The sequence below is a fragment of the Acinetobacter sp. HA genome (assembly GCF_000264725.1).
In the GTDB taxonomy this organism is placed as follows: Bacteria; Pseudomonadota; Gammaproteobacteria; order Pseudomonadales; family Moraxellaceae; genus Acinetobacter; species Acinetobacter schindleri.
The window spans coordinates 57,672-139,875 of the sequence record NZ_AJXD01000095.1 but is presented as its reverse complement, the minus strand read 5'-3'; the positions used below and the strand labels follow the sequence as shown (position 1 = coordinate 139,875).

77 protein-coding genes, 2 tRNA genes and 3 pseudogenes (1 of these 82 running past the window's edge) are annotated in these 82,204 nt (G+C 42.9%); 34 read left to right on the top strand and 48 right to left on the bottom strand.

The window, feature by feature from the left end; genetic code table 11:
- Positions 1-148: 148 nt before the first annotated feature.
- The 3 genes from guaA to HADU_RS12920 form a co-directional block, all read right to left on the bottom strand.
- Complete coding sequence (gene guaA / locus HADU_RS12930; protein WP_004895334.1) at positions 149-1,717, bottom strand: glutamine-hydrolyzing GMP synthase; 1,569 nt, start codon at positions 1,715-1,717, stop codon at positions 149-151.
- Positions 1,718-1,915: 198 nt separating this feature from the next.
- Complete coding sequence (locus tag HADU_RS12925; protein ID WP_004895336.1) at positions 1,916-2,281, bottom strand: NirD/YgiW/YdeI family stress tolerance protein; 366 nt, start codon at positions 2,279-2,281, stop codon at positions 1,916-1,918.
- Between the two features lie 151 nt (positions 2,282-2,432).
- Positions 2,433-2,852 carry a DoxX family protein gene (locus tag HADU_RS12920; protein ID WP_004814196.1) on the bottom strand — a complete coding sequence of 140 codons (420 nt, stop codon included), beginning with the start codon at positions 2,850-2,852 and terminating at the stop codon, positions 2,433-2,435.
- Positions 2,853-3,042: 190 nt separating this feature from the next.
- Between HADU_RS12920 and HADU_RS12915 the strand changes: the two genes are divergently transcribed.
- Positions 3,043-3,681, top strand: a complete 639-nt coding sequence (locus HADU_RS12915) for a DedA family protein (RefSeq protein ID WP_004814195.1) — start codon at positions 3,043-3,045, stop codon at positions 3,679-3,681.
- A gap of 16 nt (positions 3,682-3,697) precedes the next feature.
- Here HADU_RS12915 and HADU_RS12910 read toward each other — a convergent pair whose 3' ends face one another.
- From HADU_RS12910 to HADU_RS12890, 5 genes are all read right to left on the bottom strand, one after another.
- Positions 3,698-4,291: a LysE family translocator gene (locus HADU_RS12910; protein ID WP_008307073.1), complete on the bottom strand. Its 594-nt coding sequence runs from the start codon at positions 4,289-4,291 to the stop codon at positions 3,698-3,700.
- Between the two features lie 191 nt (positions 4,292-4,482).
- Positions 4,483-4,878 carry a hypothetical protein gene (locus HADU_RS12905; protein WP_004814192.1) on the bottom strand — a complete coding sequence of 132 codons (396 nt, stop codon included), beginning with the start codon at positions 4,876-4,878 and terminating at the stop codon, positions 4,483-4,485.
- A gap of 16 nt (positions 4,879-4,894) precedes the next feature.
- A complete protein-coding gene (locus HADU_RS12900; RefSeq protein WP_008307070.1) occupies positions 4,895-5,731 on the bottom strand; it encodes a ParA family protein in 837 nt (278 codons plus the stop codon).
- A 64-nt stretch (positions 5,732-5,795) separates the two neighbouring features.
- On the bottom strand, positions 5,796-6,188 hold the full coding sequence (locus tag HADU_RS12895; RefSeq protein ID WP_008307068.1) for a SirB2 family protein: 393 nt from the start codon (positions 6,186-6,188) through the stop codon (positions 5,796-5,798).
- A gap of 9 nt (positions 6,189-6,197) precedes the next feature.
- Complete coding sequence (locus HADU_RS12890; RefSeq protein WP_004814186.1) at positions 6,198-6,506, bottom strand: BolA family protein; 309 nt, start codon at positions 6,504-6,506, stop codon at positions 6,198-6,200.
- Between the two features lie 239 nt (positions 6,507-6,745).
- On the opposite strand from HADU_RS12890, the gene HADU_RS12885 reads away from it, so the two are divergent.
- From HADU_RS12885 to HADU_RS12830, 12 genes are all read left to right on the top strand, one after another.
- Positions 6,746-6,821: transfer RNA gene (locus tag HADU_RS12885), tRNA-Gly, on the top strand.
- A gap of 46 nt (positions 6,822-6,867) precedes the next feature.
- Positions 6,868-6,943: transfer RNA gene (locus HADU_RS12880), tRNA-Gly, on the top strand.
- Positions 6,944-7,459: 516 nt separating this feature from the next.
- On the top strand, positions 7,460-8,425 hold the full coding sequence (locus HADU_RS12875) for an alpha/beta hydrolase (RefSeq protein WP_008307066.1): 966 nt from the start codon (positions 7,460-7,462) through the stop codon (positions 8,423-8,425).
- Positions 8,426-8,794: 369 nt separating this feature from the next.
- Positions 8,795-10,306 carry an aldehyde dehydrogenase family protein gene (locus HADU_RS12870; RefSeq protein ID WP_004814181.1) on the top strand — a complete coding sequence of 504 codons (1,512 nt, stop codon included), beginning with the start codon at positions 8,795-8,797 and terminating at the stop codon, positions 10,304-10,306.
- Between the two features lie 356 nt (positions 10,307-10,662).
- A complete protein-coding gene (gene ribBA / locus HADU_RS12865; RefSeq protein ID WP_004895820.1) occupies positions 10,663-11,778 on the top strand; it encodes a bifunctional 3,4-dihydroxy-2-butanone-4-phosphate synthase/GTP cyclohydrolase II in 1,116 nt (371 codons plus the stop codon).
- Positions 11,779-11,797: 19 nt separating this feature from the next.
- Complete coding sequence (gene ribE / locus HADU_RS12860; protein ID WP_004814177.1) at positions 11,798-12,268, top strand: 6,7-dimethyl-8-ribityllumazine synthase; 471 nt, start codon at positions 11,798-11,800, stop codon at positions 12,266-12,268.
- Positions 12,269-12,272: 4 nt separating this feature from the next.
- The gene (gene nusB, locus HADU_RS12855) at positions 12,273-12,722 is read left to right on the top strand and encodes a transcription antitermination factor NusB (protein WP_004814175.1); all 450 of its coding nucleotides are present in this window, start codon (positions 12,273-12,275) and stop codon (positions 12,720-12,722) included.
- A 20-nt stretch (positions 12,723-12,742) separates the two neighbouring features.
- A complete protein-coding gene (thiL, locus tag HADU_RS12850) occupies positions 12,743-13,660 on the top strand; it encodes a thiamine-phosphate kinase (RefSeq protein WP_005220336.1) in 918 nt (305 codons plus the stop codon).
- Entirely contained in the window at positions 13,638-14,159 is a 522-nt protein-coding gene (locus HADU_RS12845) for a phosphatidylglycerophosphatase A (protein ID WP_005220337.1), read from the top strand. Before thiL ends, HADU_RS12845 begins: the two co-directional genes overlap by 23 nt.
- A 20-nt stretch (positions 14,160-14,179) precedes the next feature.
- Positions 14,180-15,544 carry a bifunctional UDP-N-acetylglucosamine diphosphorylase/glucosamine-1-phosphate N-acetyltransferase GlmU gene (gene glmU / locus HADU_RS12840; protein ID WP_005220339.1) on the top strand — a complete coding sequence of 455 codons (1,365 nt, stop codon included), beginning with the start codon at positions 14,180-14,182 and terminating at the stop codon, positions 15,542-15,544.
- 11 nt (positions 15,545-15,555) lie between these two features.
- On the top strand, positions 15,556-17,394 hold the full coding sequence (gene glmS, locus HADU_RS12835) for a glutamine--fructose-6-phosphate transaminase (isomerizing) (protein ID WP_008307060.1): 1,839 nt from the start codon (positions 15,556-15,558) through the stop codon (positions 17,392-17,394).
- Positions 17,395-17,452: 58 nt separating this feature from the next.
- Positions 17,453-18,826 carry a phosphomannomutase/phosphoglucomutase gene (locus HADU_RS12830; RefSeq protein ID WP_008307059.1) on the top strand — a complete coding sequence of 458 codons (1,374 nt, stop codon included), beginning with the start codon at positions 17,453-17,455 and terminating at the stop codon, positions 18,824-18,826.
- A gap of 64 nt (positions 18,827-18,890) precedes the next feature.
- Here the strand turns inward: HADU_RS12830 and galE are convergent, their stop codons facing one another.
- The 21 genes from galE to rfbB all read right to left on the bottom strand — a co-directional run bounded on the left by galE (position 18,891) and on the right by rfbB (position 40,428).
- Positions 18,891-19,910 carry a UDP-glucose 4-epimerase GalE gene (galE, locus tag HADU_RS12825; protein WP_008307058.1) on the bottom strand — a complete coding sequence of 340 codons (1,020 nt, stop codon included), beginning with the start codon at positions 19,908-19,910 and terminating at the stop codon, positions 18,891-18,893.
- Positions 19,903-21,576 (bottom strand): glucose-6-phosphate isomerase, encoded by a 1,674-nt coding sequence (pgi, locus tag HADU_RS12820; protein WP_008307057.1) that lies wholly within the window; start codon positions 21,574-21,576, stop codon positions 19,903-19,905. Before pgi ends, galE begins: the two co-directional genes overlap by 8 nt.
- Positions 21,576-22,832, bottom strand: coding sequence for a nucleotide sugar dehydrogenase (locus HADU_RS12815; RefSeq protein WP_008307056.1), 1,257 nt, complete (start codon positions 22,830-22,832; stop codon positions 21,576-21,578). The genes pgi and HADU_RS12815 overlap by 1 nt, the downstream gene beginning before the upstream one ends.
- A 30-nt stretch (positions 22,833-22,862) precedes the next feature.
- On the bottom strand, positions 22,863-23,738 hold the full coding sequence (gene galU / locus HADU_RS12810; RefSeq protein ID WP_005220361.1) for a UTP--glucose-1-phosphate uridylyltransferase GalU: 876 nt from the start codon (positions 23,736-23,738) through the stop codon (positions 22,863-22,865).
- Between the two features lie 13 nt (positions 23,739-23,751).
- Positions 23,752-25,626: a polysaccharide biosynthesis protein gene (locus HADU_RS12805; RefSeq protein WP_008307055.1), complete on the bottom strand. Its 1,875-nt coding sequence runs from the start codon at positions 25,624-25,626 to the stop codon at positions 23,752-23,754.
- A 42-nt stretch (positions 25,627-25,668) separates the two neighbouring features.
- Positions 25,669-26,199, bottom strand: coding sequence for an acetyltransferase (locus HADU_RS12800; RefSeq protein WP_005181251.1), 531 nt, complete (start codon positions 26,197-26,199; stop codon positions 25,669-25,671).
- Entirely contained in the window at positions 26,192-27,202 is a 1,011-nt protein-coding gene (locus HADU_RS12795) for an MraY family glycosyltransferase (RefSeq protein WP_034592983.1), read from the bottom strand. The genes HADU_RS12800 and HADU_RS12795 overlap by 8 nt, the downstream gene beginning before the upstream one ends.
- A gap of 14 nt (positions 27,203-27,216) precedes the next feature.
- Positions 27,217-28,158, bottom strand: coding sequence for an NAD-dependent epimerase/dehydratase family protein (locus HADU_RS12790; protein WP_008307047.1), 942 nt, complete (start codon positions 28,156-28,158; stop codon positions 27,217-27,219).
- Between the two features lie 4 nt (positions 28,159-28,162).
- Positions 28,163-29,302 carry a glycosyltransferase family 4 protein gene (locus tag HADU_RS12785; protein WP_008307046.1) on the bottom strand — a complete coding sequence of 380 codons (1,140 nt, stop codon included), beginning with the start codon at positions 29,300-29,302 and terminating at the stop codon, positions 28,163-28,165.
- A gap of 4 nt (positions 29,303-29,306) precedes the next feature.
- A complete protein-coding gene (locus HADU_RS12780) occupies positions 29,307-30,416 on the bottom strand; it encodes a hypothetical protein (protein WP_008307045.1) in 1,110 nt (369 codons plus the stop codon).
- Positions 30,406-31,479 carry a glycosyltransferase gene (locus HADU_RS12775; RefSeq protein ID WP_008307044.1) on the bottom strand — a complete coding sequence of 358 codons (1,074 nt, stop codon included), beginning with the start codon at positions 31,477-31,479 and terminating at the stop codon, positions 30,406-30,408. The genes HADU_RS12780 and HADU_RS12775 overlap by 11 nt, the downstream gene beginning before the upstream one ends.
- Before the next feature lie 36 nt (positions 31,480-31,515).
- Positions 31,516-32,604 carry a glycosyltransferase gene (locus HADU_RS12770; RefSeq protein ID WP_008307043.1) on the bottom strand — a complete coding sequence of 363 codons (1,089 nt, stop codon included), beginning with the start codon at positions 32,602-32,604 and terminating at the stop codon, positions 31,516-31,518.
- Between the two features lie 274 nt (positions 32,605-32,878).
- Complete coding sequence (locus tag HADU_RS16110) at positions 32,879-33,094, bottom strand: glycosyltransferase family 52 (protein WP_008307041.1); 216 nt, start codon at positions 33,092-33,094, stop codon at positions 32,879-32,881.
- A gap of 127 nt (positions 33,095-33,221) precedes the next feature.
- Positions 33,222-34,127, bottom strand: coding sequence for a glycosyltransferase (locus HADU_RS12760; protein WP_081399014.1), 906 nt, complete (start codon positions 34,125-34,127; stop codon positions 33,222-33,224).
- A 1-nt stretch (position 34,128) separates the two neighbouring features.
- Positions 34,129-35,385, bottom strand: a complete 1,257-nt coding sequence (locus HADU_RS12755; RefSeq protein WP_008307036.1) for an O-antigen translocase — start codon at positions 35,383-35,385, stop codon at positions 34,129-34,131.
- A gap of 5 nt (positions 35,386-35,390) precedes the next feature.
- A complete protein-coding gene (locus HADU_RS12750) occupies positions 35,391-36,506 on the bottom strand; it encodes a DegT/DnrJ/EryC1/StrS family aminotransferase (protein ID WP_008307034.1) in 1,116 nt (371 codons plus the stop codon).
- Positions 36,507-37,142, bottom strand: coding sequence for an HAD family hydrolase (locus HADU_RS12745; RefSeq protein ID WP_008307032.1), 636 nt, complete (start codon positions 37,140-37,142; stop codon positions 36,507-36,509).
- Positions 37,142-38,086: an ATP-grasp domain-containing protein gene (locus tag HADU_RS12740; RefSeq protein ID WP_008307030.1), complete on the bottom strand. Its 945-nt coding sequence runs from the start codon at positions 38,084-38,086 to the stop codon at positions 37,142-37,144. Before HADU_RS12740 ends, HADU_RS12745 begins: the two co-directional genes overlap by 1 nt.
- 4 nt (positions 38,087-38,090) lie before the next feature.
- The gene (locus tag HADU_RS12735; protein ID WP_008307028.1) at positions 38,091-38,489 is read right to left on the bottom strand and encodes a sugar 3,4-ketoisomerase; all 399 of its coding nucleotides are present in this window, start codon (positions 38,487-38,489) and stop codon (positions 38,091-38,093) included.
- Complete coding sequence (gene rfbA, locus HADU_RS12730) at positions 38,486-39,370, bottom strand: glucose-1-phosphate thymidylyltransferase RfbA (RefSeq protein WP_008307026.1); 885 nt, start codon at positions 39,368-39,370, stop codon at positions 38,486-38,488. Before rfbA ends, HADU_RS12735 begins: the two co-directional genes overlap by 4 nt.
- On the bottom strand, positions 39,370-40,428 hold the full coding sequence (rfbB, locus tag HADU_RS12725) for a dTDP-glucose 4,6-dehydratase (RefSeq protein ID WP_008307025.1): 1,059 nt from the start codon (positions 40,426-40,428) through the stop codon (positions 39,370-39,372). The genes rfbA and rfbB overlap by 1 nt, the downstream gene beginning before the upstream one ends.
- A gap of 356 nt (positions 40,429-40,784) precedes the next feature.
- Here rfbB and HADU_RS12720 point away from each other — a divergent pair, with 356 nt between their 5' ends.
- From HADU_RS12720 to ahr, 13 genes are all read left to right on the top strand, one after another.
- Positions 40,785-41,888: a polysaccharide biosynthesis/export family protein gene (locus HADU_RS12720; protein ID WP_004814139.1), complete on the top strand. Its 1,104-nt coding sequence runs from the start codon at positions 40,785-40,787 to the stop codon at positions 41,886-41,888.
- A complete protein-coding gene (locus tag HADU_RS12715) occupies positions 41,888-42,316 on the top strand; it encodes a low molecular weight protein-tyrosine-phosphatase (protein WP_004814137.1) in 429 nt (142 codons plus the stop codon). Before HADU_RS12720 ends, HADU_RS12715 begins: the two co-directional genes overlap by 1 nt.
- 17 nt (positions 42,317-42,333) lie before the next feature.
- Complete coding sequence (locus HADU_RS12710; protein WP_008307024.1) at positions 42,334-44,517, top strand: polysaccharide biosynthesis tyrosine autokinase; 2,184 nt, start codon at positions 42,334-42,336, stop codon at positions 44,515-44,517.
- A 146-nt stretch (positions 44,518-44,663) separates the two neighbouring features.
- Entirely contained in the window at positions 44,664-46,106 is a 1,443-nt protein-coding gene (locus HADU_RS12705; RefSeq protein ID WP_008307022.1) for a capsule assembly Wzi family protein, read from the top strand.
- Between the two features lie 228 nt (positions 46,107-46,334).
- Positions 46,335-47,039: an FKBP-type peptidyl-prolyl cis-trans isomerase gene (locus HADU_RS12700; protein ID WP_005220396.1), complete on the top strand. Its 705-nt coding sequence runs from the start codon at positions 46,335-46,337 to the stop codon at positions 47,037-47,039.
- A gap of 49 nt (positions 47,040-47,088) precedes the next feature.
- On the top strand, positions 47,089-47,778 hold the full coding sequence (locus HADU_RS12695) for an FKBP-type peptidyl-prolyl cis-trans isomerase (protein WP_008307019.1): 690 nt from the start codon (positions 47,089-47,091) through the stop codon (positions 47,776-47,778).
- A 116-nt stretch (positions 47,779-47,894) separates the two neighbouring features.
- The gene (locus HADU_RS12690; RefSeq protein WP_264653532.1) at positions 47,895-48,653 is read left to right on the top strand and encodes a dienelactone hydrolase family protein; all 759 of its coding nucleotides are present in this window, start codon (positions 47,895-47,897) and stop codon (positions 48,651-48,653) included.
- Positions 48,654-48,689: 36 nt separating this feature from the next.
- On the top strand, positions 48,690-49,094 hold the full coding sequence (locus HADU_RS12685; protein WP_264653531.1) for an HIT family protein: 405 nt from the start codon (positions 48,690-48,692) through the stop codon (positions 49,092-49,094).
- Between the two features lie 158 nt (positions 49,095-49,252).
- Positions 49,253-50,281, top strand: coding sequence for an A/G-specific adenine glycosylase (mutY, locus tag HADU_RS12680; RefSeq protein WP_008307012.1), 1,029 nt, complete (start codon positions 49,253-49,255; stop codon positions 50,279-50,281).
- Positions 50,282-50,390: 109 nt separating this feature from the next.
- Positions 50,391-50,894, top strand: a complete 504-nt coding sequence (locus HADU_RS12675) for a M23 family metallopeptidase (RefSeq protein WP_376746327.1) — start codon at positions 50,391-50,393, stop codon at positions 50,892-50,894.
- Between the two features lie 15 nt (positions 50,895-50,909).
- Positions 50,910-51,155 (top strand): hypothetical protein, encoded by a 246-nt coding sequence (locus HADU_RS12670; RefSeq protein ID WP_008307008.1) that lies wholly within the window; start codon positions 50,910-50,912, stop codon positions 51,153-51,155.
- Positions 51,156-51,171: 16 nt separating this feature from the next.
- Positions 51,172-51,747 carry a DNA-3-methyladenine glycosylase I gene (locus HADU_RS12665; protein ID WP_008307007.1) on the top strand — a complete coding sequence of 192 codons (576 nt, stop codon included), beginning with the start codon at positions 51,172-51,174 and terminating at the stop codon, positions 51,745-51,747.
- A gap of 11 nt (positions 51,748-51,758) precedes the next feature.
- Complete coding sequence (gene ahr, locus HADU_RS12660) at positions 51,759-52,781, top strand: NADPH-dependent aldehyde reductase Ahr (RefSeq protein WP_008307005.1); 1,023 nt, start codon at positions 51,759-51,761, stop codon at positions 52,779-52,781.
- Positions 52,782-52,896: 115 nt separating this feature from the next.
- Here the strand turns inward: ahr and tnpA are convergent, their stop codons facing one another.
- Positions 52,897-53,310, bottom strand: coding sequence for an IS200/IS605 family transposase (gene tnpA / locus HADU_RS12655; protein ID WP_004782114.1), 414 nt, complete (start codon positions 53,308-53,310; stop codon positions 52,897-52,899).
- A 20-nt stretch (positions 53,311-53,330) separates the two neighbouring features.
- Between tnpA and HADU_RS12650 the strand changes: the two genes are divergently transcribed.
- Positions 53,331-54,392, top strand: a complete 1,062-nt coding sequence (locus HADU_RS12650; RefSeq protein ID WP_034592995.1) for an RNA-guided endonuclease InsQ/TnpB family protein — start codon at positions 53,331-53,333, stop codon at positions 54,390-54,392.
- Positions 54,393-54,415: 23 nt separating this feature from the next.
- On the opposite strand, the gene HADU_RS12645 is transcribed toward HADU_RS12650, so the two are convergent.
- The 7 genes from HADU_RS12645 to HADU_RS12615 form a co-directional block, all read right to left on the bottom strand.
- Positions 54,416-55,060, bottom strand: a complete 645-nt coding sequence (locus HADU_RS12645; RefSeq protein ID WP_034592976.1) for a hypothetical protein — start codon at positions 55,058-55,060, stop codon at positions 54,416-54,418.
- Between the two features lie 62 nt (positions 55,061-55,122).
- A complete protein-coding gene (dapB, locus tag HADU_RS12640) occupies positions 55,123-55,944 on the bottom strand; it encodes a 4-hydroxy-tetrahydrodipicolinate reductase (RefSeq protein ID WP_008307000.1) in 822 nt (273 codons plus the stop codon).
- Positions 55,945-56,257: 313 nt separating this feature from the next.
- Positions 56,258-56,731: a Dps family protein gene (locus tag HADU_RS12635; RefSeq protein WP_004814100.1), complete on the bottom strand. Its 474-nt coding sequence runs from the start codon at positions 56,729-56,731 to the stop codon at positions 56,258-56,260.
- Between the two features lie 297 nt (positions 56,732-57,028).
- Positions 57,029-58,141 carry a molecular chaperone DnaJ gene (dnaJ, locus tag HADU_RS12630; RefSeq protein WP_004895889.1) on the bottom strand — a complete coding sequence of 371 codons (1,113 nt, stop codon included), beginning with the start codon at positions 58,139-58,141 and terminating at the stop codon, positions 57,029-57,031.
- Between the two features lie 105 nt (positions 58,142-58,246).
- Positions 58,247-58,624 carry a hypothetical protein gene (locus HADU_RS12625; RefSeq protein ID WP_004814094.1) on the bottom strand — a complete coding sequence of 126 codons (378 nt, stop codon included), beginning with the start codon at positions 58,622-58,624 and terminating at the stop codon, positions 58,247-58,249.
- Between the two features lie 132 nt (positions 58,625-58,756).
- Positions 58,757-61,894 (bottom strand): efflux RND transporter permease subunit, encoded by a 3,138-nt coding sequence (locus tag HADU_RS12620; protein ID WP_008306994.1) that lies wholly within the window; start codon positions 61,892-61,894, stop codon positions 58,757-58,759.
- A gap of 2 nt (positions 61,895-61,896) precedes the next feature.
- Positions 61,897-63,000, bottom strand: coding sequence for an efflux RND transporter periplasmic adaptor subunit (locus tag HADU_RS12615; RefSeq protein ID WP_008306992.1), 1,104 nt, complete (start codon positions 62,998-63,000; stop codon positions 61,897-61,899).
- A gap of 148 nt (positions 63,001-63,148) precedes the next feature.
- Between HADU_RS12615 and HADU_RS12610 the strand changes: the two genes are divergently transcribed.
- The 4 genes and pseudogenes from HADU_RS12610 to HADU_RS12595 all read left to right on the top strand — a co-directional run.
- Complete coding sequence (locus HADU_RS12610; RefSeq protein ID WP_034592993.1) at positions 63,149-63,769, top strand: TetR/AcrR family transcriptional regulator; 621 nt, start codon at positions 63,149-63,151, stop codon at positions 63,767-63,769.
- 145 nt (positions 63,770-63,914) lie between these two features.
- Positions 63,915-66,599 (top strand): phosphoenolpyruvate carboxylase, encoded by a 2,685-nt coding sequence (gene ppc, locus HADU_RS12605; RefSeq protein ID WP_008306988.1) that lies wholly within the window; start codon positions 63,915-63,917, stop codon positions 66,597-66,599.
- Positions 66,600-66,897: 298 nt separating this feature from the next.
- Positions 66,898-68,190, top strand: coding sequence for a solute carrier family 23 protein (locus tag HADU_RS12600; protein WP_008306987.1), 1,293 nt, complete (start codon positions 66,898-66,900; stop codon positions 68,188-68,190).
- 97 nt (positions 68,191-68,287) lie between these two features.
- Positions 68,288-68,644, top strand: a pseudogene (locus HADU_RS12595) (LysR family transcriptional regulator); the annotation flags it as partial.
- A gap of 151 nt (positions 68,645-68,795) precedes the next feature.
- Here the strand turns inward: HADU_RS12595 and HADU_RS12590 are convergent.
- Both HADU_RS12590 and HADU_RS12585 read right to left on the bottom strand, forming a co-directional pair.
- On the bottom strand, positions 68,796-69,950 hold the full coding sequence (locus tag HADU_RS12590) for an RNA-guided endonuclease InsQ/TnpB family protein (protein WP_008306985.1): 1,155 nt from the start codon (positions 69,948-69,950) through the stop codon (positions 68,796-68,798).
- Complete coding sequence (locus HADU_RS12585; protein WP_008306983.1) at positions 69,901-70,560, bottom strand: IS607 family transposase; 660 nt, start codon at positions 70,558-70,560, stop codon at positions 69,901-69,903. The genes HADU_RS12590 and HADU_RS12585 overlap by 50 nt, the downstream gene beginning before the upstream one ends.
- Before the next feature lie 33 nt (positions 70,561-70,593).
- Here HADU_RS12585 and HADU_RS12580 point away from each other — a divergent pair.
- Positions 70,594-71,160: pseudogene (locus HADU_RS12580) on the top strand (LysR substrate-binding domain-containing protein); the annotation flags it as partial.
- Here HADU_RS12580 and HADU_RS15440 read toward each other — a convergent pair.
- The 6 genes and pseudogenes from HADU_RS15440 to ilvD (HADU_RS12555) all read right to left on the bottom strand — a co-directional run.
- Positions 71,157-71,318 (bottom strand): annotated as a pseudogene (locus HADU_RS15440) (sulfite exporter TauE/SafE family protein); the annotation flags it as partial. The pseudogenes HADU_RS12580 and HADU_RS15440 overlap by 4 nt on opposite strands.
- A gap of 165 nt (positions 71,319-71,483) precedes the next feature.
- Entirely contained in the window at positions 71,484-71,771 is a 288-nt protein-coding gene (locus HADU_RS12575) for a chorismate mutase (RefSeq protein WP_004814081.1), read from the bottom strand.
- Entirely contained in the window at positions 71,752-73,074 is a 1,323-nt protein-coding gene (locus HADU_RS12570; protein WP_008306976.1) for a hypothetical protein, read from the bottom strand. The genes HADU_RS12575 and HADU_RS12570 overlap by 20 nt, the downstream gene beginning before the upstream one ends.
- A gap of 156 nt (positions 73,075-73,230) precedes the next feature.
- A complete protein-coding gene (ilvD, locus tag HADU_RS12565) occupies positions 73,231-74,916 on the bottom strand; it encodes a dihydroxy-acid dehydratase (protein ID WP_008306974.1) in 1,686 nt (561 codons plus the stop codon).
- A 490-nt stretch (positions 74,917-75,406) separates the two neighbouring features.
- Positions 75,407-75,610, bottom strand: a complete 204-nt coding sequence (locus HADU_RS12560) for a hypothetical protein (protein ID WP_004814075.1) — start codon at positions 75,608-75,610, stop codon at positions 75,407-75,409.
- Positions 75,611-75,808: 198 nt separating this feature from the next.
- On the bottom strand, positions 75,809-77,638 hold the full coding sequence (gene ilvD, locus HADU_RS12555; RefSeq protein ID WP_008306966.1) for a dihydroxy-acid dehydratase: 1,830 nt from the start codon (positions 77,636-77,638) through the stop codon (positions 75,809-75,811).
- Between the two features lie 403 nt (positions 77,639-78,041).
- On the opposite strand from ilvD (HADU_RS12555), the gene fmt reads away from it, so the two are divergent.
- Positions 78,042-79,004 carry a methionyl-tRNA formyltransferase gene (fmt, locus tag HADU_RS12550; RefSeq protein ID WP_008306965.1) on the top strand — a complete coding sequence of 321 codons (963 nt, stop codon included), beginning with the start codon at positions 78,042-78,044 and terminating at the stop codon, positions 79,002-79,004.
- Entirely contained in the window at positions 79,001-80,305 is a 1,305-nt protein-coding gene (gene rsmB, locus HADU_RS12545; protein ID WP_008306964.1) for a 16S rRNA (cytosine(967)-C(5))-methyltransferase RsmB, read from the top strand. The genes fmt and rsmB overlap by 4 nt, the downstream gene beginning before the upstream one ends.
- Positions 80,306-80,356: 51 nt before the next feature.
- On the opposite strand, the gene zupT is transcribed toward rsmB, so the two are convergent.
- The 3 genes from zupT to HADU_RS12535 all read right to left on the bottom strand — a co-directional run.
- Positions 80,357-81,172 (bottom strand): zinc transporter ZupT, encoded by an 816-nt coding sequence (gene zupT, locus HADU_RS12540; protein ID WP_008306963.1) that lies wholly within the window; start codon positions 81,170-81,172, stop codon positions 80,357-80,359.
- An 82-nt stretch (positions 81,173-81,254) separates the two neighbouring features.
- Positions 81,255-81,365, bottom strand: a complete 111-nt coding sequence (locus tag HADU_RS15435; protein ID WP_008306962.1) for a methionine/alanine import family NSS transporter small subunit — start codon at positions 81,363-81,365, stop codon at positions 81,255-81,257.
- A 10-nt stretch (positions 81,366-81,375) separates the two neighbouring features.
- Positions 81,376-82,204, bottom strand: partial view of a sodium-dependent transporter gene (locus HADU_RS12535; RefSeq protein ID WP_004814063.1) — the 3' portion only. 647 nt of this gene lie beyond the right edge of the window; 829 of the gene's 1,476 nt are visible here — the last part of the coding sequence; its start codon lies beyond the right edge, outside the window; it ends in the stop codon at positions 81,376-81,378.

Below are 82,204 nucleotides of genomic sequence, written 5' to 3'. Positions count from 1 at the left end.
AAAAAAGGACGCCTAGGCGTCCTTTTTTATTGGATATATCATTTTTCAGATACTGCCGCGCGTATCTTGCGCAAAGTTAAAAGCAGTGCTTTTAACCTTGCTCATGGCGTAATTTAGGCAAGAGGCTTCGCTTCTTGAAACCCCTAAATTACTCCCATTCAATCGTCGCAGGTGGTTTAGACGATACGTCATAAACCACACGAGAAACTTCAGCAATTTCATTCATGATACGAGTCGAGATTTTATCTACCAGCTCGTATGGAAGGTGAGCAAAACGAGCTGTCATGAAGTCAACAGTTTCAACTGCACGAAGTGCAATGACCCATGCATAACGACGACCATCACCTACAACACCAACAGATTTAACAGGTTGGAATACTGCGAATGCTTGCGCAGTTTTGTCATACCAACCGCTAGCACGAAGTTCTTGCATGAAAATGTCATCTGCTAAACGGAGAATGTCAGCATATTCTTTTTTCACTTCACCCAAAATACGAACACCTAGACCCGGACCCGGGAATGGGTGACGATAAAGCATTTCAAATGGAAGACCTAAAGTGGTACCCAATTTACGTACTTCATCTTTAAACAGGTCACGAATTGGTTCAACCAGTTCAAATGCTAGATCTTCTGGTAAACCACCCACGTTGTGGTGTGATTTAATCACATGTGCTTTGCCTTGTTTGCTTGCAGCAGATTCGATCACGTCAGGGTAAATCGTACCTTGAGCCAGGAAGTTTACACCATCAAGCTTACGTGCTTCTTCAGCAAATACTTCAATGAACTCACGGCCGATGATTTTACGTTTTTTCTCTGGATCAACTTCACCCGCAAGTGCAGTCAAGAAACGCTCTTCAGCATCAGCACGAATGACACGGATACCCATGTTTTTCGCAAACATGTCCATAACCTGGTCGCCTTCATTCAGACGAAGTAAACCATTGTCCACGAATACACATGTCAATTGATCGCCAATTGCACGGTGTAAAAGTGCCGCAACAACTGATGAATCTACACCGCCTGAAAGACCGAGCAGTACTTTTTGATCACCAATCTGTTCACGAAGCTGTTCAACACGAAGGTCGATAATGTTTTCAGAGTTCCACAGGCTACGGCAACCACAGATATTGTGAACGAAGTTAGACAGTAACTCTTTACCTTTGGCAGTATGAGTGACTTCCGGGTGGAACTGAATACCATAGAAACGGCGTTTTTCATCAGACACCATTGCGACCGGACAGCTTGGTGTGCTGGCAGTAATCTGGAAGCCTTCTGGAATTTGAGTCACTTTGTCACCGTGGCTCATCCAGACTTTTAATTTGTCTGCTGAATCTTCAAGATCGCCAATAAGACCATCACGGATTTGAATGTCTACTTCTGCATAGCCAAATTCATGTACTGTACCTGGCTCAACCTTACCGCCAAGTTGTGCAGACATGGTTTGCAGACCGTAGCAAATACCCAATACAGGAATGCCCAAGTTGAACACAACTTCTGGCGCACGCGGGCTGCCTTCTTCGTGAACGCTCTCAGGACCACCTGACAAGATGATACCGTTTGGATTAAATGCACGAATGTCTTCTTCAGACATGTCATAGGCAAACATTTCAGAATATACGCCAGACTCACGTACGCGACGTGCAATCAATTGGCTATATTGAGAACCGAAATCCAAAATCAGGATACGATCTTCAGTGATTTGAGTATTGGTAGTCATGACAAACAACTATAGAAAGGCAAACGAAAGATAAGCGCCGTATTCTATCATTTTTCGCTGCATTAAGCACACTGTTTCAAGGCGCTTGAAATATATACATATTTAGCACTGTATCTTGATCAGACTGAATTTTTTGTCAGATCTGCTTCAATCCTGGATTCCAGATTGAATGAGATTGAAGCAGAACTTTAAATGTGGTTATTTCACTTTTTCGATACTAATCACATCAATATCGGTAGGTTTCTGACGATGAGTATCTACCTCGCCAAGCACACGAACGTTATCGCCCGCTTTTAACTTCAACGGTTTCCACAGGTCATCATCAACATCAATAATAATCGTGCCACTACTGTCTCGAAGTTCAAAATCATCACTCTGCGGTGCAACTTGACGCACAATTTTACCTGTTAAGGTTACACCAGTTTCATCCGGCATTTTTTGTGCTTGAGCAATGCTGACTTTATTTTTTTGAGCTTCAGCAAGGAGGGCCTGATCTGACTTTGCCCATGCACCGCCACTAACAACGAGTCCCGTCATTAATACAGCTAAAATTTGCTTTTGCATTCAATATACTCCTTAAACAACAGGTCTAAATTCCTGATTCTATCTAAGCAGAGTGAATGCACTGAACGAAGCTTAATTCGGTAAAGCTAGTTTAATGTTATGTATCCACAAAAAAAGCGGTCTTAGACCGCTCGATTGGAGCGTTGCTTTGTTATTGGTGCTCAATCAGATGATCAAGACTGAAGCGACCTGCACCCTGTAATACCAATAGCAATAAGCCACCTGCCATCGCAAAGTTTTTCATAAAGTTCACTGCATCCTCAGGCGTACCATGAAATAAAAATGCAGTCACTAAGCTAAAGCCAGCCAAGAGTGCTGCCACTACACGGGTCTGCAAGCCAAATAAAATCGCTAAACCACCACCCAATTCCAGCAAAATCGTCACAGGTAATAATTCAGCAGGAACACCCATAGCTTGCATATAACCAACCGTTGCTTCATAACCAGCGATTTTGCCCCAACCTGCCACAATAAAAATATAAGCCATTAAGGCACGTGCAGACACGAATGTTACGGATTCAAGTACAGGATGAGCAACAAGATTGGCGATAATACGATTTGGATTCAACATGATAAAAACTCGAAAATGATTGCTAAAATATGAGCACATCTTATAAGTTTCATTTTTAATTATTAATAACCAAAATAAGATTCATCGTTTTATTTTTAGAATGATGAGGCTGGAAATAGACCACTTTTGATGCTGACTTTAAGCCTAATCACTGTTAGGATTTGGGCACACTTTTGCTTGTACTGGCGCCATGGAACTGCTTGATTTTATCCTACATGTAGATGACCATCTGCTTGAATTCATCACCAATTATGGGGTGTGGATTTATGCTATTCTTTTCCTGATTATCTTTGTAGAAACGGGACTGGTAGTCATGCCTTTCCTGCCGGGTGACAGCTTGCTGTTTGCTGCGGGGGCACTTGCAGCATCTACTGGGGCCATGGATCCGTGGGTACTGATTCCGCTCCTATTTGTGGCAGCAGTACTGGGCGATACGCTGAACTATCATATTGGCAAGTTCATTGGGCCGCGTGTGTTTGAAGTTGAATCGCGCTTTATCAATAAAAAACACCTACTAGCAACCCAGCAATTTTTTGCCAGACATGGTGGCAAGACGATTATCTTTGCCCGTTTCGTGCCTTTCGCCCGCACCTTTGCTCCTTTTGTGGCCGGTGCTGGCAGCATGAATTATAAATATTTCCTGAGCTATAACGTGATTGGTGGTTTTTTGTGGATCAGCTCTTTTGTGATTTTGGGTTATCTGTTTGGAAATATGCCAATCGTTAAAGATAACTTTACCTATCTGATCTTCGGCATCATTATTATTAGTGTATTGCCAGGCATCTTCGGTTTTGTTCAACAGAAGCTGAAAAAGAACAAAATGGCTTAAATCCTGATCGCTGAATTCAGTTAAACAAACTGATGATCAGCGGAATCAGGCAAAGCAGCAAAAACAGGACCGACCCTTTATACATGAGGTCGGTTTTTATTTTCTCCGACTCCCTTGCCAGAATTGCCTGACCGAACGCCATCCAGAAGACAAACACCGGTAATGTCACCAGACTAAATATCGCGAAGACCAGTACGAAATTAGTTGGATTTTCCCAGGTCGCCATGGGAAAAATACCGGAAGCAAACAAAGCCGCTTTAGGATTTTTTAAAGTCGCAGTAAACATCTGCCAAGGCCGGATCATCGGGTGCTTATGATTATGCTGCTCTAGCTGCCTGGCTTTAAACAGTCTGAAGGTCATCCAGCCTACAGTAATTGTGCTCAGTATATGCAGCATACTCTGGAAATTCGGCCAGATCGGGACAGCAAGATGTATCAGCAAAGCCCAGACATTAATGGCATAGAAGTAACCCAGCAGAATAGCAGGTATATATAAACTGGTTCTGGCCTGACCATGTTGATGTGCCGCACTGGCAACCAGTGCATTGCCTGGGCCCGGAATCATCAATACTGTAATTACAGCCAGAATAAATAGCCAGTTTTCGATCATACGCAAACTTACCGCAAAGAATGGCGCAACATTAACGAATCTGCTCAATATATAACAAGATGAAAATTCTTATAAATTTGTTCCGAGCAGTCATTCCAGCTAGTTTTATATGCATAATAACGCCCCTTTCCGGACTGCGATGCTAAAAAAATGCCGACCTCAGTCAGCATTTTTATTTTCTATCTTCATCATTATGTTTTTGGTACAGCCTGGCGAATGATCAGTGGGCAGCTCTTATAGCGTGCTGCCTGAACAATCGCTTCCTGCTCACCTAAAACACGTGCCAGTTCGGTCTTCTTGGTATTAGAAGACTGACCCATATTCACTGAAATGCTCGGCCCAATGCCCCAACCACTATGGCTACCCCAGCCACCACCTACACCGACGCCTACGCCAACACCCGTTCGTTTCGGCGCTTGTACACCATTGTCGATATACTGCTGAATACGGTTATATTCGCCTTGCAGCTGACCGCAGTCATAGGACTGGTATTGGGTTGGCGACACATAGGTCGGCTTGACGGTCGTAGCACAGGCACTTAACAAAGCCAGGCCCACGATGCCAAGACTGAATTTCATGAGTTTCATGCTGGAATCATCAATCTTATTTTTGCTCAATCTCATTGAACAACGATTGATAGGCCTGAGTCAATTTATGATCAGTAGCCAGATGAATTAAGGGCTGATTTTTCTGATGGGATTCTTTCATGATCACCGATGGCGGCAACATATTTTTCAATACCGGCAAGCCCTCATCTTTCAGCTGTTGCACCACCTCACGCGGCAGTTTGGCCTGAGCCTGAAACTGATTGACCACAATTCCTTCAATTTCCAGACGGTCATTATGGTCGTCCTGGGTTTCGATGACATTTTCAATCAGGGTATGCAGGGCACGTTTGGAAAATACATCACAGTCAAAGGGAATCAGTACCCGATCTGCCGCAATTAAAGCTGATAAGGTAAAGAAATTAAAAGCCGGCGGCGTATCAATAAACACCCGCTCATACTGACCCGTTAACTGTTGTAAGGCATCACGTAGTTTATAGATCTTATGTTTGGATTCCAGTGCATGTCCCAGTGTGCCGAGACTTGGGCTGGCTGGAATCACATCCAGATGTTTAAACGGTGACTGGTGCACATAGCTTTCCAGGCCTTTAGTGCGGGTTTTTAGAATTGAGCCGATGGCATTGCCAATCAGACCCTTGTTCTGCTGGCTGCCCAGCACTTCATCAAAATAGTTTTCAATATTGGGTTCTAATGCAGGCTTGTCTCCTGAATAGGTCGCATCATCACCAAGCAGATACTGGCTGGAATTGGCCTGTGGATCGAGGTCAATGAGTAAGGTTTTGTGCCCCTGATGTGCACTGATTGCTGCCAGATTCACTGCAATACTCGACTTCCCCACGCCACCTTTTTGGTTAAACACCACACGTGTACGCATTAAAAACCCCCTATTATTTTTATCAATCTATTTAAAATTTAGCCAAACAAAATGATGTTATTTTCTAGCCAGAAGTTGGCTTGATAATCACCAGTGCCATAATTGCAGCTAATGAAATAATTGCAATAACCAGGCCAGCACGACGTTGAACCAACAGGACAGAGTCATCTTTTTTATAGGCTTTCATCAAAGATGAAACCAGTACCAGAAATAAAATGACCTTGGCATAGAACCAGGGTTGTACTTCAAAGTTTTTTATCACTAGCGAAATGACGCCCGTCAAAGCAATTACGGCAAGTGCCAGATGCTGCAAGGCAACAAATAGCTTGCGTGCAACCGGATTAGGTAAATTGCCCTGTGTACCAACAAACAAGGTAAATGCACGTGCCAGAATCGCGATAATTGCCAGACTGGCCGCTGACATATGGATAATTTTGACTAATAATTGGGTTTCCATATGTTCCTCTTAGTTTTTTGGGGCATGTGCACATTCAGGACTGGTCGTATCCTGACCGCTCCACTCTTCTGGAACAAAAGCATGGATTGCTAATGCATGGATTTTTTCCGGGCTCAGTAAATCGCCTACTGCGGCATAGACTTTCTGATGACGCTGTACCTGACGCAGGCCTGCAAAAGCTTCACTCACAATTACCGCTTTAAAGTGTGATTCCTTACCCGGATAATAGCCACCGTGACCAGAAGACTCATTTACCACCTCAAGATGAGATGGAGACAGGGTAGCCAGACGCTCTCTTAAGACTTGTTCAATACTCATGGCCTTCTCCGCAATTACAAATGATCCAAATTCTATTCAGTATACCCTGTTCTGTCATGAGTTTTACTGTGCTCAAGGAGAGTTAAAGGTTGCCAAGGCCCTGTTTTAACAAAATTTTGCATAAATTTTATCGATTTATAGCGCTGAATTGGCTGAATTGATTTTATTTTATGCAAACGGTGCAAGATTTTTCATAAAGTTATTGACCCTGTTTTTGCATGCTGTATTATACACGGCATGCGGGAATAGCTCAGTTGGTAGAGCACAACCTTGCCAAGGTTGGGGTCGCGAGTTCGAGTCTCGTTTCCCGCTCCATATTCTTTTTTGTTAGTTTTTTAATAGTAAAAAATTATTCGACCCTGCGGGAATAGCTCAGTTGGTAGAGCACAACCTTGCCAAGGTTGGGGTCGCGAGTTCGAGTCTCGTTTCCCGCTCCAAATTCTAAAAGCCCTGATCGAAAATTGGGGCTTTTTTTATTTTCAGCTTTTGGCCAGGTTAAAGTTAGATGCCTAGTTGAATATCTATTTCTCTGGGTATTTCCACAATCCCCTACTTCAATTAATTTATTGATTTAAAAAATAAAAATTTTTCTTCAATCTGCATCCATAATTTTAGCTTCGCTATACAAAATTACATGTATTAGGAAGGTGCGTATCATACATGGCGCCTTTCTACACTCCAATGTGGTCTGAGCACAAGCGCATTCTACTGATTAGATCATACTCTTTTTCTGTTTTTCTAGCCTTATATTTACCAGCAAAATAACAAACAAGGAACTTATAGATATCTTTTTCAGTATAGAGAAACCTTGTCTCGCATTTATTCCATCCCGATGAGCTGTTTATCTTTAATTTCAGGTGATCAGTTCCTCATTAGAAAATACTGTTTTTTTATTTGACGCTAGTGTAGAAATATCTAAATATAAAATCTGAACAAGAAGTTAAGAGAAAATAATGACAACAAAGATAGAGGTAGATTATCAACCCGATATTTTAGGGGCTGGCTATGAACAGGCCACCTTAGATCTTCCGAATGATTATGAAGGTCAGGTGGTGGCGACCCTCGTTCGCAAGAAAGCCGCTAAACCGACTAAAAAGGCGGTGCTATATATCCACGGTTTTATCGACTATTTTTTCCAGACTGAAATGGCAGAGCGTTTCAATGAGCAGGGTTTTGACTTTTATGCGCTGGACCTACGTAAATATGGCCGCTCCTATTTGCCGCATCAGAAGTACTATAACGTTCATAGCCTGTCAGAATATGATGCAGAAATTACTCAGGCACTGGATATTATCGGTCAGGAAAGTCATGACGCCGTGCTGCTTTGCGGACATTCAACGGGGGGCTTAACCACAACCTTGTATGCAGCACATCATCCTGATCATCCCCTGATTAAAGCGCTCTGGGCAAACAGTCCCTTTTATGATTTCAATATGAGTCGTCTGGAAAAGAAATTTGCCATTCCTCGAATGGCAGCAATGGGCAAACGTTTTCCAAACTTGCTGTTCCCAAGTCGTCTTAATAAGTGGTATGTCCCGAGTTTGCACGCCAGCCATCATGGTGAATGGAACTTTAACCTCGAATGGAAAAAAGTCCGTTATCCCATGGTGCGTTTGAGCTTTGTACATGCCATTCATGAGGCGCAAAAAGAACTGCATCAAGGTCTTCAGTTAAGCATTCCTGTCCTGATCATGCATTCGCATCAGACGACTTATCCACGAAAATTTAATCGTCATGCACAAAGCAGCGATGTGATCCTGGAAGTGCAGGATATGATTCAGCATGCCAGCAAAATATCGGGCGATGTCACCTTGTGCGAAATTCATAATGGCTTGCATGACCTGGTACTGTCAGAAAAAGCGGTACGGGAACAGGTCTATCAACAGCTGTTTGAGTGGTTACATACCAAAGGACTTTAACCAGTTCAGAACGATCATGATTTGAAAGATTTTGGGAAGGAAAATAAAAACTGCCTTCCCAAAAAATTTATCTGAGAGATTGTATTCTAAAACGGGTCAATTGTTATCTCGCAGCAGTCTGATCTGTGAGAAATATCATGTTTTAACAGTGCCAAAATTTAATTACTTTAAAATAAATAATTGATTATTAATAACAATATTGAAATCCTATTAGGTTCGCTTTGTTGCCTTTTGTAGCACGCTTGTAAACCCTCGACATAGCGTCAGATTTGCTCTTTATATTAGCTATAACTATTCATTCCAAGATGAGTCTTCGTCTCTCACCCTTATTTCTCTCACAGCTATAACAATCAATGAAAGGACAAAAATATGCGCTATGCAGATCCAAATACTGACGGTTCAAAAATTCAATTTAAAGCACAATACGAAAACTTTATTGGCGGTAAATGGGTGCCGCCGGTCAAAGGTGAATACTTTGATAATATTTCCCCAGTCGATGGCAAAGTTTTTACCAGAGCACCACGCTCCAGTGTAGAAGATATTGAACTCGCACTCGATGCCGCCCATGCCGCCAAAGCCCAGTGGAATAGCTCATCACCGACCACACGTTCAAATATCCTGCTCAAGATTGCCGATCGTCTAGAGGAAAACCTGGAATTGCTCGCGGTGGCAGAGACCTGGGACAACGGTAAACCGATTCGTGAAACCCTAAATGCGGATATTCCATTATGTATCGACCACTTCCGTTATTTTGCTGGTTGTATTCGCGCGCAAGAAGGCGGCATTTCAGAAATTGACGAAGACACCATCGCCTATCATTTCCATGAACCCCTCGGCGTTGTCGGTCAAATCATTCCGTGGAATTTCCCAATTCTCATGGCCGCATGGAAACTGGCTCCGGCTTTAGCTGCCGGTAACTGTATTGTGCTGAAACCAGCAGAACAAACCCCTGTCAGTATTTTAGTGTTGGTTGAACTGATTCAGGATCTTTTACCACCTGGTGTACTGAATATTGTTAATGGCTATGGGGTCGAAGTCGGCCGTCCACTGGCGACCAACCCTCGTATCGCAAAAATTGCTTTTACCGGTTCAACCGCAGTCGGCCAATTGATTATGCAATATGCGACTGAAAATATTATTCCTGTGACCTTAGAGCTGGGTGGTAAATCACCAAACCTGTTCTTTGCAGATGTGATGGATCAAGAGGATGAATACCTAGATAAAGCCTTAGAAGGTTTTACCATGTTTGCCCTCAACCAAGGAGAAATCTGTACCTGCCCTTCACGTGCACTGGTACAGGAAAGTATTGCCGACAAATTCCTGGAACGTGCAGTTGAGCGTGTCAAGCGCATTAAAACCGGTCATCCGCTGGATACCGACACCATGATTGGCGCACAGGCATCGCAAGAACAGCAGGATAAGATCTTGGGTTGTATCGCCACAGGTCGTGAAGAAGGTGCTCAGGTCTTAACAGGTGGTGAAGCACGCCATGAAGTAGGTCAAGGCTTCTATATTGAACCGACCATTTTTAAAGGCACCAATGACATGAAAACCTTCCAGGAAGAAATTTTTGGACCTGTACTTGCCGTGACCACTTTTAAGGACTTTGATGATGCCATTAAAATTGCCAATGACACCATTTATGGCTTAGGTGCTGGTGTCTGGTCGCGTTCAGCCCATACCTCTTATCGTGCCGGCCGTGCGATTCAGGCAGGTCGCGTCTGGACCAACTGTTATCACATTTACCCTGCCCATGCGGCATTTGGTGGTTATAAAAAATCAGGGATTGGACGCGAGAACCACAAAATGATGCTCGATCATTATCAACAAACCAAAAACTTGCTTGTCAGCTACTCGACCAAACCCGCAGGTTTCTTCTAATTCCTGTCTAAGCAAAAGCGAACTTCAGTTCGCTTTTTTATTGGCTTGGTAATTTTATCTTAAACAAAAAATAACCGTCCCTCTATCCCAATAAAATCATAAAGCTATCCAAAACAAGTATATATCCCTCTATGATAAGTATTGATTTTTTTAATATTTTCAATTGGATAAAAAAATACAAAAATTAAAAACTTCCATATAAAGTCGGCTTTCTTTGCCGAAAAAGACTGTGTATAACAATGTTCAGTTTAGGGAAATCAATAAGCATAGGCAAAATTGCTCAAAAAGCGTTAGACTATGCAACCAATAATGTCATGATTCGGTCTGAACAAGATCAAAAAAGAAGGTGAAGGTTGATGCCGCTCAATACAGTTGAAGAGCTTGTAGCAGATATCCGTGCAGGAAAAATGGTCATCCTGATGGATGATGAAGATCGTGAAAATGAAGGCGATTTAGTCATTGCTGCCACGCACGTGCGTCCTGAAGACATCAACTTTATGATCACCCATGCTCGTGGTTTAGTGTGTCTGACTTTAAGTAAAGAACGTTGCCAACAGTTGAATCTTCCATTGATGGTAGATGCTAATGGTGCTCAACACGGGACCAACTTCACGTTATCGATTGAAGCAGCTGAAGGTATTTCTACCGGTATTTCACCTGCAGAGCGTGCGCATACCATTCAAACCGCTGTGGCGGCTCATGCTAAACCTACGGACATCGTACAGCCTGGTCATATCTTCCCATTGATGGCACAGCCAGGTGGTGTCCTGCACCGTGCAGGTCATACCGAAGCAGGCTGTGACTTATCGCGTCTTGCAGGTTTAGAGCCAGCATCGGTCATTTGTGAAATCATCAATGAAGATGGCACCATGGCACGTCGTCCAGACCTTGAAGTCTTTGCCGAAAAGCATGGCTTGAAAATTGGTACGATTGCTGACCTGATTCATTATCGCATGACCAATGAGCAGACGGTTGAACGTTTAGATCAGCAAACAATTGATACCGAATACGGTACCTTTGATCTGTATCGTTACCGTGAATTAGGTAACCCGGATATTCATGTGGCACTAGTCAAAGGCGAGCCGAAAGAAGGCGTAACGACTGTACGTGTCCACGGCTTTAACCCGACACGGGACCTCTTAAAACTGAATAAACAGGACGGCGAACCGGCTTGGAATTTAGACAAGGCACTTAAAGAAATTGCAAGCAGTGATCGTGGTGTTTTGGTCTGGATTGGTCAACGTCATTTACAAGATCTAGGTCCTGCGCTTGATACTTTAAAAGCACCCAAAAATGTGAAATCCAATGCTGCACTGTCGCAGCAGTATCAAACGATTGGTGTCGGTGCACAAATTTTGCGTGATCTAGGCGTAGAAAAAATGAAGCTGCTGAGTTCACCATTACGCTTTAATGCATTGTCAGGTTTTAATTTAGAAGTGGTGGAATACATCACTGCACAACACACATCTTAAGATAAGAATCGAGGTTATTATGGCTGTTCGCCGTATTGAAGGTATGTTACATCTCGCGAACGAAGACCGTTATGCGATTTTAGTTGGTCGTTTTAACAGCTTTGTTGTTGAACATCTGTTAGAAGGTGCCGTTGATACATTGAAACGCCATGGTGTATCAGAGGATAATATCACGGTCGTTCATGCACCTGGTGCCTGGGAACTTCCAATCGTTGCAAAAAAATTAGCAGCGACTGGCAAGTTCGATGCCATCATTGCCTTGGGCGCTGTGATTCGTGGTAGCACACCGCACTTCGATTTCGTGGCAGGTGAATGTGCCAAAGGTTTAGGCGTAGTTGGTCTGGACGCTGGTCTTCCTGTCATTAATGGCGTACTCACTACGGATAGTATTGAACAAGCGATTGAACGCTCTGGAACAAAAGCAGGCAATAAAGGTAGTGAAGCTGCCTTGACTGCGATTGAAATGGTTAACTTGTTAAAGGCTATTTAAGGCTATGTCGCAAACACTTCAAGCAACTTATGCTGCAAAACGTAAAGCACGTCGTTTTGCCGTACAAGGAATTTATGAATGGCAAATGAGCCACAACCCTGTGCATGAGATTGAAGCACGTACACGTGTGGACAATGCCATGCACAAAGTGGATCTTGGCTATTATCATGAATTGTTGACTCAAGTGGTTGCCAATCATGAAGCATTGGATGCTTTGCTTATCCCTGTGCTGGATCGCGAACTTTCTGCACTTGACGGTGTAGAACTCGCAACACTTCGTTTAGGTGCGTATGAGCTCAAAGAACATCTTGAGATTCCATATCGTGTCGTTTTAGACGAAGCAATTGAGTTAGCTAAACATTTTGGCGGTGCAGACAGCCATAAATACATCAATGGTGTATTAGATCGTTTAGCGACAACTTTACGTGCAGCAGAAAAACAACAAGCAAACTAAGTTTTAAGTAGATTTGTTGTATGGCTGAGTTTTCGATTATCGACACCTATTTCAATCGTAAGAATCAAGATTCTGTCGATTTAGGGGTCGGTGACGACTCAGCCTTGCTCACCCCCCCTCCTCACCAGCAATTGGTGATTTGTGCCGACACCTTAGTTGCGGGTCGACATTTTCCTTTAGATACAAACCCACATGCCATTGGCTGGAAATCTGTTGCAGTCAATTTATCTGATATTGCCGCGATGGGCGCCACACCGCATAGTATTTTATTGGCATTGAGCTTACCCCAAATTGATCATGCTTGGCTCAAAGGCTTTAGCCAAGGGCTATACGACTGCTGCGATCAATTTGGTGTACGTTTAATTGGTGGTGATACCACGCAAAGTCCACATCTGACTCTATCTGTCACAGCACTGGGCTGGGTCGATACAGGCCTTGCTGTACCACGTTCAGGTGCCCAAATCGGTGATCTGATTTGTGTTTCAGGTACGGTTGGCGATGCGGCATTTGGCTTAAAGCATTTAGGTCATGATCTACAAAAACGTCTGGATTATCCAACGCCACGTTGTGCTTTAGGTGCTGCGCTTAAAGGCCTGGCCAATAGCATGATTGATGTCTCAGATGGTCTTGCACAAGATTTGGGACACATCCTTAAAGCATCAAATGTCGGCGCAAAGCTGCAACTTGAAAACTTACCACTAAGTACTGCCCTGCACGCCTTAAATGATGAACAAAAATGGCAGTATGCATTGGCGGGTGGCGACGATTATGAATTATGTTTTACAATAAGCCCGCAAAATTATGAAAAATTATTGCAAAAACAACTTGATGATTCGATTAGTATAATCGGCACAATTCAGCAACAGCGCGGCTTAACTTTTGAAAAAGATGGCGTAGATCATTTGCTTCAATTTAATGGGTATCAACATTTTGCATAAACCTTCAATCAATTTTAAAGCCATGTCATGGACCGACCGTTTTATTGTGTTCTGTGGTGTTGGTTTTGGTTCTGGCTTATTACCGAAAGCGCCGGGTACGTTTGGTTCAGCTTTTGCCTTATTGTTTATTCCGCTATGGCTTGCAATTGGTCTATCGAGCACCATATTAGCCATTATTCTAATGTCGCTCATTGGCATCTATATTTGCGGGCATACGGCTAAAGTCATGGGTGTACATGATGATGGTCGCATTGTCTGGGATGAATTTGCAGGTCAATCCATTACCTTTTTGCCTTTGCTCTATCTAAATGAAATGAGCTGGATGTGGGCATTGGTCGGTTTTGCTCTGTTCCGTTTATTCGATGTCTGGAAGCCCTGGCCGATTCGTGTCATTGACCGTCAAATTGACGGCGGTTTCGGCATCATGCTGGATGACATTATTGCTGGCCTGTGGGCGGCCCTTTGTATTTTGCTTTATTTTTACTTCACTGTGGCATAAGCCATATTTAGGATTAGAACATGTCAACGACTGTGATTATTCTTGCTGCAGGTAAAGGAACCCGTATGCGTTCCAGCTTACCGAAAGTATTACAACCCCTTGCAGGACGTCCTTTACTGGGTCATGTCATTGAAACGGCAAAAAAATTAAACGCAGATAATATTATTACGATTTATGGTCACGGTGGTGACCGGGTTCAGGCTGCTTTTGCAGAGCAAGAGATTAAATGGGTAGAACAGGCTGAACAGCTGGGTACCGGCCATGCAGTGCAAATGACCTTGCCTGTCCTGCCACAAGATGGCGTTTCGCTGATTCTTTCCGGCGATGTGCCGTGCATTAATCCTGTAACCTTGCAAAAATTACTCGATGCTACTGCAGAAACCGGTATTGGTCTGGTGACGCTTACCCTGCCGGATGCCAATGGTTATGGCCGTATCGTACGTGAACAAGGTCAGATCCAGGCCATTGTTGAGCACAAGGATGCTTCTGAAGAACAACGTCAAATCAAGGAAATCAATACCGGTATTTATGCCGTCAGCAATGCCAAGTTGCATCAATGGCTACCACGTTTAAGCAATGACAATGCGCAAGGTGAATATTACCTGACTGATATTGTGGCGATGGCTTTGGCAGATGGTATGCAAGTTGCATCTGTAGAACCTGAGCAGGCTTTTGAAGTTGAAGGGGTAAATGACCGGGTGCAGCTGGCTGCTTTAGAGCGTCAGTTCCAGGCATTTCAGGCCAAACAGCTCATGCAGCAAGGCGTACATCTGATTGATCCAAGCCGTTTTGACTTGCGTGGCAATTTAACCGTCGGTCAGGATGTCCGCATTGATATCAACGTGATTATCGAAGGTGATTGCGAGTTAGGTAACAATGTTGAAATTGGCGCTGGCTGTATCATCAAGAACACCAAGATTGCAGCGGGTACCAAGGTGCAGCCATATAGCATTTTCGATAGCGCCATCGTTGGGGAAGATACCCAAATTGGACCTTTTGCACGTTTACGTCCAGGGGCAAAACTTGCCAATGAAGTTCACATTGGTAACTTTGTTGAAGTTAAAAATACCACGATTGGTCTAGGCTCTAAAGCCAACCACTTTACCTACCTGGGTGATGCTGAAGTTGGTGCAGGCTCAAACATCGGTGCAGGGACCATTACCTGTAATTATGATGGTGCCAACAAATTTAAAACAATTATTGGTGATCAAGCCTTTATTGGCTCGAACAGTTCATTAGTGGCACCTGTGAGAATTGGTAACGGTGCTACAGTCGGTGCAGGCTCGACGATTACCCGTGATGTGGAAGACAACAGTTTGGCAGTAGAGCGCTCTAAGCAATTTGCCAAAGAAAACTATCCACGTCCGCAAAAAATCAAGAAATAAGGGGAACAAATATGTGTGGTATCGTCGGTGGCATTGCGGAACGCAGCATTACCAATATTTTGATTGAAGGCTTAAAACGCCTGGAATACCGTGGCTATGATTCAGCAGGTTTAGCCCTGATCAACAATCATCAGGTCCTGCGTGAGCGCCGTGTCGGCAAGGTTTCCAACCTTGAACAGGCGGTGAATGAATCACAGATTAGTGGTTCACTCGGTATTGCACATACACGCTGGGCAACCCATGGTAAACCGACTGAAGAAAATGCCCATCCGCATATTTCTGAAAATGTGGCAGTGGTTCATAATGGTATTATTGAGAACTATCAAGAACTTAAAGATGATCTTGAAGCTTTGGGCTATGTGTTTACCTCACAGACGGATACTGAAGTCGTTGCCCATCTGATCAATGATGCGCTGAAATCTACCCCAAGCCTGTTAGAAGCTGTACGTCAGGTGGTGCCGCAACTAAAAGGTGCCTATGCACTGGGCATTGTACATACGGATCATCCAGATGAACTGATTACCGTACGTGAAGGCTCTCCACTGGTAATTGGCGTAGGCATTGGCGAGAATTTTATCAGTTCTGACCAACTGGCTCTGTTGCCGATTACCAACCGTTTTATCTACCTGGAAGAAGGTGATATTGCCCGTTTGACCCGCACCACCATTGAAGTCTTTGTCGATGGTCAACTGGTCGATCGTCCGGTCAAAGAACTGGATGCTGCGGTCAGCAATGCTTCTAAAGGTGAGTACAAGCATTACATGCTCAAAGAAATTTATGAGCAGCCTGAAGCGATCAAACAGACCATTTCCCAAGCCTTGAATGGTAATGACCTGCGCGAAGACTTCCTTGCCAGTGCGGAACAGGACTTCTCCAAAATTCAGCAAGTCCAGATTATTGCCTGCGGTACCAGCTATCATGCTGGCATGATTGCCAAATACTGGTTTGAACAGCTGATTGATCTGCCTTGCCAGATCGAGATTGCCAGCGAATTCCGTTATCGTACGCCAGTGATTGTAAATCATACGCTGTATGTGTGTATTTCCCAATCTGGTGAAACTGCCGATACCTTGGCTGCATTACGTGACACACAGAAACGTGCGGCTACCAAAGGACTAGACATCACCACCATGACGATCTGTAACGTGGCAACATCATCCATGGTACGTGAAACCAATCACAGTCTGCTGACTTTGGCAGGCCCTGAGATTGGTGTCGCATCGACTAAAGCCTTTACCACACAGCTAGCTGCACTGATGCTGTTGGTACTAAAACTGGGTACAGTCAAAAATACAATTTCAGCAGAACAGGTCACAGCTATTAGCACCGACTTATGGCATATGCCAAAAGTGATTCTGGATACCTTGCATCATAACGATGAAATTTTACGCCTTTCTGAACTGTTTGTAGAAAAGCAGCACTGTCTGTTCCTGGGCCGCGGTACACATTTTCCGATTGCGCTAGAAGGTGCCTTGAAGCTGAAGGAAATTTCCTATATTCATGCTGAAGGTTATGCGGCAGGTGAACTGAAGCATGGTCCATTGGCCTTGGTCGACAACGACATGCCAGTAGTGATTCTGGCGCCACAGGATGACATGCTGGATAAACTCAAATCCAATATGGAAGAAGTGCAGGCACGTGGTGGTGAGCTGTTCGTCTTTGCTGATGAAAACAGTGGTATTAAAGCCAAAGACCGTCAACATGTGGTCCATATTCCTGCAGTCAATGCAGTACTGGCCCCGATTGTGTATAGCATTCCGGTGCAGTTATTGTCCTATCATGTGGCTGTACTTCGTGGTACGGATGTCGATCAGCCGCGTAACCTGGCAAAATCGGTCACTGTAGAATAATTAGAATTGAATCAAGGCTGGGGAACTGGCCTTTTTCTTCTGAATAGAGAGCCTATAAATGACAAAACTGACGTGCTTTAAAGCCTATGATATTCGCGGCAAACTCGGTACTGAACTCAACGAAGAGATTGCCTATAAAATTGGTCGCGCCTATGGACAAATTTACCAGCCCAAAACCGTTGTGGTCGGTTGTGATATTCGCCTTAGCAGTGAAGATTTAAAACAGGCCACCATCCGTGGTTTAAATGATGCGGGCGTGAATGTTCTAGATTTAGGGATGACCGGGACTGAAGAAGTTTATTTTGGTGCCTTCCATTTAGATGTGCAAGGTGGGATTGAAGTCACTGCCAGTCATAACCCGATGGATTATAACGGCATGAAACTGGTACGTGAAAATGCCCGCCCGATCAGTGCAGATACCGGCCTTAAAGAGATTCAGGCCTTGGCAGAATCTGGTCAGTTCATTGAAGTTAGCCAAAAAGGTCATACTGAAAAATATAATATCCTGCCCGAATTTGTCGATCACCTAATGACATATATCGACCCTGCAAAAGTTCGCCCGTTAAAACTGGTGGTGAATGCCGGTAATGGTGCTGCAGGTCATGTGATTGATGCGATTGAGGCAAAGTTTAAGGAACTGAATATTCCTGTCGAATTTATTAAAATTCATCATGAAGCAGATGGTACATTCCCGAATGGCATTCCAAATCCAATTCTGGTTGAAAACCGTGACAGTACCCGTGATGCGGTCATTCAGCATGGTGCGGATATGGGGATTGCCTGGGATGGCGACTTTGACCGCTGTTTCCTGTTCGATGAAAAAGGCCAGTTTATTGAAGGTTATTATATTGTCGGTCTGCTGGCGCAGGCCTTCTTGCTAAAACAATCTGGTGAAAAAATTGTGCATGACCCGCGTCTGGTCTGGAACACTTTTGATATTGTTGAGCAGTTTAAAGGTGAAGCCATCCAGTCCAAGTCTGGTCACTCTTTTATTAAAGAAAAAATGCGTGAGCACAATGCCGTATATGGCGGTGAAATGAGTGCGCATCATTATTTCCGTGACTTTGCCTACTGTGATAGCGGCATGATTCCATGGTTACTGGCGATTGCGGTACTGTCTGAAACACAGCAATCTCTATCTTCGCTGGTTGAAGAAATGATTGCCAAGTTCCCATGTTCAGGTGAAATTAATTTTAAAGTGGCCGATACCCAGGCAACCATCCAAAAACTTTTCGATCATTATGCCGATCAGAAACCTGAAATTGATCAGACTGATGGCGTCAGCCTGAATTTTGGTAGCTGGCGTTTTAATGTGCGAGCATCCAATACCGAACCATTATTGCGTTTGAATATTGAAAGCCGTCGTGACCAGAATCCACGACCAATGCAAGACTATGTGGATGAGCTGACCCAGCTGATTCAAGGCAGCTGAAGTCAGAAAAAAAGAGCCAGATCAAAATGGCTCTTTTTTTATGCTTGATACTTATCTGAAAAAATTAATCGCGATAGCCTTGTGGATTCTGCTTCTGCCAGTTCCAGCTGTCTGCCAGCATATCTTCCAGACCATATTTTGGTTGCCAACCCAGCTCTTTTACTGCACGGGTATTATCGGCAAAAGACGTCGCCACATCGCCTTCACGACGCGGAGCGATTTCAAATGGAATCTGCACCTCGTTGACCTGCTCAAAGGTATTTTTGATTTGCAAGACTGAACAGCCCTGTCCCGTACCAATGTTCCAGGCACGGCAACCTTGTGCTTGCAGACGGTTAGTCAATGCACATAAATGCGCATTGGCCAGATCCACCACATGGATATAATCCCGTACGCCTGTCCCATCTACCGTATCGTAATCATCACCAAAAATAGACAGCTTTTCACGACGGCCTACAGCCACCTGAGTCACATACGGCATCAGGTTATTGGGAATCCCTTGCGGGTCTTCACCAATCTGACCACTTTTATGCGCTCCAACCGGATTAAAATAACGCAACAAGGCAATTGACCAGCGATCATCGGATGCCGATAGCTTTTGTAATAGCTGCTCTACAATCAGCTTGGTATAACCATAGTTATTGCTCGGCATACCGGTCGGCATATCTTCATTTAAAGGCGAGATATTGGCTTCATCATAGACTGTAGCCGAGGAACTGAAGACCAGACGGAATACACCAGCGCGCTGCATGGCCTGTACCAGGCTGATGGAACCTGAAATATTATTTTCAAAATACGTCAGCGGAATTTGCTGGCTTTCTCCTACGGCTTTTAGACCGGCGAAATGGATCACGGCATCAATTTGATAGGTACTAAAAATCTGATTCAAAATATTCTGATCTAGAATATCACCCTGAATAAAATCCAAAGATTTCGAAGCCAAAGCCTGCACACGATTCAGAGATTCTTTAGAACTATTAGAAAGATTATCTAATACCACGACTTCATGTCCGGCATTTAATAATTCCAGACAGGTATGTGAGCCGATATAACCAGCACCACCTGTTACCAGTACTTTAGCCACGCTGTTTCCCCATTAATATTGCAATTAAACCTTGTGTCGAGGCATCCAGCGCGGACACATCCGCCTGTTCTCCATTTAAAATCGGCAAGAGCTGGTTAGCAATTTCCTTGCCTTTTTCGACGCCCCACTGGTCAAAAGGATTGATATTCCACAGCACTGACTGCACAAACACCTTATGTTCATACATGGCGATCAACATCCCCAGACTATAAGGATTGAGCTCTTGCATTAAAATAGTTGAACTCGGCTGGTTCCCTGCATACTGCTTATAGGTCGGTAGGTCGGCCAGTTCACTGGCATCAAGCGCCTGATTACCAAAGGCCAGTAGCCGCGACTGTGCCAGACAGTTGGACAGGGCCAAATGATGCTGTTCAATCAGCGCATCGGCATTATCGGCATAGGTGAACTGGTTCGCATTATAGCGCTGAACCGGCGCAATAAAATCACTGCTGACCGATTGGGTGCCCTGATGCAATAGCTGATAGAAGGCATGCTGGGCATTCGGTCCGACTTCTCCCCAGATAATCGGACAGGTATCCCATTCTACTTTCTCGCTATTACGCTGAATGGATTTACCATTGGATTCCATTTCCAGCTGCTGCAAATAAGAAGCAAAATATTTTAACCGGCCATCATAAGGCAATACGGCATGGGTTTGTATATCCAGGAAGTTGTTGTTCCAGACCCCTAACAGTCCCATCAACACCGGAATATTCTGTTCAAATGGAGCCGTCTGGAAATGCTCATCTACCGCATGGGCACCCGCTAAAAAGTGCTGAAAACCCTGTACCCCAATCGTCAATGCAATAGGCAAGCCAATACAGGACCAGAGCGAATAACGGCCACCAACCCAATCCCAAAGCAGGAACTGATTTTCCGGTGCAATTCCCCAAGCTGTCATTTTCTCCGGCTTGGTCGAAACCCCAATAAAATGATGCTGGATCGTGCGCAGGTCTTGTCCCAGGGTTTTTTCCAACCACAGGCGTACCGTTTGTGCATTAGAGAGGGTGTCAATGGTACCGAAAGATTTGGAGGAGATAATAAACAGTGTTGTTTCAGGTCGCAGCTTATGCAGCAGATCAGACAGCTGGCTGCCATCCATGGTCGATACGAAATGTACATTGAGGGGACGCTGAGTCGGCTGTTTAAAGTCAGACAGGGCTTGACTGACCATCAGCGGTCCCAAATCCGAACCGCCGACCCCGATATTGACTACATCCTGAATCACTTCACCGGTAGCACCGCGGTACTGTCCAGCATGGATTTTTTCTACCAAGGTGAACATGCGCTGTAACTGGGTATGCACCTCGGCAGCCAGTTCAGGATGCTGTTCATTCTGCTCAGGCAAACGTAAGGCCCAATGCATTGCAGCACGCTGCTCGGTGTAGTTAACCTGTTCTTGGGAAAACAGCCGTTTGATCCACTGTTTCAGATCTTGTACCTGTGCCAGTTGCACTAGTGCCTGTAGCACGTCCTGATCAATGCGGTGCTTGCTAAAATCAAAGGTCACCGGCTCCAGATTGACCGAGAAATGCTGAAAACGCTGCGGATCTTGCTGAAACAGCTCTTGCAGATGCTTATGTTCAAATTGCTGTTTTAAAGCATTTAACCGGCTTAAAACAGTCTCTTTCTCTTCGAGGGGATAAGGTTGCTGAATTACACTCATTAACGTCCTACTCCCTTATAGGCAAAGCCTTGTGCTTTCATATAATCCGGATTATAAATATTACGTCCATCCAGGATCAATGGATGCTGCATTTGATTCAACAGGCTGCGGTAATTGGGACTCCAGTACTGTTTCCAGGCTGTGAGCACGCATAGGGCATGTGCTCCATTTACAGCCTCGTACTGATCTGTGCAATACACCAGATCATCGCGTTGTCCATAGACTTTTTCAATTTCCGCCAGGGCTTGAGGATCATGCAGCTTGACGGTCACCCCTTGAGCCCAGAGTGCAGTCAACATGGCATGAATCGGAGATTGCTGGATACGCGAGGTATTTTCCTTAAAGGATGCTCCCCAGATCGCCACAGTTTTTCCAGCCAGATCACCATGGTAATAATTCCACAGCTTGCGAAATAGCAGTTCTTTTTGCTGCTCATTAATTTCCCAGACCTGGGCCATTAGCTGGCTTTTCGCGCCGGTACCTGACACAGTACTGGCCAGGATCTGAATATCATGCGAGAAGTTTTCGCCGCCGAACCCTGCTCCCGGATACAGATAAGATGAACCAATCCGGCTATCCGCTGCCAGCCCCTGGCGTACATGCTCAATATCAATACCAAGTTTTTCAGCCACTAGAGCCAGATCATTAATATAGCTGATGCGCGTGGCCAGCATGCCGGACACACTCAGTTTGGTAAATTCGGCATCCAGAACCGGCATAAACAGGTATTGCTGTTCACGCGGAAATAACGGCCTGAGCAATTCCTTCAAAAGTGTTTTCGCCGTTTCATTGCTATAGCCGACAATGAGCTGGCTGGCTTCGGTCAGGCTGCGTAAGGCATTACCTTCCTGAATCACATCTGGCAAATAGATCCAGTAATCTTCTGAAAGAATTTGCTGGAATTTTTCGGTACCGTGAAGGCCCAAGGTAGAAGCATTGATCATCAGTTTTGGATGAATAATTGGACGCTGCTTGAGCTCACGCAGGATTTCCAGACCCTGACTTTCTTCAGTCGGACTTAAGCTAAACAGATAGACATCAATATCTAAAGGAATCGCCTCGAACTTGCAGTATTGTAAAAAGCCCTTGGCATGCTGCTTGTTCAGTAACTGCTGTACGGCTTCATCCTGTGCATAAACCTGCTCGGAAGACGGTTTTTTCAGCAAATCACACCAGTAGACCTGATGACCACATTCTGCCAGTAGGGCTGCCATGACACCGGCATATAAGGTCTGACCAAATACTGCTATGTTCATAAGGATCCTTATTATTGTTAAAGTCTATATTTAGAGCTTCAGTTCTTGAATCAGGGCTTTAAAGGACTCACCCAGTACCGGATGATCCACACCATAGTGCAATACAGCTTTGAGATAACCCAGTTTACTGCCACAGTCAAAGGTCTGGCCTTTCATGCGATAGGCCTCTACCGTATCAGTCTGCTGTAACATGGCAATCGCATCGGTCAGCTGGATTTCATTGCCTGCACCACGTGGGGTCTGTTCCAGTAACTGCATGATTTTTGCCGGCAGGATATAACGGCCCACTACCGATAAATTTGAAGGCGCCGTTCCCACCGCCGGCTTTTCTACAATGCCTTGCATCACGATGCTTTGTCCTTCAGCAGGTGATTCTGCGACATCTACAATGCCGTATTGATCGACCAGATGATCCGGCACAGCTTCCACCATAATCTGTGCAGCTTGAGATGCATTAAAATGTTGAATCATCAAGCTTAGGTCATTGACCGGATCAGAATCTTTCACCAATACATCAGGCAGTAAAACGGCAAAGTCATCTTCTCCAATCACTGCTTTTGCACACAAAACAGCGTGTCCTAAACCTAGGGGCTGAGGTTGACGTACACTAATCACGCTGACATGTGAAGGGAGAATCTCGGTAATTTCTTTCAGCAAATCAAATTTCTTTTTGTTTTCAAGCGTCGTTTCCAGCTCAAAACTACGATCAAAATAGTTTTCGATCGAGGCCTTGGAGCTATGGGTGACCAGGATAATCTGCTCAATTCCCGCAGCGACCGCTTCTTTCACCACATATTCAATCGCTGGACGATCCACCACCGTCACCATTTCCTTAGGAATAGATTTGCTGGCTGGGAGAAACCGGGTACCCAAACCTGCGACTGGCAAAATGGCTTTCTTAATCATAAATAAACTTCACTTAATTAACTTTAATTTCTTTACCACGTTGATAGCCATCAACATAATACTCAAGCTGTGACAAGGCCCAGTCAATATCTGCCTGCATGGCAGAAAGTTCCTGCATTTTATCAAATACTTGTGTAATTTCCTGTAACGGAACGTGTTTTTCAAATGATCTTAGAATACGACTGTGTGACGTAAGCTCAGTATTTTCCTGATCAATCAGCAATTCTTCATACAGTTTTTCACCTGGACGCAAACCGGCATATTGAATTGCAATATCCCCCTCTGGATGCTGCTCATCACGAACTTTCAACCCACTCAAGGCAATCATTTGACGGGCCAGATCCTGAATACGCACCGGCTCCCCCATATCCAGCAGGAACACATCGCCACCCACGCCCAAGGCACCGGCCTGAATCACCAGCTGTGAAGCCTCCGGAATAGTCATAAAGTAGCGGGTGACATCTGGATGGGTCACAGTAATCGGGCCGCCTTTGGCAATCTGCTGTTTAAATAATGGCACCACAGAACCCGAAGAACCGAGCACATTACCAAAACGGACGATACTGATCTGGGTCTGCTGTTGTGCCTCTGCCATCGCCTGACAGTAAAGTTCTGCCATACGTTTACTGGCACCCATGACATTGGTCGGACGTACCGCTTTATCAGTTGAGATCAGCACAAAGGTTTCTACACCTTTTTTCACCGCAGCATTCACGCTGAAGGCCGTTCCTACTGCATTGTTTTTCAGGCCCGCTAGCGGATTACACTCGACCAGCGGTACATGCTTATACGCTGCCGCATGATAGACGGTTTGTACTGCATACTGCTCAATCACACGTTCCAGTTTTTGCTGATCCAGCACCGAGCCCAGAATCGGAATAATCTCACACTGAGACATTAAACGTAGTTCTTTATCAATGTTATACAGGGCAAACTCGGTTAATTCAAAAATAACGATTTTTGCCGGCTGGTTTTTCACAATCTGTCGGCACAGCTCTGAACCAATCGAGCCGCCTGCACCGGTGACCATCACTACTTTATCTTGAATATTCCTGGCCAGAAGCTCCGGCACTGGGGGCACCGGATCACGTCCTAGCAAGTCAATAATATCAACCTCCTGAATATCGGAAACGCGGATTTCACCATCCACCAGTTTGGTCAGGCCCGGAATTTCAGTAATTTTTAAATGGGCAGGTTCCAGAAATTTAACAATTTCACTTTTGCGGCTACGCCCCACAGAAGGCAGCGCAATCAGGATTTCATCAATCCGCAATTTGGCAAAACATTTAAGTGCTGTTTCCGGCAAATAGACATCAATACCGCCAATATTCTGTCCGCTTAAAGATGGATTATCATCAATAAAGAAAATGGGTAAATGTTCATTGGAACGGGTTAAAGTCGCAGCGACCTGCTGACCAGCATTGCCTGCCCCATAAATCGCGATACGTTTTTTCGGGATACCCGCCTGTACATAAGAACGGACAATAAAACGGATGAACCCACGGCTAAACCACACCCAGGCGAACATCATAAAGCCGAACATCAGTGGAATAGAAGTTGGAATAAAAGCATCTGTTAAATAGGCCAAGGCATAGAGTCCCGCCACCGCCAGGAAAGTTGCCAGGCCCAGTTTGACCATAAACACTTCATTGTAAGTACGCACAATAAAGCGGTACACCCCAAACACAAACAACAGGATAACCGCAATTGCACTGACCCACAGTGAACCAAACGGAATATTCGGCACCACCTCTGCACCAAGGTCAAACTGACGAATGGCATAACACAGCCAGATCAGGACTGGAAATACACAGAAATCCAGAATGACCAGAAAAGCCAATTTGGCAGCACGGGGGGATTCGACGAGAGGAATAACGATGGATTTCATATAGTTTTCAATAAGTCATATCTTAATTTAAAGAATTTGTTATTAAGATTTATGTCCAATACGGGTTCCCACCTCTAAAAAAGAGCCAGACGGAATTCTCTGTCCGCCTGCGATGTTTACGCCAACACTTAAATGACTAAAGTGTTCGATCACCACATCATGATCTAGCAAGGTCCCAATATTAAGAAGCACACCATCTTGAATAATCGTATTCGTGCCAATTATACACCCTGCCATAATACTTACCCCCTGACCAATTTGAGCAGAAGGTGAAATTACAGCCTGTGGATGTATGATAGTGGCGAGTGGTATTGATAAATCAAGCAGTAATTGTTGCCATTTTTGTCGTATTTGGTTATTTCCGACCGCAACAATTGCCTCCATATTCTCTTGCTGAAGCTGAGACAAGTTTTGAATATTTGAGATGATTGAATATTGGCCTACTTGTTTTTGCTCAGGCCAGCGGTCATCCACAAAGTAAATTTGCTGCCATTGTGCAGATAACGCTGCTACTTCAGCAATGGATTGACCAAAGCCCCCTGCCCCCAGAATCAGCAGATTTTTTTTAGGCATCTGGATGTCCTGCTTTTAATTTCATTGCAATTAATACAAGCGGTAAATAGGCCACCAATACCATAAATTCCGGATAAGCCAATGGCTGGGTAACGGTATAATAGGCTAGTGGCAATAACCACAATAGGTTAATCGCTGCTACAGCCAATGTCACAGGCGTATGACTACCCCATTTACGCGACAAGATTTGATAACTATGGCTACGATGGGCATCATACATTTTATAGCCGCTCAGCACGCGATTAATAAGCGTATAGGTAGCATCCACCACAAACATTCCTAAACAAATAATCCATGCACAAAACAGAGCTAAATTTTCTTTGAGGGCGATGAGCGCCAAAATACCTAAGGTGAGCCCTAAGAACCCACTACAGGCATCACCCATAAAAATTTTAGCTTTGGGAAAGTTCCATAATAGAAAACCAAATACACAGGCTGCCAATAACCACAGGATATCTAAATTAAGCGAGGTATTTAGTATAGCGTATAAAATTGCCATACTGACTGTGGTGGTGATGGCCTCAACACTGGCAATACCGTTAATGCCATCCATAAAGTTATATAGATTCAGCAACCATACCAAAAACAGTACAGCAATAATATTGGCACTAAACCCAAGTGCTAGACCATTAAAAGCTGTAACTTCGCTAAAGCCTCCTAAGCTGATCACCACGCCAATGGCCACCAAAAAATGTACGGCTAAACGCAGCATGGAGTTAATATGCCCATGGTCATCTAAAAAACCAAGTAAAGCGATGACAAAGCCCGCTGCCATAAGAGTTAAGCCAATATGTAGCGTCAATTGTTGGCTATAGATCAACACCGCCAGCGCCAACAAGTAGCTACACACCACCGCAACACCACCTCCACGTGGCGTAGGTACACTGTGGGAACTACGTTCATTGGGGTTGTCTATGATATTTTTCTTGAGGGCGTAGGCGCGCATGAAATAGGTCATCGCAAACGCGAGTAAAAAGAAAATAAAAAGGGATAGCATGGACATATTTTTGACTAGGCTCAGTTTTTATGCGCTGTGTTAAACATTTTTTCTAGGCTTGTATCAACATTATACGGTGCTGTCCAACCTAAAAGTTGTGTATTTTTAGTGGTATCTACCACCAGTTCTGAACATAAACGTGAGGCAACCGCTTTTTTTCCCACCAAACTTGCCATAAAACTGATCAAGCTTTTTGGTACAGGTAGCATTAGCAATTGATTATTTTGATATTTTGCTAATTTTTCAAATAATTGTTTGACTGAAATGTCATCCTGATCACTGGCTAAAAATACTTCACGGTTGGCATTTGGATGCGTCATACACGTATGAATCAGGTCAGCCAAGTTATAGACACTCACCATACTGCGTTTATTGTCTAAACAACCAATCGGTAAAGGGAGTTTTTTAGTTGCCAAGTTCACCATACTTTTAAAGTTGGCTTTTACATTAGGCCCATAAATGAGGACGGGACGAATAATAACCACTTCTAAACCTGTACGTTGAGAGAGCGCAAGTAAGGCTTGTTCTGCTTCATATTTAGATAAGCCATACGGGTCATCTGTATGGACATCATCATTGGGGTGAAAGGCTTGTGTCGTAGTTTGTTCACCATTAACTTTAATACTGCTTAAGTAGATAAAGCGTTTAACGCCACTTTTTACCGCTTTTTGTGCAAGATTTAGAGTACCTTGCACGTTAGTGTGACGATATGCTTCAAGTGGCGATGCAGCAGTTTCATGCATGACATGCGCACGGCCTGCACAATGAATAATAACTTCAACCTGATTCAGATCAATGTTGTCTAAGTTATCATTCAGATCAAAATTGATATTGTGAATATTCGAATGGTCAAAAGTTTGGGCTTTACGGGTATGCGCTAAAACAGAATAGCCTTTTTCAGCCAAAAATTGCGATAAGTATTGACCGAGGAAACCGTTACTGCCTGTAAGTAAGACCTTCATATTTTTAAATTCCCAATATTTCTAATAAGCGCTGGTTTACTTTTTCTGCATCAAACTTTTCAATCGCAATTTTATGGCTTTGATCACCCATCATACGAACTTGCTCTGGGTGCTCAATGAAATAAATCATTTTTTCTGCCAATGCTTGTGGGTTCCATTTGGGCACTAAAAAACCATTTACACCGTCTATAACCGTATCTCGGCAACCAGGGACATCTGTTGTAATGACTGGGCGTCCTATTGCCATTGCTTCTTGTGTGCTTCTCGGGACACCTTCGCGATAATAAGAAGGTAAAACAAACACTGCACTTTTTTTTATGTAGTCATCCACATTTGTAACAAAACCTGAATATTCAATCGTGTTACTCTCAATTAATTCATCTAATTGATTTTGAGTTAAGCCGTAAGGATTTTCTAAATCAAGCCCTCCTATTACTCTAAAAATAATATGCGGATATTTCTTTTTGACTATTTTAGCTGCTTCCACATATTCGAAAATTCCTTTTTCTGCTAAGAGCCTTGCTATAAAAATAAAAGAAATTTCATTCGATATATTCCAAGGAGTATAAGAGTAATCCTTTAAGTTTAGCCCTATAGGTCCTAACACAACAGAAGAGTTTGCTTTATGCTTAATTTTATTATTTTCAATAAGATCAACTGGATCATCCTTATTCAAAAAAACAATCTTGTCAATAAAAGGAAAAACAATCCTATATAAAGAAACTTGTATAAATCGAATAAGTTTAATTTTTAAACTTTGTCCATGCCGGTGAACAGTAAATGGTGAGCCTAGTCCTTCTAGCATAGCAGTAATTTTTTTTACTTTAGAAAGCTTTGCAGCTAAAGAACCATAAATCACAGGTTTAGTAAAATATGAGAATACTAAATCTGGCTCTAACTCTTTAATTTGTTTATATAGTTTATACGTAGCGTATAAATCTGATAAAGGGTTTAGGCTACTACGGCTAAGTGAATAAACTACAGGTATAGCACCTAGCTTTTCTATTTTCTCTAACTCGGAAACCTGATGATCTGTAGTAAAGGCATATACTTTTACATTTTTTTCAACTAATTCTTTAATAAGATGAGCCCGAAAACCGTAAAAACATGCAGCAGTAGTGCCAATCATAATTAGTCTTTTCATTATATTAACCCTGCTTAGTATTAGATGACACTATGTTATCGGAAAATCCTCTAAACGATAATTTAAGTCGTAGAATATAGAAAAAACATATATAAATAACTAAATAATTATATAACCTCAAACGAACAGCCGTTCCGAGATTATCATTTCCAATTAACCATACACTCGCATATAAAACAAAAAAAATGATTAAAAAGCGTATAAAACTATCTGCATAATTAATATTTTTTAATATATAGGTCATCATAAATAAAGCAGGTAATGTTTCAATTACAAACAATAAAACAGCAAAAGGATTAACTAAATATAATCCAAAAAGTTGACCTAAAGTACTTAAAACAAAGTTAGGAATGAACAACACAGGATTAGAGAAATCCAACCCTAAGTTACTCCCACCCTGCATATCTTCTTCAAATATTTCACGGTAATCCGTAATACGTTCAAACAAACCAAGATAGTTTGCTACAAACAATGCAAAAAAATATAAAATAGCAAATAAAAAAATACGTTTTTTTGTCAGCTTAATTTTCCATAAAAATAAAGCCAGTAAAAATGCGTAACCTAAATAAGGGCGCAAAGCCAACAAAAACAATCCTATTAAAATTGCTAATATATAAAAAAATGAAAAAACAATAAGGTTATTACTATTTAAAGAATTTTTAACAATTAAGCAACCTACCAAAAAAGAGAACACCATAAATACGTCACGATAAATATCGAATGTATAGAAAAAAAGTGTAGGATAGATAAGACACAGTAAAAAGCTGTATAAATAATATTTCTGATCTTTTTTAAAATTGAGTCCAGACAACTTAGCCACTAAAATAGGAATTATAAATAAGTTTAAAAATAAAAATAAATAAGACATTCCCTCTCGAGAATACAAGCCTAAGTCATTAAAAAACCTTAAAATGACAGGCCAAATATTTACAGCAAAGTCATCATAGCCCAAAGCATAGGCATCATAATAATCTGAGTCGTTACCACCACCCAAACCAAGAGATATAAATTTATTTTTTATTAAGAAATAAAAACAAAGCTTTAAAAAAACCAAGCAAACAATACAGGAAAATAAAGCTTTATTTGATATTCTTTTTAAAATATTATTTATCATATAGATATACCCATTTTTCAACTATTTTTTCTAATGAAAAATTTTTCTCTATATGACATAAATTTTTTATAATATTTTTATTTTTTTCTTCTTGAGAGAGGCTTAAGGCATAATACATTTTTTCTGCTAATATATTTAAATTTGATGAGGGTACTAAGAATTGATTATTATTTAAAACTTCAGCAACCCCTCCACAATCTGTAGCAACAACTAAAGTCTTACATGCCATGGCCTCAGCAACAACCAAACCAAATCCTTCATACTTAGATGATAATACAAATAAATCTGCAGCACTCATTAAATCTGGGATATCACTGCGTCTTCCTAATAAATAAATATCTTGCTTTAAATCCAACTCATCAATAATTATTTCAATTTCTGAACGTAGTTCCCCATCCCCGGCAATAATCAATTTAATATCTCTAATACTCTTATTTTTTAAAGTTTTAAAAGCATGGAATAAATTTGGGTAATCCTTCGCCTCACTAAAACGTCCTACTGCTAGAATCAAATAAGAGTTTTTATTTATATTAAGTTCATTCAGAATTTTATTTTTGGCTTCTGAGTTATAAAAAAACCTACTCAGATCTATTCCATTATATGTTGTGATGATATCCGAGTCTGGCACCGCTTTTTTTTCGATAAATGCCTGTACTGCTTCGTTACTAACATTAGTAGTTAAATCAGCTAGATTATGTGTAAATCTGTACGCAAGCATTCTCGATCCCCCACCTTCATCACTACTATGCGCAGTACAAATAAGTTTCTTTATAGGGGTAGTGATTCGAACGAGGCGCGTAAAAATATTAGCATGTACCATATGTGAATGAACAACATCCGGTTCAAAATTTTTAATTATTTTAGAAAGTTTAGTATAAGCAAGAGGAAATAACAGCAAACTATTTAAATTAATTTTAATTAATTCAATTTCTTGGTAACGAGGCTTTGTTAAAATATCTCCAGTTAGATAAGCAATTTTAACATCATTCCCTTTTTCATGCATTTTGTCTGCCAAATCACAAACAACTCGCTCTGCGCCACCTTGACCCAGTCCAGTAATCACATATAAAAATTTTCATTAAAATACCTTGAAATAATTTCAACTGTCTTTAGAAAAAAAAATTTTCCATTTTTCTATGATATTACTTATGAAAAAATTTTCACTTTTTTCATAAGCATTTAATGCTAAATCCCTAGACCTATTTTCCTCTAAGATTGCTTTTTCTAAAAAATTGGAAAATAATTCTATATTGTCATTTTCAATTAAATATCCACAATTATTATCAATAATATTTCTAGGTCCTGTTGGACAGTCAAAAGCTATAACTAATGATCCTACAGACATCGCCTCAAGAAGCACCATTGGAAAACATTCAAAATGTGAAGTCATTGCATAAATCTTAGAGTTATTTAATATTTCTAAAATATCAGAAGTTGCAGGTTTAATAAAAAAAGTATCTTGCACATGATTTTTAACAATTAAACTATTAAGCTGATGTAATACATTTACATCAGGCTCTCCATAAATTTCTACTGTCCACTCAGGAAATTTTTTATGAATATTACTCCATATTTTTATTAATCGGTCGAATCCCTTAACATGTACAATTCTACCAGCAGCAACAATACGATTTTTTTTTGAAAAATATTCTATGGAATTAATTGCATAATTTTGAATAGGGTTTGGAATAACAATTTTATACTTTATAAAGCTTGCTAGTTTCAGCTCTTCTTCCGTTAAGAAGATATGTTTATCAAATCTTCTCATAATGTATCTTTTTAATCTATTAGGCGGTGATTGGTGTAAACTTGCATGATGCTCTAAAACTAGGTTTCCAGTAAAAAATAAGAACGATAATAGATAGAAGCTATGTGTACCTATTACATTAATTGTAAATTCAGGTTTAATTTTACGTAAAAAAAATTGCATCTTAATAATAAAGAAAATTGTCTTAAGAATATTCTTAAGATTTAATTTCAAACTATTATCTTCTTTTCTCTCAAACGATAAATTAAGATCAATATGATTAACACCTTCTAGATCACCATAATAGAATGGATTATCTCCATTTTCTAAAGTAATTAAGTAAATTTCATAAGATTTACTTAATTCAATTAATCTATGATAAATTGTTCTCTCAATGCCACCAGCTTTATACATTTGATTTAAGACAAATACCAGCTTCATAAAACTACTCTACACTTATTAAATTTAACTTAGAATTGAAATCAAATAGCTCATATAAACCACTTTAATTCTCTTTTAAAAAATCATTTATTAAACAATAAATTTTAACATTAGGAGTTTCATCTACATTAGACCTCTTGCGAAAGTATCGTTTACCTAATTTTTGAACTGGCTAAAACCTTATAAAATGTAGCTTTAGGCTGTTTAAATTTTGACTAACGCAAGAAGTCTATTTATTGCTGCCGTGCTAAAAAAAGTGTATATGTTAATTTTTTCATACTCCAAAAAAAAGGTTAACAACATAATCCTCAAAGACGTAGTCACTATTTATGATTTCCACTTCCTTGTCTAGATTGTAGTTCTCTCTAAGATGCGGAAAATACACATCAATGTTAAACTTTTTCAAAATAGCAACAATATAATCTTTATTATAATTGTTATTTAAGTCATACATTTGAAGAGTAACATCTGTGACTTCTTCTTCAATCAACTTTTTGCTCAGTAATTTTATGCGGATAACTTTTATATGAAGTTTACTAGGATAGATAAGCTTAGGTTTTTCATGCGTTTTTTTAAACTATCTCATATCCAATAAATTTAATTTCTTTAACCAGCCTCTAAGGAATAACCAATCTATATAATAACCTTGCAAAATATATCTGTGCAGATTTGCTAAAAAGTATTCTCTTATAATTCATCAAACTAACCTGAAAGGCTTTTAAAGAACGAACTTTATTTTCTCTCAATACATCATGTGCATACATTAGATAACTTAATGAAACTGATTCGTTATAATTATCCAATTCCATGTAACTTCGTAATACCTTTAATCTTTCATTATGCATCAAGTAGAAATTTTTACTTGAATTAGTCTCATGATCTCTATACTTAACGAAACAATCTTCTAAACTATCTAAATAAAACTCATTTGAGAAAGTGAGTTTAAGCCACATATAATAATCTTCTATTTTTACATCTTCATCGTAATAACCAACTTTCCTAATTAAATTTAATCTCAGAAGTTGAGTTGGAGCAAGAATAGTATAATCCTGAAGAAAGATATCTTTAAATTTATTACGTTTAAATAAAAGTCTAGATTCTCTAAGGTGATGTGATTTATTGTCTATATAAATAACATTACCAAATACGCCTGCACACTTTACATTGCTAGGGCTTTCCAAATATTCTACTTGTATACCTATTTTACTTGTTAATAAAATATCATCCGATGCAATTGCTGAATAATACGATCCTTGACACCATCCTAACGCTTCATTAAGAGTCGCACTTAGTCCTTTATTAGCACGAGTGCGGAATTCAAATCTTGTAAATCTTTCTTTGCAAGCAGATATCATTTCCTGAATTTTCGCTACCGAATTATCTTTCGAACCATCATCTATAATAATTAATTCAATATTTTGATAAGTTTGTTCAATAACACTTTGAATGCATTCTTGCACAAAGTTTTCATGGTTATAACAAGGAATAACTACTGAAACCAATGGCTGATTACTCTGATTCAATTTAACCTCTTTGTCTCTCTAAAGTCCCAAATATAAAATAGCCCATTACCAGCCAATACAAAGCATAATTTACTAAATGAGCAATCGAAACACCTTCAAAACCGAAAAGCTTACTACATACATAGGTCAATCCCATAGAAGATAAAGCAAATAATATTTCTGTGGTGACAAACAACTTTGTCATCGCCTTACTTAGCATCAAATAAGCCAATATCCAGCTTCCAATTTTAAGCGAATCACCTATCATTTGCCATAAAAATAAATTACGCATTGGCATAAATTCATGACTAAATAACAGGGTAATAATCCAGTCACGTAAAATATAGACCACCAACCCACCAACTAAAGCTAAAGGGAAGATAAACTTATAAGCTAAATATACTTCTTTCTTAATTTCATCTAAATGCGTCAATTCAGCTAGTCTAGGTAAGTAATAAACGCCTAATGTTGTCGTGACCAACATCAAATATGCTGCACTTAAGCGAATCATCGCTTCCCAATAACCTGCGTAATTTAAACCAAACTCTTGTGACAAATAAGAACGGATTACCATTTGTGACAAAGGCACACAAATTGCACTCACTAGTGCCATAAGCGCAAAAGCCGCAAAATTTTTAGCAATTTGTGGCTCAATTCGTCCAAATAAATATGAAATTTTGAACCAATTGACTTTATAACATAAAAATAACGTTACAAAAAAAGCAATAGATTGATAAATTGATAACGCGATTAAAGCACCATACAAATGATATTGAACAGCTAAAAACCCTGTTACTAATAAAGAAAGTATGCTTCCAGCAATATTTGCAACAACTAGTTTTAAAACCTCCTTCTTGCCATTTAAAATAGCTAAAAAGAGCGCATTTAAATTAAATAAAACCAAAAAAGCGGAAAACCACGCAAAAACAGACTGATACGCTGTAGTCTGAAAAATATACAACGACAATTGTTTTTGGAAAATAAGAATAATGAACGAAAAAATAAAACTAAAAATAAGCACTAAACTGCCAGCTGCTCGCCAAACCGAAATTTGTTTATGCTCGTTCTCATGATATTCAGCAGTATATTTTATCACTGCTGTATTAATCGCGCTTCCTGCAAAAGTTGTGACCATTTGTATAAAGTTTTGAAACTGCCCAATTGCGGCATAGCCTGCAGGACCAACATATACAGCTAAAATTTTATTCAAAATAAACATTGTGGCTGTTTTAATTAAAACAGCCACCCCGTTTAATGCGCTCGTCTTTAGCAGATTCATTACTTTTAATCTTGAAATTGATTACATAAAGTGATGACTCTCTCAGCATCAGCTACAGACAGAGTTGGTCCCATTGGTAAGCTCAATACTTCTCTATGTATCTGTTCAGAAATTGGATAATTCAAATTATTCCATTCTTTATATGCTTGTTGTTTATGTGGTGGAATTGGATAATGGATTAATGTTTGAACACCATGATTTAATAGATACTGTTGTAAAGCTTCACGCTGATTGCTACGAATTACAAATAAATGCCAAACATGCTGCTCATAAGATTCAGCATTAATTCCATTCAATGGGAGCTGAATTAAAGGATTTTTGATTCCATTTACATATAAGTTCGCAATATGACGTCTATGCTGAGTTTCTTGATCCAAGTAATTGAGCTTGACATCTAGCATTGCTGCCTGAATTTCATCTAATCGACTATTTACACCTGGAACTAAATTTTTATACTTTTCATGCGAGCCATAGTTACGCAACGCTTTTAACATGGTCGCTAACTCTGCATCATTGGTCGTGACTGCTCCTGCATCACCTAATGCACCTAAATTTTTTCCAGGATAAAAACTAAAACCTGAAGCATCGCCCCAGTTTCCTGCTTTTTTACCTTGTATTTGTGCCCCGTGGCTTTGTGCAGAGTCTTCTAAAACCAATAAATTGTGTTGTTTAGCAATTTGCATAATTTCTGGCATTGCAGCCAATTGACCATATAAATGGACAGGTAAAATCACTTTGGTTTTAGCCGTTATTGCTTCTTTTATTTTTATAGGATCAATATTGTAGGTAGAAATATTTGGCTCAACTAAAACTGGCGTCAAGTTATTTGCTGTAATGGCAAGAATGCTAGCAATATACGTATTAGATGGAACAATAACTTCATCTCCATCTTTAAGTTTGCCAAGCTCTTTCCAAGCACGTAAAGTTAAAATTAATGCATCCAGACCATTAGCCACGCCAATTGCAAATTTTGTACCGCAATAGTGTGCAAAATTTTGTTCAAATTTTTCTAATTCTTTTCCACCAATATACCAACCCGAATCAATAACGCGTGTACAGGCTTCAATCAACTCATTTCTGTATTGTTGATTAATATTTTTTAAATCTAAAAAATTGATCACTTAATTAACAACCTTTATATATTCAAATACTGTATTCAGATCAGAGAAAATATTTTCTACACCACATTTTTTCAGGAACAACTCATCTCTCATACCTGTGTCTAAACCAATAAATTCAACATCAGAAGATAAGGCTGCCTTAAAATCACTCTCAGTATCACCGATAAAGAATGATGGTTTAAGTTTTTTTAAAATCTTACTTTTTTCTTCTGAAGCAAATTTTGGATCAACAACATAGTAATTCTGAAAAAAACCATTAATACCAAACCGGTTTAGTTGTTGCTCTAAAGTAATACGGTTACTCCTTGCAGTAATCAAATACAAGTTATAATTTTTTGAGGATTTATGCAAAAAATCCAGTGATTGTTCGTAAAGCTTATCATAATCAGACCAATATTTAGTCTCTACTAACTCCACCCATGTTCTACAGACTCTGACTAAGATGTCCTCAGCAACATGGAGTTTTCTCAAAGCATGGGCATTGTTTGAACCTGAACGCTTTTCATCCCACAAGTAATTTATCTGCTCATTACTTAAATATATTCCGTGGCTTTTACATATTGCGATCATCAATTGTATATGCTTATTTCGAGGAGAGATTAACGTGCCATCAAAATCTAGTGCTATAGCGTGCATTAAATTATCTTCATCACATATTCTGAATACTGTCTAGTCAAATATATTTCTTGACCATGTGGCATCTGTTTAAGAAACAGATTATAATCCAAACCTTTTCTGCATGCATATGCAGCTAATAAAACATCATAACCCGCTGCACAAGTGAGTGCAGTTCCTGCTCCATGTCTTAAGTTGAGGTCTGTAACTACCCAATTGGGCCCCGATTTCATTACTTGGAAACAAATAGTGCCTTTTTGCTCCAACGCTTCACCAATTTTTTTGGCGATGCCATCTAAAACTTCATCAAAAAATAATTTTGCTTTAGTACAAACACCTGATTTAACTTCTATTCTTTCTCTACAATAGGAATAACCTATTTTCTTATCAAAATCGTAAAAACTGTCGACCGTGACTTCTGGCCCAGAACAGATTTCTTGAAAAATAAAATCTTCTGCTTCCAAATTAAGTAAATTGAATTCTGAGTAACTCGTAGCTTTTGCACCTATACTTCCGAAACCTTTTCTCGGTTTAATGAAGAATTTTTTTATTTCGGGTAAGTTCTCAATTTCGTATTTTTGAGGGACTTTAATTCCCTTAGAATTTAAAAAATAATCAGCTTGATCTTTATCAATGCAAACGGCAAATTTCTCATTTACCCACATATCTAAGTTAACAAATTCTTTTTTCAATTTAGAAGCAAGCAAAATTTCATCATTTAAAACAGGTATAAAAGTATCTATGTTATGCAATCTGATGATTTTTCTCACAGAGTCTTCAAATTCAGGATGATTTGATTTTGGAACTTGATAGAAATGATCGAGTAATAAAGAAGATGTGACTAGTTCTTTCGAATTTATATCAATACCTACTAAATTTATTTGATCGCCAAAATATGCTTTTAGTCTACTAATCATAGCGAAATTAGTACCTGTACCAACTGCACCAAGCAATATATTATTCATAAAATTAACCGTTAGCCTTCTCTAAAAAGTCACCGTAACAGCGAATATAATCATCTTCATTAAAATGATCACTCGCTAATACAAGAAGAATACAATCTTTAGAAAAATCATACATTTCTCGCCATATTAAACCCTCGATAATTAAACCTTGAGTCGGAGAATTTAAAACAACGTCTTCTCTACTATTTCCGTCATCCAAAATAAAACGACAACTTCCGTTTAAACATATAGCAACTTGTTTTAAGTCAATGTGAGCATGGAAACCACGAGACTGATTGGTTGTATTAAAAATATAATACAAACGCTTAATCTCAAAAGGAATGGATTGATTAGACTCTATTGCAACCAATCCCCCTCGCTGATCTCCCAAACTCGGCAAATCAATTAGTTTTATTAAACTCATATTAATTCATTCACCAATGAAATTAGATATTGACCATAGTCATTTTTACTCATGCTCTGACCAATGTCTAAAACCTGTTCTTTACTCAGCCAGCCATTATTCAGGGCAATTTCTTCTAAACACGCCACTTTATAGCCTTGACGTTTTTCAATAGTCTCTACAAACTGGGCTGCCTCAAGTAAGCTCGCATGTGTACCTGTATCTAACCATGCAAAACCACGTCCGAGCAATTCCACATTTAGATCACCGCGCTCTAAATACATCTGATTAACTGTGGTAATTTCTAATTCTCCACGCTCAGATGGCTTCACTTGTTTCGCAATTTCAATTACATCATTGTCATAAAAATACAAACCAGTGACTGCAAAATGAGACTTCGGTTGTTTAGGTTTTTCTTCTAGAGAAATTGCACGTTTCTGCTCATCAAATTCAACCACGCCAAAACGCTCAGGGTCTTTCACCTGATAGCCAAATACCGTCGCACCTTTTTGACGTGACACAGCCTGACGTAACATTGGGGTAAAACCTTGACCATAAAAAATATTGTCGCCAAGCACTAAGCAAACATTACTGTCCCCAATAAAGTTTTCACCAATAATAAATGCTTGTGCCAAACCATCAGGGCTAGGTTGGACGGCATATTCAAGCTGAATACCAAATTGAGCACCATCACCCAATAAACGCTTAAATCCATCAATATCTTCAGGAGTACTAATAATGAGTACTTCACGAATACCAGCAAGCATCAGCACTGAAAGCGGGTAATACACCATTGGCTTGTCATAAATAGGCAATAATTGCTTAGATACACCCTTAGTAATGGGATATAAACGTGTACCTGAACCGCCAGCTAAAATAATACCTTTTGTTGTATTTGACATTATGAATTTACACCTAATCTTTCGCGTTGGTAACTACCATCTTGCACTCGATGACACCAATCTAAATTATTTAAATACCACTCTACCGTTTTACGAATTCCAGTTTCAAAAGTTTCCGAAGGTGTCCAACCTAATTCATTTTGAATTTTTGTGGCATCAATTGCATAGCGTAAGTCATGCCCAGGGCGGTCTTTTACAAATGTAATCAGTGACTCATACGCTTGACCGTTGGTTTGTGGTTTTAATTCATCCAAAATTTTACAAATGGTTTTAACCACTTCTATATTCCGCTTTTCATTATGACCACCAATATTGTAGGTTTCACCCACTACACCTTCGGTCACTACTTTATATAAAGCACGTGCATGATCTTCTACAAATAACCAATCCCGAATTTGCTGACCATTCCCATATACAGGTAAAGGTTTGGCATCTAACGCATTTAAGATGACTAATGGAATCAACTTTTCTGGGAAGTGATACGGCCCATAATTATTTGAGCAGTTGGTGACTATAACAGGTAGGCCATAAGTTCTGTGCCAAGCACGGACTAAATGATCTGAACTGGCTTTAGAGGCAGAATATGGAGAGCTTGGCGCGTATGAAGTTGTTTCAGTAAATAAATCGGTCGTACCTTCTAGATCACCATAAACTTCATCAGTTGAAATATGATGAAAACGAAAGTTTTGTTGAGCTTCGGCGTCAAGTCCCATCCAATACTTTCGAGCAGCTTCTAATAAAGTATACGTTCCCACAATATTGGTTTGAATAAATGCTGCCGGGCCATCAATTGAGCGGTCTACATGTGACTCCGCAGCTAAATGCATAATTGCATTAGGCTGAAATGCATCTATTGCAGCTGTTATTTGCTCTGTATCGCAAATATCAATTTGTTTGAACTCATAGTTCGAGTGTTGATCAATTTCTTTTAACGATTCTAGATTACCTGCATAAGTCAGTTTATCTATATTCAGGACTTGGTTATTGGTATTTTGAATAATATGACGGATAACAGCTGAACCAATAAATCCCGCACCGCCAGTAATTAAAATTTTCATAGTAGACTTTTACTTCTTACGATTACCATAAAAAACTGTAAAGTAAAAAATTCCCAATATTTAAATAAATAGGGAAGAAACTGAACCGCTCGAATCATAACAGAGTTATATGTATATTCTGTTATGATTTTTAGCCAAAAAATCTAAAATACTTCCTTTTGTGTCGGTTTTTTGCAAATATTTTTTCTTTAATTTTGCGGTGTCTCACAATTTAGATACTTTTTGCCTCAATTTTCAGGTCATGCTTGCGTATACTTTCGCAATCTACTTACAATTTGTTATATACCCTTAAAATAACTTCGGTAAACTATTTTTTATTTTTTATGATTTTAGAAAAATCGAGAACGGGAATACGTGTGAGACAATTTAAATCTATAATTCTACTGTCTTTTCTGGTGACAGCAAGCGGGTGTGCGGTTACCTCCGGCTTACAGACCTATAACTTACCGGCAGAAGGTGTCTATCAAACAGACTTGGGGACTTCGGTGAATGTGGTCCGGCTTACTCAAGATACTGTACTCGGTTTGCAACCGGCAGTACAAAATATTCAGCAAGATTATGCTCACCTGTTTACCCAGTCACACCGTAACTATAGCCTTAGTCCAGGCGATATCCTGTCGATCTACTTATGGGCTTATCCTGAAATCACACCTGCTTCCACGAGTGTGAGTAGTGATGAGTCTGCACGCGCGAATGGTTATCAAATTGACCAAAGTGGCTATATTCAATTCCCGATTATTGGCCGTTATAAAGCTGCAGGCAAATCTTTAAGTCAGGTGAATCGTGAGCTGCGCAGTCAGCTATCGCGTTATTTAAAAACGCCAGATGTGGTAGCGCGGGTTCTGTCTTATCAGGGGCAGCGTTACTCGGTACAGGGCAATGTAATGAAAGGCGGCCAGTTCTATTTAAGTGACCAACCGACCAGTGTCTATACCGCTTTAGGTCTGGCCGGTGGTGTCAATGCCCAGCAAGGCAACAATGCTTCCATTACCTTGGTACGTCAGGGACAAACCTATCACTTAAACAGTATTGAACTGGAACAAGCTGGTTTCTCTTTACATAATCTGCTGATTCAACCCAATGACACCCTATATGTGAACAGCCGCGAAAACCAGAAAATCTATGTCATGGGTGAGTCGGGTAAAAACCAGTCTTTACCACTGCGTGATCAGGGCATGAGCCTGAGTGATGTACTCGGCGAAAGCGAAGGTCTCAATCCACTGTCGGCCAGCCGTAGCAAAATTTATGTGCTACGCAGTCAACCAAGTGGTGCGCAAACTGAAGTCTATCATCTGGATTTAAGCAGTATTGCCGACTTTGGTCTGGCCAATCAGTTTAAAATGCGCAGTAATGATATTGTCTATGTCGATGCATCGGGCCTTGCGCGCTGGCAACGTGTGGTGAATCAGCTTATTCCCTTCTCTAGCGTTGTTTATCAACTAGATAATTTGGGTAAATAATGAAAATTAACAATATTCTGGTGGTCTGTATTGGCAATATTTGCCGTAGCCCCATGGCGGAATACTTTTTAAAACAGGAATTTCCGCATTTACAAATTGAATCTGCCGGTATTTCCGGGCTGGTCGGTCATGCAGCCGATGACAAAGCCAGCCTGTGCATGCAGCGTTTAGGGATTGATATGAGCCCGCATGTGGCCCGAAAGCTGAATGCCGAGCTGGTCAAGAAAGCCGACCTGATTTTAGTGATGAGTCAGAATCAGCAAAAACATGTGGAACAGACCTGGCCCTTTGCCAAAGGTAAAACCTTTAGACTCGGCCACTGGCAAAGTAAAAATGTGGCCGATCCTTACCAGCATGATCAGGCGGTATTTGATGAAACCTGCCAGCTGATTCAGGCCTGCATTGCAGACTGGAAAAAATATATTTAACTTTCGAACAAAAGACTATGAGCCAAAATACCAATACAGAAGATACCATTGACCTGAAGGAATTATTTTTCTCCTTAATTGCCCAGTGGAAACTGATTGCTCTCTGTGTCATTTTAAGTTTGGTCTGTGCCTTACTTTATTTAAGAACCACACCAGACACCTATCAGGTCGATGCACTGGTTCAGGTCGAAGAAAATAAAGGGGCATCTGCAGCCTTACTCGGTGATTTGTCCGAGATGATTGAGCAGAAATCACCGGCTCAGGCCGAAATTGAGATTTTAAAATCACGTCTGGTCTTGGGTGACGTGATTGATCGCTTAAATCTAGACATTCAAGTTGCAGGAACAAAGAACTCCCTGCTTGACCGCCTGCTGAATCCGCATGATTATCGGACCGAATATTCAACCCGATCGGTTTTATTCAGAGATGGTGATCAAGCGTTTGATATCCGCCAGTTTGATATTCCACAGGCCTATTATGACAAGACTTTAGAACTACAATTTAAAGAACAACAGTTTAGTCTGATCGATCCAAGAACAGGCCAAGTGGTTTTTTCTGGTTTGTTAAACCGCAATAATCAGGCGACTCATGCGAGTGGAACCTGGAAGGTGGCGATTTTCAGCCAGGACCAGTTCCAGGACCGTTATCTCATCAGTAAACAGTCTCTGCCTGCTGCAGCAAATCGTTTACTGGCCAATTACTCGGTCGCAGAAAAAGGTAAAATGACCGGGATTCTGGGCTTAAATTATGAAGGCCAAGATAAAGCACATATTACCCAGGTACTGAATGCCATTCTGCAAGCATACAGTCAGCAGAACGTGGAACGTCGTTCAGCAGAAACGGCTCAAACGCTTAAGTTTCTGGAAGATCAGTTGCCTGAACTGCGTCAGCAGCTGGATGTGGCGGAACGTGAATTTAACCAGTTCCGTCAGCAGTCCAATACTGTCGATGTGACCAAAGAATCCGAGTTGTATTTAACTCAAAGTATTGCACTGGAAACCCAAAAGGCCCAGCTGGAACAGTCAGTTGCTGAGGCTTCAGCGAAGTATACCAGCGAACATCCGGTCATGCAGCAGATGGAAGCCCAACTGGCTGCGATCAATAGCAGAATTGCCGAGCTGAATGGAACCTTAAAACAGCTACCAGATTTACAGCGCCGTTACTTACAGCTGTATCGCGAAGTCGAAGTCAAACAGCAGCTATATACGGCCCTGCTCAACTCTTATCAGCAGTTAAGAATTGCCAAAGCGGGTGAAATCGGTAATGTGCGTATTGTCGATACCGCTGTTGAACCACTTAAGCCCATTGCGCCAAAAAAACTGCAGATTCTGATTCTGTCAATTTTCCTCGGTGGCTTCCTCGGCACCTTAATCGCACTGTTACGTAATATGATGCGCAGTGGTATTAAAGATGCAGCACAGATTGAGAATGAACTGGATATTCCTGTGTATGCCACAGTACCGCGCTCAGCAGTTCAAGAAAGCCGTGCCAAGCTGCTGAAAAAGAAAAAAGCAATTCCTATTCTTGCAGTTAAAGATAGTGACGATATTGCGGTAGAAAGCATTCGCAGTATCCGGACGACTATTCATTTCTCGCTGACGGAAGCCAAAAATAATATTATTGCTATCTCTGGCCCGGCCCCAGAAGTAGGTAAATCTTTTATTGCAGCAAATCTGGGTGCCATTCTGGCGCAGGGCGGTAAAAAAGTCCTGGTGATGGATGGTGATATGCGCCGCGGCTATTTACACAAGTATTTTAATCAGGATACAGCCCCAGGACTGTCTGAGCTTCTGCTGGGTACTCATACTTTGGAGCAAGTCATCAAGGCCGACAGCTATGAGGGTCTGTACTTTATTTCACGGGGTAAAAACCCATCTAATCCTGCAGAGTTATTAGGTTCACAAAAGTTCCAGGCACTTTTGAGCGAGTTATCTGCTCAGTTTGATCATATTCTGATTGATACGCCGCCTGCCCTGGCAGTCACAGATGGTGTGATCATTGCACAGTCTGCTGGTGTGAACCTGCTGGTGGTACGTCATGCCAAAACTCAGATGAAAGAGCTTGAATTGACCATCAACCGTTTTGAGCAGGCGAAAGTCAAAGTGAATGGTGTGATTCTGAATGATGTACAAAAAGGGGTGGCAAGTAGCTATGGTTATAATTATGCTTATGTATATACTGCAAATAAAGACAATGACTAATTCATTGTAAGCTTTGATTTCACATCCTGCCTTAAGCAGGGTGTGAAATCACCCTCTATTACATTTATCCCAAATGATCATTGTTGAAAAAATCAACTAAAAAACCTATCGTGGTTACAGTTTAAAACTCCTGAGAATTTACAAGAATGTTTAAATCGAAAACACTGCTCGCCAGCTTGGCATTAAGCTCCTCACTAACCTTTGCGCAAGGCATCGTTTTAAATGAGCAAAACCTGCGTACCGATTTAAACTGGTTAAATCAGCAAGGTGTGATTCAAATCAGCACTTCGACCTGGCCAATGAGTGGTGATGAAATTCAACGTGCCCTTTCTCAGGCAAAAGTTAGCAATAGTAATCAACAAAAAGTCATTGATTCTGTCATGGCTCACTTAAATACCAATAACCAGTTACTCAAAGCATCCTTGTTTGCAGAGACAGATCAAAAAAATATTCCTCAAGCCTTTGGTGACCAGCAAAAAGCTCAATATCAAGCAGGTATAGAGTTGAATACAGGTAATCAGAATTGGGATGCTAGACTTCGCGTGAATGCAGAAAAAGATCCCCAGATTGATCATGATCAAGATGTGAATGTTGAAGGGTCTTACCTCGCAGGTAAACTATGGAATCAATGGCTAATTGCTGGGCAAATCCCGACCTACTGGGGACCTGGCCATGATGGCAGCTTAATTCGGGGTGATGCCAGCCGCCCAATCTATGGCATTACTGCGCAGCGTGCCGAACAGCATGCTTTTGCAAATAAATGGCTATCCTGGATCGGACCTTGGCAATATCAAGCCTTTGCCGGACAACTAGATAACTACGATGCTGTACCTGATGCTAAGTTGATTGGTTTACGTGTCACCGCGCAACCTTTACCTTATTTGGAGCTGGGTGCTTCGCGAGCTATTCAATGGGGGGGAGAAGGAAGACCTGAAAGCCTAAGCTCACTTTGGGATGCTTTTGTCGGGAATAAAGACAATGGCGGCACAGGTGAACATGATCCATCAAATCAAATTGCGGGTTTTGATGCACGCTTAAATCTACAACCATTGCTACAAGTCCCAATGGGAATGTATGCACAATATGTTGGTGAAGATGAAGCCGGCGGCTTACCGGCCAAAAAAATGTATTTGGCTGGAGTCGATTATTCCTCTAGCTATAATAATATGCCTTTTCAGCTATATACCGAATGGGCAGACACCCGCACCAATGGCAAGGCCCAAGGTATTTCTTATAATCACAGTGTATATACCGATGGTTTTTACCAGCATGGTTATCCATTAGCGCATGCGATGGGTGGTGATGGGCAAATGATTTCTGTGGGTGGTGATATTCGTTTCGATCGCCTGAATCGTGTTAATGCACGAGTACTGTTTGCCAAGTTGAATGAATCCACCCGAACTACTAATTTAGCTTTTCCAGCGCAAGATAATTTAAAAGCTGTTGATGTGAGCTGGACCCATTATCTACGTCCCGATATTCCACTAAAATTAAATGGCTGGATCAGTAATTCAGACCTATATGGTAATGATGGCGGTGCATCGATTGGAATTGAATTTCCTTTAGAAAAAGGCTTATTTTCCTACTAAGTTCTTTTCAAAAGATACTTTTAGTTGTGACAATCATTGTTGCTAGACATTCTCGAACAATGATTAAAAGCTAAAATAAAAAACCAGCAATAGCTGGTTTTTTATTTTATAAAACTCTACCAAACGGCGATGTTTGCTTGCTAAAAAACCACCCATTCTGCAAGATTTCTTAAAAATTTCTGCTAAGATGGAACGAACATTAACGATAACATCATATTGGAATAATACATGAGTAAGGCCTTACCGATTGCTGTCGCTGTTCTTCTAGGCGGTGCTGCGCTCGTTCCTGTTTACTATGCAACTCAACATCCGGTAAATCAAACTTCTAAGGCATCTAAAGATGCATCTGCAGTTTCTAAGATCAGCTATGCTCTCGGTTATGAAGTCGCACATCAAACTCCACCAGAGCTGGATATCAATAGCTTCATTACTGGTGTTCGTGATGGCCATGCCCGTAATGAGGCAGCCTATAATGAAGAAGAGCTACAGGCAGCTTATGAGCAGTTCCAGAAGGATATGCAGCAAAAGCAGCTTGATGATGCTAAAAAGGCTCAGGCTTCAAGTGATTCTTTCCTGACTGAAAATGGGAAAAAACCTGGCGTCAAGACCACCGCTTCAGGCCTGCAATACCTGGTAACCAAAGAAGGTACAGGAAAATCACCTGCTGCAGATTCTATGGTCAAAGTTCACTATACTGGCAAGCTGGTTGACGGTACGGTATTTGACAGTTCAGTAGAACGTGGTGAACCGATCGAATTCCCACTGAATCAGGTCATTCCAGGCTGGACTGAAGGTCTACAGCTGATGAAAGAAGGTGGCAAAGCCACCTTATATATCCCATCTCAGCTCGGTTATGGTCAGCAAGGGGTACCAGGTACCATCCCGCCAAACAGCACCTTGATTTTTGATGTTGAACTCATCGAAGTAAAATAATACGGTTTAGGGAGAGCAATATGCTCTCCCTTGTTTTTGAGATACTAGAATGAAAATACAAATTAGTCTTGCTGCCCTGCTGTTATGTTCCGGTAGCTTATATGCCAAGGATATCACCACCAAAAGTACAGAAGCAGAACAGGTGGGTTACAGCTTTGGCTATCTTATGGGTCGCAATAATGCCGATTCATTAAAAGGTATCAATCTGGATGCTTTTAGTGCTGGACTGAAAGCTGCCGCAGCAGGGCAAAAAGCCAGCTTGACTGAAGAAGAAATGGCCAAGGTACTGATGCAATACAAGCGTCAGGCAGATGCTCGCGAGTTAATTGAGCTCAAGAAAACAGCTGAAGAAAATGCCAAAATTGGCCGTGAATTCCTGGCTGAAAATGCTAAAAAACCAGAGATTAAAACGACTAAATCAGGACTTCAATACCAGATCTTGCAAGATGGCAAAGGAAAATCGCCAAATGCGAACAGCAATGTCAAAGTACATTATGAAGGTCGTCTGATTGATGGTACTGTGTTTGACAGCTCAATTGCACGTAATCAGCCGGTTGTATTCAAGACCAGTCAGGTGATTATGGGCTGGACCGAAGGTCTGCAACTGATGAAACCTGGTGCCAAATACCGTTTCTTTATACCCGCAGAACTTGCTTATGGACAAATTGGTTCAGGTGATGTGATTGAACCGAATAGCACCTTGATCTTCGATATTGAACTGATTGAAGTCATGAAATAATCAAAAAGGAGATATCCGGGCATATCTCCTTTTTTTGACTAAAAAGAACAAATTAATCTGCTGTAATCCTGTGACATCTGTTTGGCTTTTGCTATGTTTATACTTTCATCCAAATACTGAGCAACAATAGAGGAACTTCCATGGCAGCAATAAAGACACGTGAGATTCAATATACGGCGCAGGATGGCAGCCAGCTAATTGGTTATTTTGCAGCGCCTGAATCCGATACGCCTGTTCCAGGTGTAATTGTGGCACCTGAATGGTGGGGGCGTAATGACTATACCGAACAGCGTGCCCGTGAACTGGCTGAACACGGCTATGCTGCCTTGGCGATTGATATGTATGGCGATAAAAAAGTCACTACGGCATCGAATCAAGCCTATGAATGGATGATGCAGACTTTTGAAGATCCCGATACGATTGTGAACCGTGCTACTGCTGCCCTGAATACCCTCGCGGCACAAGATGAAGTTGATGCAGATAAACTGGCCGCAATCGGTTTCTGTTATGGCGGTAAAGTCGCACTCGATCTGGCGCGTTCTAATGCCCCATTGCAGGCAGTGGCAACTTTCCATGCCAATCTGTCACCCAAAGCACCTGCTCAAGAAGGTCAGGTTCAGGCTGAAATTCTTGTCCTGCACGGTGAACAGGACAGCATGGTTTCACTAGATGATGTTGAAAGTTTCTGTAAGGAAATGCAGGCCGCCAATGTGAAACACGACGTGATCATTTTCAAAGAGGCCAAACATGGCTTTAGCAACCCGCTTGCCGATGAACGGGCCAAAGCCAATGGTGTAGACCTTGGTTACAATGCTGAAGCAGAAAAACAGAGCCTTGAGGCAATGTATGCCCTGCTGGCACGTCGCCTGGCGTAAAGAATATTTGTGCTACTTCACTCTGAGGGGGAGCGGATTAGTGTAAAAAATGATTATTCAAGAAGAAATAAGGAGAATGAAATGGCTGAGAACAACTGTCCATACTGCAACTATGACGAATATGATGTCATTGCCAAAAATGACTTTGGTGTGGTGTTGCCTGAACCGAATTCATTGTCCCAAGGGCATAGTGTAATCGTTCCACTGCGTCATGTGGCTTCCTTTTTTGAAATTACCGATAAGGAACGTAAAAGCTTGATGTCTTTGCTGGAACAGGCACGTAATGAACTGAATTTACGTTATCAGCCATCTGGCTTCCATGTAGGTTTTAATGATGGTGAGGTATTTAAGGCAAAGTCTGAACACCTGCATATTCACCTTATTCCACGTTATGAAGGCAAAGTGCTGAAACTGGATGCCCGTTGGGGAATTGAAGACTAAATTCAGTTTTTAGCTCAAGTTTTACCAGAGTGAATGAACTTCGGATCATTCACTTTTTTATTGCCTGATCTGCCTATTTACCTTGATACACTTTTCACCGATTCCTTTAGCTGAATCCGCTATAATGCCTTCCTGTTTCCCTGCCTTGTCCAGTATTCATGTTTGTATTTTCAGATGCGCTTTTAGAATGGTTTGATGTTCATGGCCGGCATGACTTGCCGTGGCAGGTAGCAGATGATCCCTACAAAGTCTGGGTCTCTGAAATTATGCTGCAGCAGACTCAGGTCAAAACGGTATTACAGTACTTTGACCGTTTTATTGCACGCTTTCCTACGGTTCAGGACTTGGGAACCGCGACCTGGGATGAAGTTGCCCCCTACTGGGCTGGACTTGGCTATTATGCCCGGGCACGTAATCTGCATAAAGCAGCTGGAATTGTAGCTAAGCAAGGTCATTTTCCTGAAACCCTGGAAGAATGGATTGCCCTGCCGGGTATTGGCCGCTCGACGGCTGGTGCATTGATGTCTTTAGGGCTACGTAAATATGGCGTGATTATGGATGGTAATGTCAAACGGGTTTTGTCGCGTTTCTTTGCCATTGAAGATGATCTGTCTAAGCCCATTCATGAACGTGCCATGTGGCAACTGGCTGAAGAGCTATGTCCTCACGAGCGTAATCATGACTATACCCAGGCAATTATGGATCTGGGAGCCACAGTTTGTACGCCCAAGAAACCGCTGTGTCTGTATTGTCCGATGCAACAGCATTGCCAGGCACATCAACAAGGCTTAGAAAACGAGCTGCCTTTTAAGAAAGCTAAAAAACCAGTACCGGTGAAATCTGCCCAGGTACTGATCTTACAATGTGGTGATCAATGGCTGTGGCAGCAACGTCCTAATACTGGACTTTGGGGTGGTCTGTGGTGCTTGCCGATTATCGAAGAAGTACATGAACTGGATATATTAAAACAGAGTCTAGGCTTAAAACAGTTCATACAAAAAGTCGAAATTTCGCATAGTTTTACCCATTTTACCTGGCAACTGGAAGGTCTGGTATTTGTCATTGATGCTGATCTGCAAGAGCATTTAGCTATTGAACTGAATGGCATCTGGCTGGAGCCAACCGCGGCAGTTCAGGCCGGCATCCCCACAGCAATGAAAAAATTGATCTCTGCAACTCAACTGTGACATATTTAGAAATACGAGATTTTTAACTTAATAATTTTGAATTTGATACAGGCGCACAAGGAAGGATGCTTTGCAGCACAATATTCGTTTTGCCATTATTTCTGTTTTGATGCTGCTATTGGCAGCGTGTAGCTCTACTCCCAAACAGCCGGGTTCTGCAGTACTAAATCCGATTCTGGTGCAGCAACTGAGGAATACAACAATGCCCTCCCGGCTGCCGATCCCGGTAGATAACATTAAGACACGCCAGCTCAAGGATACCTGGGGAGCTTCCCGCAGCAGTGGCCGCCTGCATGAAGGTATCGACATTATGGCTCCACGTGGAACCAAGGTTCTGAGTGCGACGGAGGGCCTGATTGCAGACTTACGCAATAACAATTTGGGTGGTAAAGTGATCTGGATACTCGGCCCGGGTGGAACCTGGCATTATTATGCGCATCTCGACGGGCATAAGCGCGGCTTGAGTGTCGGGGACTATGTCAAAAAAGGTCAGGTGATTGGCTATGTTGGCAATAGCGGTAATGCACGGCATACTGCGCCTCACCTGCATTATGGGCTTTATCTGCAGGGTAAAGGCCGTGGTGCGGTAAATCCCTATCCATATTTACGTTAATTTTAGGAAATGTACATGTCAGAAGCGTTGATCAACCGTCTGGTAGAATTTGCTGAGTCAGGCAATCAACAAAAAATCGTGCTCAATGACCAGACTTATCAGGGCTGGATTATGGAAATCACCGAAGATGCACTTCTGATCAGTACCGGTTATGCCGATAAGAGCGGCAAAGATGCCTGGATCCAGTTTAGTGATCTGGAGCAGGCAGAGTTGTCTTACTGGGATAACCAGCAAGATCAATGGACCACATTTAAACTCTAAAAATAAGGAGCATTACATGACCATTCAACGCTGTGGCTGGTGCTCCGATAATTCTCTTTATATTCAATATCATGACCAAGAATGGGGACAGGTTATTCTGGATGAACCGCGTCTGTTTGAAATGCTGTGTCTGGAAGGACAGCAAGCAGGATTGGCCTGGATCACGGTCCTGAAAAAGCGTGAAGCATACCGTGAACATTTCTTTCAATATTCTATTGCAACCATTGCTGCCTTTACAGATGAGCAACTCACAGCAAAACTGCAAGATGCTAGTCTGATCCGGCATATCGGTAAACTGACCGCAATTCGGGATAATGCCCGAGCCTGGCAACAGCTGAAATCTCAAGGTCATGATGTGGTCGAATGGTTATGGTCTTTTGCCTGGCAGCCGCGTTTAAATAATGATGTAGCAAATTATCGTCAGGCTCCGGCGCAAACTGCTGAAAGTCAGCACATGTCCAAAGCCTTGAAGAAAGCCGGTTTCAGATTTGTTGGTCCAACGATTTGTTATGCCTTTATGCAGGCAGTGGGCATGGTCGATGACCATGAAAATCACTGTCACTTTAAAAACAAGATCCTCTCATTCAAATAAGAGCTGAGCCCATGTCTAATAATACCATTCAAGCCTATGCCGCAATGTCTGCAGGTGCAGCACTAGAGCCTTATCAATTTGATGCAGGTGAACTTCAGCCACATCAGGTCGAAGTCAAAGTTGAATATTGTGGCCTATGCCATTCCGATATTTCAGTGCTCAATAATGACTGGGGATCTTCAGTCTATCCTGTTGTAGCCGGCCATGAAATTATTGGCACAATCACACAACTGGGTTCGGAAGCCAAAGGTTTAAAGGTTGGTCAGCGCGTCGGCATTGGCTGGACAGCAGAAAGTTGCCAGCATTGTGACCCGTGTATTTCAGGTCAACAGGTCATGTGTACTGGCGGTCAGGTGGCCACAATTGTGGGTCATGCCGGTGGGTTCGCCGATAAAGTCCGTGCTGGCTGGCAATGGGCAATTCCTCTACCGGAAGATCTGGATCCGACCAGTGCCGGTCCTCTGCTCTGTGGTGGTATTACCGTATTTGATCCGATTCTGAAACATCAGATTCAGGCCATTCACCATGTCGGGGTTATTGGCATTGGCGGTTTAGGGCATATCGCCATTAAATTGCTCAAAGCTTGGGGCTGTGAGATTACTGCTTTTACCTCCAACCTGGATAAAACCGATGAGCTCAAAGCCATGGGTGCGGATCATGTGGTGAACAGCCGTGATCCGGCAGCGATTAAAAAACTGCGTGGTAAATTCGATTTACTGCTCAGTACCGTGAATGTCACGTTGGACTGGCAGGCTTATCTGGCGACACTGGCACCGAATGGTACCGTGCATATGCTGGGCTTACCTTTAGAGCCGATGCAGATTTCGGCTGGCTCATTAATTGGCGGTGCCAAATCCGTGACTGGTTCACCGACAGGTTCTCCAGCAGCTTTACGTCAGTTACTGAAATTTGCCGCGCGTAAAAATATTGCGCCACAAATTGAATTATTTCCAATGTCAGATATCAATACAGCGATTGAACGCCTGCATTCTGGCAAGGCCCGTTACCGTATCGTGTTAAAAGCAGATTTTTAAATTGTTGATTTGAATACACTCATCTGCCCTTCTGCGATAGTCGGGCAGATTTTTATCCGTTGGAGCGTAAAACTTCGGGGTTCAGCCCGAGGATATAAGCGACTGGCGTAAGCCATTAATGCGGTGTTTGCTGTTGCTGAATATAGTGTTTAATAATTCCGATTGGCGCACCTCCGCATGACGCAGCGAAGTAACTTGGAGACCACAGGGCATTGCCCCATAATTTGCTCTTAATTTCAGGATGCTTAGTTCGTAGAATGCGACTAGACGCACCTTTTAAGCTATTCACTAAACTAGAAATGGCGACTTTAGGTGGATAATTGACGAGCAAATGTACATGATCATGTTCACCGTCAAATTCTATCAATTCAGCTTCAAAGTCTAAGCAGACACGTTCAAATACTTCACGCATCGTTTCAAGCATGGCATTGGTGAAAACATCTCTACGATATTTCGCCACAAATACCAAGTGAACGTGCATATTAAAAACACAGTGACGACCTGTTCTAATTTCTTGACTATTGTTCATAGACTAAATATATTCTAATGATGAAAACACTTAAGTTACGTATAAGAAACAAACATTGCAAGGTGCTAGACCAATTAGCATCTGAGGTGAATTTTGTTTGGAATTATGTGAATGATTTAGGATTTAAACATCTCAAGCGTAAGGGTGAATTTCTATCGGCATACGATATTGCAGAATACACCAAAGGTACTTCTAAGGAATGCAACCTGCATAGTCAAACTGTTCAAGCCATTACAGAAGAACTTATTACCCGAAGAAAGCAATTTAAAAAAGCAAAGCTGAAATGGCGTGTAAGCAACAAAAAATCAGCAAGACGATCTTTGGGTTGGATACCATTTAAAAAATCAGGATTCAAGTATGCCGATGGCTGGGTTGAGTACGGGAAAACTAAATTCAACTTATGGGACAGTTATGGTATAGGCAAATACAAGGTTAAAACTGGCTCATTTGTTGAAGATAGTCGTGGGCGCTGGTATGTGTGCCTCGTGGTTGAATCACCTAAACAAGAAAAACCAATAGCAACCAAAGCCATAGGCATTGATTTAGGTTTAAAAGATATTGCCACCTGCTCTGATGGCGCAGTAATCACAAACCCTAAATTCTATCGGAAGTACGAACAGAAATTAGGGATTGCTCAACGATCAAGGAATAAAAAGCGTGTTCGTGCATTACACGCTAAGATTGCAAATTGTCGTAAAGATCATTTGCACAAAGCAAGCACCATGCTTGTAAAAAACAATGCACTAATTGTTGTGGGTGACTTAAGTGCCAGGAAACTAGTCAAAACTAAAATGGCAAAGTCTGTTTTAGATACAGGGTTTTCGGCACTAAAAACATTGCTCAAGTATAAATGCGAGAACGCAGGGGTATTGTTTGAGGAAGTCAATGAAGCCTATACCACCCAAATCTGTTCGTGCTGTGGTGAGATCACCTCAAGTAGTCCGAAAGGTAGGACGGGTCTTGGAATAAGAGAATGGGAGTGCGTAAGTTGCGGTACAGCTCACGATAGAGATAAAAACTCAGCTCTAAACATTCTTGCGCTCGGGCATGAGCGTCTAGCAGTAGGAATCACCCTCCTTTAGGTGGGTGAGGATGTCAAGACTGACTAACGCAGCGCTTCTGGCAATACCGGAACTGTCGAGGATTTATTCAGTTCCAGCTTCATTTTTTGCAACATCTGATAAGGCTGCTGCTGTACAAACATATTTACAAAAGTCAGCGGGATAGAGCCTTCAGGATTGGCATAACCATAAGTAGAGACCTTGACCTTTTTCTCGCCTAAACGGTTAAAAGTCCAATCACCTTCATAATGGGTCAAGCGTACATAATCCGGATTCAGTGGATAGCCCTTTTGAATGGCTTTGTTCTTAATCGTGATCTGGCCATTGGCTTCACGGATCATCTTCCCTTGTACCACTAAGTCCCGGTCTTTCAGCGGAAACGGAAAATCCAGTACCATATACAAGGTAAAATCCCCCTTTTTGTCATCCCGGGAGAGTAGCTTCACATTGCCCATATAAGGCACCCATTTTACTGCATTATCGACATCAATAATCAGGTGTACTGCCTGTTCTATCGGTACATCATAGGTCGTTTCAGCTTTATACAGAAAAACCGGATTATTCTTGTCTTGATAGGTCCAGACCTTGATATTATTTTTATTAATACTGAGTTTGGCATTTGGTACAGATTTAGGCTGTGCTGCGGCGGCAAATGCCACAGCACAGATCATGAGTATGACTTTTTTCATTTCATTGTCGTCTTATTTTAGTTTTAGTTATTCTTATACTTATAAATGATTTTGACGAAAATTTAAACTTGAATATCGTTAAAACCAAGTACATCTTTCATGTCATATTTGCGCGCATCGCGACCAACTACCCAAGCTGCGGCACGTACTGCACCTGAAGCGAAGTTCATGCGGTTAGTGGCTTTATGGGTAATTTCAACGCGTTCACCATCGGCAATAAACATCGCTGTATGTTCACCCACAATATCACCACCACGAATCGTTTGGAAGCCGATACTTTGGCGCTCACGTGGACCTGTATGGCCTTCACGGTGATAGACTGCATCTTTTTTCAGATCACGGCCGAGTGCACCTGCAATTGCCTCACCCCACATCAGTGCTGTACCTGATGGTGCATCCACTTTATGACGATGGTGCGCTTCAATCACTTCAATATCAACGGTATCACCAAATACTTTAGATGCTAGCTCTAGTAGTTTAATTGACACGTTTACACCCACTGAATAGTTGGCAGCGTAGACCACAGGGGTTTCAGTTGCAGACTCATCGAGGTAAGCTTTTTGTTCGTCGTTGAGACCCGTGGTACCAATCACGATGGCCACGCCATTTTCACGGCACACTTTAAGGTGATGTATAGTGGCTGCAGGTGCAGTGAAGTCAATGACCACATCACAGTCTTTCACCACTTCTTCAAGGCTACCCACGACTTTTACACCAACTACACCAATACCTGCCATTTCACCTGCATCTGTACCAATTAAAGTACTTTCTGGGCGTTCAACTGCTGCGCCCAATTGATAGCCGGCTTCTTTCACTGCCTGAATAAGGATGCGTCCCATACGGCCGCCTGCACCTAAAATTCCAATGCGTGGTGTCGCTGACATAACATAGTCCTGATATTGATTCGAAATTGTTCTTACTATAGCAAAACTCGCTCCTAACACTAAGATTGATCGCATAAAAATCAATGAAAAGAATTAAAGAAGATCATGAGCGTTTTTGATATGCAGGAAATGTTTAATTAAATTTTAAAGAGTCGGCTTTCTATAAAATATTGGGCAAGCTGTTTTTCCTGTATACACGATGAGCTCAGGATTAAAAATATAAAAAGCCCATAGGATCACCATGGGCCAGTTGTATGAGAGCAATACCTTGAAAATAGAAAACTAAAAATTCAGCTTTGAATATCTGAAAGATTTACTCTTCTAACAGACTTCTTAACATCCAGGCTGTTTTCTCGTGTACATTCAGACGTTGAGTCAGGATATCTGCAGTTGGCTGGTCATTTGCCTTGTCTACAATGTCAAACATGCTTCTTGCGGTACGGGCAACCGTCTCATGGGCATTGACCAGTAAGCGAATCATTTCCTCCGCTTTAGGAACACCTTCAATTTCCTCAATAGAAGTCAGCTTTGCAAACTGCTGATAGGTTCCTGGCGTCGGAAAGCCCAAAGAACGGATCCGTTCTGCAATAATGTCTAAAGCATTCCACTGTTCGGTATATTGCTGCATAAACATGTTATGTAGAGTATTAAATTGCGGGCCGGTGACATTCCAGTGAAAGTTATGGGTCATTAAATATAAGGTGTAGCTATCGGCAAGTAGTCTGGATAGACCTTCTACAATTTCCGCTCTGTCTTCGGCTGAAATACCAATATTTACTTTTATCATCTCGGTTACCTTAAATTTTAAAAAAATTATGCGTGATCAACTTCTTTATTCTTATAATCAGTTTAGCTACTTCAGCAAATTGCAAAAGATGAGATCAGTATCATTTATGTTAGCTTTGTTGAAATAAAAGAGTAAGTTCAAGCCACAGGAATGTAAGGTATGACAGGAGCTTTACTGAGCAGTAAACTTATACAGAAACCTGAGGAAGATACCAATTTTTTCTCTTTAAAAATCGGTGGACTATAAAGCTAAGATATAAAAAAGGACGCCTGAGCATCCTTTTTTATTTTCATTCAATTAGTCAAACAGACGATCAAAGAATGATTTTTTCTTCGGTGAAGATTGGCTACCTTCCCCATCCATTGATGCTTGCAGCTCTTTCAACAATTCACGCTGACGTGCAGTCAGGTTTACCGGTGTTTCAACCACAATCCGGCATAACAGGTCACCAGTCATGCTGGTACGAACAGGTTTTACACCCTTACCACGTAAACGGAATAATTTACCGGTTTGCGTACCTTCCGGGATTTTCAGGCTGACACGGCCATCCAGGGTTGGGATTTCAATCTCTTTACCCAATGCAGCATCAGCAATTGAAACAGGCACATCCATATACAGGTCAGCACCATCACGCTGGAAGATCTCGTGCTCACGCACCACTACTTCTACGTACAGATCGCCTGATTGACCATCACGAATCGCTTCACCCTTACCGGTTAAACGTACGCGGTCGCCATTGTCCACACCCGCTGGAATGGTAACTTCCAGGGTTTGCTGACGATCAGATACGCCCGAACCATGACATTTATTACATGGATTCTTGATGATCTTGCCTTGACCACGACAGGTGCTACAGGTTTGCTGTACAGAGAAGAAGCCCTGCTGCATACGTACCTGGCCTGCACCATGACAGGTCGGACAAGTTTCCACATCATTCGGATTTTTGGAACCTTTACCATCACAGGCATCACATGGTGCAGGTGCAGTGAAAGTAATAGTTTTCTTGACGCCTTTGACTGCTTCTTCCAGGCTCAGTTCCATGACATAACGTAAGTCAGAACCACGGCGCGCACGTTGTTGCTGACGACCACCACCAAATGCCCCACCAAAGATGTCACCGAACTGGCTGAAAATATCTTCTGCGCTAAAACCACCGCCGAAGCCACCGCCGCCGCCCATACCACCTTCAAAGGCCTGATGGCCCATGCGGTCGTACATGCTGCGCTTTTCGCTGTCAGACAGTACTTCATAAGCTTCTGAAGCTTCCTTGAACTTTTCTTCAGCTTCTGGATTGTCAGGGTTGCGGTCTGGATGATATTTCATCGCCAACTTACGGTAGGCTTTTTTAATCTCATCATCACTAGCGGTTTTAGCAACACCCAAAACCTCATAATAATCACGTTTAGCCATGTCTGGCGATGCTCCTCACGGAATTTTATTTAATACTTAACTGTGGTCTGAAATTGGGGGTCAAACCAGTTTTTACAAGGGGGAATATGAAAAAAAATCGAAAGCCTAGAAAACAGCTTTGCTTTGATAGAATTTGGAAACGCCCTTGAACCAGGCATTAATCATGAAAATAAACGCAATAAAGCTGAATACGACGCCAGCGACCGTGCAGGCTTTCACCCATAACATGCTGTCCCAGGCATGGAAAAAGAGTGGAATGAACCAGAGGGCTGCAAAAACAGCCAGCATGGTATAGATTACCACATTACGCATGATCCACAGCGCTTGTGCCTGTAGCCAGACTTCTGCATAGTCGACCTGAGCGACTTTGCGTGCTAACCAATAAGAAAAAATTCCAAAAATCACGGTAAAAGAGGCTAAAAACATGAACACATATGCAATGGCTACAGAGCGCCGCATTTGAGTTAAACTTTTTTGATTCATGTCTCTTTCAACCTCGTTGCCCGTTTCTGCAACACGGGAAAAACGGCAACTTCGCATTTTTTAAAATTGTAAAATTATCAGGCACTACTATATTAAAAAATTTAATATTTCGCACCTGATTTTAAGACAGTTTTAGACCGATCGCGAAGTTTTCTTTACCTTAAACCATTGCGCATACAAGGCCGGCAGGAAAAACAGGGTTAACAGTGTCGCCACAATCAGTCCGCCCATGATAGCAACTGCCATGGGACCGAAGAAAATGCTACGTGAAAGTGGAATCATGGCCAGTACAGCAGCCAAGGCAGTCAATACAATTGGACGGCAACGGCGTACCGTGGCATTGATGATGGCATCCCATTGTGATTCCCCAGCCTGAATATCCTGTTCAATTTGATCAATCAGAATCAGGGAATTACGCATGATCATGCCTGAGAGTGCAATCGTACCCAGCATGGCGACGAAACCAAACGGTTTATTAAACAATAACAGAAAGAGTACCACGCCAATGATGCCCAGTGGGGCGGTCAGGAACACAATAAAGGTCCGTGACATACTTCTTAGCTGGATCATCAGCAGGGTCAGAACCACTGCCAGGAACAATGGCATACCGGCATTCACAGAGGTCTGACCACGTGCTGATTCCTCTACGGTTCCGCCTACCTCAATCAAGTAGCCACTTGGTAATTGAGCTTTAATGCTCTCCAAGACAGGAGCAAGCTGATTGACCACGGTGGCTGGTTGTAAATTGCTACGGATATCCGCACGTACGGTAATCGTCGGCAAACGGTTACGATGCCAGATTAGTCCCTCTTCAAAGCTGTATTCAATATTGGCAATCTGCGCCAAGGGCACAAAGTTACCACGTGCAGTGGGTACCGCCAGACTGCTTAAAGATGCCACATCGACACGTTCAGCCTGCTCACCACGCAGACGGATTTCAATCAGCTCACGTTTTTCCCGGAACTGATCCAGTCCCGCGCCTGCAATGGAGCTGTTCAGGAAATTGGCCAGATCACTACTGCTCACACCCATCTGACGGGCACGGTCCTGATCAATGTCTAATTTGATCACTTTACTTGGCTCGCCCCAGTCCAGATGCACATTGGTGGTGTTCTGGTTTTCAGCTACCTTGGCAGCGACTTTTTGTGCCCAGCTGCGTACCAGTGCCAAGTCTTCACCCGACACCCGGAATTGAAGTGGATAGCCGACTGGTGGACCATTTTCCAGCAAGGATACACGAGTACGTACTTCAGGTAACAGCAGACGAATCTGCTTGCTTAAAGATTCACGGATTTCATTGCGATCTTCCAGGGAAGAGGCCAGTACCACAAACTGGGCAAAGCTGGTTTGAGGCAATTGCTGATCAAGTGGCAAATAGAAACGCGGTGAACCGGTGCCGACGTAAACCACGTAATTATCAATGCCCTCCTGTTTAGACAGGAAAGCTTCGACTTTTTTCACAGCAGCTTCGGTGGCTTTCAGTGAAGCCCCCTCTTCTAGTTTCAGATCGACCAGGATCTCCGCCCGATTGGAGGGTGGAAAGAACTGTTGCGGTACCAATTTAAACATGATGATCGACAGGACAAAAATTCCTACAGTCAACGCAATCACGGTCTTGCGATAAGTGACACAGGTATTTACCCAGCGTCTAAAACCCTGATAGAACCGGGTTTGATAAGGATCATGATGCTCCCCCGCATGATGCACAATCGGCTCTGGTTCAGGCTGCTTGCGCAGACGTGCCCAGAGGCGCTGATACCAAGGTGCTTTCTGGATCAGGTCTTTATTAAAATCCGGCAGGAGTTTGTCACCCAGATAAGGGACAAACAGCACCGCAGCAATCCAGGACACCAGCAAGGCCAGGGTCACCACCTGAAAGATAGAACGGGTATATTCCCCAGTGCTGGATGCAGCAGTCGCAATTGGCAGGAAGCCAGCTGCCGTAATCAGGGTTCCGGTCAACATCGGAAATGCCGTGGTACGCCAGGCATGCCCGGCAGCTTCCAGCCGGCTATAGCCCTGTTCCATTTTGATCGCCATCATCTCAATGGCAATAATGGCATCATCGACCAGCAGGCCAAGTGCCAGAATCAGTGCACCTAGGGAAATCTTGTGCAGACCGACATCAAATAGCTGCATCCCGGCAAAGGTCATCGCCAGCACCAAAGGAATCGAAAAAGCCACCACCAGACCCGGACGGAAACCGAGAGAGAAGAAGCTGACCAGAAGCACGATAATCACCGCTTCCGCCAGCACCTTCATAAACTCGTTGATACTGCGTTTGACCGCCACCGGCTGATCCGATACTTTTTGCAGGTCCATCCCCAGAGGCAGGGATTTCTGCAGGCGGGCAAATTCCTGTTCCAGATGTTTACCCAAGGCAATGATGTCCCCACCCTTACGCATCGATACCGCAATACCAATACCGTTTTCCCCCATAAAACGCATACGTGGCTGGGCGGGATCGGTAAAGCCGCGATAGACCTCTGCGACATCGCCGAGCTGGATGGTTTTACCATTCACATACAGTGGCATCTGCTGTAGCTCTTCTACAGTCTGCAATGCACCGCTGACCCGAACCTGAATCCGGTCTGTGTCAGTTTCAAAGAAACCGGCATTGCTCATAGCATTTTGCTGTTGTAGCGATTGCTGAATGGCAGTGACTGGAATACCCAGCTGTGCAGCTTTGGTATTAGAAATCTCAATCCAGATTTTCTGGTCTTGCAGGCCAATCAGCTCAACTTTGGCAACATCTTTGACACGCTGCAATTGCAGTTGCAGACGGTCGGCATATTCTTTGAGTGTCGCGTAGTCGAAATCTTTGCCTTTCAGCACATAGATATTGCCGAAGGTATCGCCGAATTCATCGTTAAAGAACGGACCTTGCACGCCTTGTGGCAGTTCATGCCGGATATCATTGACTTTTTTGCGCACCTGATACCAAACATCAGGAATATCTTTGGAGCGTAAACTGTCTTTGGCAATAAAGGTCACCAAAGATTCCCCTGGACGTGAGTACGCCATAATGCGTTCATACTGTCCCGTGGTCATCAGCTCCTTTTCAATCCGGTCCGTGACCTGCAGGGAAACTTCCTGTGCACTGGCCCCCGGCCAGTAGGTCTGGACCACCATCACCTTAAAGGTAAAAGGTGGATCTTCGCTCTGTGACAGTTTGGAATAGGACATGATGCCGACCAGACCGAGCAGAATCATGAAGTACAGCACCAGACCCTTATTTTTCAGGGCCCATTCGGAAAGGTTAAAATTCATGTTTAACCTCCAGCCCGAATGGTCACACTACGGTTCTGACGGTCAATCGGACGGATTTTTTGCTGATCCCGGAGCAGGTGAATGCCTCCAATCACGACATAATCATCTGCTTTGAGGCCACTCAGCACAGGCACAGAGTCACGGCCATAAGCACCAATCTGTACCGGCAGCTTACGCACGGTAGAATCCGGCTTAACCACCATGACATAGGCCTGGCCATCCGTCGCAGAGACACTGGATAAGGGTACGCTCAGCGCATTGTCCTGAGTTTTGATAAAAAACACACGGGCACTTTGTCCGAGCTGAATCGACTTCTGACCTTCACGTAGTGCTACCCGCACCGTAAAAGTCCGGGACTGATCTGCAGCCGGAGAAATCTCACGCACATAAGCACTGAATTTTTCATCTTTTTTCGACCAGAGGGTAACCCAGGCCGGCTGACCAACCTTAATCTCGCTCACCGCCTGTTCCGGTACCCCAATCACCACTTCACGATCTCCGGAGAGTGCAATTTCAAAGGCTGCCTGTCCTGCTGCCACGACCTGACCGACTTCAATATGACGTGCAGTAATCACGCCATTTTTATTGGCAATTAAGCGGTTATAACCCGTCTGGTTACGGCTGACATCATAATTGGACTGGGCCTGCTTTAGATTCGATCTAGCTGCCTTATATTGATTCTCGACTGCATCATATTGCGAGCGGCTGACCGCATTGGCCGGCAGTAACTGTTTAAAACGGTTCAGTTCATCTTCCGCAATTTTGGCTGCGGACTGGGCACTTTCCAGTTGGGCACGCGCTGCGTTTAACTGCAGTTCCGCATCCTTGACATCTAAGCTTGCCAGTACCTGCCCGACCCGCACCTGATCCCCGACATCGACATAGCGCTGGATGATCTGACCAGCGACCCGGAACGCCAGCGGCGTTTGCTGACGTGCCTGCACATCCCCGGCATAGCTTTTCTGTTCTAAATAGGAAGTATTCGGCTGAGTCACCATGACAAAGGGAACTTCCTGTTCTGTTGCCGCATTGTTTTTGCTGCATCCCCCTAAGGTCACACTGCAAGCTATAATCATGCCGGTCAGGACGTACTGAATCGTGCTCATGTTGTCTGCTCTTATCAAATAATGATTTTTCTGGTCGATAGACTGCGCTATAGTGAACTGGTTATTTTTTAATTAATATACCATGCGGCACACTAATTAGAATTCCCCCCATAAAACAATGACCATTTTTATTTTTTTGGAAAAAAATGTGCAAATTCCCGTAGGACGTCCTAAAGATCTCGAAAAGCGCCGGCGTATTCTGGATGCGGCCAAACACCTGTTTCTGCAGCATGGCTATCATGGTTCCAGCATGAACCAGATTGCGCAGGCTGCAGGCGTAACCAAGCTGACGGTGTATAACCATTTTCAGGACAAAGCCACACTGTTTACCTGCGCGATTGAAGATACTTGCGAGCATCTGATTCCAGCCAGTCCAACGACACTGCTGCATGCCAAGAGCAATTTTTGTGATGCGTTGCATGAAGCCTGTATATTGTCGATGAATATGGTCAATCTGCCGGAAGCGATTAAACTGGATTTACTGCTGATGGAACTGGCTTCCGAGCAAAGTCCTTTAACTCAACAATTCTTTAATGCCTCGCATCTGCGATTAAGCCAGCTCTGGCAAGAGTTCTTTCATCTGGCCCAGAGCTATCATTTTATTCAGCAAGATGATCCATTGCGTCAAACTGAACTGATGCTCTCACTGCTATTTGGTAACCGGCATCAGAAAGTTCTGCTGGGTGTGTTTCCCGTACCTGCCTTAGAAAAACAGCAAATAATTATTCAGGACGCTATTCATATTTTCTTATTGCGCTATGCCGCCTAAAATGCCAATTTGTAATTAGATTCATACAAATTGGCATTCACCTTGCTATTTTATAGGCAGGTCGTGTCCGACTTTTGTCTGTAATGGGCTTGGAATGCTTTCCAGGCGCGGTATAGTCAGGAAATGCAACAGAGGGAATATAAAAATGGCTCAACAAATTGATGCACCACTACGCGAAGACGTACGTTTACTGGGCAATCTGCTCGGTGAAACCTTAAAGCTACATGCGGGGCAGGATTTGTTTAATCAGGTGGAACAGATTCGGGCGCTTTCCAAAGGTGCTCGCGACGGCCAGCTAGAAGCAGAAAAACAACTCGAACAGCTATTTCTCAGTCTGGAAGATGATGAAATTCTTCCGCTTACCCGCGCCTTTACCCACTTCCTGAACTTTGCCAATATTGCCGAGCAATATCACGTGGTCCGTCGTCGCCGTCAAAGCGAATTTGATGAAACTGCCGAATCGCCAAATCCCCTGGTTCCCCTATTTGAAAAATTTAAACAGCAGGAAATTTCCGCTGAAAGCCTATATCAGCAGATCTGTGAACTGAAAATTGAACTGGTACTGACTGCGCATCCGACTGAAGTCAGCCGACGTACCCTGATTCAAAAATATGATGGTATCAATGACTGTCTGTCCAAATGCGACCAGCAGAAACTCACCCCGCGTGAACGCCAAGCCATTTTGGCCGAACTGAAACAGCTAATCACGTCTGCCTGGCAGACCGATGAAATCCGTCAGCATCGTCCGACACCAGTCGATGAAGCCAAATGGGGCTTTACTACCATTGAACAGACCTTATGGAATGCAGTACCAAAATTCATCCGTGAACTGGATGGCATGGTACAGGAACAGTGCGGTCAGTCATTACCGCTCAGTGTTGCGCCAGTGCGTTTTGCCTCCTGGATGGGAGGTGACCGTGACGGTAACCCGAATGTGACCCATCACATTACTCAGGAAGTACTATGGCTGTCACGCTGGAAAGCCGCTGATCTGTATTTACGTGATATTGAAGATCTGCGCTGGGAACTGTCGATCCAGCAATGCAGTGAAGAACTGCAACAGGCGCTGGGCAGCTCACATCCGGAACCTTATCGTGAATATCTCCGTGACACCCGTGAACGCCTGAAAGCAACGCGGCACTGGCTAGCAGAAAAACTGCATGGTCATGATGCCGATGACAGCCAGGTAATTAAAACCAAAGATGAGTTATTACAGCCTTTATTGCTGTGCTATCGCTCGCTGCTAGCGTGCAATCTACCAGAAATTGCCAATGGCAAACTGCTGGACTTTATTTACCGTGTGAACAGTTTCGGCATTGAATTGCTGAAACTGGATATCCGTCAGGAATCTGGCCGTCACCGTCAGGCGATCTCTGCGATTACGGAGTATCTTGGCTTAGGTAATTTTGAAACCTGGACTGAACAGGCACGTCAAAATTTCTTATTACAGGAACTGCAAAGCAAGCGTCCGTTATTACCAAAATACCTCAATGAACCGGCCGGTAGCCTGATTGAGCATCCGGATGTGCAGGAAGTCTTCGCGACCATGCGTACGCTGGCAGAACAGCCAAGTGAATCACTCGGTGCCTATATCATTTCGATGGCGGAATATCCAAGTGATGTACTGGCGGTTTTATTGCTGCAAAAAGAAGCAGGCATCAAACAGGCTTTACGTGTAGTGCCTCTCTTTGAAACTTTGAAAGATCTCGACGACGCAGCCAGCACCATGTCGACCCTGTTCAATATGCACTGGTATAAACAGCATATTCAGGGCAAGCATGAAGTCATGATTGGCTATTCAGATTCAGCCAAGGATGCCGGTTTTATGTCTGCCAACTGGGCGCAATACCGTGCCCAAGAGGAACTAACGGCTGTTGCAAAACAGCATGGTATCCAGCTGACGCTGTTCCACGGCCGTGGCGGTTCAATCAGCCGAGGGGGTGCTCCAACACAACAGGCCCTGTTCTCACAACCACCCGGCTCGATCTCAGGTGCGATTCGTGTCACTGAACAGGGTGAGATGATCCGCTTCAAGTTCGGTCTGGAAGGCATCGCGCTACAAAACCTGGAGATCTATACCGCGGCAACACTGGAAGCAACGCTATTGCCGCCCCCTGTGCCGAAAACAGAATGGCGTGACCTGATGCATCAGATGACCGATTTATCGGTACAGGTCTATCGCCAGACAGTCCGTGAAAATCCTCACTTTGTAAAATACCTGCGTACCGTCACCCCTGAGCTGGAACTGCAAATGCTGCCCTTAGGTTCACGTCCAGCGAAACGTAAAGTCAGTGGTGGGATTGAATCTTTACGTGCAATTCCATGGGTCTTTGCCTGGACCCAGATCCGTCTGATGCTACCTGCCTGGCTCGGTACCGGTGCTGCATTAAATGAGGTACTGGATCAGGGTCAACGTGCTACACTCGATGAAATGCTAGCGCAGTGGCCATATTTCCAGACCCTGATTGATATGCTGGAAATGGTCCTGTCCAAAGCAGATGGTGATGTGGCATTGTATTATGAGTCACACTTGACTCATGATCCCGACCTGAAAGTATTGGGTGAGGAACTGCGTCAACGTCTGAAAGATGCAGTACAAACGCTACTGACTTTAAAAGGTGAATCAAAACTGCTGACCAGTAACGATGTGCTGGATCAATCAATGCGTGTGCGTAAGCCCTATTTACTGCCGCTGCACTTGTTACAGGCCGAACTGATGAAACGCCGTCGTCTGTATCTGGCAGAGCAAAATGCTGAACACACCCCGGTAGATCATGCCTTAATGGTAAGTATTGCTGGAATTGCCGCTGGTTTACGTAATACGGGCTAAGTAATTTTTAATCATGAAGAAGCACATCTCCATGATGTGCTTTTTTATTGATCAGTCAATAGCCAAAAAAGCTTTCTTTTATATATCACATTAGATTTATTTATAGATCATCCCAAGAAGTAGCTGATGAATTAATCTACTGATTTCACTTTATTTTTAAACCACTTTACTTTTACCACACGGTAAAATCTCAAATAAAGTCATAGAATTAATTTGAACAAAAATTTTGTTTTGGTAATTAAATCTTCGAAAGAACAAGAGTATGATGTGCTCAATTTATCTTTTGAGTGCTCATTTTATGTCCAGTTGGTTTCCCAAATGGCGCCCTTATGAGGGCAGTATCGATGCACGACCAGTAGGTACCGCAGAGTATTTACCACCCGCACAAACTTTAATTCTAGGTGTACAACACGCTTTTGCAATGTTTGGTGCCACTGTACTGGCCCCGTTTTTGATGGGCTTTGATCCCAACCTGGCCATCTTAATGTCAGGGATCTGTACCATTCTGTTCTTTATCATGACAGGTGGCCGGGTTCCAAGTTATCTAGGATCAAGCTTTGCCTTCATTGGGGTCGTGATTGCGGCAACCGGTTATGCCGGTGGTGGCCTCAATCCGAATATTGGCGTTGCAGCAGGCGGGATTATTGCCTGTGGTATCTTCTATGCCCTGATGGGTTTTCTGGTCATGGCAACAGGAACCCGCTGGATTGAGAAATTGATGCCGCCTGTGGTGACTGGTGCGGTGGTCATGATTATTGGTCTGAACCTGGCTCCTGTGACTGTAAAAAGCGTGATGGGCAATACTTTTAATATGTGGATGTCTTTGGTCACAGTATTGTGTATGGGTTCAATTGCCGTCTTCACCCGTGGTCTATTACAGCGTCTGCTTTTATTGGTCGGCCTGTTATTGGCTTATCTGATCTATTTCGTACTTAGCAATGTCATGGGTTATGGCACTGCTATCAATTTCCTGCCAATTCAGCAAGCAGCTTGGTTTGGTGTACCGACCTTCCATGCGCCGACTTTTGAATTGAATGCCATGCTGATCATTGCACCGATTGCCTTGATTCTGGTCGCTGAAAACCTCGGGCATATTAAAGCAGTCGGCGCAATGACTGGAGAAAACCTGGATCCGCATATCGGTAAAGCCTTTGTTGCAGATGGTGTTGCGACTACCTTGGCTGGTGGTGTCGGTGCTCCGGGGATGACCACGTATGGTGAAAACATCGGTGTGATGGCTGTGACCCGGGTTTACTCCACCATTATCTTTGCCGTAGCCGGTGTGTTTGCAGTCTTCCTTGGCCTATCACCGAAGTTTGGTGCAATTATTCATACCATTCCAACTGCGATTCTGACTGGTGCTTCGATTGTAGTCTTTGGTTTGATCACCATTGCCGGTGCAAAAATCTGGATTGAAAATAAAGTCGACTTCTCACAAAACAAAAATCTGATGGTTGCGGCTGTGACCATTATTTTAGGTACGGGTGACTTTGCCCTGACCTTCGGTAACTTTAACCTAGGTGGAATTGGTACAGCGACCTTTGCTGCGTTATTCCTGAACTGGTTCTTTAGCCTAGTTGATAAAAAATAATTCGAAGACTTAAATTTTCAAGCAGCCTCCAGGCTGCTTTTTTTATATCGCAAGAATTGTTTAAATAGGCCTGATCTTTTATATGAGCATCCTGCCGATGCGTCTGGATTTTTTTGATTTACGTCTTTTTCTCAATATAGTCGACACAGGTAGTCTGACCAAAGGTGCTGAACGCTCTGCTATTTCCTTACAGGCAGCCAGTGAGCGGATTAAAAAGCTGGAACAGCAATATCAGGTCAGTCTGTTTAGCCGCCATTCTGGCGGAGTGAAAATGACTTTTGCAGGTCAGGTCTTTGCTGAGCATGCCCAAGCCATCCTGCAACAGGGACAACAGCTGTCACGAGCTATGGCAGTTTTTAGTGAAGGACAGCATTCTAATATCAGCTTGTGGTGTAATTCATCAGCACAAAGTGAATATCTTCCCCTGTTGCTACCCAAGTATCTGGTCAATAACCGTTATTTAAAACCTACTCAAACCTACTCAAACCTACTTACGTGGGCTTAATGTCTAATTCCTGCTTCACTATCAAGAACCAATCGCAATTGCTTTTGGGATTACCTCAATTCCACAGGCTGTCACGGTGTAACTCACCGCCATTGGTAGCTTAGGTGGCTACCAATTCTTTATCTGCATGTTTTAGGATATTAATCGCAGCATTAATATCCCGATCATGCAGGGTTTTACATGAACATCGCCACTTACGCATTGATAGCGTTAAGTTTTGATTTAATTCACCACAATGCGAACACATTTTACTACTTGGAAAGAATCTACCAACAGATAGAATTGACTTGCCATGTTGTGCTGCCTTGTAGATCAGTTGTCGCTTGAACTCATGAAATCCCATATCAGATATGGCTCTTGAGAGTTTACGGTTCTTAACCATACCTTTCACATTTAAATCCTCAATTGCAATTACATCGAATCGCTTGATTAAATTCGATGTGACTTGATGAAGATGGTTCTTTCTCAGGCATGATATTTTGTAGTGCAAACGAGAGAGCTTGGTTTTCGCTTTTTCTCTATTTTGACTACCTTTCTGTTTGCGGCTAAAAGACTTTGTAAGTCGTCTTAGTTTGGCTAGTTGTCTTTTTAATGGCGCACTTGATGGGATAACCTCACCATTGGATAGCGTGGCAAGATTAGAAACACCCAAATCAACACCAATAGCCACACCTGTTTTTGGGTGAAGATTCTCAGCTTGATTTAACTCAACACTAATAGAAGCAAACCACTTGCCACCTTGTTTAAATATTTTTGCTGATAGGATTTTACCTTGATAGCGTAAATCCTCAGTCATCTTTACCCAACCCAAGTTTGGGATACTGATTTTTCTATCTTTAATGCGAAACTGGTCATTTGATAATGAAAAACGATCATCTACGCCTTTTTTTCTAGGTCTAGGATACTTTGACTGACCACTGAAGAAGCGATCAAATGAGTTGCCTAGCTGCTTAATAGCAAGCTGTGGGGCGCACTTGGTTACTTTCAGCATAAATGGATATTTTGAACGCTTAAATGAGTTTAAGTGTTTTCTAATCTTGCCTTCGGATGGCTTATTGAGGAGTTTTTTATCAACCTCGACACCATAATATTCACACTGATCTCGATATTCTTTATCCGCTTTATACTGACGTTGCCATTCTTTTAATGCCCAATTATAAGATAAACGTGCAACACCACTTGCCTGTGCAAAATGAGTGGCTTGCTTATCGTTTGGCAGTAATTGAATGACATGCCCTCGTATAAATCGGCTCATAGTGCGTCTTTAACCGCCTGAATGAGCTTCTGGTTTTTTTGCTACGACTACCGTACAATCTTGCTGAAAAAACAGTAATAATTTCCAAAACGTCTTGAGCAAGTTCTTCCTCAAAAGATAAATTTTCACCTTTATTAAGAATAACAATTTCAACACTCTTAGCTTCGCATAAGGCAAAAACCAATTCAGCTCCAAAGCGCAACAAACGGTCTTTATGCGTTAAAACCAAACGCCCAATTTCATCATTCATAATGGCTTCAAGGAGCTTATTTAAGCCTTTTTTCTTGTAGTTCATACCTGAACCAAGATCGGAAATTAACTCAAACGTCCAACCTTGATTGGCGCAATACATTTCTAAAACTTGTTGCTGACGGATTAAATCTTCTTTTTGATCATGACTAGACACCCTTGCGTATGCAATGGTTTTTCTTTGATCCTGACTATCAAGCTTATGGATTTGCTCAGGCGTGATCTTACTCAGATCATATCGCCTGTGATTTTTAGGGGTTCGATCTGCAACCAAAGCGCCTTCTTCATCCCAACGTCTTAATGTTTGAATGGAAACGCCTAGTGTTTTAGCTGCAACGCTAATGCTTACATACTTACTCATAATTTATATATTAGTATAGAAATGAGTAGATTTCAACTAGCAGTTATGACCCCCAATATCCAGATTGATCTAAAAGAAGCAGAGAGCAATGACATTATTGCAGCATTGACCAGTGGCACTGCCAAACTTGGTTTAATTTCCAGCTTCTTTGCTGCTCCACAGTTGCAAACCCTGGAATTTTCAGATGATCCTTTGGTGCTAATCTGTCCAGAACAGCATGATCTCAGTACCAGTAAAGCATTGAAATTAGGGGACTGTCTGAATTATCCCTTTGTGGGTTTAATGCAATATCACTCCTTACAACAGTCTATTGAAGCTCAGGCCAGATTACTCCACTGCGAAATCCAATACCGCTTAAGATTGCCGAATTTTTCTGCTATTGCTCAGGTGGTTGCGAATGGTGTTGGCATTGCCATCATGCCGCAACGTGCTGCGCAACGTTTGGCCAAGCTCTATGCATTTAAGCAAATCCAGTTGACTGGAGATTGGGCCAACCGCAAGTTACTGTTAGCTGCGAAAAATTTTGATGAACTGAGTATTGCCTATCAACATTTTAGCCAATTTTTACTTTCTGCCGAGATTCAGAAAGTCTTGGATTAAATCCAGCCGAACTGGTGCAGTGTCATATAACTGCCCAAAGCAATCAGACCGATAAAAAATACAGTACGGAATTTCTGCTCAGGAATTCGATAGCGAATTTTCTTACCCAACCACATGCCGATGAGCGCAGGAACTAAAGCAATTGCCGACATCGGAAAGCAATCATCTGATGATCCCAAATTTATTTAGAACCATGCTATAAAAATGACTGCCAAAGAAAAATCAGGGTTTTAAGGATACAGCCTCAAGCAAATCTTGAGGCTCAAGATGTACTTTGCTGGAAAGCATCAGATTGACCAGCACAGATTTTAAATAAAGGGCGCTTAAGGACGAAATTCTTTCAGTTCGCGCTGAATAAAATGCTGGAACATTTCCCGATACAGGTGCTCGATAAACACTGGATCAATGCCCTGCTTTTGAGCTTGGGCTTTGACATTTTCAACAACCTGCTCCATCCGTTCCGGAGATTGCAGGTCAGTTTCAGTTTTCTTGAAACGGGTGGTTTGATCTACATAAAACTGGCGCGCAGCAATCAGCTCAACCAAAGCTGTATCAATCGCGTCAATCTGCTCACGTGCATGTTGTAATGATTCAGCTTTTACTTTGTTCATGTTTATTCAGTTCACTTTCAGTTTGATTATCACTCTTATACTTTTCTTCTAACACATTACTGAAAATACTTTCAATCATCCAGACACGATATAAGCTATTAAATACAAAACTTTGATTATCAATCCGAAGTTCCAGCACCGGCAAGTTGGGCTGAGACTTCATTTCACAGAGCATATCATTGTCTCTAAGCTTAGCCTGAATATCTTCTTCGGTCAGTTGCCCAACTCCCAGTTCCTGCTGTAAGGCATTGAAATGTGGGGTATAACTCAAGTCACGTCCACGCGTCCAGACCGCCTGCAAAATCCGGTACATCGCATCCACCCGCCCTTCTTCCGGGCAGCTGTAATACAGCTGTGCCATCGGCAAAATGCTTTGTACCGTCGGTCGGCAAAATGGGGTAAATTCGACTTCAGTCCGTTTTGACAGGCGCGTTGCCAGTCCCCAGTCAAAGCCATCACGGCCACGATAAGACAGCGGATAGACATTCAGATGGATATTATAAAAATCAGCCAGTTCTTCCCTAATATAGGCCAGCAACAGCCAGGAAATTGGATCTTCCAGGGCAATATACAGATCCAGTTCCGGATCTAAGCCCTGAATTTCATTCAGTTCTTCAGCATCACTGATCAGGTGCTCACGCCATTCAATATGATTGATCAGGAAGATTGGATTACCCGTCAGTAATTTTTGCTGTTTCAGACGGCGGGTTAAACGCAGCAGATCATCTACGGCATGATACTGACGGCCACCGAAATCAAAATAGCTGGCCAAAACCGGGGTTGTGTCAAAGACCCGTTCAGAAAAATCCTGTGGCTGATGATGGCGACTGGCCATGGTATGCAAGGTACGCAGTTTGCCATACTGCTTTTGCCACAGCATATGAAAGATATCTTCCAGCAGATAAAGAAAATCCTGGCCACGCAATGGGGTTCGGCGCAGAATGGTTTCGGCCTGTTTTAAGGCTTCTGCAGTGGGTAATTCTGGTGTTTCATGAAAGCTGAAACGATGCTGTCTGGAGAGGATTTTGGCATCATTAATACAGTAATTTTGCCATTCTTCAAAAGACATCTGATTCGGTATTTCGCCCCGTTGACTGGAGATGACTACCTTCAACGGTTTTAATTCCGGACTCAGGATCTCTTCCAGTTGTGGTAACAGCTGCACTGCCAGATAGCTATACACATCATCCAGACGCAGATAAATCGTTAAGCCATCTTCAGCAGATAGCACCGCCTGGCGGGTTGGCTTTTGATAAAACCAACTCGATCGGATTGGATCGAACCAACGGCGTAACAGGGACATGAGATCAGCCTCAGTAGAGAACAACGCAGCAGATGACAGCGTCTAACTGCTACAGGATACTATCTTTTTCACCAGAATAGCAGATCACCTGGATCTGCTGTATGTGAAAAAAACTTATATCAATTCAAGACAAAATGATCAATGTTTACAGAGCGTTTAGATCTCGAGATTTAGGTCAGTCACTGCCCCGGTTTCTGCACCAGAGGTCAGTTTGGCAAACTTGGCTAATGCTCCATGCGTGTAATTCGGTTTTGGTTTAATCCAGGCGGCCTGACGTGCAGCGATTTCCTCATCCGAGACATGCCAGGTCATTTCACGGGTTTCTGCATTTATCGAAATCTCATCGCCATTTTGTACCAGACCGATCGGTCCACCTTCATAGGCTTCTGGGGTGACATGACCAATCACAAACCCATGACTACCACCGGAGAATCGGCCATCGGTAATCAGTGCTACGGAATCCCCTAAGCCTTTACCAATAATCGCTGAGGTCGGTTTCAGCATTTCTGGCATGCCTGGTCCACCTTTAGGACCAACACCGCGAATCACCACCACTTCACCCGGCTGAACTTCACCATCCAGAATCCCGCGCATGGCGCCCTGTTCACCCTCAAAGACCCGTGCTGCTCCTTTGAAGTAAAGGCCTTCCTTACCGGTAATTTTGGCCACGGCACCTTTTGGTGAAAGGTTACCTTTCATAATGATCAGATGTGAATCTTTTTTCACCGGCTGGTCAAATGACAGGATAATCTGCTGACCTTCAGGATAATCTTTTACATTCGCCAGGTTTTCTGCCAGAGTTTTACCAGTCACAGTCAGGCAGGAACCATCCAGCATGCCGGCATCCAGCATACGTTTCATCAATGGTTGAATCCCGCCAATCGCAATCAGCTCCGACATCAGATATTTACCCGATGGACGTACATCAGCGACTACAGGAATGTCTTTACCAATCCGGACAAAATCATCCAGACTGAGCTCCACACCTGCGGTATGTGCCATGGCCAACAGATGGAGTACACCATTGGTCGAACCACCCAAAGCAATCAGAACTTTAATTGAATTTTCAAAAGCCGCTTTGGTCATGATGTCACGTGGTTTGATGTCCAGACGTAACAGATTCATCACGGCTTCACCAGCACGGGCACAGTCGATCTGCTTGTCTTCAGAGACGGCTTCCTGTGCAGAAGAACCCGGCAGGCTCATACCGAGTGCTTCAATCGCAGAAGCCATGGAATTCGCGGTATACATCCCGCCACAAGAACCTGGACCCGGCAAAGCCACTTCTTCAATATGCTTGACCTGAATCGCATTGATTTCACCTTTGGCATGCTGTCCGACTGCTTCAAATACGGAAATCATGTCGGTATGACCTTCGCCCGGTTTGATGGTACCGCCATAAATAAACAGACCTGGACGGTTTAGACGTGCCAGTCCCATGATGCAGCCCGGCATATTTTTATCACAGCCACCAATGGCAATTACACCATCATAGGCCTGACAGCCGACCACTGCTTCAATCGAATCCGCAATGATTTCACGGGACAGCAAGGAATATTTCATACCTTCGGTACCATTAGAAATCCCGTCGGAAATGGTAATGGTATTGAAGATAATGCCCTTGCCACCCGCAGCACTCACACCCTGTTCTACCGTTCTGGCCAGACCGTCAATATGCATATTACACGGGGTGACATTGGCCCAGGTCGAAGCAATGCCAATAAAAGGACGATTAAAGTCTTCATCCTGAAAACCCGTGGCACGCATCATGGATCGGGCCGGGGCATTTTCGATGCCTTCATAAACGGGGGCTGAGTGCTCTCGGATATTATCTTTACTCATCTTGTTTTGTCCTGGATGTAATTCTTGTGAAGCCTGAAAGCTGTCTAGGTTTTATCCGATTGTATAGAAAGCCGTGTCCACATAAAAGTAAGACTCTGTGTATCACCTAAGTCTGTTTTTCTCTTGCTCTAGGCGCATGAGTAAGAGCGATATCAATGTCGCTGCCTTGCATTCATCTTAAAGCAATGCTTTAAACTTGTTCAGGCAATAGAGTCAGTGCAATAAAAGTATTTTTTACTTTGGCGCTATCCAAAGTAAAAGTCTGCCTATGCAAAAATTATTAGAACCCTAAAAGTGATTTGAGGCAGTGAATTATCAAACAATCAGACTAGCATTTGCAGTGCAATATCAGGGGGTTGCCATATGACCTGACTCGGACTTTTAAAGCCGAGTCTTTTTCTTGGACGATGGTTCAAATGTTAGAGAACTGAGATAGATTCATTCACATAGTCATTCAAATCACTGCCTGGCGCATTTTTAATATATGTGCTTAATTCAACTGATGAAGATCAAGTTCTTCATTGGATGCCAAGATCACAGATCCAAGAATCGGAGCTCCCAAAATTACAGGAACAGCTAAAATCCAGAATACGACGGTGTAATGTGGATCAAAGAAAAATTGAATACTAAGTGCGGCTAAAATCATAATGAGCACTAAAATTACGACAAAGCGGCTAATAAATTTCATTGACATGCGTGTAATCACTTTTGCATTGATACTGTATTTTTACTATACACCTACTTTTATTAAGCCTTTATTGGTTTTAAATATCTAAAGTACTGCCATGATTGCTTTTATGAAAGTTCACGTGATTTACCCAACCTTAAATATCTAAGAAATAAAAAAAGCACCCCATCTGGAGTGCTTTTTTGTGCTATAAAAATTTACAGCTTAGATATCACGTACTGCACCTTTCGCAGCACTCGTGGTGTGCATTGCATAGGCTTTCAAGGCTTTAGAAATCTTGCGTGGACGCTCTTCCGCAGGCTTCCAACCTTTGGCTTCTTGCGCTGCACGACGTTCTGCCATTACAGCGTCCTCAACAGCCAGGTGAATCGTACGATTCGGAATATCGATTTCGATACGGTCGCCATCTTCAACCAGACCAATCGCACCACCTTCCGCAGCTTCTGGTGACACGTGACCAATTGAAAGACCTGATGAACCACCCGAGAAACGACCATCTGTTACAAGTGCACAGTCTTTCCCTAAACCTTTTGATTTCAGGTAGCTGGTTGGATACAACATTTCTTGCATACCTGGGCCACCACGTGGGCCTTCGTAACGAATTACAACCACATCGCCGGCCGTGATTTTACCGCCCAAGATCGCTTCAACTGCTGAATCCTGGCTTTCAAATACACGTGCTGTACCGTTGAACTTCAAGATCGACTCATCTACACCAGCCGTTTTTACAATACAGCCATCCAGTGCGATGTTGCCATAAAGTACTGCCAGACCGCCGTCTTTAGAGAAGGCATGTTCGGCATTGCGGATCACACCATTTTCACGGTCACCATCTAAACGTGAGTAGTAGCGGTCTTGTGAGAATGCGGTTTGTGTTGGTACACCGCCCGGTGCTGATTTAAAGAAGGTATACACTTCTTCATCTTCAGTACGGATAATGTCCCATTTATCCAAGGCATCTTTTAAAGTTGCTTCATGGACGGTGGGTACAGAGGTATCCAACAAGCCTGCGCGATCCAGTTCACCCAAGATCGACATGATGCCACCAGCGCGGTGTACATCTTCCATATGTACGTCCTGCTTTGCAGGTGCAACTTTACACAGGACTGGCACTTTACGAGACAGACGGTCAATGTCATTCATGGTGAAATCAACACCAGCTTCATGAGCAGCTGCCAATAAGTGAAGTACCGTATTGGTTGAACCGCCCATCGCGATATCTAAAGTCATAGCATTTTCATACGATGCTTTGGTTGCGATATTGCGTGGCAGCAAGCTGTAATCATTTTGCTCGTAGTGACGTTTGGTGATCTCTACGATGAGTTGACCTGCTTTTTCGAATAACTTTTTACGGTTTGCATGTGTAGCAAGTGTTGAACCATTACCTGGTAAAGACAGACCCAATGCTTCAGTTAAGCAGTTCATTGAGTTCGCTGTGAACATACCAGAACATGAACCACAAGTTGGACATGCAGAACGTTCATATGCTGCAACTTCTTCATCAGTGAAGCTATCATCTGCTGCAACCACCATGGCATCAACAAGGTCAATCGCGTGTTCATTACCACGGATTTTCACTTTACCGGCTTCCATTGGGCCGCCTGACACGAATACGACTGGAATGTTCAGGCGCATTGCCGCCATCAGCATCCCCGGTGTGATTTTGTCACAGTTCGAGATACAGACCATCGCGTCAGCACAGTGTGCATTCACCATGTACTCAACCGAGTCCGCGATCAGGTCACGTGAAGGCAGTGAATACAACATGCCATCATGACCCATCGCGATACCATCATCCACAGCAATGGTATTAAATTCTTTTGCTACGCCGCCTGCTTGTTCAATCTGACGCGCCACCAATTGACCGAGGTCTTTAAGATGTACGTGGCCCGGAACGAACTGGGTAAATGAGTTGACCACTGCAATAATTGGCTTGCCGAAGTCTTCATCCTTCATACCAGTGGCGCGCCATAAGCCACGCGCACCCGCCATGTTTCTTCCGTGTGTCGATGTTTTTGAACGATAGTCAGGCATTGTGTTATTCCAACAAAGGTTGTGCTTGAGATGAATGAGTTCATTCACTCTGGCGAAATCTGTCTGATCGAGAGCATGAAATCAGTCGAAAATTGAACATATCATACACCAAGTTACACGGCGGATCAGGCGCTTATCAATGTGACAGGCGGGGATATGCTCAGAGCAGTTTCAGTACGTACACGATTAAAATATTTTATTAAAAACTACTATACCGTTATCGTTCCGGTTTAAATACAAAACTTTCATGAATATTTTTTACAATTTGCATGAGTTTTTTTTATATGAAATTTGAGTGATTTATCATGGTAATGGGTGGTACTGAGCTTTAAGCTTTTGCTGAATTAGGCTGCGAATTGCCTTATGCCTTATAATGCCCTTAAGTTTATTTGGAATTTCATCCGTGAAAATCATTTTTGCAGGCACACCAGAATTTGCAGCCACTGCATTGGCTGCGCTGCTAAAAACCGACCATGAGATTGTGGCGGTGTATACCCAACCGGACCGTAAAGCGGGTCGCGGCCAAAAACTCACTGCATCTGCGGTTAAACAGCTGGCACTGGAACACAATATTCCGGTCTATCAACCGCTACACTTTAAATCTTCAACAGACGAAGGTCTGGCAGCTCAAGCTGAGTTAAAAGCCTTAAATGCGGATGTCATGGTTGTGGCAGCTTATGGTCTGATCCTGCCGCAAGTGGTTTTAGATACGCCGAAATATGGCTGTCTGAATATTCACGGTTCATTACTGCCGCGCTGGCGTGGTGCCGCACCAATCCAGCGTGCCATCGCTACGGGTGATGCCGAGACTGGTGTGACCATTATGAAAATGGCAGCTGGTCTGGATACTGGCGACATGATGTATAAAACCATCTGCCCGATTGAGCCACAAGACACCTCTGCTTCTTTGCATGACAAGCTGGCTCAGCAAGGTGCTGAAGCAACAGTCAAAGTGCTGGAATCAGAAGAATCTCTACAGCACTATCTTGATCACCGCAAAGTGCAGGATGAAGCGCTTACGGTTTATGCACATAAATTATCCAAGGCAGAAGCTAAAATTGATTGGACTCAGGATGCGGTCACGATTGACCGCAATATCCGTGCATTTAATCCATGGCCAGTAGCATTTACGCCTATTGATGAAACAAATAACCTGCGCGTTTGGGGTTCTTTGTTATCTCATGAAAATGCGGAAGGCAAGGTACCTGGAACTATCCTCGCGCTAGATAAACATGGCGTACATGTGGCTTGTGGTGATCAAAAAGCTATTTGCCTGACCTCACTGCAGTGGCCGGGCGGTAAAGCGCTGAACCCGGTTCAAATCAATCAAACCCAAAAATTACATGTAGGACAAATACTGGCATGAGTCATTACGAAGCCGGCACATCACACCTGAACTTACGTGCCCAGGTGATTCGCACCCTGCTCGCGGTACAGCAAGGGCAATCACTTGCCAGTGTTTTGCCACAACATCTTGGCAAAGTGGCAGAGCGTGACCGCGCCCTGTTCCATGAACTGGTTCTTGGGACACTGCGTCAGTGGTATGCGCTGAAAAGCGTGACCCTGCCACTCTTGGTGAAACCGATTAACAATGATACGGTCGAAACCTGTCTCTATGTCGGTCTATATCAGTTGCTGGAAACCCGGATTGCGCCGCATGCCGCAATTTCCGAGACCGTAACGGCTGTTAAACAGCTCGGTTATCAGGCTTTAAGTGGGGTAGTGAATGCCATCCTGCGTCGTGTTTCACGTGAAACACCTGACTTTCAGGCAGCATTAAAACAGGCGCATGGTTTGCCAAGCTGGTTATATAAACGTCTGAAGAAAGACTGGCCTGAACAGCTGCTGGAACTTAGCACTGAACTGAAGCAGGTGGCTCCTCTGACCTTACGCGTCAATGAACGTCAGGTGAGCCGTGATGAGTATTTAGAAATTCTGGAAGAACATGATATTGCTGTGCATGCCTGCAGTATTTCTGAAGTGGGTATCGTGCTGGATGAGAGTATCCATGTACCGCACCTGCCCGGCTTCGATATTGGTGGTTTCTCGGTACAGGATGAGCATGCCCAGCTCTGTGCCACTTTACTGCCCAACCTGAATAATAAATATGTCGTCGATGCCTGCGCAGCACCGGGTGGCAAGACCGCACATATTCTGGAAAAATACAGTCCTAAAAAGCTGATTGCATTGGATCAGGATGCCAAACGTCTGCTGCGCGTCCAGGAAAACCTGGAACGTCTGCTACTTGAAGGTGAGCATGTAGAAATCGTTACTGCTGATGCAATCAACTGGCAGGCGGCTGAGCAGCCGGACTGTATCGTACTGGATGCACCCTGCTCAGCGATTGGCGTGATGCGTCGTCATCCGGATATTCGCCTGCTGCGTCAATCTACTGATATCGCCCAGACGGTGGAACTGCAAAAACAGATTCTGGAAAATATGTGGCAGCAGCTGAAAGTTGGCGGTACTTTGCTTTATATCACCTGTTCGATTCTAAAAGCAGAAAATGAACAGCAGATGGTCGAGTTCTTTACTACCCATGCGGATGCCAAAGAAATCAAGATCAAAGCGAATTGGGGTATTGAGCAGATTCATGGTCGTCAGCTTTTACCTAAAGCGGGTCAAGGCGATGGTTTCTTCTATTGCCGAATCGAAAAAACGGCTTAAATAGTTGTTTGAAGAAAAAGGCAGCTTCGGCTGCCTTTTTTTATTCTAGATTTATTGGAGAAATTTGAAAATCACCAGACTGCTGGCAAGCGCCGCCATCCCGCTAATCAGGCCATAAACCGTTTCGTGACCTTTGGAATAACGCTTGGCGGTTGGCAACATTTCATCCAAGGCCAGATAGACCATCACGCCACCGATCAGACCGAAAATGATGCCATAGATGGTGGTATTCAGATACGGTGCCAGAATGAAGTAGCCCAATGCGGCTCCCAAAGGTTCCGCCAGACCAGAAACCAAACTGGCGAGCAATGCATAGGATTGTCGATGTGTCGCCATATATACCGGTAAAGCAATCGCTACACCTTCTGGGATATTGTGAATCGCAATCGCTACCGCCAACGGCGCACCCAGCATCGGGCTTTCCAGGGTTGCAAAAAAGGTCGCCATGCCTTCCGGCAAATTATGTGCAGTGATGGCAAATAACGTGAGCAAGCCGGTGCGCAGCAACTGTTCCTGTCCTAGATCCTGGGTATTATTTTTTTCCAAGGTCTCATGCGGATTGGGGACCAGATGATCCAGTAACAGCACCAAGACTGCACCCAGTAATAAAGTCAAGGTTCCCCAGGCATACCCCATTTTCGCGCCATACGCCACGCTAAAAGAATCAATGGATTTGGTCAGAATCTCAGTAAGAGACACATAAATCATCGCTCCAGCAGCAAAGGCCAGACCGAAGGACATGACACGCAGGTTGGGCTTTTTTAAAAATAATACCAGTCCCCCACCCACCACGGTGGCCAAGCCGGCAAATAGAGTTACGGCAAAGGCTGTATAGACTTGTGCATCAGTAACGGAAGCAATACCCATAAGTCAGCCATTAAAAAAGTCATTATCAGCAAAGATGATAATGACTTTCATTTACAGCAACAATCAGTTTATGTGAAGATTGTTAGTCTTCTGGTTCTTCCGGATTTTTTACCAGATGAATCACAGAGAGTACCAGACCACCCCATAATAAAACGATGGAGAAAATCATCATGATCAATGCAGATGTATTCATATTGGTTCTCCTAACTATGACGGTCTTTAACTAGACTGAGCAGAATGGCGCCCAGAATAAAGAATGCAAGGGTGCCCCCACCAATCGTCCATAGTGTACTTGCGGGATAACCACCATAACCTTCTGCCATGATTGATTTCAGGGTTAAACCCAATGCCAGCAATAATGACAAAGGTGTGATCACTGTCAGCATGAACTTCCAGCTGGCACCAAGTTTCACACTGGCAAATTCATTGACATGCATTTCCAGCTGTTTCATCAATGGACGGCGGAACCAGGACAATAAAATAATCGATAACAGGCCACCACCGACAATACCGATGTTATTGGCAAAGTAGTCAATAATGTCGACAAATGTAATGGCACTATGGGTCGAGAAGATCAAAGTCGATACCACTGCTGAACCACCGGCAATAATCGTCACGGACTTGTTCTTTGACCAACCCAGCTTGTCCTGGAATGCCGCAATTGGCACCTGCAGGATACTTACCATGGAGGTAATACCCGCCACTGTTAATGACGCAAAGAATAGGAAGCCGAACAGGTCTCCACCTGCACCTAAACTGGAAATGATTTTCGGGAAGGCAATAAAGGCCAGACCGATACCACCAGATACTACATCTTCAACCTTTGCACCTGAGCTGAATGCCATGAAACCAAGTGCTGCAAAGACACCAATACCTGCCAGAATTTCAAAAGACGAGTTCGCCAATGCCACCACGATACCTGAACCGGTCAGGTTGGTTTTACGTTTCAAGTAAGACGCATAGGTCAACATAATCCCGAAACCCACCGAAAGTGAGAAGAAGATGTGGCCAAAAGCTGCCAGCCAGACTTTA

Excerpts from the sequence above, each read along its gene's own strand:
- HADU_RS12675 (WP_376746327.1), top strand. The coding sequence starts at position 50,391 with ATGCTGCTATTGGCAGCGTGTAGCTCTACTCCCAAACAGCCGGGTTCT.
- HADU_RS12845 (WP_005220337.1), top strand. The coding sequence starts at position 13,638 with ATGGGTATCAACATTTTGCATAAACCTTCAATCAATTTTAAAGCCATG.
- ribE (WP_004814177.1), top strand. The coding sequence starts at position 11,798 with ATGGCTGTTCGCCGTATTGAAGGTATGTTACATCTCGCGAACGAAGAC.
- HADU_RS12715 (WP_004814137.1), top strand. The coding sequence starts at position 41,888 with ATGAAAATTAACAATATTCTGGTGGTCTGTATTGGCAATATTTGCCGT.
- HADU_RS12915 (WP_004814195.1), top strand. The coding sequence starts at position 3,043 with ATGGAACTGCTTGATTTTATCCTACATGTAGATGACCATCTGCTTGAA.
- HADU_RS12925 (WP_004895336.1), bottom strand. The coding sequence starts at position 2,281 with ATGCAAAAGCAAATTTTAGCTGTATTAATGACGGGACTCGTTGTTAGT.
- HADU_RS12890 (WP_004814186.1), bottom strand. The coding sequence starts at position 6,506 with ATGAGTATTGAACAAGTCTTAAGAGAGCGTCTGGCTACCCTGTCTCCA.
- HADU_RS12895 (WP_008307068.1), bottom strand. The coding sequence starts at position 6,188 with ATGGAAACCCAATTATTAGTCAAAATTATCCATATGTCAGCGGCCAGT.
- HADU_RS12790 (WP_008307047.1), bottom strand. The coding sequence starts at position 28,158 with ATGAAGGTCTTACTTACAGGCAGTAACGGTTTCCTCGGTCAATACTTA.
- guaA (WP_004895334.1), bottom strand. The coding sequence starts at position 1,717 with ATGACTACCAATACTCAAATCACTGAAGATCGTATCCTGATTTTGGAT.
- HADU_RS12560 (WP_004814075.1), bottom strand. The coding sequence starts at position 75,610 with ATGTCAATGAAATTTATTAGCCGCTTTGTCGTAATTTTAGTGCTCATT.
- HADU_RS12635 (WP_004814100.1), bottom strand. The coding sequence starts at position 56,731 with ATGATAAAAGTAAATATTGGTATTTCAGCCGAAGACAGAGCGGAAATT.
- HADU_RS12920 (WP_004814196.1), bottom strand. The coding sequence starts at position 2,852 with ATGTTGAATCCAAATCGTATTATCGCCAATCTTGTTGCTCATCCTGTA.
- HADU_RS12670 (WP_008307008.1), top strand. The coding sequence starts at position 50,910 with ATGTCAGAAGCGTTGATCAACCGTCTGGTAGAATTTGCTGAGTCAGGC.
- HADU_RS12830 (WP_008307059.1), top strand. The coding sequence starts at position 17,453 with ATGACAAAACTGACGTGCTTTAAAGCCTATGATATTCGCGGCAAACTC.
- HADU_RS12910 (WP_008307073.1), bottom strand. The coding sequence starts at position 4,291 with ATGATCGAAAACTGGCTATTTATTCTGGCTGTAATTACAGTATTGATG.
- HADU_RS12870 (WP_004814181.1), top strand. The coding sequence starts at position 8,795 with ATGCGCTATGCAGATCCAAATACTGACGGTTCAAAAATTCAATTTAAA.
- HADU_RS12570 (WP_008306976.1), bottom strand. The coding sequence starts at position 73,074 with ATGTCCCTGTTACGCCGTTGGTTCGATCCAATCCGATCGAGTTGGTTT.
- HADU_RS15435 (WP_008306962.1), bottom strand. The coding sequence starts at position 81,365 with ATGAATACATCTGCATTGATCATGATGATTTTCTCCATCGTTTTATTA.
- zupT (WP_008306963.1), bottom strand. The coding sequence starts at position 81,172 with ATGGGTATTGCTTCCGTTACTGATGCACAAGTCTATACAGCCTTTGCC.
- glmU (WP_005220339.1), top strand. The coding sequence starts at position 14,180 with ATGTCAACGACTGTGATTATTCTTGCTGCAGGTAAAGGAACCCGTATG.
- HADU_RS12905 (WP_004814192.1), bottom strand. The coding sequence starts at position 4,878 with ATGAAACTCATGAAATTCAGTCTTGGCATCGTGGGCCTGGCTTTGTTA.
- HADU_RS12625 (WP_004814094.1), bottom strand. The coding sequence starts at position 58,624 with ATGAATCAAAAAAGTTTAACTCAAATGCGGCGCTCTGTAGCCATTGCA.
- ahr (WP_008307005.1), top strand. The coding sequence starts at position 51,759 with ATGTCTAATAATACCATTCAAGCCTATGCCGCAATGTCTGCAGGTGCA.
- HADU_RS12620 (WP_008306994.1), bottom strand. The coding sequence starts at position 61,894 with ATGAATTTTAACCTTTCCGAATGGGCCCTGAAAAATAAGGGTCTGGTG.
- ilvD (WP_008306966.1), bottom strand. The coding sequence starts at position 77,638 with ATGCCTGACTATCGTTCAAAAACATCGACACACGGAAGAAACATGGCG.
- mutY (WP_008307012.1), top strand. The coding sequence starts at position 49,253 with ATGTTTGTATTTTCAGATGCGCTTTTAGAATGGTTTGATGTTCATGGC.
- ilvD (WP_008306974.1), bottom strand. The coding sequence starts at position 74,916 with ATGAGTAAAGATAATATCCGAGAGCACTCAGCCCCCGTTTATGAAGGC.
- HADU_RS12695 (WP_008307019.1), top strand. The coding sequence starts at position 47,089 with ATGAAAATACAAATTAGTCTTGCTGCCCTGCTGTTATGTTCCGGTAGC.
- HADU_RS12665 (WP_008307007.1), top strand. The coding sequence starts at position 51,172 with ATGACCATTCAACGCTGTGGCTGGTGCTCCGATAATTCTCTTTATATT.
- rsmB (WP_008306964.1), top strand. The coding sequence starts at position 79,001 with ATGAGTCATTACGAAGCCGGCACATCACACCTGAACTTACGTGCCCAG.
- HADU_RS12900 (WP_008307070.1), bottom strand. The coding sequence starts at position 5,731 with ATGCGTACACGTGTGGTGTTTAACCAAAAAGGTGGCGTGGGGAAGTCG.
- HADU_RS12875 (WP_008307066.1), top strand. The coding sequence starts at position 7,460 with ATGACAACAAAGATAGAGGTAGATTATCAACCCGATATTTTAGGGGCT.
- HADU_RS12780 (WP_008307045.1), bottom strand. The coding sequence starts at position 30,416 with ATGATAAATAATATTTTAAAAAGAATATCAAATAAAGCTTTATTTTCC.
- HADU_RS12700 (WP_005220396.1), top strand. The coding sequence starts at position 46,335 with ATGAGTAAGGCCTTACCGATTGCTGTCGCTGTTCTTCTAGGCGGTGCT.
- dnaJ (WP_004895889.1), bottom strand. The coding sequence starts at position 58,141 with ATGGCTAAACGTGATTATTATGAGGTTTTGGGTGTTGCTAAAACCGCT.
- HADU_RS12600 (WP_008306987.1), top strand. The coding sequence starts at position 66,898 with ATGTCCAGTTGGTTTCCCAAATGGCGCCCTTATGAGGGCAGTATCGAT.
- HADU_RS12710 (WP_008307024.1), top strand. The coding sequence starts at position 42,334 with ATGAGCCAAAATACCAATACAGAAGATACCATTGACCTGAAGGAATTA.
- HADU_RS12705 (WP_008307022.1), top strand. The coding sequence starts at position 44,664 with ATGTTTAAATCGAAAACACTGCTCGCCAGCTTGGCATTAAGCTCCTCA.
- HADU_RS12615 (WP_008306992.1), bottom strand. The coding sequence starts at position 63,000 with ATGAGCACGATTCAGTACGTCCTGACCGGCATGATTATAGCTTGCAGT.
- HADU_RS12745 (WP_008307032.1), bottom strand. The coding sequence starts at position 37,142 with ATGCACGCTATAGCACTAGATTTTGATGGCACGTTAATCTCTCCTCGA.
- HADU_RS12645 (WP_034592976.1), bottom strand. The coding sequence starts at position 55,060 with ATGAAAAAAGTCATACTCATGATCTGTGCTGTGGCATTTGCCGCCGCA.
- glmS (WP_008307060.1), top strand. The coding sequence starts at position 15,556 with ATGTGTGGTATCGTCGGTGGCATTGCGGAACGCAGCATTACCAATATT.
- HADU_RS12740 (WP_008307030.1), bottom strand. The coding sequence starts at position 38,086 with ATGAATAATATATTGCTTGGTGCAGTTGGTACAGGTACTAATTTCGCT.
- HADU_RS12735 (WP_008307028.1), bottom strand. The coding sequence starts at position 38,489 with ATGAGTTTAATAAAACTAATTGATTTGCCGAGTTTGGGAGATCAGCGA.
- rfbA (WP_008307026.1), bottom strand. The coding sequence starts at position 39,370 with ATGTCAAATACAACAAAAGGTATTATTTTAGCTGGCGGTTCAGGTACA.
- thiL (WP_005220336.1), top strand. The coding sequence starts at position 12,743 with ATGGCTGAGTTTTCGATTATCGACACCTATTTCAATCGTAAGAATCAA.
- ribBA (WP_004895820.1), top strand. The coding sequence starts at position 10,663 with ATGCCGCTCAATACAGTTGAAGAGCTTGTAGCAGATATCCGTGCAGGA.
- HADU_RS12585 (WP_008306983.1), bottom strand. The coding sequence starts at position 70,560 with ATGAGTAAGTATGTAAGCATTAGCGTTGCAGCTAAAACACTAGGCGTT.
- nusB (WP_004814175.1), top strand. The coding sequence starts at position 12,273 with ATGTCGCAAACACTTCAAGCAACTTATGCTGCAAAACGTAAAGCACGT.
- HADU_RS12755 (WP_008307036.1), bottom strand. The coding sequence starts at position 35,385 with ATGAATCTGCTAAAGACGAGCGCATTAAACGGGGTGGCTGTTTTAATT.
- dapB (WP_008307000.1), bottom strand. The coding sequence starts at position 55,944 with ATGTCAGCGACACCACGCATTGGAATTTTAGGTGCAGGCGGCCGTATG.
- HADU_RS12575 (WP_004814081.1), bottom strand. The coding sequence starts at position 71,771 with ATGAACAAAGTAAAAGCTGAATCATTACAACATGCACGTGAGCAGATT.
- HADU_RS12795 (WP_034592983.1), bottom strand. The coding sequence starts at position 27,202 with ATGTCCATGCTATCCCTTTTTATTTTCTTTTTACTCGCGTTTGCGATG.
- HADU_RS12805 (WP_008307055.1), bottom strand. The coding sequence starts at position 25,626 with ATGAAATCCATCGTTATTCCTCTCGTCGAATCCCCCCGTGCTGCCAAA.
- HADU_RS12815 (WP_008307056.1), bottom strand. The coding sequence starts at position 22,832 with ATGAACATAGCAGTATTTGGTCAGACCTTATATGCCGGTGTCATGGCA.
- HADU_RS12650 (WP_034592995.1), top strand. The coding sequence starts at position 53,331 with ATGAAAACACTTAAGTTACGTATAAGAAACAAACATTGCAAGGTGCTA.
- galU (WP_005220361.1), bottom strand. The coding sequence starts at position 23,738 with ATGATTAAGAAAGCCATTTTGCCAGTCGCAGGTTTGGGTACCCGGTTT.
- ppc (WP_008306988.1), top strand. The coding sequence starts at position 63,915 with ATGGCTCAACAAATTGATGCACCACTACGCGAAGACGTACGTTTACTG.
- tnpA (WP_004782114.1), bottom strand. The coding sequence starts at position 53,310 with ATGAACAATAGTCAAGAAATTAGAACAGGTCGTCACTGTGTTTTTAAT.
- HADU_RS12785 (WP_008307046.1), bottom strand. The coding sequence starts at position 29,302 with ATGAAAAGACTAATTATGATTGGCACTACTGCTGCATGTTTTTACGGT.
- HADU_RS12770 (WP_008307043.1), bottom strand. The coding sequence starts at position 32,604 with ATGAAGCTGGTATTTGTCTTAAATCAAATGTATAAAGCTGGTGGCATT.
- pgi (WP_008307057.1), bottom strand. The coding sequence starts at position 21,576 with ATGAGTGTAATTCAGCAACCTTATCCCCTCGAAGAGAAAGAGACTGTT.
- HADU_RS12590 (WP_008306985.1), bottom strand. The coding sequence starts at position 69,950 with ATGAGCCGATTTATACGAGGGCATGTCATTCAATTACTGCCAAACGAT.
- HADU_RS12800 (WP_005181251.1), bottom strand. The coding sequence starts at position 26,199 with ATGCCTAAAAAAAATCTGCTGATTCTGGGGGCAGGGGGCTTTGGTCAA.
- rfbB (WP_008307025.1), bottom strand. The coding sequence starts at position 40,428 with ATGAAAATTTTAATTACTGGCGGTGCGGGATTTATTGGTTCAGCTGTT.